This is a genomic window from Kitasatospora cinereorecta (assembly GCF_024172095.1).
In the GTDB taxonomy this organism is placed as follows: Bacteria; Actinomycetota; Actinomycetes; order Streptomycetales; family Streptomycetaceae; genus Kitasatospora; species Kitasatospora cinereorecta.
In genome coordinates, this window is record NZ_JAMZDX010000001.1 from 598058 (window position 1) to 712636 (window position 114579).

A 114579-nucleotide genomic window follows, 5' to 3' on the forward strand; every position below is an offset into this window, starting at 1 on the left:
GCCGCCGCCGAAGGCCTGCACCGAGGCGTCCAGGCAGGCGGTGAACGACAGGGTCAGCAGCAGGATGCCGCCGAAGCCGGTGACCAGCCTGGAGGGCGTCTGCATCAGGTCCAGCATGCGCGGGACCACGCCGAAGAACAGGCCGCGCAGCCGGTTCACCACGAAGCGCCTCAGCGGGGCGACCGCCGCGACCACCAGGGCCAGGACGGCCGCGGTCAGCACGCCGATGATCACGGCGCGGGAGGCACCGAGGTCACCGTTGTTCTGGGTGCCGGTGATCAGGCCGAAGGAGAACAGCAGCAGCAGGTGACCGGCCAGACCGGCCAGCTGCGAGGCGCCGACGCTCGCCACCGCCTGCACCGGCCGGATGCCGGCCTTCTGCAGGTAGCGGGTGTTCAGCGCGATGCCGCCGACCGCTGCGGGGGCGACCAGCTTGACGAAGGAGCCGGCCAGCTGCGCCGCGACGGTCCGGCCGAACGGCAGGCGCTCCGGGACGAAGCCGGTGAGGCTCATCGCGGCGGCCACGTAGCTGAACGCGGCGGCGAGCAGGGCGACGGCCGCCCATGCCCAGTCCATCTCGGAGACCTTGAACTGGTCCGGCCGGATGGTGGTGACCGCCAGGTAGGCGGCGAAGGCCAGTGCCACCACCATGATCAGCGTCTTGGGCTTCAGCCGCTCCAGCTTGGCCGGCGCCATCGGCGCCTCGGGCGCGATCTCCAGGATCTGGCCGCGGATCCGGCTGAGCAGGTCCTCGCCGGCGACGGCGATGTCCTCCTCGGCCTGCTGCTGGGTGCGCACGCCCGCGGCGACCTGCTCCAGCGCCAGGGCCTGGGCGGCGGCCTTCCGCTCCTTGGTCATCCGCTGCAGGTCCGCGCGGGTCTGCCGGCTCAGGCCGACCGGCTGGAGCAGCGGCAGCGAGTCCGCCACCCGGGTCGGCCCGAGCACCCGGTTGGCCACCGCGACCGCGCGCTCCGGGCCGACCCGCAGGGCGAAGGTGGTGAGCAGCTGGGCGACGTCGATCCGCAGGGTCAGGTCGCCAGCCGCGATGTCGCCGCCGGAGAGGTTGACCAGGCAGCCGGTCTTCTCGTCCACCACCAGCAGCGACTCGCCGGTCAACCGCCGGTGGGCGATCCGGCGCTCGTGCAGGGTGCCGACCGACTCCCAGAACGAGGCCATCACCTCGTCGGCGATCTCCTCGTCGGCGAGCTCGTCCAGGGTCCGGCCGGCGACGTTCTCGTAGACCAGGATCGCCGCGTCCGGGCCGAGCTCGGAGGTGGCCACCAGCTGCGGCGCGCGGGCGCCCGAGGCGGCGGCCGCGTACGCGATCAGCGCCTCCTGCTCCAGCGCCTGGCGCAGCGACTGCGGGCTGCGGCGGACGGCCACCGAGCGCAGCCGCAGCCGCCGCCAGGCCCGGTAGAAGAAGCCGGACGCCTGCTGCTCGCGGTCGATGATGTGGACGTCCAGCAGCGGGCCGTGCTGCTGGGTGACCAGGTAGCGGCGGGTGTCGCCGGGCGCGTCCGGGGCCAGGTGGGCGGCGGACGGGGTGAAGCCGACCTTGCGCAGGCCGATCAGCAGGTGCTTGCCGGTGGGCCGGATGTTGGGCGAGCCGATCGCGTAGAGCGTGCCGTACGCCACCGACCAGCCGATCAGCACGGTCAGGATCAGCGAGAGCGGGGTGGTGTAGCCGCTGATCAGCTCGGTGGCGCCGCTGAGGATGACCACTATCCACAGCGCCACCCGCCAGCGGGGTCTGGAGGACATCCCGACGGCCGTCATGTAGGCGATCACCGGGGCCAGGTAGCCGTGCACCGGGTCGGTGAGCGTCTGCCCGCCGCCCGGCGGCAGCTGGGTCAGCGCGTTGCGGATGGCCTCCGGCGCCCCGGCCGCCACCCACCAGTCCACGCCCAGAGAGACGCCGTACGCCAGCACCGAGGCCAGCACGCCGTCGGCGACCCGCAGGCCGTCCCGTTTGATCAGCCGCTCCACCGCGAACGCCAGCGGCACCGCCAGCACCGCGATGCTGGAGACCAGCGCGGCGATGGTGGAGAGCAGGCCGGGGATCCGCTTGGCGTTGACCGAGATGTCGCTCTCGATGCCGGTGGTGGTGGAGACCGCGACCTGCGCCAGCACGAACACCGCGATGATGCCGAGCACGCCGACGACGAAGCGGATCAGGTCGGAGGGCCGGTGGGCGCGGGCGGGCAGCAGCGGTTCGTCGACGGCGAGGTACTCGCCGGCGGGTTCCTCCTCCGGGGCCATCCCGTCCGGTGGCCCGTCGTACGCGACCACGTTCTCGTCCTCCCCCGTGCCGGCAGCGGTCCGCCCGTCGTCGGCCGCCTTGCGCAGCGACAGGGACGGCGGCTCGACCTGCGGGTGCTCCTCAGAACCGTCTGTGGGGGACTCCTCGGAGCCCTTGTCCACGTTCAATTCTGCCGTCCCGGTCATCTGGTCTTGTCCTCGTATCACTGCGCACTGCCCCGAAGATGCTGCCATGCTCCGCGCACCGGTGCGGGGCAGGGGCCGGATCGGGCGCGGCGGATCGCCCGCACGGGTCCGGGAAATCGACCGGATGGGGAAGAATGCCGCGGGTGACCGACAGTGCGCACGAGGACGACGCCCCCGGCGGCGAGCTGCCGGCCTTCGCCGAGGCCGTCCTGGAGCTGACCGAGCGGATCCCGCCGGGCCGGGTGATGACCTACGGCGATGTGGCCGAGTACCTCGGCCGCGGCGGCCCGCGCCAGGTCGGCCGGGTCATGGCGCTGTACGGCGGCGGCGTGCCCTGGTGGCGGGTGATCCGGGCGGACGGCAGGCCGCTGCCCGGCCACGAGCACCGGGCGCTCCCCGCGTACCGGTCCGAGGGGACACCGCTGCGCACCGTCGGCGGGACGCCCCGGGTCGACCTGCGCCTGGCCCGCTGGGACGGGCGGTAGCCGGACCGGCACGCAGAGCGGCGGCGCGCGGCCGGTTCACCGAAACGGGTGCGCGACGCGGGCCTGTCGGTGCAGGATCGTAGGCTCGATGCGGGCGGGGCCCTCGCGGCCCCGCCCCGGACATGCCCTCGCACAACCCGCCTGGACCGTAGTGACCCCGCCTTTCCGCCTGGTGCGCAGCCCCCTCGCACAGCCCGAACCGCCCACGCTGGACACGTACCAGCAGGCGGTGGTCGAGCATGCCGACGGGCCGCTGCTGGTGCTCGCCGGCCCCGGCACCGGCAAGACCACCACCCTGGTCGAGGCGGTCAACCGGCGGATCGAGCGCGGCACCGACCCCGAGCGGATCCTGGTCCTCACCTTCAGCCGCAAGGCCGCGATGGAACTGCGCGACCGGATGACCGCCCGGGTGGCCGCCGGCGTCCCCGCCCCGCAGGCCACCACCTTCCACTCCTTCTGCTACGCCCTGCTCCGCGCCCACCAGTCGCCCGAGGAGTACGCCGAGCCGCTGCGGCTGCTCTCCGGCCCGGAGCAGGACGTCATGGTCCGCGAACTGCTCGCCGGCGACGCCGAGGACGCCCGGCTCGGCATCGGCCGGATCGGCTGGCCGCTCGACCTGCGCGCCTGCCTCACCACCCGCGGCTTCGCCGACGAGGTCCGCGCCGTCCTCGCCCGCAGCCGCGAGCTCGGCCTCGGCGAGGCCGAGCTCTCCCGCTTCGCCGACGGCGTGCAGCGCCCCGACTGGGCCGCCGCCGCCCACTTCCTCGCCGACTACCTCGACGTGCTCGACCTGCGCGGCGTCCTCGACTACGCCGAGCTGGTCCACCGCGCCGTGCTGCTGGCCGAGCGCCCCGAGGTCGCCGACGACCTGCGCGCCCGCTACGACGTGGTCTTCGTCGACGAGTACCAGGACACCGACCCCTCCCAGGTCCGGCTACTGCGCCGGCTGGCCGGCGACGGCCGCGACCTGGTCGCCGTCGGCGACCCCGACCAGTCCATCTACGCCTTCCGCGGCGCCGACATCAACGGCATCCTCGACTTCCCGCACACCTTCCGCCGGGCCGACGGGACGCCGGCCGACGTCCGGGTGCTGCGGGTGTCGCGGCGCTCCGGCGCCGTCCTGCTCGCCGCGAGCCGCGAGCTGGCCCGGCGGATGCCGATGGGACGGCTGCCCGCCGACAAGCTCGCCCAGCACCGCGCCCTGCTGCCCTCCCGCGAGGGCGGCACGGTCGAGGTGTACACCTACCCCACGCCCGGCACCGAGCTGGACTCCGTCGCGGACCTGCTGCGCCGGGCCCACCTGGAGGACGGCGTGCCGTGGGGCGAGATGGCCGTCCTGGTCCGGGCCGGCGGGCGGTCGATCCCGGGCGTACGGCGCGCGCTCGGCGCGGCCGGCGTACCGCTGGAGATCGACGGCGACGACCTGCCGCTGCGCGACGAGCCGGGCGTCGCGCCGCTGCTGCTCGCGCTGCGGGTCTGCGCCGAGCCCGCCGGGGCGATGACCGTGGACGTGGCACACACCCTGCTCACCGGGCCGCTGGGCGGGCTGGACGGGTCGGACCTGCGACGGCTCGGGCGCGCGCTGCGGGAGGAGTTCCGGGCGGCGTTGACCACTGAGGGGCGTGACGAACGGGTCGGGCCGGCCACTGAGGGGCGCGAGGAACTGCGCGCGGCGGAAGGTGACGGGCCCGAGCCTGCCGCTGCGCGCAGTTCCTCGCGCCCCTCAGTGGTCGTTCCCGCTGCGGAGGAGCTGATCCGCGAAGCGCTCGCCGAGCCGGAGCGGCTGGTCGCGATGGAGCCCGCGTACGCACGCCGCGCCCGCGACCTGGGCATGCTGCTGCGCAAGGTGCGCGAGCGCCTCGCGGGCGGCTGCAGCGCCGAGGAGGCGCTGTGGGACCTGTGGGAGGGCAGCGAGCGCTGGCGGGAGCGGCTGGAGCGGGCGGCGCTGCGCGGGGGCGCGGCGGGCCGCAACGCCGACCGCGACCTGGACGCGCTGTGCGCGCTGTTCGAGACGGCGGCGCGGGCGGAGGAGCGGGTCACCGGCCACCGCGGTGCGCTGGACCTGCTGGCGGAGCTGGAGGCGCAGGACATCGCCGCCGACACGCTGACCGTCCGCGCGGTGCGGCCGGACGCCGTCCGGCTGATGACGGCGCACCGGTCCAAGGGCCTGGAGTGGCGGCTGGTGGTGGTCGCGGGCGTGCAGGAGGGGCTGTGGCCGGACCTGCGGCGCCGCGGTTCGCTGCTGGAGGCGGACCGGATCGGCCGCGACGGCCTGGCCGAGCCGCTCTCCCCGGCGGCGCTGCTGGGGGAGGAGCGGCGACTGTTCTACACGGCGGTGACCCGGGCCAAGGAGCGGCTGGTGGTCACGGCGGTGAAGGCCCCGGCGGAGGACGGCGACGAGCCGTCCCGGTTCCTGCGCGAGCTGTACCGGGAGGAGGTCGACCCCCGGACCGGGAAGGTGAGCAGCCGTACCCCGCAGGTGACGGTGGCGGAGGTGAGCAGCCGGCCGCGGCGGCCGCTGTCGGTGCCGGCGCTGGTGGCCGAGCTGCGCGCGGTGACGGTGGACCCGTCCCGGTCGCCGGAGCTGCGGCGGGCGGCGGCGGAGCGGCTGGCGGTGCTGGCACTGGCGGCGGACGAGGACGGTGCGCCGCTGGTGCCGGCCGCCCACCCGGACCGCTGGTGGGGGCTGGTCGACCAGACCGCCGCGCCGGAGCCGCTGCGGGCGGACGGCGTGCCGGTGCGGCTGTCCGGCAGCGGGCTGGAGCAGCTGGAGAACTGCTCGCTGCAGTGGTTCCTGGAGAAGGACGTGAAGGCGGGGTCCACCACGACCGCCGCCCAGGGCTTCGGCAACGTGGTGCACGCGCTGGCGGACGAGGTCGGCTCGGGCCGGACGCCGGCCGACCTCGCGGTGCTGATGGAGCGGCTGGACTCGGTGTGGGACGCGCTGGCGTTCGACGCGCCGTGGAAGTCGCAGCAGGAGAAGACGGAGGCCCGGGCGGCCCTGGAGCGCTTCCTGCACTGGCACGTGCTGGAGCGGGAGCGGACCACGGTCGCCACCGAGCACGGCTTCGACCTGACGCTGGAGGTCGGCGGGGTCGCGGTGCGGATCCGCGGCTCGATGGACCGGGTCGAGCAGGACGAGGTGGGCCGGGCGTACGTGGTCGACTTCAAGACCGGCAAGCAGATCCCGACCGACAAGTCGCTGCCCGAGCACAAGCAGCTGGCGGTCTACCAGTTGGCGGTGCGCGGCGGCGCGCTGGAGGGGCTGCCGGGCTTCGCCGACGGCGCCGTACCGGGCGGGGCGGAGCTGGTGCACCTGCGCGAGCCGGCCAAGGGCGAGCCGGACGCGCCGAAGGTGCAGCGGCAGCTCGCGGCCGAGGGCGAGCCGTGGATCGAGAACCTGCTGGCCGACGCGGCGGGCCGGGTGCTCGCGGAGCGGTTCGTGCCGACCACGGGGGAGGGCTGCGGGCGCTGCTCCTTCCGTGCCAGCTGCTCGGCGCAGCGGGACGGTCGTCAGCTTGTCGAGTGAGCCGGTTACCTTTGGTGGCGTGCTCAGCGATCCCGGGGAACTGAAGGAGCTGCTCGGGATCCCGTTCAACCCCGAGCAGATGCGTGCCATCGGCGCGCCGCTGGAGCCTGCGGTGATCGTGGCCGGCGCGGGTTCGGGCAAGACCACCGTGATGGCGGCCCGGGTGGTGTGGCTGGTCGGCTCGGGGGCGGTGCGCCCGGAGCAGGTGCTCGGCCTGACGTTCACCAACAAGGCGGCCGGCGAGCTGGCCGAGCGGGTCCGCACCGCGCTGGCGCGGGCCCGGGTGGCCGGGCCGGAGGAGGAGGTCCTCGGCGAGCCGCAGATCTCCACGTACCACGCCTTCGCGGGCACCCTGCTGAAGGAGCACGGCCTGCGCCTGGGCATCGAGCCGGACGTCCGGCTGCTGGCCGACGCGACCCGCTTCCAGCTGGCGGCCAAGGTGCTGCGCTCGGCGCGGGGGCCGTTCCCGGCGCTGAGCGGGACCTTCTCCTCGCTGGTCGCGGAGCTGATCGCGCTCGACTCCGAGCTGGCCGAGCACCTGGTGGAGCCGGAGCGGCTGCGCGCGTTCGACGGCGACCTGCTGGACGCGCTGGCCGCGGTGAAGCTGAGCAACGAGGACCTGCGGGCCGTCCCGAAGGCGGCCCGGGCCCGGCAGGAGCTGCTGCACCTGGTGGAGGACTACCGGCGGCGCAAGAAGGCGGCCGGGCTGATGGACTTCGGCGACCAGATCGCCGCCTCCGCCCGGCTGGCGCTGGAGCGCCCGGAGGTGGGCCGGCTGCTGCGCGAGCAGTACCGGGTGGTGCTGCTGGACGAGTACCAGGACACCTCGGTCGCCCAGCGGCTGATGCTGGCCGGGCTGTTCGGCGGCGAGAGCGGCGGGCACCCGGTGACCGCGGTCGGCGACCCCTGCCAGGCGATCTACGGCTGGCGCGGCGCCTCGGTGGCCAATCTGGACGACTTCCCCGAGCACTTCCCGCGCCGCGACGGCACACCCGCCGCGCGGTACGCGCTGAGCGAGAACCGGCGCAGCGGCGGACGGCTGCTGGCCTTCGCCAACCACCTGGCGGCGCCGCTGCGGGCGATGCACGAGGGGGTCGAGGCGCTGCGCCCGGCGCCCGGCGCCGAGGCGGACGGCTTCGTCCGGGCGGCGCTGCTGCCCACGCACGCGGCGGAGATCGACTGGCTGGCCGACTCGATCGCCCACCTGGTGCGGACCGGGACGGCGCCGGGCCGGATCGCGGTGCTGTGCCGGGCCGGTACGGCCTTCCCGGACATCCACGCGGCGCTGGTCGCCCGGGAGGTGCCGGTGGAGGTGGTGGGCCTCGGCGGGCTGCTGCAACTGCCCGAGGTGGCCGACCTGGTGGCGGTCTGCGAGGTGCTGCAGGACCCGACGGCCAACGCCGCGCTGGTACGGCTGCTGATCGGCCCGCGCTGGCGGATCGGCCCGCGCGACCTGGCGCTGCTGGGCCGCCGGGCGGCCGAACTGGTGCGCACCGCGCGGTCCGAGGACGCCGATCCGCTGACCGCGGCGGTCGCCGAGACCGACCCCACCGAGGTGGTCTCGCTGGCCGACGCGCTGGAGGGCTTCCTCGACGCCGAGCAGCCGGACGAGCTGCCGTTCTCCCCGGACGCCCGGGTGCGGTTCGCCCGACTGGCCCGGGAAATCCGCGAGTTGCGCCGGGCCCTGGCCGAGCCGCTGATGGACGTCCTGCACCGGGTGCTGGCGGTGACCGGTCTCGAGGTGGAGCTGTCCGCCTCCCCGCTGGCGCTGGCCGCCCGCCGCCGGGAGACCCTGAACGCCTTCCTGGACGTGGCGGCGGGCTTCGCCGACCTGGACGGGGACCCGGGCCTGGCCGCCTTCCTGGCCTTCCTGCGCGCCGCCCAGGAGTACGAGCGGGGCCTGGACAACAGCCTGCCCGGCGGCGAGGACACCGTGAAGGTGCTCACCGCGCACAAGTCCAAGGGCCTGGAGTGGGACGTGGTCGCCGTCCCCGGCCTGGTCAAGGACGCCTTCCCGAGCGGCAAGGGCCGCGAGCGCTGGACCAGCACCAAGAAGGTGCTGCCGCACGCGCTGCGCGGCGACGCCGCCACCCTGCCCGCCGACCCGGAGTGGAACGCCAAGGGCATGGGCCTGTTCAAGAAGGCGATGGCCGCGCAGGCCGCGACCGAGGAACTGCGCCTCGGCTACGTGGCGTTCACCCGTCCCCGGTCGCTGCTGCTGGCCTCCGGCCACTGGTGGGGGCCGAGCCAGAAGCGCCGCCGCGGGCCGTCGTCCTTTCTGCTGGAGCTGAAGGAGCACTGCGAACGTCCCGGCTGCGGCGAGGTGGAGCGGTGGGCCGAGGAGCCGCTGCCGGACGCCGAGAACCCGGCGTTCTCGGTCTCGCTGGAGACCCCCTGGCCGCTGCCGCTCGACCCGGCCGCGCAGCACGCCCGGCGCCGGGTCGCCGAGGTGGTCCGCACCCGGCTCGCGGGCCGGCCCGCCGCCGAGCCCGAGCCGATGGGCGCCGAGGACCAGCGCCTGGTCGCCTCCTGGGACCGGGACCTCGGAGCCCTGCTCGGCGAGTTGGAGCGGGCCCGGCGCACCGTGCGGGACGTGGAGCTGCCCGCCTCGCTCTCCGCCTCCCAGCTGCTGCGGCTGGCCGCCGACCCGGACGGCTTCGCCGCCGACCTGGCCCGCCCGATGCCCCGCCCGCCGGCTCCGGCCGCCCGCCGCGGCACCCGGTTCCACGCCTGGGTGCAGTCCCGCTACGAGCAGCAGCTGCTGCTCGGGCCCGAGGCGCTGCCCGGCCTGGACGAGGACGGCATCGAGGACGAGAAGGACCTGGAGCGGCTCAAGGAGGCGTTCCTGCGCGGCCCGTACGCCGACCGCCGGCCGTTTCGGGTCGAGGCCCCGTTCCAGCTGGTGCTGGCGGGTCGGGTGGTGCGCGGCCGGATCGATGCCGTGTACCGGGACCGTGACGGTGGCTCAGCGTCACCGGAGTCGTACCGGTACGAAGTTGTCGACTGGAAGACCCAGCGCGAGGAGAGCGCCGACCCGTTGCAGCTGGCCGTCTACCGGGTGGCCTGGGCCGAGCAGGCGGGCGTGCCGCTGGAGCAGGTCACGGCGGCCTTCCTGTACGTCCGCAGCGGACGGGTGGAACGGCCGTCAGGACTTCCCGACCGAAAAGAGTTGAGCGCGCTCCTGATCGGGAATAGCTAAGAAGAAGTCACTCAGAGCATCCAAGTCATCACGTGATCACCCGAAACCTGTGCGCTGTGCACGTTTCGCGCCTATTGTGGGGTCGGTAACCGGTCATCCCCCGAGCTCCGGCCACGGCAGGGGTCAGCCCCCTGACTTTCCGTCATCACCGCAGGTGTCCCGCGGCACCGGCAACCTTCCGCTGGAGAGAGCGACGTTGAGCGCGACCGGATGGATCAGGGATCGATTGACCGGCCCGTCCCCGGGGGACCTCCCCGGAACCGTGACGGGCACCTGGCCGAAGACCTCGCACGCCCTGCCGCTGATCGGCATGGCGCTGGTGGTCTCCCTCGACTACTTCAGCAACAGTACGGTCACCGTCGAGCCGGCGCTGACCGCCGTCCCCGCCCTGGCCGCCGTGGTCAGCCGGCGGACCTGGTACCCGCTGTTCATCGGGGCCGTCGCCGAGTGCGGCGCCTTCGCGATGGCCTGGTACAACGGCGTGCTCGGGCAGTCGGTGCACACCGCGACCGTGCTGGCGATCTTCCTGGTGGCCCTGATCGGCTGGGTCAGCGCGACCCTGCGGCTGCGCCAGGAGCGGGCGCTGGCGGAGGCCCAGCTGGTCGCCGACATCGCCCGCCGGGTGCTGCTGCGCTCCGTCCCGGACCGGGTCGGCAGCGTCCGGGCCGCCGTGCACTACGCGGCGGCGGCGGCGCAGGCCTCGATCGGCGGCGACCTGTACGAGGTGGTCAACACCCGGCACGGGGTGCGGGCGGTGGTCGGCGACGTCCGCGGCAAGGGCCTCACCGCGGTCGAGACCGCGGCCGCCGTCCTGGGCGCCTTTCGGGAGGCGGCGCACCAGGAGCCGGCCCTGGACCGGGTCGCCGGCTGGCTCGCGGTCAGCCTGGACCGCGCCCTGCACGAGAACGACCACCCCGGGGTGGAGGAGGAGTTCGTCACCCTGGTGCTGATCGCGGTCTGCCCGGACGGCACGGTGGACATCGCCAACTGCGGCCACCCGCCGCCGCTGCTGCTGGGCCCCGAGGGCTGCCGCGCCCTGGAGCCGGACCAGCCGGTGCCGCCGCTCGGCGTCCTCGACCCGGCCGACGTCCGCCCGCAGGTCCAGCGGGTCGCGGTGCGGCCGGGCGACCGGGTGCTGCTCTACACCGACGGCGTGATCGAGGCCCGCGACCACCGCGGCGTCTTCTACCCGCTCGCCGAGCGGCTGCCCGACCTGGCCGTCGGCGCCCCGGTGGAGGTGCTGCGCCGGCTGAACGAGGACGTGGTCCGGCACGTCGGGCACAAGCTGGGCGACGACGCGGCGATGCTGCTGCTCCAGTACGAGCCGACCGGCTCCCAGCTGCCCCGCCAGCACGCGGAGCACATGCTGTCCTGACCGGCGTGCGGTCCGGGACGGCTCAGAGCGCGACGTCCACCACCAGCGGGCGGTGGTCCGAGACCTCCGCCCGCGGCGCCGACACCGAGCCGACCGCGGTGCGCGGCACGCCGATGCCCAGGATGTGGTCGAACTGCACCGCCGGGCGGTGCGAGGGGTAGGTCGGCGTCCGCGCCAGGTCGTACCAGCCCTGCAGCCGCGGGCGCGGCTCGCGCACCCGCCGCCGGCGCAGCCCGGTGCGGGCGGTGCGGGCCTGCCGGGCCGCCCGCACCCGCTCGCGCGAGGTGGTCCGCTCGATCGCGCTCGCGCTGCCCAGCACCGTGCGCGGCACCGCGCCGATCAGGTTGAAGTCGCCCAGCACCAGGTACGGCTGCGGCAGGTCGGCGATCCAGCGGCGGATCGCGGCGAGCTGCGCCACGTTCCAGCCCGGGACGAACGAGAGGTGCGCGGCCACCACGGTGAACGGCCCGCCGCTGCCCTCCAGCACCGCCGCCAGCGCGGCCCGGGGCTCGTCCGGCACCTGGGTCAGGCCGCGCCGGCCGGCCACCTTGAGCGGCAGCCCGAACGGCGCGGGCGCGAACCGGCGGGCCCGCCAGTGCCGGACCGGAAGCCGGGTGAGCAGTGCGGTCCCGTACGAGGGCTGACCGGTCGCGGTGTCCACCTCGGCAGGCCCGTAGACCTGCAGTCCGGACACCGAGGGATCGGGCAGCCAGCCGGAGAGCGGGGCCGGGGTGCCGTGCAGCGCGGCGGCGAACCGCCAGTCGGCCGCGCCCATCGCCTTGGCGGCGACGGCGGCCTGGTCGACCAGCCCGGAGCGCTCCTGGTGGCGGTCGACCTCCTGGAGGGCGAGCACGTCCGCGTCCAGGTCGGCCACGGCCTCGGCCAGCGGGGCGCCCGGCTCCGCGGGGAAGAGCGCCGGGCTGCCGTCGGCGGCCAGCGGCTGACCGTGCAGCAGGTTGTAGGTCGCGATGCGCAGATGCCTCACCGCACTCACGGTACCGGCTGCGCAGGTGCCGGCCGTGGAGGGACCGCCGTTGCCAGCACTCGTGCATACCGGGTATACATACCTGGTATGTCCATCCGTCACGGTCTGCTCGCCCTCCTCGACCAGGGCCCCCGCTACGGCTACCAGCTGCGCACCGAGTTCGAGGCGCGCACCGGAGCCACCTGGCCGCTCAACGTCGGCCAGGTCTACACCACCCTGGGCCGCCTGGAGCGGGACGGTCTGATCGCCCCCGCCGGCGAGGACGACGAGGGCCACCTCTTCTACGCCGTCACCGAAGAGGGACGCGCGGAACTGCGCCGGTGGTTCGACACCCCGGTCCCGCGCACCAACCCGCCCCGCGACGAACTGGCGATCAAGCTGGCCATGGCGGTCACCGTGCCCGGCGTGGACGTGGCCCTGGTCCTCCAGGCCCAGCGCCGGCACAGCATGCAGGCCCTGCAGGACTACACCAGGCTCAAGGGCCGGGCCCTGGCCGCCGACACCGGCGCCGGCTCCGACCTCGCCTGGCTGCTCGTGGTGGAACAGCTGATCTTCCAGGCCGAGGCCGAGATCCGCTGGCTGGACCACTGCGAGACCCGGCTCGCCCGGCACGCCGAGCGCGCGCAGACCGCGCCGCCGCAGCCGGCCGACCCCACCGGCGGCCCGACCGAGGCCGCCACCGCTCGGCGCCCGCGCCGCAGCCGCATCCGATGAAACACCCGAGGGGGAAGCGTTGACTACGACCCACACCCAGGACCCGGTGCTGCACCTGGAGCAGGTCAGCCGGGTGCACGGCCAAGGCGCCGCCGAGGTGCACGCCCTGCGCGAGGTCGACCTGCGGGTCCACCCCGGCGAACTGGTCGCCGTGATGGGCCCGTCCGGCTCCGGCAAGTCCACCCTGCTCACCCTGGCCGGCGGCCTGGACGCCCCGAGCTCAGGCCGGGTGCTGGTCGAGGGCACCGTCCTCGGCGAGCTCTCCCGCAAGAAGCTCGCCGCGGTCCGCCGCCGCTCGGTCGGCTACGTCTTCCAGGACTACAACCTGATACCGGCGCTGACCGCCGCCGAGAACATCGCCCTCCCGCGCGAGCTGGACGGCGTCTCCGCCCGGGCCGCCCGCCGCGAAGCGCTCGCCGCCCTGGACGAACTCGGCATCGCCGACCTCGCCGACCGCTTCCCCGACGACATGTCCGGCGGCCAGCAGCAGCGCGTCGCCATCGCCCGCGCGCTGATCGGCGAGCGCCGGCTGGTCCTCGCCGACGAGCCCACCGGCGCCCTCGACTCCACCACCGGAGAGACCGTCCTCGCCGTGCTGCGCGCCCGCTGCGACGCCGGCGCCGCCGCGATGATGGTCACCCACGAACCCCGGCACGCGGCCTGGGCCGACCGCGTGGTCTTCCTGCGCGACGGCCGGCTGGTCGACGAGACCGCCAACACGGACGCGGCCAGCCTGCTGGTCGCTGCCGCCACCAACAGCGCGAAGGGCGGCGAGAAGTGAGGCCCACCGCCTGGCGGGCCGCCCTGCGGATCGCCCGCCGCGACGCCCTGCGCGCCAAGGGCCGCAGCGCCCTGGTGCTGGCCATGATCGCCCTGCCGGTGCTCGGCGTGGCCGGCATCGACGTGGTCGCGCGCAGCGCCCAGCTGGAACCCGGCGAGCGGGCCACCCGGATGATGGGCGCCGCCGATGCCCGGGTCGCCATGACCGGCCGCGGGCTGACGGTGCTCCAGGCCCCGGACTACCGGGAGGACTCCACCGCGCGCGGGCCGGAGAAGGGCCAGCAGCCGACCGCCGAGCAGAAGCGCAGCGCGGCGACCGAGCCCGACCAGCTGATCCGCGAGCTGCTGCCCGCCGGCAGCACCCTGATCCCGGTGCCGGACGGACCGCGGTCCGCCGCCACCACCAAGGAGGGGCGGCTCTCCGTCTCCACCAGCGAGGCCGACCTCACCGACCCGGTCTGGCACGGCCTGGTGAACGTGATCGAGGGCACCGCCCCGCACACGCCCCGCGAGATCGCCGCCACCCGGCCCTTCCTCGACCAGTCCGGGCTGCGGCTGGGCGACTCCACCGCGCTGCGCGGCCTGGACGGCTCCCCGTTCACCATCACCGCGGTGGTCGAGTACCCCGCCGACCTGGGCACCGCCGAACTGGTCGCCCGGCCCGGCGCACTGATCGAGCCGCTGAAGAAGGCCGCCGGCCAGGCCGGCCGGCAGGACACCGGCCTGTACGGCGGCGGCGACTGGCTGGTCAAGCTGCCCGCCGGCGCCGCGCTCGACTGGCCGAAGGTGCTCGAACTCAACAAGTACGGCTTCAACGCCACCAGCCGCAGCGTGCTGCTCGACCCGCCGCCGCGCTCCCAGGTACCGCTGTACGCGTACCAGGCGCAGCAGGGCTTCTCCTCCACCGGCGTCGACGCCGCCGCGCTGGCCGTGGTCGCCACCGTGGTCGGCATGGCCCTGCTGGAGATCGTCCTGCTGGCCGGACCGGCCTTCGCGGTCGGCGCCCGCCGCTCGCGGCGGCAGCTCGGCCTGCTCGCCGCCGGCGGCGGCGACCGCTCGCACATCCGCGCGGTGGTGCTCGGCGGCGGCGTGGTGCTGGGCCTGGCCGGCGCCGTGGTCGGCGTGGCACTGGCGATCGCCGCCGTCGCCGTCGCCCGGCCCTGGATCGAGGTGTACGGCGGCAGCCGCTTCGGCCACTTCGACCTGCAGCCGCTCGACCTGGTCGCGATCGCCGGGATCGGCCTGGTCACCGGCCTGCTGGCGGCCGTGGTGCCGGCCGTCCAGGCCGCCCGGCAGAACGTCGTCGAGGCGCTCACCGGCCGCGGCTCGCTCAAGCCCGCCAACCGCTGGATCGCCCTGCTCGGTCTGGTGATGGTCGGCGGCGGCGCGGTCCTCGCGCTGCTCGGCACCGCCCTCGGCCAGGGCCGCGGCCTGCCGGTGCTCGGCGGCTCGGTGATCGCCGAGCTGGGCATGGTGCTCTGCACCCCGATCCTGGTCGGACTGTTCGGCCGGCTCGGCCGCCTGCTGCCGCTCAGCCCCCGGCTCGCCCTGCGCGACGCCGTCCGCCACCGCGGCCGCACCGCCCCCGCGGTCGCCGCGGTGATGGCCGCTGTGGCCGGCTCGGTCGCCGTCGGCATCTACTCCGCCAGCAGCGACCTGGAACAGCGCCAGGAGTACGTGGCCGCGGCGCCCAGCGGCGCGGTCACCCTGCAGAACGGCTGGGGCCCCACCGCCGACGCGGCGACCCTCGGCCTGATGCGCGACTCCGTCGAGCGGAGCATGCCCGACCTCGGGCAGCGCGCCGATGTCGCCGAGGCGACCTACAAGGGCGCCTGCCGCGGCGGCGACCCCTGCGGCAGCGTCCAGCCGGTGATGCCCAAGGAGCTCCGCTGCCCGGCCCGCGACCGGGACGAGGAGAGCCCGACCAGCTACCAGGCGTTCACCCGGCTGATGCAGGACCCGCGCTGCCGGGACCCCAGGGACAACCGTTCCAACACTGTCTTCGGCATGATGCCGGTCGGCGACGCCGCCCTGCTGCACAACCTCTTCGGCGTCCGCGAGGCGACCGCCGACCAGGCCCTGGCCCAGGGCAAGGCCGTGGTCTTCGACGACCGCTACCTCAAGGACGGCAAGCTCACCATCGAGCTGACCGAGCCGACCGATCGCGCCGCCGAGGCCAAGGCCGACGCCTCCGGGGAGCGCCTCAAGCCGCAGACCCGCACCATCACCGTGGACGCCGTCCTGGTCCCGGCCGGCACCGCCGGCTCTCCCGCGCTGATCAGTCCGCAGGCCGCCAAGGGCCTCGGCCTGCAGCCGCTCGACACCGGTTCGGTCTGGCTGCCCGCCGCCAAGCCGGCCGGCACGGCGGAGCAGCGCGCGGTGGCCGCCGTCGGCAAGCTCGACGACACCGCCCAGATCCGGGTCGAGCGCGGCTTCCAGCCCAAGCACGACGCGATCACCCTCGGTCTGACCGCCTTCGCGGCCGTGGTCGCGCTCGGCGCGGCCGGGATCGCCACCGGCCTGGCCTCCGCCGACTCGCAGAACGACCTGGCCACCCTGGCCGCGGTCGGCGCCCCGGCGGGCATCCGACGCCGGCTCTCCGGCTTCCAGTGCGGAGTGATCGCCGCGATGGGGACCCTGCTGGGCACCGTCTGCGGCATCGTCCCGGCGGTGGCGCTGCGCCGCCTGCAGGCCGAGTCGAGCGGCGAGTTCAGCGTCGGCGGCTCGGCCGGGAAGCACATGGTGCTCGCCTTCCCGTGGACCACGATGGGCCTGACCGTCGTGGTGCTGCCGCTGCTCGCGGTCGGCCTGGCCATGCTGCTGACCCGCTCCCGGCTGGCCATGGTCCGCCGGGCCGGCTGAGCCCCCGCAGCCGTCTCGCCTGTCCCGTCCGTCCCGCTGCCCCACCGCGCCGGGCGGCGGGACGGGCGGTGGGACGGGCGGGACGGGCGGGACGGCGGGTGACGGTGGTCACCCGCGGGAACCCCGGCCGCATCCACCGGCCCGGGCGAACTAAAGTCGTCCGTATGACGAAAACCCCGGACAGCGTCGTCCGCTCCTACATCGACCGCCACGAGGCCGACTTCCTGCGGGACCTGGCCGACTGGCTGCGCATCCCCTCGGTCTCCGCCGACCCCGATCGGGCCGGCGAGGTCCGCCGCTCCGCCGAGTGGCTGGCCGCCAAGCTGCGCGAGACCGGGTTCCCGGTCGCCGAGGTGTGGGAGACCGACGGGCTGCCGGCGGTGTTCGCCGAGTGGCCGTCCGGGGACGCCGGTGCGCCGACCGTGCTGGTCTACGGCCACCACGACGTGCAGCCCGCCGCCAAGGAGGACGGCTGGGACACCGAGCCGTTCGAGCCCACCGTGGTCGGCCGCCGGATGTACGCCCGCGGCGCCGCGGACGACAAGGGCCAGGTCTTCTTCCACACCCTCGGGGTCCGCGCCCACCTGGCCGCCACCGGCCGGACCGCGCCCGCCGTCAACCTCAAGCTGCTGATCGAGGGCGAGGAGGAGTCCGGCTCGCCGAACTTCGCCGAGCTGGTCCGCCGCGAGGCCGGGCGGCTGGCCGCCGACGTCGTGGTCATCTCGGACACCGGCATGTGGGCCGAGAACACCCCGACCGTCTGCACCGGCATGCGCGGCCTGGCGGACTGCCAGATCGACCTGTTCGGGCCGGACAGCGACATCCACTCCGGCTCCTTCGGCGGCGCCGTCCCCAACCCGGCGGACGTCGCGGCCGCGCTGGTGGCCGCCCTGCACGACGCCGACCGCCGGGTGGCGGTCCCGGGCTTCTACGACGGCGTCGTCGAGCTGACCGAGCGGGAGCGCGAGCTCTTCGCCGCGCTGCCGTTCGACGAGGCCCAGTGGCTGCGGGTCGCCAAGTCGTACGGCACCCAGGGCGAGGCCGGCTACTCCACCCTGGAGCGGGTCTGGGCCCGGCCGACCGCCGAGGTCAACGGCATCTGGGGCGGCTACACCGGCCCCGGCGGCAAGACCATCGTGCCGGCCGAGGCGCACGTCAAGCTGTCCTTCCGGCTGGTCGCCGGCCAGGAGGTGGAGAAGGTCCGCGAGGCCGTCACCGCCTGGGTCGCCGAGCAGGTGCCGGACGGCATCCGGTACGAGCTGGTCTTCCCCGGCGCGACCCGGCCGTGCCTGACGCCGCTGGACCACCCGGCGCTGCAGTCCACCGTGCGGGCGATGGGCCGGGCCTTCGAGCAGGAGATCCTGTTCACCCGGGAGGGCGGTTCCGGACCGGCCGCCGACCTGCAGGACGTGCTGGGCGCGCCGGTGCTGTTCCTGGGCATCTCGGTGCCCTCGGACGGCTGGCACTCGATCAACGAGAAGGTGGAGCTGGACCTGCTCCGCAAGGGCGTGGAGACCTCCGCGTACCTGTGGGGCGACCTGGCCGAGACCTTCCGGCCGTGACGGCTGCGACGGCTGTGACGGCTGTGACGGCCGCGACGGCCTCGACTGCAGGGTCGACAGGACCGGCGGGCCGGACAGTGCGGGACGACGCGACACCACGCGAGACGATGCGAACGGGGATGGACCGAGTTGAGCACCGCGCCTGAGACCAAGCGCCTCGCCCTCGCCCGGGCGGGGGTGGACCGGGCCGCGCACCACCGGTTCGACGAGCCCTGGCTGGCGGCGGCCTGGAGCCACCCGTCCACCAAGGTGCTGCCGATCGCCGGTGGCGAGGTCTTCGTGGTCGACACCGAGACCGGCAGCGAACTGGTGCTGCTGCCGTCCTTCGAGGCCCCGCAGACCGGGGACCGCTACTTCCTGGGCACCGACGAGGACGGGGTGTCCTACTTCGCGCTGGCCGGCGAGAGCCTGCCGGGCCGGCTGGACGGCGACGCCCGTCCGGCCGGGCTGCGCGAGGTGGGCGGCACGCTGTCGGACCGCGACGCCGGGCTGCTGGTGCACGCGGTGGCCCTGGAGCACTGGCACCGGCTGCACAGCTTCTGCTCGCGCTGCGGGCACCGTACCGAGAAGGCGGGGGCGGGCCACGTCCGCCGCTGCACCTCCTGCGCGGCCGAACACTACCCGCGCACCGACCCGGCGGTGATCATGCTGATCACCGACGAGGAGGACCGCTGCCTGCTGGGCCGTCAGGCGCTCTGGCCGGAGGGCCGCTGGTCGACCCTGGCGGGCTTCGTGGAGCCCGGCGAGTCGATCGAGCAGGCGGTGGTCCGCGAGGTCCGGGAGGAGGCCGGGGTGCGGGTCGGCGAGGTCGCGTACGTGGCGAGCCAGCCGTGGCCGTTCCCGTCCAGCCTGATGCTGGGCTTCGTGGGCAAGGCCGCCCCGGGCGGCACCGGGATCACCGTGGACGGCGAGGAGCTGTCCGAGGCGCGCTGGTTCTCCCGGTCCGAACTGAAGGCCGGAATGGAGGCCGGCGAGATCCTGCCGCCGTCCGGAATTTCGATTGCCCGCCATCTGGTCGAACTCTGGTACGGAGAACCGCTGCCGGCGGCCGCCCGCTGGTAATGGCGAATAAGGGGGCGTGCGGCGATTGCCGTGCGCCCCCTTATTTCATTTCACTGCGACGTGTCCCCCTGCGACTCGTCCGGTTCGTGCGGCTCGTGGAGCTCGCCCGGCCGGACGTCGAGCCAGCAGTTGACCGTCTTTCCGGAGAGCCGGGTGGTCACCGCCCAGCGCGCGCAGAGCGCCTGGACGATCGCCAGACCGCGCCCGTTGGAGTCCTCCTCGCCCGCCGTGCGCAGCTGCGGCACGCCGTGGCCGTAGTCGGCGACCGAGATGTGCAGGGTCGACTGGTTGATCGCCAGGGTCATCGAGACCGCGCCCCGGCCGTACCTGATGGCGTTGGTGACCAGCTCGGACACCACCAGCTCGGCGCTGTCGGTCAGGTGGGCGACGCCCCAGGAGGCCAGCGCCGTCCCGGTCATCCGCCGGGCGCGGGCGACGTTCGACGTCAGGGGCGGGAAGGAGGCCGTCGCGACCCAGGCGCCGCGTTCGGCGGCCGGGAGGACCCGGCCGGGGCGCGCCTTGGCGCCCGAGGAGTCGGTCGTCTCGGCGAAGTCCGCCGGCGGCCGCTGCGAGGTACTGCTCACGGGCATGGATCCGCCCCCGGGTGTGCGTGGTGAGAAAACATTCGAATGCAATCGAGATGACCGGGGTCGGGCACCGGAATCCCCAATCCCGGCCAATGTTGACGGGTTTCGCTGAAAAGGCGCAAGCAGAATGGCTACATTCACTCGGGTGACGATCCCCCGAGGCGGCGCACCCGCCCCGAAGTACCAGCGCCTGGCGGCCGACCTGCGCCGCCGGATCGAGGCCGGCGAGTGGCAGGGGGGTGCCCAGCTCCCGGTCGAGGGCGACCTGGAGCAGCACTACGGCGTGGCCCGCAACACCGTCCGGCTGGCGGTCGACGTCCTGGTCAACGAGGGCCGGCTGGTCCGGATGCAGGGCAAGGGCACCTACCTCAAGCAGCAGCCGGTGTTCGACCACCGGGCCTACCTGGCCGCCCGGCTGCCCGGCCAGCGCGACGCGCTCGCGGCGCCCAGCGAGGTCTACACGCGCGAGGCCAGGACCGCCGGCCGCCGGCTGACCGTCGACTTCGACATGCTGGTGGTGCGGGCCCGCCCGGACGTGGCGCAGCGGCTCGGACTGCCGCCCGACGACGCGGTGGTGGTCCGCCGTCAGCTACGGCTGCTGGACCGCGAGCCGTACTCCATCGAGGAGTCCCACTACCGGGCCGGGCTGGCCGCCGGGACGCCGCTGATGGACCCGGAGCCGGCGCCCGGCGGGGACGAGCAGGTGCTCGCCGCCATGGGGCGCTCCGAGACATCGGCCGTCGACCACCTGGCGGCCCGGATGCCCGGGCCCGAGGAGGCGGCCTGGTTCGAGATCGGCCCCGGGGTGCCGCTGCTGGTGCAGACCCGGGTCACCCACGACCGGCGCGGGCCGGTGCGGGTGATCGAGACCCGCTACGCGGCCGACCGCTGCCGGCTGGTGTACGAGGTCGGCGAGGGGCGCGAGCCGGGCCCGCGCCCCTGACCGGCGTGCCGACGGTGGTGCGGTGCCGATGGCGGTGCTGTGCCGACGGCTGCGCTGTGCCGACGGTGCGTCAGACCAGGGCGGCCTGGACCTGGCGCAGGCTCGGGTTGGTCATCACGCTCTGCTCGCCGGAGGCGGAGACCACGACCACGGTCGGGACGGTCTGGTTGCCGTTGTTCACCGACTCCACGTAGCTCGCCGCCGACGGGTCCTCCTCGATGTTGATCTCGGTGTAGCCGATGCCCTCGCGGCCGAGCTGGCTCTTCAGACGGTTGCAGTAGCCGCACCAGGTCGTGCTGTACATCGTGACGGTCCCGGACATGTCGGGGGACTCCTTCGTGGAGAGGGGCGAGCGGTCGCCGGATCCAACGCCCGGTCCGTCGGTCGCATTCCGGGCCGGAATCCGGGTGTGATTATCCGATCACATCGGGGTGGCTGTGGATAACGCCGCCGCAGACTGTCAGGTGGGCCTGAGAGGATGGACAGCATGCAGGAAGAGCTTCTCGGCCTCCCCGGTCCGTACGGCGAGCACGGCGCCGGCGCCCACCCCGACGCGCCGCCGGTCGGCGCCGACGCGGTGCTGGCCGGCCTGGATCCCGAGCAGCGGGCCGTCGCCACCGCCCTGCACGGCCCGGTCTGCGTGCTGGCCGGCGCCGGCACCGGCAAGACCCGGGCCATCACCCACCGGATCGCCTACGGCGTGCGCAGCGGCGTCTACCAGCCCCAGCAGGTGCTCGCGGTGACCTTCACCGCCCGCGCCGCCGGCGAGATGCGCGGCCGCCTGCGCCAGCTCGGGGCGGACGGCGTGCAGGCCCGCACCTTCCACTCCGCCGCGCTGCGCCAGCTCCAGTACTTCTGGCCGCGCGCGGTCGGCGGCGAGGTGCCGCGGCTGCTCGAGCGGAAGGTCCAGCTGGTCGCCGAGGCGGCCGGCCGCAGCGGGCTGCGGGTGCAACGCACCGAGCTGCGCGACCTGACCGCCGAGATCGAGTGGGCCAAGGTCACCCAGATCGTCCCCGACGACTACCCGGCCGCCGTCGCCAAGTCCTCCCGCGAGGCCCCGCGCGACCCGGCCGAGATCGCCAAGGTCTACGCGACCTACGAGCAGACCAAGCGCGACCGCGGCGTGATCGACTTCGAGGACGTGCTGCTGCTGACCGCCGCCATCCTGGAGGACCGGCCGGAGATCGCCGACCGGGTCCGCGCCCAGTACCGGCACTTCACCGTCGACGAGTACCAGGACGTCTCCCCGCTCCAGCAGCGGCTGCTCGACCAGTGGACCGGCGGCGGCGCCAGCCTCTGCGTGGTCGGCGACGCCAGCCAGACCATCTACTCCTTCACCGGCGCCACCCCGGACTACCTGCTCGGCTTCCGCACCCGGCACCCCGACGCCACCGTGGTGAAGCTGGTCCGCGACTACCGCTCCACCCCGCAGGTGGTCCACCTGGCCAACGGGCTGCTCTCGCAGGCCCGCGGCCAGGCCGCCCAGCACCGGCTGGAGCTGGTCTCCCAGCGCGAGGCCGGCCCCGAGCCCGCCTACCGCGAGTACCCGGACGAGCCGACCGAGGCCGAGTCCACCGCGCACCTGATCAAGGACCTGCTGGCGACCGGCGTGCGGGCCAGCGAGATCGCCGTGCTGTTCCGCACCAACAGCCAGTCCGAGGTGTACGAGCAGGCGCTCGCCGACCTCGGCATCTCGTACCAGCTCAAGGGCGCCGAGCGCTTCTTCGAGCGGCCCGAGGTGCGCGAGGCGGGCGTGCTGCTCAAGGGCGCCGCCCGCGCCGCCGACGACCCGCTGACCGCCGGCGCGCCCGACCTCGCCGCCCAGGTGCGCGCGGTGCTCGCCACCCGCGGCTTCGCCGCCACCCCGCCGGCCGGCTCCGGCGCGGTCCGCGAGCGGTGGGAGTCGCTGGCCGCCCTGGTCCGGCTCGCCGAGGAGTTCGAGGCCGCCCGGCTCGCCGCCGGCGAGCGGGCCGACCTCGCCGCGTACGTCGCCGAACTGGACGCCCGGGCCGCCGCCCAGCACGCCCCCGCCGTCGAGGGCGTCACGCTGGCCTCGCTGCACGCCGCCAAGGGCCTGGAGTGGGACGCCGTCTTCCTGGTCGGCCTCTCCGAGGGCACCCTGCCGATCATCTACGCCAAGACCGACGAGCAGATAGAGGAGGAGCGTCGGCTCCTCTACGTCGGCGTCACCCGCGCTCGGCGGCTGCTCACCCTCTCCTGGTCGCTCTCCCGCTCCCCGGGCGGCCGGGCGAGCCGCAAGCCCACCCGCTTCCTGGACGGGCTGCGACCCGGCTCCTCGGGCCCGCGCGCCCGCGGCGGCGCCGGGGGCGCGGGCGGTGTGGAGCGCGGCGCCGAGCGCGCGGCCGGCCGCCGGGTGCGCGGCCCGGTCAAGTGCCGGGTCTGCGACCGCTCCCTCACCGACGCGGTGGAGCGCAAGCTCCGCCGCTGCGAGACCTGCCCCTCGACCATGGACGAGGCGCTGTACGAGCGGCTGCGCAGCTGGCGGGCGAGCAAGGCCAGGGAGCAGGGCGCCCCGGCCTACGTGGTCTTCACCGACGCGACCCTGATGGCGATCGCCGAGGAGGTGCCCGGCTCCACCCGGGAGCTGGCGATGATCTCCGGCGTCGGTGCCATGAAGCTGGACAAGTACGGCTCCGACGTGCTCTTGTTGTGTGCGGGGGAGGATCCGGAGCTCGTCGCTGAGTCTGACGCAGAGCCCGATGGAGATCCGGTTCGGAACTCGCCGGAAAAATAGTTTGCGCGCCGCATGGACGGCGCAATAGCCTGCCGGAGCGGTCAAGGGGACGAGACCGCAAATGCTCGCAGAGGGCTTCCTTCTGCCTGCGCCTGACCATAACCAGACATCGGAGCCCGGGGGACTGGGCACCGCGAGACGCCGAGAGGAGGCGAGTGCAGTGGAGAACCTGATCATGATCACCAAAATGACTGGTCAGACCGACGTGTTCGCCATGCCCTCGCGCGCCCTCTCGTTCGGTCTGGGTCTCGGTACCACCGGTCTCTCCGTTGCCACCCCCTGCACTGTCAGTGGTCCCGGCAATGCTGAAGGCACCCGTGTCGAGACGGGTCTGTCCCGTGACTGGGCGACGTTCGCCGGCGGCCTGGAGCTGCGTGACGAGCGACCGACCCAGGCACCGAAGGCAGTGGTAGCAGCGGCTGAGCATGGCCGCTATGCCGTCGCAGTCGGTGCCGGAATCAAGCAGCAGGATCAGCAGATCAAGCAGGTCAAGGTCGCCCGCCCGGGCGCCGTGGCCATCCGGATGTGGGCCTTCCGCGGGCCTGAACCCTGGAGTGAACGAACCTGAGTCAGCCTCAGGTCGGCGCCTCCAGGGCCGCGGAACCCGTCAACCGGGATCCGCGGCCCTTCTGTTTTGTCCGGTACGCAAGACCAACCAAGGCCCCCCGGGGCCTCCGGCCCAGCCCACCAGCCAACTGGGCCGGATCCACATCGAAGACGAGGAAGACGCACACAGTGTCCACGGTCATCACACCGCCCCTCCCGTCCGTACCGACCGACAAGACCGTCAAGGCCGACCAGGCCGACCCCCCGGAGGTATCGCTCATGCAGCTCACCGCGATCGACCAGGCCGACGAGCTCGGCCTTCCCATCCCGTGCCGCGCCTTCGACCCGGAGGTGTTCTTCGCGGAGACCCCGGCGGACGTCGAGTACGCCAAGTCCCTCTGCGGCACCTGCCCGGTGAAGGCCGCCTGCCTGACCGGCGCGCTCGAGCGCCGCGAGCCGTGGGGCGTCTGGGGTGGCGAGCTCTTCGTCCAGGGTGTGGTCGTGGCCCGCAAGCGTCCGCGGGGCCGTCCGCGCAAGACCGAGGTCATGGCGTGAACAGCGCCGAAATGATCTCCGGTCACGGAACCGGCGCCGTCCGAAGGGGAGAGCAGCCCCCGTCGGACACCGCACTGCGCCGCTCCGTACGCATCGCCGCCGCCAAGGCGGACGCAGCCATCGCCCGCACCGTCCCTTCGACGCACCACGAGCAGGACCACCACATGATCCCCGCCTTCGACTCCACCGTCCGCCGCGAGCAGACCTCCGAACTCCAGATCCAGAACAGGACCCTCGAAATGCATCTCCTCCAGGAATCCCTGGCCCGAGCCCATATGCAGGAACGCCTCCAGGAGGCCGAGGAGCAACGCCTCGGCCTGCGCGTCATGCGGGCCGCCAAGCTCAAGCGGAAGGCCGAGCGGGCCTCCCTGCGAGCCCGCAAGGCGCTTGCCGTCGCTGTGATGTGACGGACGCGCATGTGACGCACGCGCAGGCAGCGTGACCTCCCCTGTACGCCGGTGGCCGGCTCCCCCTCGTCCGTGAGGGGGAGCCGGCCACCGGCGCGTTCGGGCCGATCCGGGCGGTTGTCCAGGCGCCCCGGGCGCTTGGGGGCCGATCCGGGCGGACCGGTGGGGCCCGGCGGTCACTCCGCCGGGGCGACCTCCTCGGCGAACCCGGGGAGCCATTCGAGCATCTCGGCGCGGAACGGGGCCTGGGCGCCCAGCTGGCACAGCACGCCGATGGTGGAGAGCGTCACCCGGTGGATCAGCAGGTACGACGGCGGCAGGTTGAGCTGCTTGCCCAGGTCGTAGGCGGGGGAACGCGGGTCGGCGATCCGGGCCGCCTGGGCGCGCATCCAGGACCGGGTGAAGTGGAAGGTCTCCACCGTGGCCGGCTCGATGATGGGCAGCAGGTAGTCGAGCACCGCGTCCGGGTCCAGCTCGATCGAGGGCTTCACGAAGCCCTCCTCACGGAGCATCTCCAGCACGCCCGCGGCGTCGCCGGCCAGCGCCATCCGCAACGAGTCGCCGATCGGGGCGGGCAGGCCGCCGGGCAGCCGGTCGACGGTGCCGAAGTCCATCACACCGAGCCGCCAGCCCTCGGCCGGCCCGTCGTCCTTGAGCAGCCGGAAGTTGCCGGGGTGCGGGTCGGCGTGCAGCAGGCCGGTGCGGGCCGGGCCGGCGAACAGGAAGCGGGCCAGCAACTGCCCGGCGCGGTCGCGCTCCTCGCGGCTGCCGCGGGCGATCACCTCGGCCAGCGGGACGCCGTCCATCCACTCCGTGATCAGGACCTGGTCGGCCTGCGCCACCACGCCGGGGACCCGGATGTCCGGGTCGTCGGCGAACTCCTCGGCGTGCCGGCGCTGGGCCTCGGCCTCCAGCGCGTAGTCCAGCTCCTCGGCGACCCGGGCGCGCAGCTCGGCGATCAGCGGCTTGACGTCCAGGCCGGGGATCAGCGGACCGAGCAGCCAGGCGACCCGGCTGAGCTGGCCCAGGTCCGAGAGGAGCGCGTCCCCGGCGCCCGGGTACTGCACCTTGACCGCGACCCGGCGCCCGTCGTGCCAGACGGCGCGGTGCACCTGGCCGATCGAGGCGGCCGCGGACGGCCGCTCCTCGAACGCGACGAAGCGCTTGCGCCAGTCCGCGCCGAGCCGCTGGGAGAGGACGGCGTGGACGGTGGCGGCGGGCATCGGCGGGGCGGCGTCCTGAAGCTTGGTCAGCGCGGCCCGGTACGGGCCGGCCACCTCCTCGGGCAGCGCCGCCTCGAAGACCGACAGGGCCTGGCCGAACTTCATCGCGCCGCCCTTCAGCTCCCCGAGGACCTTGAAGAGCTGGTCGGCGGTGGCCTGCTGGAGCTCGGCCGTGACCACCTCGGCCGAGCGCCCGCCGATCCGCTTGCCCAGGCCCAGCGTGGCCCGCCCGGCGATCCCGAGCGGCAGGGCGGCCAGCCTCGCCGTACGGGTCACTGCCTTGCGCGGAAGATCGCTCACCCCGGGCCTCCCAATCAGCCGCCCCTACCGGCACACCGCCGGCGTGGTCACTCACGCCATTGTGCCCGCTCGCCCGGCGGTGACGGACTGCCAGAGGCATCCGCAATCGGGGTGGCTGCGCAGCCGCAGCCGGCGGGTCATTCCGTCCGCGGCCGAGACCTCGCACCAGCCGTCCACACTGGGCGGCAGCACGCCGTCGAGGTACAGCTCGACGTGGAGCGCGGCCAGCCCGGCGACCGAGGTGGCCAGCGCGCTGTCGCAGGCCGGGACGCGGGCTCGGCCGGGGCCGCCGTCGATCAGCTGGGCGAGCAGCCGGGGCCAGGCCTCGTCCTCATCGCGCCGGGCCAGGGTGGCGCAGCTGCCGCACGCGGAGGCGCCGGGCACCACCAGCGGGCCGACCACGCCGAGGTGCTCCAGCACCCCGGTGTACAGGTGCGGGATGCCGGCCCGCATCAGCTCCTGGGCCTCGACGGCGGCGCCGGTGAAGGCTCCGGTGCCGTCCCTCGGAGCGAGCACCACCAGGGCGGGCGGTGGCGGTGAGGCGGGGGAGCGGCGGTACCGCTCGCCGGCGGCCGTGCCGGCGGCGCGGTGCACCACCTCCCGGCCGGACGTGGCCCGCAGCCGGCCGATCTCGGTCGGCGGGAAGCCGGCGGGGGAGACATCGCGGGCGGCCACCCGGCCGCGGTCGACCAGGGCGACATCGCCGATGCCGCCGGCCGCCAGGACCGCCCCGACGGCCGCGCCGACCCGGCCGGCGCCGCGCACCTCGACCCTGGCCCTGGCCCGCCCCTGCAACACGGCGGCGGCCTCGCCGGGTGCGGGATGGACCAGGGAGAGCGAGGCGAGGTCGGGGACCAGCATCTCGCGCCGGGGCTGCGGCCGGCCGGCCAGCGCCTGCTGGGCGGCCGCGGCGTCGTCCAGCAGCTCGCTGCGGGCGAGCGAGTCGAGCATCGCCTCGCAGTACTCGGGGTCGAGGCCGAGCCGCTGCCCGGCGGCGATCAGGGCCGGGCCGTCCCGGCTGCCGTCGATCAGCTCCAGGAAGGAGGCGAGGGCGCGGTCCACGTCCTCGACCAGCCGGGCGTGCCGGCGGACGGTACCGAACTGCAGGGTCTGCTTCTCCCGCCACAACCGGGACAGGGCGGGCTTGAGGACAGGGCGCATGGGGACCTCCCGAGCCGTGGGACGAGCCGTGGTGGAGGCAGCTTGCCCGGGGTCGCGGCGAGGGGGAAGCCGGTTATCCACAGGCCCGACCCGATCATCCGACCATCCGTTTGCACACCCTGTGGACAACACCGGCCCCGGCAGCGGACTTCTGTCACCGTGACCCGGTAACGTCGTGTGCCATGGCAGCCGACCGGGACTCCCAGCCGTCGGCGTCGCGTCGGCGCGCCCGGGCAGCCTCGGGACGCGGCTCCGCGACGCCCGTTCGCCATGCATCCCCGGAGCGGTCGGGGGCCGAGCGGTCGGGGGCCGACCGGTCGGGGGCAGAACGGTCGGGGTCAGACCGGTCGGGATCCGGGCGGACGGCGGCCGAGCAGGCGGGAGCCGAACCGGCACCGGCCGGGCGGACGGCGGCCGAACAAGCCGCGGCCAAGCAGCCGCCGGCGCCGATCGACCGCTCCAAGGTCGAGGTGCGCCGCAGCGCCCGCCGCAGCCGTACGGTCTCCGCCTACCGCGAGGGCGACCGCACGGTGGTGCTGATCCCGGCCCGGATGTCGCACGCCGAGGAGCAGCGCTGGGTCGCCCAGATGCTCGACAAGCTGGCCGCACAGGAGAGCCGCCGGGTGCTCGGCGACGAGGCGCTCCAGGCGCGGGCGCAGGAGCTCTCCCGGACGTACCTGGGCGGCCGCGCGGTGCCCGGCAGCGTCCGCTGGGTCACCAACCAGAACTCCCGCTGGGGGTCGTGCACCCCGGCCGAGGGCACCATCCGGCTCTCGCACCGGCTGCAGGGCATGCCGGAGTACGTGATCGACTACGTGCTGCTGCACGAGCTGGCGCACCTGCTGGTGCCGGACCACGGCCCCGGGTTCTGGGCGCTGCTGGAGTCCTACCCGCGCACCGAGCGGGCCCGCGGCTACCTGGAGGGCGTGGCCTCGGCGGCCCGCCTGCCGCACATTCCGGGGCAGACGGGCACCTGCGACTGACTTCCCGGGCCCGCTCAACCTGCCAGGGCTCAGCTCGCCAGGCTCAACCGGCCGGGGCTCAGCCCACCAGGCCGCGGGCCAGGTCGACCAGCTCGCGGACCGAGGTGTCGGTCAGCTCGGGCAGCCGGTCGTAGCCGAACCAGCGGAGGTCCAGCGACTCGTCGCTGATCAGCGCCTCGGCGCCGGCCGGGGCCAGCGCCACGTACTGGACGTCCAGGTGGGTGTTCTCCGGACGGTCCTTGCCGGCGCAGCGGACCTGGTGGCGGTCGAGCTTGACCGGGACCGGCCCGCCGCCCTCGGTCAGCAGCTCCAGGCCGGGGATGCCGGACTCCTCGGTGGCCTCGCGCAGCGCGGCGGCGGCCAGCGTGGCGTCGCCGGGCTCGCAGTGGCCGCCCATCTGCAGCCACAGGCCGACCTTGGGGTGCAGGGTGAGCAGCACCCGCCCGGCCGCCGGGTCGATCACCACCGCGCTGGCGGTGATGTGCGCGGGGAGACACGCGCGCCACAGGCCGTCCGGGTTGGCGGCGAGGTGGTCGAGGTAGTCCAGGCGCAGCTGCTCCTGGCCGGCGTCGGCCACCGTCCAGGAGTCGAGTGCGCGTACGGCGTCGGCGTGCAGGGACGTCGTCACTCGGCGGAACCGTCCTTCTTGTCGTTCGGGCCGGACTCGTTCCCGGCGGCCTCGGAGCCCGGCTTCACCTCGGGCGTCGCGCCACCGGAGGCCGCGCCGCTGCCCTCGGAGCCCTGACCCTTGCCCTGGGCGGCCTCGCCGAGCAGCTTGTCGAAGGCGTCGAAGTCGATGCCGCCCTCCTCGACCTCGGCGGAGCCGCGGTGCACGAAGCCGTCCGGGTCGTCCAGGTCGGCGGCGGTCGGCAGCATGTCGGGGTGGCTCCACAGCGCGTCCCGGCCCTCGACGCCGCGGGCGTCGGCCAGCGAGGCCCACAGCCGGGAGGCGTCGCGCAGGCGGCGCGGCCGCAGCTCCAGGCCGACCAGGGTGGCGAAGGTCTGCTCGGCGGGTCCGCCGGTGGCGCGGCGGCGGCGCAGGGTCTCGCGCAGCGCCGCGGACTGCGGCAGGTGCGGCTCGGCGGCGGCGTGGACCACCGCGTCGACCCAGCCCTCGACGAGCGCCAGGGCGGTCTCCAGGCGGGCCAGGGCGGCCTTCTGCTCGGGGGTGTCCTCGGGCTGGAGCAGGCCGCCGGCGAGCGCCTCCTGGAGCGCCTCCGGGTTGGCCGGATCGAGCTGGCCGACCAGCTCCTCCATCCGCGAGGTGTCGACCTTGATTCCGCGGGCGTACGCCTCGACCGCGCCGAACAGGTGCGCGCGCAGCCACGGCACGTGGGCGAACAGGCGCTGGTGCGCGGCCTCGCGCAGGGCCAGGTAGAGCCGGACCTCCTCGGCGGGCACGCTCAGGCCCTCGCCGAACTCGGCGATGTTCTGCGGCAGCAGCGCGGCCTTGCCGGACGGGGCCAGCGGCAGGCCGACGTCGGTGGAGCCGAGCACCTCGGCGGCGAGCGCGCCGAGCGCCTGGCCGATCTGGGTGCCGAACATGGCGCCGCCCATCGAGCGCATCACGCCCATCAGCGGCCCGGCCATCGCCTGCATCTCGGGCGGCAGGACGCCGCCCATCGCGGTGCCGACCCGCTCGGCGACCGGGTCGACCAGGTCCTTCCAGACCGGCAGGGTGGCCTCGATCCACTCGGCCCGGCTCCACGCCACGGCGGTGCCGGACGCGGAGGGGAACTCGGTGGCGGAGTCCAGCCACAGGTCGGCCAGCCGGACCGCCTCGACCACGGCCGTCCGCTCCGCCTCGCCCACCGAGCGGTCCTTGGACTTCCCCTCGGGCTGCTCGGCGACCACGGTCTGCCGGGCGATGTTCTTGGCCAGCTCCCAGTTGACCGGGCCGCCCTCGAACGAGAGCATCTGGCCGAGCTGCTGGAAGGCGGCGCCGAGGTCGTTGGGGTTGAAGTTGCCCATCATCGCCGCGAACGGATTGTCCCCGCCCGCGCCGCCGGGGCCGCCCATGCCGAACAGCGCGCCGAACGGGTTGCCCGGTCCGAAGCCGAAGGGCTGCTGGGGCGTGGAATCGCCCTGCTCGTCGTCCTTCTTGCCCTTGCTCTTGCCGTCCTCGGGCTCCTCGGGGGGAACGCCGAAACCGAAGGGGAGGTCACTCACGGGGTCCTCGATCTGGTCGGCCGTCACACGCTCAGTGGCGGGTTGGTGGTGCGCTGGGGAGGCCATGGTCTCGCGGCCCCGACGCGCCGGGTGCACCGCTGGGCCCGAGCCTCGGGCAGGATGGACCGTACGTGACACTCGTACGTACGCACATAAGCTAACCGTGGAGGATGGCCGGTGAGTTCCCCGCCAACGGACGTTCGCTCTGGGCTGACCGGGGGCGAGGACGTGCCGGCCGCCGCCGGTTCGCCGTCTCCAGCCTACGGCGGCAAGCCGCTCGCCGTGGCGGTCACCGGCGCCGCCGGCGTGCTCGGCGAGCGGGTCGCCGCCCGCCTGGTGGCCTCGGAGCACATTCGCAAGGTGCTGGCCGTGGACGACCGGCGCGGCGAGGTGCCCGGGGTGCAGTGGCGGGTGCTGGACGTCCGCGACCCGGCCGTGGCCGAACGGCTCGCCGGGGTGGACGTGGTGGTCCACCTCGCGATGGACCTCGGCATGGAGTCCGACGCGCGCGCCCGGAGCGCGTACAACGTGCGCGGGGCGCAGACCGTGCTGACCGCGGCGGCCGCCGCCGGGGTGAGCCGGGTGGTGCTGTGCACCTCGGCGATGGTCTACGGCGCGCTCGCGGACAACGAGGTGCCGCTCGCCGAGGACTCCGAGCTGCGGGCCACCGAGGAGGCCTCGCTGGTCGGCGACCTGATGGAGATCGAGCGCCTCGCCCGCCGCGCCCCGCGCGCCCACCCGGGGCTGCAGGTGACCGTGCTGCGCCCGGCCGTGGTGGTCGGCCCGGGCATCGACACCGTGCTGACCCGGCACTTCGAGGCGCCCCGGCTGCTGGTGGTGGCCGGGTCCCGGCCGTGCTGGCAGTTCTGCCACGTGGACGACCTGGCGGCGGCGCTGGAGTACGCGGCGCTCGGCCTGGTCGAGGGCGAGCTGACGGTCGGCTGCGACGGCTGGCTGGAGCAGGAGGAGGTGGAGTCGCTGTCCGGCATCCGCCGGATGGAGCTGCCCGCCTCGCTGGCGCTCGGCACCGCCGCCCGGCTGCACCGCCTCGGCCTGACCCCGGCCCCGGCGGCCGACCTCGCGTACACCATGTACCCGTGGGTGGTGTCGGGCAGCCGGCTGCACGAGGCCGGCTGGCGGCCGCGGTACACCAACGAGGAGGTGCTGGCCGAGCTGCTCGCGCAGGTCTCCGGCAAGCATGCGGTGGCCGGCCGGCGGCTCGGCGGCAAGGAGGCGGCCACCAGCCTGGGCGCGGCGGGCGCGACCGTGGCCCTGGTCGGTACGGCCGCACTGGTGCGGCGGGCGCGCAAGCGGCGTTCGTTCTGATGATGCTCCAAGGTTCCGCATCGCGGAACACCGGAACCGTGGTGCGGAAGCCCCTGCCCACGGCGGGGCGGGATGGGGAATCATGGTGACCATGTCCGAGAACCACGACCCGATCCGCCTGCTCGCCATCCGCGACACCCCGCTGTCGCTGGACGAGGTGTACGAGGCGGTCGGCGACGACGCGGCCGGCGGGACCACGCTCTTCGTCGGGACGGTCCGCGACCACGACGGCGGGAAGTCGGTGGCGGCGCTGGAGTACAGCGCCCACCCGACCGCCGAGCGGGAGATGCGGCGGATCGCCGAGAAGATCTGCGCCGACTTCCCGGTCCGCGCGCTGGCCGCGGTCCACCGGGTCGGGCGGCTGGAGATCACCGACCGGGCCGTGATCGTCGCGGTCTCCTGCGCCCACCGCGGCGAGGCCTTCGCGGCCGCCCGGCGGCTGATCGACGACCTCAAGCACGAGGTGCCGATCTGGAAGCACCAGGTCTTCACCGACGGCCAGGAGGAGTGGGTCGGCGCCGGCGACTGCTGAGCCCGACCCGCCCCACGATCGGGGGTCTAGCCCATTCGGCCCGTAACCCGGATGGCGCCCACGCCGTTCCTCTACCAGGCGGTTAATCTGCTGATAGACACGACGAGCCTGTGGGGAGACGGATATGGCTGCGCTCGCCTGGTTGATCATCCCGGTTGTCGCCGCGCTGCTGGCGATGGTCTGGGCCGGTTGGGCGGCCCGGCCTCCGCGCGCGACCACCGATCCGAGTTCGCTGGCCGAACACCAGCGCTTCCGCGCCGCGATGGAGCGGAGCACCGCCGGATCCGAGCGGCGCAGTGAGTAGCCCGGACGGCACCGAGTAGCGGTCTTCCCGTACTGTCGAGCCATGCCACGCCGCTCCGCGACGATGCTCGCCGCCACCCTGCTGCTGATAGGCCTGCTCTGCGCCTCGGTCCTGATGAAGGTGCCCTACACCGAGATGAGCCCCGGGCCGACCTACAACACGCTCGGGGAGCAGGACCGGTCGGGTGACCCGGTGATCACCATCACCGGGCACGACACGTACCCGACCAGCGGACACCTCAACATGACCACCGTCCAGGTCACCGGCGCCAAGTACGAGCCGAGCCTGGTGTCGGCGGTGGTCGGCTGGCTGCGCGACGACGTGCTGGTGGTGCCGCACGACAACGTGTACCCGAAGGGCCAGACCGACAAGGAGGCCCAGCAGCAGAACGCGGAGGAGTTCGCCTCCTCCGAGGACAGCGCCAAGACGGCGGCGCTGAACCAGCTGGGCATCCCGGTCGGCACCGAGGTGATCGTGAACTCGGTGGTCTCCGGCGGCCCCTCCGAGGGCAAGCTGCACGCCGGCGACCAGATCGTCGCCGTGGACGGCACCAAGGTCACCACCCGGGAGAGCGTCGCCGAGCAGGTGACCAAGCACAAGCCGGGCGAGACCGCCGTCTTCACCGTCGTGCCGCACGCCAAGGCCAGCGCGACGCCGAACCCGGCGGACGAGGTGCAGGTGCCGATCACCACCGGTACGGCGCCGGACTCCTCGCGGGCGATCGTCGGGATAACCCCCGGGATCGACCACAGCTACCCGTTCAAGATCGACATCGGGCTGCAGGACGTCGGCGGGCCGAGCGCCGGCCTGATGTTCGCGCTCGGGATCATCGACAAGCTCACCCCGGACGACCTCACCGGCGGGAAGTTCGTCGCCGGCACCGGCACGATCGGCGACGACGGCGAGGTCGGCCCGATCGGCGGCATCCAGATGAAGCTGATCGCCGCCCGGGACAAGGGCGCGGAGTACTTCTTCACCCCGGCGGACAACTGCACCGAGGCGGTCAAGAACACTCCCGGCGGGCTGACCCTGGTGAAGGTCAACACCCTCGGCGAGGCGCTCGATGCCCTCGGCAAGATCAAGGCTGGGGACAGGGCGGCGCTGCCGAGCTGCGCCAAGTAGTACTTGCTGACAGGGGCGCGGGAACTGCGCGACCGACCATGCACTCACGTAGAGCGTGGCTGGTCGCGCAGTTCCTCGCGCCCCTGATGGTCCTGTTCAGGAGAAGGTGGCGAGGAGGGCCTCGGTCAGGCCCGGGACCAGGTCGGGGCCGGTGAGGACCTCGCGCGGGGAGTCCTTCTCGCGCAGTCGCAGGGCGATCTCCTTGGCCCCGTCGCGCAGCACGGCGGCGGTGATCCGCACCTCCTGCCGCTGCGGGTGCTCGGCCACCCAGGTGGCGATCTCCTGATCGGTGGCGTTCTTCGGCCGGGAGGCCTCGGCGCCGGGGGGCAGCATGAGCCGCTCGACCACGAGCGCGCAGCCGACCACGCCGTCCGGCCAGGCGATGGTGCCGAGGAACTTGTCCAGCTCCATGCCGGCCGGCAGTTCGTCCTGCTCGACCGGGGTGAGGCCGGTCGGGTTGTCGTGCAGGCCGAGCTGCTTGGCGAGCCTGGGGTTGGCCTTGAGCATCGCGGCGTTGTCCACCAGGGCGAACAGGCGGGTGGGCATGTCCCAGCCGAGGGAGGCGGCGTGCTCGTCGATCTCCAGGGCGGCCCGGGTGAGCGGGCTGGTGGGCGGCAGGCCGGTGGCGGGAAGGTCAGGAACGTCGGACATGACCCCATCCTCACACGTACGGGCCCGCTCTCCCGAACTCCGACGCAATCCGCGGGAACTCCGGTAAAGACCGATTAAGTTGCACTGGAAGCCGGGAGAACACGACCGACGACGACAACACACAGCCGAGGTGGAGCCTTGACCTTCCAGATGCCGGAACGACCCGAACCGGGATTCCGCGCGAGAGTCGGGCCGCCGTCCCGCCGCACCCGGGTGCTGCTGCTGACGGCGGGCGTGCTGGCCGTGCTGTTCCTGCTGTTCGTCATGTTCTCCGGGCTGTGGACCGACTGGCTGTGGTTCAAGTCGGTCGACTACGCGTCGGTCTTCACCGCGCAGTTGTGGACCAAGGCGGCGCTGTTCGCGATCTTCGGCGCGGTGATGGCGGTGGTGGTCGGCGCCAACCTGTGGCTGGCGTACCGGCTGCGGCCGCCGCTGGCGGCGATGTCGATAGAGCAGCAGTCGCTCGACCGCTACCGGATGGGCATCGCGCCGTTCCGCAAGTGGCTGCTGATCGGCGTCTCGCTGCTGATCGGGCTGGTGGCCGGTGCGGCCGCGGCCGGCCAGTGGCGCACCTGGATGCTGTGGACCAACGAGACGCCGTTCGGGGTGAAGGACTCCCAGTTCCACCTCGACGTCTCCTATTACGCGTTCGAGCTGCCCTGGTACCAGTTCGTGCTGGGCTTCGCGTTCTCCGCGGTGATCGTCTCGCTGCTGGCGTCGCTCTTCGTCCACTACCTGTACGGCGGCCTGCGGCTGCAGGGCCCCGGGCGGCGGGCGAGCGCCGGCGCGCAGGGGCACCTGGCGGTGCTGCTCGGCGTGTTCGTGCTGCTCAAGGCGGTCGCGTACTGGCTGGACCGGTATGCGCTGGCGGTGAAGACCGGCTCGTACAAGGGCGTGGACGGCTGGACCGGCCTGCGCTACGTGGACGCCAACGCGTACCTACCGGCCAAGAACATCCTGTTCTTCGTGGCGATCATCTGCGCGCTGCTGTTCTTCCTGACCCCGATCCGCCGCACCTGGGCGCCGGCGCTGATCGGCTTCGGGCTGATGGCGCTGTCGGCGGTGCTGATCGGCGGGGTGTACCCGGCGATCGTGCAGCAGTTCCAGGTCAAGCCGAACGAGCAGGCCAAGGAGACGCCGTACATCCAGAAGAACATCGACGCCACCCGCCAGGCGTACGGCATCGCGGGCAGCGACGCCCGGCAGTACGACCCGACGACCACCACCAGCGCCGACGCCGTCAAGCCGGACGCGCAGACCATCGCCGACATCCGGCTGCTGGACCCGAACGTGGTCTCGCCGACGTTCCAGCAGAACGAGGCGCTGCGGAAGTACTACGCCTTCCCGCGGACCCTGGACGTGGACCGCTACGGCCAGCAGGACACCGTGCTGGGCGTCCGTGAGCTGGACCTGACCGGGGTGCAGCAGCGCAACTTCATCAACGACCACTTCCAGTACACCCACGGCTACGGCGTCGTCTCGGCCAAGGGCAACCAGGTGGACGCCAACGGCAACCCGGTCTACACCGAGCAGGCCCTGCCCACCACCGGCGCCTTCGGCCCGTACCAGCAGCGGGTCTACTACGGCGAGAAGACCGGCACGTACTCGATCGTCGGCGGCGCCGGCATGAACGAGATCGACTACACCTCCGAGTCGGGCGACGTGAAGTCGTTCCACTACGACGGCGGCAGCGGCGTCTCGCTGGACAACCCGTTGACCCGGGCCGCGTACGCGGTGAAGTTCGCCGAGCCGCAGATCCTCTACTCCGGGGCGATCAAGGGCGGCGCCAAGGTGATCTACGACCGCACCCCCAAGGAGCGGGTGGAGAAGGTCGCGCCGTGGCTGTCGATCGACGCCGACCCGTACCCGGTGGTGCAGGACGGCCGGCTGGTGTGGGTGCTGGACGGCTACACCACCTCGGACGGCTACCCGTTCTCCTCGAAGACCACCCTGGGCGAGTCCACCAAGGACTCGCTGACCGACCAGCGCGGCCGCACCCTGACCGCGGTCAACCAGGTCAACTACATCCGCAACTCGGTCAAGGCCACCGTCGACGCCTACACCGGCGAGGTGACCCTGTACCAGTGGGACGACGCCGACCCGGTGCTGAAGACCTGGATGAAGGCGTTCCCCGGCACGGTCAAGGCGCGCGCCGACATCCCGGCCGGCCTGCTGCCGCACCTGCGCTACCCGCAGGACATGTTCAAGGTGCAGCGCGACCTGCTCGGGCAGTACCACATGACGGATGCGACCGGCTTCTTCAACGGCACCGACATCTGGCAGGTGCCGGCCGACCCGACCACCAACACCGGTGACGTGCAGCCGCCGTACTACCTGACGCTGCGGATGCCGGACCAGCAGGCCGCGACCTTCTCGCTGACCACCAGCTTCGTGCCGAGCGGCCGCGACAACCTGGCCGCCTTCGTGTCGGTCAGCGCCGACCCCGGGCCGGACTACGGAAAAATGCGCATTCTCAAGGTGCCGACCGGCGCCGGTGCGCTCGGCCCGAAGCTGACCCAGGCGAAGCTCAACTCGGACACCGCGGTGGCCAACCAGCTGACCCTGCTGAAGACCGGCACCGACTCCGACATCGAGTACGGCAACCTGCTCACCCTGCCGGTGGGCGGCGGCTTCCTCAACGTCGAGCCGGTCTACCTGGTGGGCCGCAGTGCCCGGGTGCCGGTGCTGCAGAAGGTGCTGGCGGTGTACGGCAACACCGTCGCGCTGGAGGACAACCTGGCGAAGGCGCTGGAGAAGGTCCTTCAGGGCGCGGCGACCGGCGCTCCCACCACGCCGACAGCCCCCGGGTCCACGACCACGCCGGGTTCCACCACACCCGGCAGCACCGTCGGCCCCGACCTGGCCAAGGCGCTGCAGGACGCGCAGAAGGCGTACACCGACGGTCTGGCCGCTCAGAAGAGCGGCGACTGGGCCGCCTACGGTGCGGCGCAGAAGGCGCTCGGCGACGCCCTCAAGGCGGCCGACGAGGCCCAGCGGAAGGCCGCCGCGGGCACCTCCGCGCCGTCCCCCTCGCCCAGCCCCTCGCCCAGTGCGAGCCCCTGAGCTGCGGTAACCGATTGTTGGTCCACCCCGTGATCGTGCTATGGTTGTCTCACCGACGCGGGGTGGAGCAGCTCGGTAGCTCGCTGGGCTCATAACCCAGAGGTCGCAGGTTCAAATCCTGTCCCCGCTACTCAGTGGCACGAAGGCCCGGAGGCTTTGCCTCCGGGCCTTCGGCGTTTATGGAGGAGAAGTGGTGATCGTCTCCGGTACGATGCGTGGCCGGGGTTTGTGGGGCACAAGTGTCGGGAAATCGACAAAGCGCTGAAGCAATCTCGCCGGGCTTCGGCTCCGCTCGGCCCAATCGGGCCGGAGCAGGTGTACGCGGGTTGCGGGTGATGCGACGATGGACCACATGGGGGACGGGGACCGGCCGCTGACCGGCCGTCGGTTCCGACGCGCCCCCGGACGATGCCGCGACACTCGGGGGGAGCGGGAGTCGGCATGAAGCTTATCGGCAGGAACGGGACGGGAGAAGAGCTGCCAGGTCACGCGCACGACATCGACACCGAGTCGTGGGCGCAGAGCCCGGAGGAACCGCAGGGCACGCTGCCCGCGCAGCGCACCAGCGCCTTCGCGCCCGGCGGCCGGGCCACCGGCTACGGGCCGGAGAGCCTGGTGCACCTGACCGCCCGCCAGGTGGTCGACGCCGCCGCGCCGCAGCGCACCGCCCTGCTCGACGACGAGCCGGACCCGGCCAGCTTCGAGACCGCGCTCGCCGCCCGCGAGCAGGCCGCGCTGGAGGCCCGCCACCGCGGCTCCGCCGACGCCGGCGACCCGAACGCGGCCAGCCAGCTCGGCGCCCTGCTGCTGCGCCGCGGCGACCTCGCGGACGCCGAGCCCTACCTGCGCAGCGCCGCCGCCGCCGGGCTGCGCGCCGCCGCCAACAACCTGGGCGTCCTGCTGCACCAGCAGGGCCACCGCGCCGAGGCCGCCCAGTGGTGGCGGCAGGCCGCCGTCGCCGGCTCCGCGCCCGCCGCGCACGCACTCGGCCTGCAACTGCGCGACCAGGGCGAGGAGGAGGCCGCCGAGTACTGGCTGCACTTCGCCGCCGAGCACGGCCACCCGCTCGGCGCCTACGCCCTGGGCGACCTGATGGAGCATCGGCGCGACGTGCGCGCCGAACGCTGGTTCAAGGCCGCCGCCGACTCCGGCCACCGCGAGGCCGCGTACCGGCTCGCCCGGATGCGCGAGGCCGCCGGCGACAAGGACACCGCCGAGACCTGGTACCGCACCGCCGCCGCCCGCAGCCACGCCCGCGCGGCGCTGCGGCTCGGCGTGCTGCTCGAGGAGCGCGGCGACCTCGACGACGCGGCCCGCTGGTACCGCCAGTCCGCGCAGAACGGCGAGCCGCGGGCCGCCTGCGCACTCGGCTTCCTGCTGCGCGACGCCGGCGACCCGGCCGCCGCCGCCGAATGGTGGCAGGAGGCGGCCGAGGCCGGCGACGGCACCGCTGCCAACGCGCTCGGCGCCCTGCACGCGAGCCGCGGCGAACCGGTCGAGGCCGAGCGCTGGTACCGCGTCGCGCTGGACGCCGGCGACCACAACGGAGCCTTCAACCTCGGCCTGCTCTGCGCCGGCGCCGGCCGCGAGTCCCAGGCCGAGCAGTGGTACCGCCGGGCCGCCTACGCCGGACACCGCGAGGCCTGCAACGCGCTGGCCGTCGTGCTGCTCCAGCGCGGCGACGAGTCCGGCGCCGAGCCCTGGTTCTCCAAGGCAGCCGAGGCCGGCAGCGTCGACGGCGCCTTCAACCTCGGCGTGCTCCACGCCGGCCGCGGCGAACTCCGCCAGGCCCAGGAGTGGTACGCCCGCGCCGCCGCCGAGGGCCACGGCGAGGCGGCCCTGCAACTGGCCGTCGCCCAGGAGCAGCGCGGCAACCTGCCCGGCGCGCTGGAGCGCTACCGGCAGGCCGCCGGCGGCGGCTCCGCCGAGGGCGCCTTCCGGCTCGCCTCGCTGCTCGACCGGCGCGGCGACGCCGACGCGGAGGCCGAGCACTGGTACGCCGTCGCGGCCGACGCCGGGCACCGGCGCGCCCAGGTGCGGATGGGCGTGCGGGCCGCCGAGCGGGGCGCCCTGCAGATCGCCGAGAGCTGGTACCGGCGGGCCGCCGAGGCCGGCAGCCGCAGCGCCGCGTTCAACCTCGGGCTGCTGCTGGCGCGCCAGGACTCCGAGGCCGAGGCGATGCTCTGGTACACCCGCGCCGCCGACGCGGGGCACGGGCGGGCCGCGCTGCGGCTCGCGCTGCTGGCGCTGCGACGCGGGGAGCCGGTGCAGGCCGAGAACTGGTGCCGGCGGGCCGCCGAGTACGGGCCGGCGGAGGTCGCGGAGCGGGCGGGGCGGCTGCTGGGCGCGCTGAACGCGGAGCTGTCGGCCTAGGTACGAGCGGGGGCGCGGGGAACTGCGCGACCGACCATGGACTCAGGTAGAGCGATGGCTGGTTGCGCAGTTCCCCGCGCCCCTGGTGGTTGGCCCTACCTGCTGCAGTCGGGGCAGAGGCCGCGGTAGGTGATGTCGGCGCCGGAGATGACAAACCCGTAGCGTTCGGCGGCCGGCAGGGCGGCGAGTGGATCACCCTGGGGGTGGACGTCGCGGATGGCGCCGCAGCCCGAGCAGACCAGGTGCTGGTGTGCGTGGTGGGCGTTGGGGTCGTAGCGCTTGGCGCGGCCGTCGGTGGCGACCTCGAGAACCTCGCCGAGGGTGACCAGTTCGCCGAGGGTGTTGTAGACGGTCGCCCGGCTGATCTCCGGGAGGCGTTCCACCGCGCGGGCGTGCACCTCGTCCGCGGTGAGGTGGACGTGGTCGCCGTCGAGGACCTCGGCCACGACCCGGCGCTGCGAGGTCAGCCGCCATCCACGTGCGCGAAGTCGTACCAGCAGGTCGCTCATGCGCACAGAGTAAGGGACGTTCCGAACTTGGTTCCACTATTGACTTAGACAAAGTCCAAGTTAGGATCCTGTCGTCACGACCGGACAACGCGGAGGCACAGCTACATGACCACCCAGGACGACCTGCGGCCCATCCTCACCACGGAGTCCGGTGCTCCCGTGGCGGACAACCAGAACACCGAGACGGCGGGCGTCGGCGGCCCGGCGCTGATCCAGGACCAGCTGCTGTTCGAGAAGCTGGCGCACTTCAACCGGGAGCGGATCCCGGAGCGCGTGGTGCACGCCCGCGGCGCCGGTGCGTACGGCACGTTCACGGTGACGGCGGACGTCACGGCGTACACCCGGGCGGCGTTCCTGTCCGAGGTCGGCAAGCAGACTGAGACGTTCCTGCGCTTCTCGACGGTGGCCGGCAACCTCGGCGCGGCGGACGCGGTCCGCGACCCGCGCGGCTTCGCGCTGAAGTTCTACACCGAGGAGGGCAACTACGACCTCGTCGGCAACAACACCCCGGTGTTCTTCATCAAGGACGCCATCAAGTTCCCGGACTTCATCCACACCCAGAAGCGCGACCCGTACACCGGCTCGCAGGAGGCGGACAACGTCTGGGACTTCTGGGGCCTGTCGCCCGAGTCGACCCACCAGGTGACGTGGCTGTTCGGCGACCGCGGCATCCCGGCGACGTACCGGCACATGAACGGCTACGGCAGCCACACCTACCAGTGGCAGAACGAGGCCGGCGAGTACTTCTGGGTGAAGTACCACTTCAAGACGGACCAAGGCATCCGCAATCTGACCCAGTCCGAGGCCAACCGGCTGGCCGGCGAGGACCCGGACAGCCACCAGCGCGACCTGCGCGAGGCGATCGAGCGCGGCGAGTTCCCGCGTTGGACCGTGCAGGTGCAGATCATGCCGGCCGCCGACGCGGCGGAGTACCGGTTCAACCCGTTCGACCTGACCAAGGTGTGGCCGCACGCGGACTACCCGCCGATCGAGATCGGCACCCTGGAGCTCAACCGCAACCCCGACAACATCTTCGCCGAGGTCGAGCAGTCGGTCTTCTCCCCGGCGCACTTCGTGCCCGGCATCGGCCCGTCCCCGGACAAGATGCTGCAGGGCCGGCTGTTCGCCTACGCGGACGCCCACCGCTACCGGGTCGGCATCAACGCCGACCACCTGCCGGTGAACCGCCCGCACGCCACCGAGGCGCGCACCAACAGCCGCGACGGCCACCTGTACGACGGCCGCCACGGCCGGCAGAAGAACTACGAGCCGAACACCTTCGGCGGGCCGGCCCAGACCGGCCGTCCGCTCTGGTCGGCGGTGCCGGTGGCGGGTGCGACCGGCAACCACGTCGCGCCCTCGCACGCGGAGGACGACGACTTCGGGCAGGCCGGCGCCCTGTACCGGCTGATGTCCGCGGACGAGCAGCAGCGCCTGATCGCGGGCCTGGCCGGCTTCATCGCCAAGGTCTCCGCCGACCGCGACGACATCGTCGAGCGCGCGGTCGAGAACTTCCGCACGGCGGACGCCGACTACGGCCGCCGCCTGGACGAGGCCGTCCGCGAGCTGCGCAAGCAGCGCTGACCGCCCTCATGACTGCGGGCCCCGGGTTGCGTGGTGCTCCCCGGGGCCCGCGACCATTGCTGTCGCCGGCTCAGACCGACAGGCGGCGCAGTGTCTCCTCGTGCAGCAGGCCGTTGGTGGCCACCGCGTCGGCGCCCATCGGCCCGTCGTAGCCGTCCAGTCCGGTGAAGCGGCCGCCCGCCTCCTGCACCACGATGCACGGCGCGGCCATGTCCCACAGGCTCAGCTCGGGCTCGGCGGCGATCTCCACCGCGCCCTCGGCGACCATCATGTACGACCAGAAGTCGCCGTACGCGCGGGTGCGCCAGCAGGCCCGGGTCAGGTCGAGGAAGGGGTCGAGGCGGCCGCGCTCCTCCCAGCCGGTGAGCGAGGAGTAGGAGAAGGACGCGTCCTCGATCCGGGAGACCTGGGAGACGCTGATCCGGGAGGCCTTGGCGAGGCTGCGGCCGGCGTACGCGCCGAGGCCGCGCGCCGCCCACCAGCGGCGGCCGAGCGCCGGGGCGGAGACGATGCCGACCACGGGCTGCAGCTCGCCGTCCGGCTGCTCCTCCAGCAGCGCGATCAGGGTGGCCCAGACCGGCACGCCGCGGACGTAGTTCTTGGTGCCGTCGATCGGGTCGATCACCCAGCGGCGCGGGCCGGTGCCCTGCAGGCCGTACTCCTCACCCATCACCGCGTCGCGCGGGCGGGCCCGCTGCAGCACGCTGCGGACGAGCTCCTCGGCCGCCTTGTCGGCGTCGCTCACCGGGGTCAGGTCGGGCTTGGTCTCGACCTTGAGGTCGAGGGCCTTGAAGCGCTCCATGGTGATCGAGTCGGCCGAGTCGGCGAGGACGTGGGCGAGGCGGAGATCGTCGTGGTAGTCGGCCATGCTCGAACATTAGCGGAATCAGTGACCTGAACCACTGAGCTGGAGCCCCACGACTCCGGCGATCACCAGGCTGATCGAGACCAGCTTGAGCGTGGACGCCGGCTCGTTCAGGTAGACCATGCCGTAGACCGCGGTGCCCGCCGCGCCGATGCCCGTCCAGACCGCGTAGGCGCTGCCGACCGGGAGGGACTTCAGCGAGAGGGTGAGCAGGCCGAAGCTGCCCAGCGCGAAGACGCAGAAGCTGACGGTGGGCCAGAGCTTGGTGAAACCGTGGCTCAGCTTGAGGTTGACCGCGAAGCCGGTCTCCAGCAGACCGGCGAGGATCACCAAGGCCCATGCCATCGGCTCGGCTCCCTGTCTCCGCGAATGGGCTGACCTTCCTATGATCGCCAGCCCCGAGGGATCCGACACCTGCGACACGAGCCGCTCGGCGGGCCCAGGACGCCCCCGCCGTCGGCCCGGGGCGCCCGCCGGGCCGACGGCGGGGTCGGTCTCAGTCGCCCTCGCCGCCCTCGCGGGTGGAGAGCAGACGGCGCAGCGAGTAGAGCCGGGCCTGGTCGGCGTGGCCGTCGGCGACCCAGGCGTCCAGGGCGCAGTCCGGCTCGTCGTGGCTGCACGCGCGCGGGCACTCGGCGGTGCCGGGCTCCAGGTCGGGGAAGGCGAGGATGACCCGGGACGGGTCGATGTGCGACAGCCCGAAGGAGCGGAAGCCCGGGGTGTCGATCACCCAGCCCGGGTCCAGCGCCTTCTTCGAACCGGGCTTGGCCCCCGGCGGCGGGGGCAGCCGCAGCGCCAGCGCCGAGACGGTGGTGTGCCGGCCGCGCCCGGTGACCGCGTTGACCCGGCCGGTGCTCCGCTGCCGCTCCGGCACCAGCGCGTTGACCAGGGTGGTCTTGCCGACGCCGGAGTGCCCGATGAAGACGGTGGAACGGCCGCGCAGGTGCTCGCGGACGGCCTCCGCGCCGCTGCTCTCCAGTTCGTCCGACCGGGTCACCACGTAGCGGATGCCGAGCGGGGCGTACGACTCCAGCAGCGTCTCCGGCGAGGCCAGGTCCGACTTGGTGAGCACCAGCAGCGGCTCCATGCCGGCGTCGTACGCCGCCACCAGGCAGCGGTCGATCAGCCGGGGCCGCGGCTCGGGGTTGGCCAGGGCGGTGACGATGGCCATCTGCTCGGCGTTGGCGACCACGATCCGCTCGAACGGGTCGTCGTCGTCCGCGGTCCGCCGCAGCACGGAGGAGCGCTCACCGACCCGGACGATCCGGGCCAGGGTGTCCGGCTCGCCCGAGAGGTCGCCGACCACGCTGACGGTGTCGCCGACCACCACGCCCTTGCGGCCGAGCTCGCGGGACTTCATCGCGACGATCTCGCGCTCCTGCTTGGTGCCCCCGTCGACCAGGCAGGTCAGCCGGCCCCGGTCCACGGTGAGGATCATCGCCTCGGCAGCGTCCTCGTGCTTGGGCCTGATCCGGGTCCGCGGCCGGGAACCCCGGCGTTGCGGGCGGTTGCGGATGTCGTCCTCGTCGGCGTCCTTGCCGTAGCGGCGCATGCTCCTCCTCTCCCCGTCAGCGCTGACCGAGGAGGTCTGCCCACATCTGCGGGAAGTCCGGCAGGGTCTTGGCCGTGGTGGCCACGTTCTCCACCAGGACGCCGTCGACCGCCAGACCGATCACCGCCGCGGCGGTGGCCAGCCGGTGGTCCTCGTAGGTGTGGAAGACGCCGCCGTGCAGCGGGCGCGGGCGGATCCGCAGGCCGTCCTCGGTCTCGGTGACGTCGCCGCCCAGGTCGTTGATCTCCTTGGCGAGCGCGGCGAGCCGGTCGGTCTCGTGCAGGCGCAGGTGGGCGATGCCGTACAGGTGCGACTCGGAGTCGGCCAGCGCGGCCACCGCGGCGATCACCGGGGTGAGCTCGCCGACGTCGTGCAGGTCGACCTCGATGCCGTGAATCTTGCCGGTGCCGGTGAACTCCAGGCCCTCGTCGCCGAAGCGGCAGGTGCCGCCCATCTGCGTGTAGATCTCGCGCAGCTGGTCGCCCGGCTGGTAGGTGTGCTTCGGCCAGTCCCGGACGGTCACCCGGCCGCCGGTGACCAGCGCGGCGGCGAAGAACGGCGCGGCGTTGGAGAGGTCCGGCTCGACCACCAGGTCGCGGCCGATCAGCGCCCCGGGGGTGACCCGCCAGACGTCCTTCTCACCGCCGTCCTCGGGGGCGTCGACCTGGCCGCCCGCCTTGCGGATCATGTCCACGGTCATCCGGATGTGCGGCAGCGAGGGCACGGTCTCGCCGACGTTGCGGATCTCCACGCCGTTGTTGAACCGGGCGCCGGAGAGCAGCAGGGCGGAGATGAACTGGGAGGAGGACGAGGCGTCCACCTCGACCGGGCCGCCGTCCAGCGCGCCGGTGCCGTGCACGGTGAGCGGGAAGCCGCCGCGGCCGCCGTCGTCGATCCGCGCGCCGAGGGCGCGCAGCGCGTCGATCACGCCGTGCTGGGGGCGCTCGTAGCTGCGGGGGTCGCCGTCGAAGTGGATCGCGCCGTCGGCGAGCGCGGCGACCGGCGGCAGGAAGCGCATCACGGTGCCGGCGTTGCCCACGTCCACCTGGGCCGGGCCGTGCAGCTGGGCGGCCGGGATGACCCGCCACGCCTCGCCGCCGCCGGTGCCGCCGCTGGCCTCGTTGACCGTCTCCTCGATGCTCACGCCGAGCGCCCGCAGGCCGTCCGCCATCAGCTGGGAGTCGCGGCTGCGCAGCGGTCGGCGGACCCAGCCCGGGCCGTCGGCCAGCGCCGCCAGCACCAGCGCTCGGTTGGTCGCCGACTTGGAGCCGGGGATGGTCACGGTCGCGTCCACGGCGGCGGTGGCGACGGGAGCGGGCCACAGGGTCTCGGTCATGCACCCAGTCTATGGGCGCGAGGGGGCCGGGCCGGGAGCGGCGGGCAGGCCCTGTCACATGGCCCTGTCGCAGGGAGCGCGCACCCGGCGCGAGCCGTCGGCGAGCGCCGCCGCCGGATTGGTGGGCCGGGGCCGACGCTACTGGTGGTGCATCAGCCAGCTGCCGCCGGCCAGCAGGCAGGCCAGCGAGACCACCAGGAACAGCGCCACCCAGAGCAGTCCGCCGACCCCGGTGAGCCGGGCCAGCTGGTCGGCGTCCGAGTCGCGTGCCCCGCCCCGCCGCCGCTTGGCCTGCAGTTCCATCACCGGCCGGACCCCGGCCACCAGCAGGAACCACACCCCCAGGTAGGCGAAGGCGGCCTGCAGCTCGGTCGAGCCGTACCAGGAGATCGCCAGGAACGCGCCGCCGGTGACCAGCACCGACACCACGCCGAAGGCGTTGCGGATCATCAGCAGCATCCCGGCCAGCAGCACGATGCAGATCCACAGCAGCGCGGTGATCCGCCCCGACGCCAGCAGCGCCGCCCCGCCCAGGCCCAGCAGCGACGGCGCGGTGTAGCCCGCCGCGGCCGTCAGCACCATGCCGGGACCGGTCGGCGGCCCGGAGGACAGGGTCAGTCCGGAGGTGTCCGAGTGCAGCCGGATCCCGGAGAGCCGGCGGCGGGTGAGCACCGCGACCAGGCCGTGGCCGCCCTCGTGCGCGATCGTCACCACGTTCCGGCTGAGCCGCCACACCGGCCGGATCGCCACCGCCAGCAGCGCCACCGCCGCCGCGCCCAGCACCAGCCACTGCGGTGGCGCCGGCTGGGCGTCGACCAGCCTGTGCCACACCTCAGCGATGTCCATCCTGCTTCTCGCCTCGCCCTCGGGGTCGCTGCCGAACGGGCAGCCTCCCATGAGGGGACGGCCGGGCGGTAGCGGGAGGTTCTCCTGATGAGATGAGGAACTTCTGAACGGGACGCCGTGGCAAGCTGATCGGCATGTGCGGTCGCTTCGTCTCCACCACCCGGCCCGAGGACCTGGTCGACCACTTCGGCATCCAGCAGTGGGACCCGACCGAGACGCTCGCCCCCAGCTGGAACGTCGCCCCGACCGAGTCGGCGTTCGCGGTGCTGGACCGGGCGCCGAAGGGGGAGCGGGAGCCGGTCCGTCAGCTGCGGGTGCTGCGCTGGGGGCTGGTGCCCGCCTGGTCGAGGTCGGCCGACACCGCGGTCAAGATGATCAACGCCCGGGCGGACACCGTCCACGAGAAGCCCGCCTACCGCCAGGCCTTCGCCTCCCGGCGCTGCCTGCTCCCGGTCGACGGCTACTACGAGTGGCAGACCCTCCCGGCCGAGGGCAGGGGCAGACCCCGCAAGCAGCCGTACTTCGTCAGCCGGGTCGACGGCGCGCCGCTCGCCCTCGCCGGGCTGTACGAGTTCTGGCGCGACCGCGCGCTGCCCCCCGACCACCCCGACGCCTGGCTGGTCACCTGCACCGTCGTCACCACCGACGCCGAGCCGATGCTCGCCCCGATCCACGAGCGGATGCCCCTCTTCCTCGACCCCTCCCGCTTCGACGCCTGGCTCGACCCGGCGCTCGACGAGCCCGAGGAGGTACGCCGCCTGCTGGTCCCGCCCGCCCCCGGCGAACTCCGCGCCCACCCGGTCGGCGCCGCCGTGGGCAACATCCGCAACAACGGCCCGGAACTCGTCCGCGAGCTCAACGACGAGGACCGGACGACCCTTTTCTAGTCGCGGCAGGCGTTTTGAGGGGGGTTAACCTCATCAGATGGAGAAGATCGTCCCGACCCCCGTCGGGGACTCCCGGCTCACGCACTTCCCCGCGAAGCGCCCCAAGGCCCTGCTGGTGCTGGGCCACGGCGCCGGCGGCGGGGTGGAGGCACCGGACCTGCAGGCGCTGGCGGCCGGGCTGCCGGCCCGCGGTGTGACGGTGGTGCTGGCCGAGCAGCCGTGGCGGGTGGCGGGCAAGCGGCTGGCGCCGGCCCCGAAGACGCTGGACGTCGGCTGGCTCCCGGTGATGGCAGAGGTGGCCGCGGCCGGGCTGCCGGTGTTCGCGGGCGGCCGCAGTGCCGGCGCCCGGGTGGCGTGCCGGACCGGCCGGGCGACCGGGGCGGCGGGCGTGGTGGCGCTGGCGTTCCCGCTGCACCCGCCGGGCAAGCCGGAGAAGAGCCGGGCCGAGGAGCTGCTGGAGTCCGGGGTGCCGACGCTGGTGGTCCAGGGCGGGGCGGACACGTTCGGAACGCCGGAGGAGTTCCCGGCGCTGCCGGAGGGCCACCGGCTGGTGCCGGTCCCGTACGGCTCGCACGGTTTCAAGATCCCCAAGCGGGCCCCGGTGGACGAGGCGGAGAGCCTGCAACTGATCGTTTCGGCCGTCGGGGACTGGATCCTCGGTGTGACCTGACAGATACCGGCGGACCGGGAATGTACCGGGCGCTCACGCGGTTGACTCCAACCGTCAGCACAGAGTCCCAGAGTCCCGGTGAAAGGCAGCGCACATGGGTTCGATCGCTTGCCCCGAGCGGCCGGAGGAGCGCGCGGCGGCGACGTCGCTCGTGCCCGACTGGTCGGACTGGGTTGCCGCAGGCGAGAAGCCGGTGGCCCCGATATCCTCGCTTTCGGGCGGGCCCACGGTGGGCCGTGCCCGCGATGCCGAGGAGGTGGGTCCGGTCGTCGGGACCGAGGACGAGGCCGTGTCGGACGCCGGAGGCTCCGACGAGGGCCTGCCGGCGGGCGAGGCGCTCACCGGTGACGAGCTGGCCGAGGCGATCGGTGAGGACACCTTCCGGGTGTCCGCGGACGAGAGCGAGGAGACCCGGCGGGAGCGCTTCGAGCGCGACGCGCTGGTCTACCTGGATCCGATGTACTCCGCGGCGCTGCGCATGACGCGCAACCCGGCCGACGCGGAGGACCTGCTCCAGGAGGCGTTCGCCAAGGCGTACGCGTCCTTCCACCAGTTCCGTGAGGGCACCAACCTCAAGGCCTGGCTGTACCGCATCCTCACCAACACCTTCATCAACTCGTACCGCAAGAAGCAGCGGGAGCCCCAGCGCACGGCGGCCGAGGAGATCGAGGACTGGCAGCTGGCCCGCGCCGAGTCGCACATGTCGACCGGTCTGCGCTCGGCCGAGGCCCAGGCGCTCGACCACCTGCCGGACAGTGACGTGAAGGACGCCCTGCAGGCGATCCCGGAGGAATTCCGGATCGCGGTCTATCTCGCGGATGTCGAGGGCTTTGCGTACAAGGAGATCGCGGACATCATGGGTACACCCATCGGTACGGTGATGTCCCGACTGCACCGGGGTCGCCGCCAGTTGCGCGGCATGCTGGAGGATTACGCCCGTGAGCGCGGGCTCGTTCCGGCGGGCAGCGGTGCAGGGCAGGAAGCGAAGGGCGCGCGCTCATGAGCTGCGGCGATCCGCACGAGACCGAGTGTGGCGAGGTGCTCGACCACCTCTATGAATTCCTCGACAACGAGATGGCCGAGGGCGACTGCGCCAAGCTGCGCGTGCACTTCGAGGAGTGCTCGCCCTGCCTGGAGAAGTACGGCCTGGAGCAGGCGATCAAGGCGTTGATCAAGCGCTCCTGCGGCTGCGACGACACCCCCGTGGACCTGCGGACCAAGGTGCTGGCCCGGATCGACTCGATCCGCACGAAGCAGCGGTCCGGCGAGGTGGTCGAGGCCACCGAGGTCACCGTCTCGGTGGAGGAGTCGGCTGGTCACGGCGCCGCGGTGGCGACCGCCGAGTAGTCCGGCGCACAGGGCTGTGGGGAGCCCCGGGGCGCGCGCCCCGGGGCTCCCGTGCGTCGACGACCGTCCGTGAACGCCCCGTCGTCACTCGATCGGGTGAGGTGTCGCTGCGCCGAGTGCGGCAATCCGCGATCGTGCGGCCGTGCCGCCGGGCCGGGCCCTATCCTCCTGACGGGCCCTCACCTCCGACGGCCCGGACGCGGGGCGGGGAGGTCGACATCGCCAGCGAACGCGAGGGCTCGGCCCTGTCGGCCATGGCGCTCGGCTACGTCGCCGTGGTGCTGTTCGCCGCGCTCGGCTGCCTGGCGCCGCTCGCCTACGGCGGGCACACCGGTGGCGACGGCGAACCGCTCGACTGGCCCCGGATCGCCCTGCTCGCCGTCCTCCACCTCTGCCTGGAATCGCTCGCCCAGGGCCGGCCCACCCCCTGCGCCCGGCTCTGGCGCCGCCTTCGCGGCCGACCCGTCGCCGACGCCCCCGAGCCACCCGCTCCACGCGGCAGCAGCTTCTTCCCGGTGCTGTTCGCCGGCGTGCTGATGCTGCCGCCCACCGGGGCGGCGCTGGTTGCGGTGCCCGGCGCGCTGGTCGGCCACAGCGCGGCTCCGCGCACCCTGCGCCGCGTGTGGAACGCGGCCCAGCTCGCCCTGGCGGCCTACACCGCCTCCGGGGTGTTCCGGCTGGCCGGCGGCGAGCGGCTGCTGCTCGGCGCGCGCTTCCCCGGCGCGGCGCTCGCCGTCCTGGCCGCCGTCCTGGCGTTCTGCCTGGTCAACGGCGTGCTGGTGGCGGCGATGCGGCGGCTGGTGGGCTGCCCGCGGACGGCCGAGCGGCTGCTCCCGCCGGTGCTGCCCGCGCTGCTGCACGGCGTCGGCGGGCTGATGATCGCCGTGCTCTGGCACGGACCGTACGGCGCCTTCGCCGCGGTGATCGGCCTGCTGCCGCTCACCATCTCGGCCTGGACCTCCGCCCAGGGCCACCGCGAGCAGTCCGCCCACCGGGCGACCGTCCAGGCCCTGGTCCAGGCGGTGGAGATCAAGGACGCGTACACCCGCGGGCACAGCGAACGGGTCGGCCGGGCCTCGGTGCTGATCGCCCGCCAGCTGGGCATGGGCGAGCAGCGGATCCGCACCCTGCACTTCGCCGGCACCCTGCACGACGTGGGCAAACTCGCCGTCGCCACCGAACTGCTGCGACGCAACGGGCCGCTCACCGACGCCGAGCGGCGGGCCGTCGAGGTGCACCCGGTGTTCGGCCACGAGCTGGTCCGCGACCTGGCCTTCCTCGGCGAGGCGCGGGATGGCATCCTGCACCACCACGAGCGGCTGGACGGCCGCGGCTACCCGCACGGCCTCGCCGGGGAACGGATCCCCGAATTCGCCCGGATCATCTCCGTCGCCGACGCCTTCGACTCGATGACCTCCACCCGCTCCTACCGCCGCGGCCGGCCGGTCGAGGAGGCCGTCGCCGAGCTGGAACGGTGCGCGGGCAGCCAGTTCGACCCGGTCATGGTGGACGCGCTGGTCGCCGCCGTCGCCGAACACGGCTGGCAGCCCGAGCCCGCCCCGCCCGGCGGCTGGGACGGCGAGGTGCCCGACATCCCGCTCGGCGTCCCGGAGCCCGCCCGGCCGCTGCCCGCGCCGGGCCGGGCCCTGTCCCGCGGAGGACCGACGTGACCAGGCGGCCGGGCCCTGAGCGGGGTGCGGTCGGTGCGGCGCGGGGTGCCGGGGGTGCCGGGGGTGCGGCCGGGGCCGCCACGGCGGTGCGCGGGGCGGCGGCCGCACTGCTCGGCGTGGCGGTCGGGCACCTGGCGACCGACGGGCCGGCCCAACCCGCGGTGGCGCTCGCCTTCGGCGGACTGGTCGCGCTCGGCGAGTGCGTCCGGGTCACCCTGCCGGGCGACCGCGAACACGCACCGATCGGCACCGCGGCGGCGCTGGCGTACGCGCTGCTCGGGCCGCTGCGCGGGCTGCCCACCGCGCACGGCGTGCTGCAGGTGGTGGCCGTGGCCGGGGCGGGGACGCTGATCGGCGCGGCCGGTGCGGCGGCGTTCCGCGGCGTGCGGGGCCGGGTGACGACGAAAGGGAAGGCGTCCGACTGCGGCCGTCGGCCGCGGGGGGTTCCCCGCGCCATCGGCCCGCTGGCCGCCGGTTCCGGCTACGACCGGGGCGCGCAGCGGGTGCTGACCGTGGGCTTCGCCGCCGTGCTGTTCCAGCCGCTGTACAACAGCGGGGCGCTCGACCGGCTGCCGCTGGCCGGTCCGGCGTACGGGCTGTTCCTGGCCGCGGTGGCCGCACTGGCCGGGCTCTGGGACGCCGTCCTGGCGGCGGTGCTGGAGCGGTCCAGGAGCGGCCTGCGGTTCGCCGCGGCGCTGGAGGACCAGCTGCGCTCGCTGCTGTCCATCGGCACGGCGATCGTCGCCACCGGCCTGCTGCTCAGCCTGCTCGCCGGGGAGGTCGGGCTGTGGGCGCTGCCGCTGTTCTGCGTGCCGCTGCTGCTCGCCCAGACCTCCTTCCGGCGGGCGGCGGCGGTCCGGGCCACCACCGGGCAGACCATCGAGACCCTGGCCCGGGCCACCGAAGTGGCCGGCTACACCACCCCGGGCCACGCCCGCCGGGTCGCCGACACCGCCTGCGCGCTCGGCCGCGAGCTGGGCCTGGGCAGCCGGGACCTCGCCCTGCTGGAGTACGCCGCGCTGATGCACGACATCGGGCAGCTCTCGCTGGTCGAGCCGGTGCCAGGCGGCGCCACCGCCCTGCTGCCCGACGCCGAACAGCAGCGGATCGCCCGCCTGGGCAGCGAGGTGATCCGGCGCACCGGCGTCCCCCGGCAGGTCTGGCAGCAGGTCGCACGGCTGGCCGACCCCTGCCGGCTCGCCGACGGCCGGCCGGACGCCAGCCTGCCGCTGGCCGCCCGGATCATCCGGGTCGCCAACGCCCACGACGACCTGCTCACCGCCGCCCGCCGGCACGGCCTGCCCGACCCCAGCGGACGCCTGGACGTCCTGCAGCGGCTCCGGCTGGACCGCGGCGGCTCCTACGATCCGGTCGTCCTGGACGCCCTGGCCCGAATGGGCCGCCGCGGCCGCGGGGCGGACTGAACGGCTGTGCGGGGAGCGCGGCCGGTGGGTGGCGTGGTTGGATGCGGTCGAGGGGGGAACACCACCCGGTGACCACGACGGCAGGGACGGAACGTGAGGATCTTCCATCGCGCGCGGCACCGGCCGTCTGCCACCTGGCGGCAGACGACCGACCGAGCCTTCACACTGATCGGCGACGGGCGGTACGAGGACGCCGGGGCGCTGCTGGTGATGGCCGCGGACCTGGAGCCCTGGCTGTCCGACTCCTGGTTCAACCTGGCCCTGCTGCACAAGTTCCGCCGCGACTGGGAGCAGGCCCGCAGCGCCGGCCTGCGCGCCGTCGCCCTGCTCGACCGCCAGCACGGCGCCCCGGACTGGTGGAACCTCGGCATCACCGCCACCGCCCTGCAGGACTGGCCGCTGGCCCGCCGCGCCTGGCAGGCGTACGGCCTGCGGCTGCCCGGCCTCCAGGGTGCGACCGGCGACGGCCCGATCGAGCTGGACCTGGGCACCACCCCGGTCCGGCTCTCCCCGGACGGCGAGTCCGAGGTGGTGTGGGGCAGACGGCTGGACCCGGCCCGGATCGAGGTGCTCTCCATCCCGCTCCCCTCCTCCGGCCGCCGCTGGGGCGAGGTGGTGCTGCACGACGGCGCCCCGCACGGTGAACGGGTCGCCGACGGGGTGGCGTACCCCGTCTTCGACGAGATCGAACTCTGGGCGCCCTCGCCGGTCCCCACCTGGGTGGTGCTGCTCCAGGCCGCCACCGCGGGCGACCGCGACGCGCTGGAGCGGCTGGTCTCCGACGCCGGCTACGCCGCCGAGGACTGGACCTCCTCGGTCCGGCTGCTGTGCCGGGCCTGCTCCGAGAGCCGGATGGCGATCGACGACGGCCACACCGCCCACCACGACCCGCATGACGACGGCGACCCGCTGCACCCCGGGCACCTCAGCCACCTCAGCCAGGGCAGCGCCGGGATGTCCTGGCTGGTCGAACGCGAGTGCGGGATCGCCGCCCCGGCCTCCCTGGTGCGCACCCTGCTGGACCGCTGGGTCACCGCTTCGCCCGCCACCCGCGCCTATCGCGATCTCGAAGAGGTCTGCTGAACCGCCCCGTACCCTGGACCGGTACATCCCGGTAGATCCAGACGGAGCGGAACGCAGCGATGGCCGACCAGCACGAGCACGACCACCACGATCACGATCACGACCACGAGCACGGCGAGACCGAGGTCCAGAAGGTGGTCGGCGAGGAGCCGGACCTCACCCGGGGCACCGCGCGCCCGATCACCGTGGTCGGCAACCCGGTGCTGCACCGCGAGACGCAGACCGTGACCGCCTTCGACGACGAACTCGCGTCCCTGATCGACGACATGTTCCAGTCGATGTACGCGGCCGAGGGTGTGGGCCTGGCGGCCAACCAGATCGGCGTCGACCGCAAGGTGTTCGTCTACGACTGCCCGGACGACGAGGGCGTGCGCCACGTCGGCCACGTCGTCAACCCGGTGCTGGAGGAGCTCCCGGCCGGCCGCCGCGTCCTGGACGACTCCCAGGAGGGCTGCCTCTCCGTCCCCACCGCCTACAAGGAGCTGGCCCGCCCCGACTTCGCCGCGGTCACCGGCCAGGACAAGCACGGCAACCCGATCCGGGTCGAGGGCACCGGCTTCTTCGCCCGCTGCCTCCAGCACGAGACCGACCACCTGTACGGCTTCCTCTACATCGACAAGCTGTCCAAGCGCGACCGCAAGGACGCCCTCCGACAGATGGCCGACGGCACCCCCAAGTACGCCACCGTGCCCAACGACTGACGGTCAGCCAGGTAGTCGGGTGACTCTCGGCGGGGTGGGCCCGGGGCTCCCCTGCCGGGAGCGGCACCGGCTGGGCCGACCGGCCGGACGATGAACCGGTCACGGGCGGGAGGGGGCGAGGTCCTGACCGACCGCCGGGCCGGTGACGAGGGCCCCGGTCATCGCGTCGACCGTGACGGCCAGCAGCCCGCCGTGCTGCTCGCCCGCCGCGCCCGGGCCGCCGGTGGGCTGCGGGGTCGGCCGGGTCATCCCCACCAGCCAGCGGACGTGCCACTCCCCGCGCTCGTCGCTCTGGGCGAGGAGCTCCGCTGTGGTGACGTCGAAACCGGGGTGCGAGGTGCGGGCCACCGCGCGGGCCGCCTCCTCGGGCACCGTGGCCCTGGGCAGGGCCGGCGGCTCGACGTGCCGGGCGGAGAACGAACTCACCCGACCGCTCCCGGTCACGAAGACGTCCAGGCGCATCGGCATCAGAACCCCGTCGACGCGCGACCGCCACTGGACGATCTTGGCGCCACCGGCGTTCGGCTGGGCGTCCACGCGGGTGTAGCTGCCCACCAGGGCCCAGGGGAAGTGGGACTTCGCGAACTCGCCTGCCACCGCCACCGCCGCCGAGTCCGACAGATCTCCCGGTGCCTGTTCGGGCAGCGGACCGACCAGGCCGGAGGACGCCTCGCCGCTCGGCCACGACAGGGTGAGGCTTCCCGCGCCACCCGTGACGTTCACGGTTCCGGGCCGGCTGTGGGACCCGCCGAGGAACTGGACCGAGGTGGCCCGCACCGACGGACCGAAGAACTCGCCGTAGGCCCGGTTCGCCGCAGCGCGCTGGTCCGGTCCTGCTGCCGTGCTCTCCGCGACATCGGCGGGGACGACCGTGGTGGCCGACGCCACGACCGCCGAGACCAGCGCCAGCCCGGCGGCGAGGGTGATCCCCCCGAGCATCAGCTCGCGCCGGCTGGGCAGCCCGCCGTTCGCCGTCTTCCGGCGGGTCCAGAGGTATGCGGCGCCGCAACCGGCCACTGCACCCAGGCTGTTGGTGAGGAGGTCCGAGGAATCGCAGCTCCGGCCGATTCCGGGCGTGACGGCCTGGATCGTCTCGGTCGCCGCGGAGAGCAGGACCAGGCAGACCGCCACCGAGAACGGTCGGCGGATCAGCAGCGACGCGAACAGGGCCACCGGAACATACAGCGCGACATTCATGAGCCCCTGGGTGGAGAGCGCTGCCGCGAGCAGATTCCGCTGGACCGAGCAGATCAGCGGGGCCGGACTGCCCGGATGGATCGGGTAGAGGGTCGCGGTGAGTACCACGGCCAGGGCGCTGCCGCCGAGACCGGCCGGCAGCCGCGGCGCCGAACGCCGCCACGCCACACCCGCCGGGACGGCGGCGCCGACCACCACCGCGATCGCGAGCGCCCACAGGAGCCCGCCGTTTCGATGGAATATTGCTTCCAGCATCGCCAGTCGACACCCGGGGTCTCGAAGTGTTTCACGGGACGAATTTACGTTCCTGACAGGTAGTCACCAATGCATCGTAGAAGGCGCTCCGGCCCTGTGTGCGTCGATCGGCTTCCGCATGGGCACAGCGAAGCCCCCGCTGCGGCCGGGGCCGCAGCGGGGGCTTCGGGGTGGTGTCGGGCGGGATCAGAAGTCGTCGTCGAAGGAGACCGAGCCCTCGACGGCGACCTGGTAGGCGGAGACCCGGCGCTCGAAGAAGTTGGTCAGCTCCTGGACGTTCTGCAGCTCCATGAAACCGAAGGGGTTGGTGGAGCCGTAGCGGATCGGCAGGCCGAGGCGGGCCAGGCGCTGGTCGGCGACGGCCTCCAGGTACTGGCGCATGGACGCGGTGTTCATGCCGGGCAGGCCGTCGCCGCAGAGGTCCTGGGCGAACTGGAGCTCGGCCTCGACGGCCTCCTCCAGCATCTCGGTGACCTGCTTGGCCATCTCGTCGTCGAAGAGGTCGGGCTCCTCCTCGCGGACGGTGTCGACCACGGACATGGCGAAGTCCATGTGCATGGACTCGTCGCGGAACACCCAGTTGGTGCCGGTCGCCAGGCCGTGCAGCAGGCCGCGGCTGCGGAACCAGTACACGTAGGCGAAGGCGCCGTAGAAGAACAGGCCCTCGACGCAGGCCGCGAAGCAGATCAGGTTGAGGAGGAACGCGCGGCGGTCCTCCTTGGTCTGCAGCGAGTCGATGTGGTCGACCGCGTTCATGTACTTGAAGCAGAACTGCGCCTTCTGGTGGATGGAGGGGATGTTCTCCACCGCCGCGAAGGCCGCGTTGCGGTCGTCCGGGTCGGGCAGGTAGGTGTCCAGCAGCGTCAGGTAGAACTGGACGTGCACGGCCTCCTCGAACAGCTGGCGCGACAGGTACAGCCGCGCCTCCGGGGAGTTGATGTGCTTGTAGAGGCTCAGCACCACGTTGTTGGCGACGATCGAGTCACCGGTGGCGAAGAAGGCGACCAGCCGGCCGATCATGTGCCGCTCGCCCTCGCTCAGCTTGGCGAGGTCGGCGACGTCGGAGTGCAGGTCCACCTCCTCGACGGTCCAGGTGTTCTTGATGGCGTCCCGGTACCGGTCGTAGAACGACGGGTAGCGCATCGGGCGCAGGGTCAGCTCGAAGCCGGGGTCGAGCAGCATCTTGCGGTCGTCGGACATTACTGGCAGGCCTCGCAGGACTCGGGGTTCTCCAGGGAGCAGGCGATGGCGTCCTGCTCCTCCTGGCTCATGGTCGGGGCGGGCACCGGGACGGCGGCGCGGGCGGTGCCGGAGGCGGCCTGGGCGATCCGGGTGGCCGGGCGCGAACGCAGGTAGTAGGTGGTCTTCAGACCGACCTTCCAGGCGTAGGCGTACATCGAGCTGAGCTTGCCGATGGTGGGCGCCGCCATGAACAGGTTCAGCGACTGGCTCTGGTCGATGTAGGGCATCCGGGCGGCGGCCAGGTCGATCAGCGCGCGCTGCGGCAGCTCCCAGGCCGTGCGGTACAGCGAACGGACCTCCTGCGGCAGCCAGTTCAGCTCCTGGACGGAGCCGTTGGCGTCGCGCAGGGCGTCCCGGGTCTGCTGGTCCCAGACGCCGAGCTCCTTGAGCTCGCGGACCAGGTACGGGTTGACCTGGAGGAACTCGCCGGAGAGGGTCTCGCGCTTGAAGAGGTTGGAGACCTGCGGCTCGATGCACTCGTAGACGCCGGCGATGGACGCGATGGTCGCGGTCGGCGCGATGGCCAGCAGCAGCGAGTTGCGCAGGCCGGTGGTGGCGATCCGGGCGCGCAGCGCGTCCCAGCGGCCGGTCCACTGCGGGGTGGCCGAACCGAAGTGGTCGATGTGCAGCTCGCCGCGGGCGGCGCGGGTCTCGCCGTACGCCTCGTGGCGGCCGAACTCCTCGGCCAGGTCGGCGGAGCGCTCGTACGCGGTGAGCATGATGCGCTCGGCGATCAGGGTGGAGAGGGTCTTCGCCTCGGCGGAGTCGAAGTCGATCCGCAGCTGGAAGAAGACGTCCTGCAGGCCCATCACGCCCAGGCCGACCGGGCGCCAGCGGGAGTTGGAGTTCCCGGCCTCGGTGGTCGGGTAGAAGTTGATGTCGATGACCCGGTCCAGGAAGGTCACGGCGGTGCGCACGGTGGCGTCGAGCCGGTCCCAGTCCATGGCGCTCATGAGGTCGGCGGCGGACGCGCCCGCGGCGACGTGGGCGCCGAGGTTGACCGAGCCGAGGTTGCAGACCGCGGTCTCGGAGTCGTCGGTGACCTCGAGGATCTCGGTGCACAGGTTGGAGGAGTGCACGGTGCGGCCGGGCAGGGCGGTCTGGTTGGCGGCCCGGTTGGAGGCGTCCTTGAAGGTCATCCAGCCGTTGCCGGTCTGCGCCAGGGTGCGCATCATCCGGGCGTACAGGGTCTGCGCCGGGATGGTGCGGACGGCCTTGCCGGCCTGCTCGGCCTTGAGGTACGCCTCGTCGAAGTCGGCGCCCCACAGGTCGACCAGCTCGGGGACGTCGGCCGGGGAGAACAGCGACCAGTCCTGGTTGGCGTTGACCCGACGCATGAACTCGTCCGGGATCCAGTGCGCCAGGTTGAGGTTGTGGGTCCGGCGGGCCTCCTCGCCGGTGTTGTCGCGGAGCTCCAGGAACTCCTCGATGTCGGCGTGCCAGGTCTCCAGGTAGACGCAGGCCGCGCCCTTGCGGCGGCCGCCCTGGTTGACGGCGGCGACCGAGGAGTCGAGGGTGCGCAGGAACGGCACGATGCCGTTGGACTTGCCGTTGGTGCCGCGGATCAGCGAGCCGCGCGAGCGGATCCGGGAGTAGGACAGGCCGATGCCGCCGGCGTGCTTGGACAGCCGGGCGATCTGCGCGTAGCGGTTGTAGATCGAGTCCAGGTTGTCCAGTGGGGAGTCCAGCAGGTAGCAGCTGGACATCTGCGGGTGCTTGGTGCCGGAGTTGAACAGCGTCGGGGAGCTGGTCAGGTACTCCAGGCGGCTCATCAGGGTGTAGAGCTCGGCCACCTCGGCGACCGACTGCGCGCTGTCGCCGACCGCCAGGCCCGCCGCCACGCGGAGCAGGAAGTGCTGCGGGGTCTCGACCACCTTGCGGGTGATCGGGTGGCGCAGCAGGTAGCGGGACTGCACGGTGCGCAGGCCGAAGTACTCGAAGCGGTCGTCGCCCTGCTGGTCGATCAGCGCGTCGAAGGCGTCCGCGTGCTTGGCCACGAAGGCGGCGGTGGTGTCGCCGATCAGGCCCTCGGTGTGGCCGACGGCGATCGAGGCGGAGAAGGAGACCGCGCCCTGGGAGACCGCCTCGTCCCGGATCTCCAGGGCGAGCAGGCGGGCCGCGAGCTTCGAGTACTGGGGGTCCTCGGCGATCATCGACGCGGCGGCCTCCACGGCCAGCCCGCGCAGCTCGGCGAAGTCCGAGCCGGCGTGGCGGCCGCGCAGCGCGGCGGCGGCGACGTGGCCGGGGTCCACCTGGGGGAGGTCGGTGCTGCGGTCGGTGAGCAGCCGAAGCAGCGCCGCACCGGGGTCGGTGAAGGCGTCGGCAGATCCCTGGGCGGGCAGGGTGACTGAGGCAGCGACGGTCAAGGCGCACTCTCTCCTGTGGCGGCGGCGGACGCGGTCTGTCCGGACGCGCACGAGGCAGGGGAGGAGGGCACGCCGAAACGAATTCAGGCGCGCGATGACCCACCCCCGGCCCGCCCGCGAGGCCCGGACGGCAAAGCGGTGCCCTGGCATCTGCGGGGAAGCCGCGGGGCACACCGTCGGCAGGTCCTCGGACTGTGCGGGCGTGTGGCGGCCCGCTCACCGTTGCGGGGCAGTCCCGGACTCGCACCGGGTTCCCCTGCGTTCGACAGCGAGAGTGAGCATACATGTAGTGGCGGCTCTCGCTGGAAGCCCCACATGTAGTGCCGCGTGTCGTGTCCGACCGAACGCGGGGAGCCACCGGGCCAGGCGCCGCAGCGGGGCTCAGAAGGTGATCGTGTACACCAGGAGGTCGATTCCGGGGCGCGGCTCCCAGTCCCGGGCGGGGTCGCGGACGAAGCCCAGGCGCTCGTAGACGCGGTGCGCGGCGGTCATCCGCGGGCGGGTGGAGAAGGCCATCCCGGTCAGGCCGAGCTCGCGGCTGCGGTCCATCGTCGCCCGCACCAGGGCCTCGCCGACCCCGCGGCCGCGGGCCGCCGCCCCGACCGCGAGCATCCGGATCTCGCCCTCGTGCGGGGCGGCGATGTCGGCCCACTCGGTGCCGCCGGCGGCGAAGGTGACGCAGCCGAGCACGGCCCCGTCGGCCGGGTCGACGGCGACGAGGAGTTCGGCCTCCTCGTTGCGGCGGCGGGTGTCCCGCAGGAGCGTCACGTAGTCGCCGTCCGCCGGGGTGTGGCCGTCGCCGACGAACGCCTCGACGGTGACGGCGCCGGCTGCGGCGAGGTCTTCTTCACGGGCTCGGCGGATGACGGTGTCCATGCGGACAGTCTGCCCGAGCCGTCGGACCTGCGGTCCGGGAGGGCGGGGTCGGTGGGGTAGCCGCCGGGGCGGTGCCAGTTGTCGCGGCCGTGCCGGCCGGTGCGCTCCAGGTCGCGGCCGACCAGGAACCCGATCGCGCCGAGACCGCCGATGATGCCGAGGAGAACCAGTGCGTCCGTCATGGCTCCACTCTCGCCGGGGCGGACCGGGGCGACGAGTGGCAGGAATGCCCACTTGCCGCGAAATCCTGCCACCGGCATGCTGTCCCCATGCTGAGCAACGTGGTCGCGATCGTGCTGGAGGACATCCACCCCTTCGAACTCGGGGTCGCCTGCGAGGTCTTCGGCCTCAACCGGAGCGAGGAGGGGCTGCCGGTGTACGAGTTCGCGCTGGCCGGCGACCGCCCCGGGCCGATGCGCAGCCACGCCGGGTTCACCGTGGACGTGCCGTACGGGCCGGAGCGGATCGCCGAGGCTGACCTGGTGATCGCCACCGCCACCGGCCTGCGCGACCGCTACCCCGAGGAGCTGTGCGAGGCACTGCGGGCGGCGTGCCGGCGCGGCGCGCACGTGCTGTCGATCTGTAGCGGCAGCTTCCTGCTGGGGGCCGCCGGGCTGCTGGACGGGCGGCGCTCCACCACCCACTGGAAGTACGTGGACGAGATGGCCCGGCGCTTCCCGCTGACCACCGTGGAGCCGGACGTGCTCTACGTGGACGACGACCCGGTGATCACCTCCGCCGGCACCGCGGCCGGCATCGACGCCTGCCTGCACCTGGTCCGCAAGGTGCAGGGCGCCGAGGTGGCCCGGGGCATCGCCCGCCGGATGGTGGTCGCCCCGCACCGGGAGGGCGGGCAGGCCCAGTTCATCAACCGGCCGCTGCCGGAGGCGGACGGCGAGTCGCTGGGCGGCGTGCTGGAGTGGATGCGGCGCAACCTCGCCGAGGAGACCACCGTCGAGCGGCTCGCCGCGCTGGCGCACATGTCGCCGCGCACCTTCGCCCGCCGCTTCCAGCAGGAGACCGGCACCACCCCGCACCGCTGGCTCACCGGGCAGCGCCTGCTGCACGCCCAGCGGCTGCTGGAGAGCACCGACGAGCCCATCGACGCGGTGGCCGCCCGCTGCGGCTTCGGCAACGCGGCCACGCTGCGCCACCACTTCGGGCAGCGCCTGGGCACCACGCCGCAGGCCTACCGCCGGGCCTTCGCCGGCGTCTGAGCGCCGCACCGCGGCGACGTGCCGGGGCGTCGTGTCCAGACGGCCCCGGGCGGCCCCCGGCAGCGGTCAGGCGAGGTGGCCGGTGGCGTTCCAGCCGTCGGCGCGCAGCCGGCCGTCCCGGGCCCGCCAGAGGCTGGTCGAGCAGTTGGCGACCGGGTCCAGGGCGAGCAGCTCGCTCTCGCTGAGCCGGTCGAGGATGTGCCGCAGCATCAGCACGGTGCAGTCGTGGGCGACCAGCAGCACCGGCCGGCCGGCCTCCTCCTCGGCGAGGTCCCGCAGCAGGCTGCGCACCCGCAGCGCCACGTCCAGCGGGGACTCCCCGCCGGGCGGGCGGTAGTAGAGCTCGCCCATCTTGCGCCGACGGGCCGCCTCGGCGGGGTGCTCCTTCTCGATGGCGGCCTTGGTGAGCATCTCCAGCACGCCGAGTTCCCGGTCCCGCAGCCGCTCGTCGTAGCGGACCTGGAGGCCGACCGGGACGGCGCCGAGCCCGGAGGCCTGGGCGATGGCGATCCGGGCGGTCTCGGCGGTGCGCACGTACGGGGAGCACCAGAGGGAGCGCGGCCGGTCGGCCAGCGGCAGCTCGGCCCACCAGCGGCCGAGCGCCTGGGCCTGGGCCTGGCCGTGCATGGAGAGCGGGATGTCGGCGTCGCGGGTGGTGATCGGGACGGTCAGGGCGCCGCCGGCGTCGGCGTGCCGGAACTCGACGTTGGCCACCGACTCCCCGTGCCGGGTGGCGATCAGGACGGACGGCAGTCTGCTGCCGCCGAGGTGTGTGCGGTGCCCGTTCCGTGCGGTGGTGATGTCTGCCATGGCCGCGGCTCCCCGTTGTCGCTGGTGTTGGACGGTGACGGTGGACGGCCCGCCATCAGCACATCATGTCTCCGTACAAATGATCGCGCCGTCACACCAGTGTTGACCGGAGTGACGGCGCGATCACAGGGCGCACGGGGCCGTTCTGTACGCCCCTCGCGACCCGGTGCGCTTCCGCGCGATTGCTCAGTGCGCCGCCGCGGGCTGCGGGGCGTCCTCCACCGCCCGGTCGCCGGCGTCGGCGGTGTAGTCGGCCCGGTCGGTCTCGTCCACGCCCTCGGGGGCCTTGGCGGCCTTCAGGACCAGCGTCAGCACCACGGCCACCGCCAGGTTGAGCACGAAGGCGGTCAGACCGATGTAGCCGATCTGCCCGATCACCGGGATCTCCGCCGAGTTGCCGCCGAAGTGCTTGGTGGCCGCCGAGGAGATCCCGTACGCCTTCCAGGTGCCGTACGCCATGCCGACCGCCCAGCCGGCCAGCAGCGCCCAGCGGTGGAACCAGCGGGTGAACAGGCCCGCCACGATGGAGACCGCCGTCTGCAGGATCCACAGGCCGCCCAGCAGCTGCAGGTTGATCGCGAACTGCTTGTCCATCAGCAGCACGAAGACCAGCGCGCCGACCTTCACCAGCAGCGAGGCGACCTTGGCCACCTTGGTCTCGTCCGCCGGGGTGGCGGCCGGGTTCACGAACTCCTTGTAGACGTTGCGGGTGAACAGGTTGGCCGCCGCGATCGACATGATCGCGGCCGGCACCAGGGCGCCGATGCCGATCGCCGCGAAGGCCACGCCGGTGAACCAGTCCGGGAACATGTCCTCGAACAGCTGCGGCACCGCCAGCTGGTTGTTGTAGCCCTTGATGCCCTTGCCCACGCCCGCCGCGATGGCCATGAAGCCCAGCAGTGCCAGCAGGCCCAGCATCAGCGAGTACGCCGGCATGATCGCCATGTTGCGGCGCACCGTGTTGCGCGACTTCGAGGCCAGCACGCCGGTCACCGAGTGCGGGTACATGAACAGCGCCAGCGCCGAGCCCAGGGCCAGCGTGGCGTACGTCCACTGCGCCTTCGGGCCGACGATCAGCGAGCCCTTGGACCCGGGGGCGCTGAACTTCTGCGCCGCCGAGTCGAAGACGTGCGCGTACCCGCCGAGCCGCATCGGGATGTAGATCACCGCGACGATGATCACGATGTAGACCAGGGTGTCCTTGACGAACGCGATCAGCGCCGGCGCCCGCAGGCCCGAGGAGTAGGTGTAGGCCGCCAGCACGCCGAAGGCCAGGAACAGCGGCAGGTCCTTCATGAACCAGTTGCCGCTGCCGCCCACGCCCAGCACGTCCAGCACCGCCTGGATGCCCACCAGCTGCAGCGCGATGTACGGCATGGTCGCCAGGATGCCGGTCAGCGCCACCGCCAGCGACAGCCCGCGCGAGCCGTACCGGCCGCGCACGAAGTCCGCCGGGGTGACGTACCCGTGCACCCGGGAGACCGACCACAGCCGCGGCAGGAACAGGAACACCAGCGGGTAGGCGATGATCGTGTACGGCACCGCGAAGAAGCCGCCGGCGCCGGTGGCGTAGATCGCGGCCGGCACCGCGATGAAGGTGTACGCGGTGTAGAGGTCGCCGCCCAGCAGGAACCAGGTGATCCAGGTGCCGAAGCTGCGGCCGCCCAGGCCCCACTCGTCCAGGTGCAGGGCGTTGTCCGCCCGGCGCCAGCGCGAGGCCAGGAAGCCCATCACCGACACCACGGCGAAGAACAGCAGGAAGACGGTCAGGGCGACCCAGTTGACGTCCTTCACTCCTGCTCACCGCCCTTCGGGGCGGCCGGACGGGCGGCCCGGCGGGCCTTCTCGTCCCGGTTGATCAGCAGGTACGCGCCGACGGTGAACACGGCCGAGACCGGCACCCAGGCCAGCTGGTACCAGTAGAAGAACGGCATTCCGCCGAGCCCCGGGTCCGCCTTGGCGTACGACGAGACCCAGAGCATCGCGACGATCGGCACGGCCAGGCACAGCCCGGCCAGCACCCGTTCGGGGGTCACCACGGGAAGTGGCGTTTGTGACGACATGTATGCGGCTCCGGCTGAAGAGGCTTCACCTCGTCGGCGCCGCAGCGCACATGACTGTGCGCCCGCCGAGCAGCACCCGTGGTGATCGACAAGTCAGCCGGAATTTAGAGCACGAAGTGACCTCTGTCACTACATTCGACGGAACTTCCCGGATATCGGACGCTTCCGTGTCTACTCGGGCCGCTTGAGCCGGGTGATGAACTTGTACCGGTCGCCGCGGTAGATCGAGCGCACCCACTCCACCGGGGCGCCCTCGGGGTCGAAGGAGTGCCGGGAGAGCTGCAGCATCGGCAGGCCCAGGTCCGAGCCGAGCAGCCCGGCCTCGCGCGGGTTGGCCAGGGTGGTCTCGATGGTCTCCTCGGCCTCGGCCACGGTCACCCCGTACACCTCGCGCAGCGCGGTGTAGAGCGAGTTGTGCTTGGCGAGGTTGCGCCGCAGCGCCGGGAAGCGCTTGGCGGACAGGTGGGCCACCTCGATCGCCATCGGGTCGCCGTTGGCCAGCCGCAGGCGCTCGATCCGCAGCACCCGGCCGCCGGGCTTGATGTCCAGCAGCGGGGCGAGCCGGTCGTCGGCGCTGATGTAGCCGATCTCGATCAGCCGGGAGGTCGGCTCCAGGCCCTGGGCCCGCATGTCCTCGGTGTACGAGGTGAGCTGCAGGGCCTGGGCGACCTTGGGCTTGGCGACGAAGGTGCCCTTGCCCTGGATGCGCTCCAGCCGGCCCTCGACCACCAGCTCCTGCAGCGCCTGCCGGACGGTGGTGCGCGAGGTGTCGAACTGGGCGGCCAGTGCGCGCTCCGGCGGCACCGGGGTGCCGGCCGGCTGGGTCTCGGTCAGCTGCAGCAGATGGCGCTTGAGCCCGTAGTACTTGGGCACACGGGCGGCCGCACCGGTGGCAGGGCCCGACTGGGTCGGCACCGTGGTGTTCTCGGCGAGGGCCGCCGAATCCCGTTCGCCACTCATGGCAGCTCTCACTCCTCGCTGGCAGTAGCCGTCATCGGCCCCTGGTCCCTATGTAACAGCACATGGTTGCATGCGCGGGCGCCCGGCGTGAGGCTCCCGCAGGCAAATCCGGTCTCAGCCGGCCTTGGCGGCCGCGACCGCGAGCCCGGCCAGCGCCTCGGCCGCCGCGATGCCGCAGACCCGCGACCCGCCGCGGGTGGCCAGCACGGTCACGCCCCGGTCGCCGAACACCTCGGCCACCCCGTGCGCGGTGCCCAGCTCGACCACCACCGCGTCCGGGCGGGCCCCGGTCAGGGCCAGGGCCGCGCGGCGCATCCACGGGTGCCGGTGGACGTCGCGGACCACCACCACCAGCGGGCGGCCGACCGCCGCGCCGAGCAGCGGCGCGGTGTCCACCTCGGCGCCGTCGGCGGCCACCGGGACGTGCAGCAGGCCGGAGCCCTCCATCCGGGTGGCGGGGGCGCCGACCCGGGTCAGCGTGGTCCCCGGGACCAGCTCGGCCAGCGGGGCGGCCACGCCCCACGGGGTCTCCTCGCCGACCGCGATGTTGGCGCCGGGGGAGAACTCCACCACGTGCGGGACGCCCTGCAGCGGGCGCAGCTCGCCGTGGATCCGCAGCGCCCGGCGGGCGGCGGTCAGGCCGATGCCGACCTCGCCGTGCCCGCCGATCCGGGCCTGCCGCACCGCGGCCGACCAGCGGGCGACGGCCCGGTTGCGCGCGGCCGCCTCGTGCAGCCGCTCGGCGGACAGCCGGCCCTCGCGGACCGCCCAGACCAGCGCGTCGCGCAGGTACAGGAAGGCGGCCTCGTCCTGCAGCCCGCCGCCGACGCAGATGGTGTCGGCGCCGGCGGCCACCGCCCGCACCGAGCCGGCCGCGACGCCGTGGGTGCCGGAGATGGCGCCCATCTCGATGCCGTCGGTGACGATCAGGCCCTGGAAGCCGAGCTCCTCGCGCAGCAGCCCGGTCAGGATCCGCCGGGACATGGTGGCGGGCAGCTCGGGGTCGTACGCCGGGAACAGGATGTGCGCCGTCATGATCGACTTGGCGCCGGCCGCGATGGCGGCCTTGAACGGCAGCAGGTGCTCGGCGAACTGCTCGACGGACAGGTCGATCCGGGGCAGGCCCAGGTGGGAGTCGCCGGCGGTGTCGCCGTGGCCGGGGAAGTGCTTGGCGCAGGCGGCCACGCCGGCCGACTGCAGGCCGCGGACGTAGGCGGCGGTGTGCCGGGCGGCGAGCTCGCCGTCACCGCCGAAGGAGCGGACGCCGATCACCGGGTTGTCCGGGTTGGAGTTGACGTCCGCGTCCGGCGCGTAGTTCAGGTTGACCCCGACGGTGGCCAGGTCGTAGCCGATGGAGCGGGCGACCCGCTCGGTGAGGTCGGTGTCGTCGACCTCGCCGAGCGCCAGGTTGCCCGGGTACGAGGAGCCGCTGGTCACCTCCAGCCGGGTGACGTCCCCGCCCTCCTCGTCGGTGGCGATCAGCAGCTCGGGGTTGAGCGCGTACAGCTCGGAGGTGAGCCGGGCGACCTGCTGGGGGGAGTGGATGTTGCGGCCGAAGAGGGCGACCCCGCCGAGCTCGCCCGAACCCAGTCTGCGGCGCAGCCAGTCGGGCGCGCTCAGGCCGGCGAAGCCGGGCTGCAGGACGGCGCCGGCGTCGTGGAGGAGGTCGACGCTTTCCGAACCGGGAATCGCCATGGGGGTTCCTTCCCTGGAGGGGGTGCTGGAGGTGTGCGGTGCAGGGGCGGGGAGAGGGATCAGCCCTTGACCGCACCGGCGGTGAGACCCGCCGACACCTTCTTCTGGAAGAGCACGAACATCAGGATGACCGGCAGCGACACCATCAGGGCGCCGGCCATCTGCGCGCCGTAGTCGGCGCCGCGGGTGGGGGTGGTGGCGTAGAAGGTGAGCCAGCCCATCGCGGTGCGCTGGCCGCCGGTGGACAGCAGCGTGTTGGCGACGATGAACTCGTTCCACGCCTGGATCCAGCAGTAGACGCCGGTGGTGATCAGGCCGGGCAGGGTGAGCGGCAGGATGACCCGGAAGAAGGCGCCCCACTGGGTGCAGCCGTCCACCATGGCCGCCTCGTCCAGCTCGGACGGGATGTTGACGATGAACGAGCGCAGCGTCCAGATCACGTACGGGACGGTGAAGACCAGGTAGGCCAGCATTACGCCGAACAGGGTGCCGGTCATGCCGGCGCCGTTCATCACCACGAACAGCGGGACGATGATCGCCAGCAGCGGCACCATCTGGACCACCAGCATGGTGACGATGAAGAAGCTGCGGCCGCGGAAGCTGAAGCGGGCGACCGCGACGGCGCCGAGGAAGCCGACGACCAGGCCGAGCACCACCGAGCCGAGCGTGATCAGCAGGGTGTTCTGCAGCGACGGCAGGAAGTCCTTGTCGTCGAAGATCGTCTGGAAGCTCTGGAACGAGAAGGAGCTGGGCCAGAACGTCGGGTCCTTGGAGATCAGGTCCTTGTTCGTCTTGAACGTTGTGATGATCATCCAGTAGATCGGGAAGGCCATCACCGCGGCGAAGCCGAGGCCGATGACGTTCCAGATCCAGGTCATCGTCCGGTTCTCACCGGTGGGGCGGACCGTGGCCCGGACCTTGGGGGCGGGGGCGGCGGTGGTCATCGGTCCTGGGCTCCGATCTTGAGCATCTGGCGGATGTAGAACACCAGCACCGCCAGCATGAGGACGATCATGGCGATCGAGATCACCGAGCTGTCGCTGTACTTGGAGGCGACGATGCCCTTCTCGTACAGGTAGGTGCCGATCGTCCAGTAGCCCGGCTCGGGCGAGGTGTTGCGCAGCGAGAAGACCTGCGCGAAGACCTGGAAGTCCCAGATGAAGCTGAGCGCGGCGCTGATCATCAGGAACGGCCGGATGACCGGGATCACCACGTGCCGGAAGGCCTGGAACGGGCTCGCGCCGTCCAGCCTGGCGGCCTCCATCAGCTCCTTGGGCACCTGGGTGAGCGCCGCGTTCAGGCCCAGCACCAGGAAGGGCAGGGCGCCCCAGATGATCACCGCGGCGGCGACCACGTAGAGGCCGATGGTCGGATTCGCGAACCAGTCGTAGTGCTTGACCGACTCGTTGCCGCTGACCAGGTAGGCGACGTAGTCGACCACGCCGCCGTTGGAGGCGAACAGCCAGCGGAAGATGGTGCCGGTGACCAGCGCGGGGATGGCCCAGACGAACATCATCACGGTGATCGCGGTGACCTTCACCCAGCCGGACACCCGGTTGAGCAGCAGCGCGAACAGCATGCCCAGGACCATGGAGAGGACGACCAGCTCCACCGTGAAGTACACGGAACGGAGCACGACCTCCCAGAACTGGCCGTCGCCGAACACCTTGGCGAACCCGTCGAAGCCGACGTACTTCGCCAGCGACGGGTTGACCAGGTACGCGTACCGGTTGACGTTCCGGAACGACAGGTCGAACAGGCTGTACAGCGGGTACGCCAGCACCGCCACCAGGGACAGGGCGGCGGGCAGCAGCAGCGCGTACGGGATGTAGTGGCCCGCGGCGAGGAACCCGCGCCGCTGCGGCTTCTCGACCGGGACGGGCCCGGATATCTCGGACCGGAGCACGGTCTCGTCGGTGGTCACACTCATCAGGGTCCTTCCCGGGCCCGCGGAACTGGTCGGTCCTGGCGCACGGGTGGGCAGTCCGCGTCGAGTCGCGAACTGCCCACCCCTCACATCAGATCGGCCGGATCAGCCGTTGAGGTCCTTCACCACGGTGTCCTGGACCTTCTTGAGCTCGGCGGCCGGGTCGCCACCGCCGGCGATCGCACCGAAGGCGTTCTTCAGCGCGGTCTCGTCGGCACCGGACCACATCGGCGAGTTCGGGATGAACCAGGTCGAGCCCTCGGCGGCGTCACCGGTCGCCTTGTTGGCCGGTGAGGCGGCCTTGTAGGCGGCGACCAGGTTCTTGGCGTTCGGGATCGCGAACTTGGCCAGCTCGGTCTGCTGCTTGGTGTTGGTGTAGATCTGCAGGAAGGTCGCGCCCAGGCCCGGGTTGGCGGCCTTGGCCGGCACGGCCAGGTCGGAACCGCCGAGGAAGGCCGGGGTGGTGGAGCCCGCGTCGGCGCCCGGGAGGGCGATGGTGGCGAGCTTGTCCTTCAGGCTCGGGTCGCCGGCCTTCGGGTCGATGACCGAGCCGAGCTCCCAGCCGGCGCCGACGATCGCGGCGATGTTGCCCTTGGCCATCAGGGCGTCCTGGGTGGCCTCGTCGGTGGTGGTGCCGCCGACCGAGAACTCCTTCTGCAGGTCGTTCCAGGTCTTGACGCCGTCGACGAACTTCGGGTCGGTCAGGGTGCCGGTCCACTTGTCGCCGTCCTTCTTGGCGACGATGCCCTTGACACCGAACGAGCCGGCGCCGAACGAGGCGGCGGTGTACCAGTTCTGGCCCGGCAGGTACAGGGCGGAGAAGCCCGGGACGGCCGCGTTGGCGGCCTTGACCTTGGCCAGGGCGTCCTTCAGCTCGGCCAGGGTCTTCGGGGCGTCCTTGACACCGGCGGCCTCGAAGAGGTCCTTGCGGTAGATCAGGACGCGGGCACCCGCGTAGTACGGCACGGCGTAGGTCTTGGAGCCGTCGGCCGACTGGCCGGAGGCGGCCAGCGAGTCCAGCCACTTGTCCGAGTTCTCGAACTGGCCCTTGACGCCGGTCAGGTCGACGAAGGAGCCGGCCTCGATGTACTTGGCGGTCTGGGTGTTGCCGAGCTCGATCGCGTCGGGGGCGTTGCCGGAGAGCAGCGCGGTGTCGAGCTTGGTGGTGTAGTTGGTCCAGGTCTGCCACTGGATGTCGACGTCGGCGCCGGTCTGCGCCTTGAACTCCGCCTTCGCGGCGTCGACCACGCCCGGCCAGCCCTTCTGGGCGTCGTCCATCAGCCAGACGGTGATCTTCTTGCCCTTGCCGTCCTTGCTCAGGGTCGCCTGCTTGGCGTCGCCGGAGGAGCCGGACGAGGAGCACGCCGAGGCGACGAGCACGGTGGCGACAGCGGCCACGGCTGCGATCTTGCGGTTCAAACCATCCTCCAGAGGGATGAGCAAGGTAGGGCACCGGGCTGCCGGGGCCGAGGCCGCGACGCTGCGTTGTGCCTGGGGAGAGTGTCACCGGATGGGGTGGAGTAGACCATTGGTTTAGACCAACGCCTGGAGATTGGCATGGACCAATGAGAGGCGTCAAGAGTCCGAAGAGCGTCTGCACAAGCCGTTATCAACGCTTGACTCGGCTGTAGTTGGACTGGACCAAGTGGGGTGGCGGATCCGCATTTGTCCGGGCGAACCGGACGAATCGACGGCTGCCTCAAGGCAGCCTTAAGCCAGCCTCAAGCGAGCGTCCTGACATGCCCCGGTCGGGGCCGACAACAGGTTGGCAACAAGAGCGCCGTGCGCCCCGGACGTGCGTTGACGGCACAAATGGTCTAGGCCAGGATCCGGGGACCTGGTCTGTACCACAGCGCAGACCCCGTACCCCCGGAGGAATGCGTGAAGCGTCAGGTCCTGGCCGCGCTCAGCACCGCTGTCCTGCTGGCCACCGCCGGCTGCGGTTCCGGCGGCTCCGCGGCCCAGGGGGCGCCCACCTCGGCGGACCCCAAGTCGATGACCGGCACCGTGACCGTGTGGCTGATGAACGAGGCACAGACCAGCTGGCCCGAGCTGGTCCAGCAGGTCAACGACGAGTTCGCCGCGAAGTACCCGAAGGTCCGGCTCAGACTCAGCTACCAGACGTGGGCCGACAAGACCACCGCTCTGGACGCCGCGCTCAAGGACGGCACCGCCCCGGACGTGGTCGAACTCGGCAACACCGAGACGATGAAGTACATCCTCAACGGCTCGCTCGCCCCGGTGGACCGGACCACCTTCGACAACTCCGACGCCTGGATCAAGGGCCTGGTCAACACCTGCAGCTACCAGGACAAGCTCTTCTGCGTCCCCTACTACGCGGGCGCCCGGGTCGGCATCTACAACGCGCAGCTCTTCCAGGACGCCACCGGCTCCGCCGACTTCCCCAAGTCCGAGGACGAGCTGTTCGGCGCCCTCGACAAGGTGCAGGCCAGGAACAAGGGGACGGCCGGCTTCTCCCCCCTCTACCTGCCCGGCCCCTACTGGTACGCCGCGATGTCCTACGTCGCCGCGTACGACGGCGCCATCGCCCGCTTCGACTCCACCGGCCGCTGGCACGGCACCCTGCACGACCCCAAGTCCCAGCAGGGCATCCAGCACTTCGTCGACCTGGTGAAGAAGTACAACAAGGGCGACTGGAAGGTGAACGAGGCCAACCAGGCCGCCGTACTCGGCAAGCAGAAGACCGCGATGCTCTACGGCAACGGCTGGGAGATCGGCACCGCCACCGCCCCGGTCAGCGGCGACCCCAGGTTGAAGGACGTGCTCAAGGTGGTCGGCATGCCCGGCCCGAACGGCAAGCCGCTGCCCTCCTTCATCGGCGGCTCCGACCTCGCCGTCACCGCCAAGTCGCAGAGCGCCGCCCTGGCCGCCGACTGGATCCGGATGTTCACCAGCACCAAGTCCGAGCAGGTCCTGGCCGACAAGGACACCCTGCCCAACAACCTCACCCAGCTGGCACCGCTGCGGAACAAGCCGGCCACCGCCGCCGCCGCCAACGCCGTCCCGGACGCCTGGTTCACCCCGCTGGCCCCCGGCTGGAGCGCGGTCGAGAAGCAGAACGTCCTGGTGAACATGCTGGGCGACATCCTCAAGGGCAAGTCCGTGGACGAGGCGACCAAGGACGCCGACGCCGCGATCGACCAGCTGATCAACAACCCGTCCTGAGCCCGTCCCGCGTTCCGGCGGCCCGGCCGCGGTGCACCAGGGAGTGTGCTCCACGGCCCGGCCGCACGTAGGATCGGTCCAGACAACCCAGCAGCGAGTGTGCGGACTCGCCGCCGTAGGAGACCCCGTCGGGCAGCCGCCCGCCGGGGGAGAACCATTCCAACGGAGGCACATCCCGATGTCCGACCCGCAGACTGTTTCCGTCCCCGGAAGGATCATGGCGGCGGAGATGGCCGAGCAGCCGGCCGTCCTGCAGCGCATCCTCGACGAGGGCGCCCCCAGGATCCGCGAGATCGCGGCCGAGATCGCCGCCCGCAACCCGCGCTTCGTACTGCTCACCGCGCGTGGCACCTCCGACAACGCGGCGCTGTACGCCAAGTACCTGATCGAGGTCCTGCTCGGGAAGCCGGCCGGCCTCACCTCGATGTCGACCACCACCGCGTACGGCGCCAAGCCCGACCTCCGCGACTGCCTGGTCATCACCGTCAGCCAGTCCGGCGGCTCGCCCGACCTGGTCGCCTCCACCAAGGCCGCCCGCGACGCCGGCGCGATCACCCTGGCCGTCACCAACAACGCCGGCTCCCCGCTGGCCGACGTCTCCGAGTACCACATCGACGTGCTCGCCGGCCCGGAGAAGGCGCTGCCCGCCACCAAGACCTACACCGCCGAGCTGCTCGCGCTGTACCTCCTCGTCGAGGGCCTGCGCGGCGGCGACGGTGCGGCCGCCAAGGACCTGCCGGAGCTCGCTGCCGGCGTGCTCGCCCGCCAGGGGGAGGTCAAGGCGCTCGCCGAGCGGTACCGCTTCGCCCAGCGCCTGGTCATCACCTCGCGCGGCTACGGCTACCCGACCGCCCGCGAGGCCGCGCTGAAGCTGATGGAGACCACCTACATCCCGGCCTCCCCGTTCTCCGGCGCCGACCTGCTGCACGGCCCGCTCGCCATGGTCGACAACGTCTCGCCGGTCATCGCGATCGTCCCGGACGGCAAGGGCGGCGAGGCGCTGCAGCCGGTGCTCGACCGCCTGCGCGGGCGGGGCGCCGACCTGGTCGTGGTCGGCCAGCAGGAGCAGGTGGACGCCGCGTCCGCCGGGTTCGCGCTGCCGGCCGGGGTGCCCGAGGAGGTGCAGCCGATCCTGGAGATCCTGCCGCTGCAGCTGCTCGCGTACGAGGTCACCATCGCCCGCGGGCAGGACCCGGACGCGCCGCGGGCGCTCGCCAAGGTCACCGAGACCCGGTAGGTACGGCACGACAAGGGGCGCGAGGAACTGCGCGACCGACCATCGCTCTACCTGAGTGCATGGCCGGGCGCGCAGTTCTCCCCCAGCCTTCGGCCGGGAGGTGCCCCCACGCGCCCCTCTGTGGTTGCCCTGCGCCCGAAAGGTTCCGGAAAACACTACGGGCCACGGCGCCGACACAGGACCCTCAACCTGTGCGGCACCGCAGCCCGGAGCTGTCGTCGGAGACCGTGGGCGGCCGAGAGTTGTGCGGGACTCTCGGCCGGCGGCCGCCGACCGGGGAGGCGCGCCGCGCGGTCAGGGCAGTTGGCGCGGGGGCGTCTCCTTGGTGCTTCTTCATTGTGGACTAGACCAATCCGGCTTGTCCAGGGGTCGCCGCCAATTGGTCTGGACAACATGTCCGCAGGTGATCGGCGTTACGCTCACGATGTGCCCTCGCTGAACGAACTCGTCCGCCGCCACACCACCCTCACCGGTGCCGATGTGGAGTGGCTGCATCTGCTGGTGTCGGAGTGGCAGCTCCTCTCCGACCTCTCCTTCGCCGACCTGGTGCTCTGGATCCCCACCTGGGACGGCATCCGCTACGTCTCGGTGGCCCAGATGCGGCCCAACACCGGACCCACCTCGTACCAGGACGACATGGTCGGCCACCTGGTGCCGCGCGGCCGCCGGCCGCTGCTGGACGCCGCGTACGACGAGGGGCGGATCGTCCGGGAGGGCGACCCGGAGTGGCGGGAGGAGGTGCCGGTCCGGGTCGAGTCGATCCCGGTCCGCCGCGAGGGCAAGGTGCTCGGCGTGATCGCCCGCAACACCAACCTGCTCACCGTGCGCACCCCCAGCCGGCTGGAGCTCACCTACCTGCAGAGCGCCTCCGACCTGGCCCAGATGATCGCCGCCGGCAGCTTCCCCTTCCCCGGGGCGGAGCAGGCCGACATGGACGCCGCCCCCCGGGTCGGCGACGGCCTGATCCGGCTGGACATCGAGGGCGTGGTCACCTACGCCAGCCCCAACGCGCTCTCCGCGTACCACCGGCTCGGCCTCACCACCGATCTGGTGGGCAGTCACCTCGGCCAGACCACGGCCGAGTTGGTGCCGCCGAGCCGCGCGGCGGTGCACGAGGCGCTGGTGAAGATGGCCAGCGGCTGGGCGCCGCGGCAGACCGAGGTGGAGGCCCAGGGCGGCGTGGTCACCCTGCGGACCATCCCGCTCAAGCCCAAGGGCACCCCGACCGGTTCACTCGTGCTCTGCCGCGACGTCACCGAGCTGCGCCGCCGCGACCGCGAGCTGATGACCAAGGACGCCACCATCCGGGAGATCCACCACCGGGTGAAGAACAACCTGCAGACGGTGGCCGCGCTGCTGCGCCTGCAGTCCCGCCGGATGGACTCCGACGCCGGGCGGGCGGCGCTGGACGAGGCGGTCCGCCGGGTCGGCTCGATCGCCATCGTGCACGAGACGCTCTCCCAGGGGCTGGACGAGGCGGTGGCGTTCGACGAGATCGCCGACCGGGTGCTCGCCATGGTGATGGAGCTCTCCCAGGACGGCCGGGTGGCCACCCGGCGCAGCGGCTCGTTCGGCATCCTCTCCGCCGAGGTGGCGACCCCGCTGGCGATGATCCTCACCGAAATTTTGCAGAACGCCCTGGAGCACGCGTTCGGTCCGACCGCGGCGGGCAACCTGGAGGTCAGTGCGCTGCGCGGGCGTGCCCCGGCCGGCGGCAAGGGCTGGTCGGACAGCTGGAGCGGCGGCGCCAGGCCGGAGGAGTACCTGCTGATCACCGTGCAGGACGACGGCCGCGGCATGCCGGAGGGCTTCGACCCGCAGCAGGCGGGCAACCTCGGGCTGCAGATCGTGCGCACCCTCGCCACCGGGGAACTGGGCGGCACCTTCGACATGGTGAACGCCCCGGGTGGCGGCACCAAGGTGGTGCTGGAGATCCCGGTGAAGTGAGCCGGGCGGCCGCCCGTGGCGGCCGGAGAGCAAAACGAGGCCCTGTCGACCGGGGGGGGTGGGTCGACAGGGCCTCTCAACCCGGTCCGGCCGTCGGGGGGAGTCGGCCGGAACGGGGGCTCTGGGTGGCGCGACGCCCGCCACGTGTGTGTTGCACACGGTGAGCGCCTCAGGTCCACAGTATTGCTCTAAGTGAGCAGTATCAAGTGTCTGGGGCCGCTCGCGTCGTGGAACCTCGCCGGAGCGGGGGCCCATTCGTCGGAAGGCTCGGCCGGCCATCGCGGCCAAGCCTTTGATCGTGGCTTGATCAGAAGGGCCTGACGGAGCGTCAGGCGGTGCGGGCGCGGTTGCGGGCGGCGCGGCGCTTCATCGCACGACGCTCGTCCTCGCTCATGCCGCCCCAGACGCCGGCGTCCTGGCCGGTCTCGAGCGCCCACTGCAGGCACTGCTCCATGACGGGGCAGCGGCGGCACACGGCCTTGGCTTCCTCGATCTGCAGCAGAGCAGGGCCGGTGTTCCCGATCGGGAAGAACAGCTCCGGGTCCTCTTCGCGGCAGACAGCGCGGTGGCGCCAGTCCATGGTCGTCCAACTCCTCCGGTCGACGGGCGGTGACCCGGCGACACACTCGATGGCTTGTGAATGTGAACGCTTTCACGAATCCCGCAACAGCAAAAGGGACCAAAGGCCCATCGGGCCCGGGAGGTCTGTGCTGAGGGGGGTTCCGGCTATCAAGGGATCCTGCCGCTGCCACGCCCCTGGGGGCTGTGTGTTGCTCTCGCTGCGGCCTGTCCCGATCGCCATGTAGAGGTTCGCAAACCTCGGACGCGGATACAACCCCCTTCGGCAAGAAATTTTTGATTCTTCGGTGTCGCCTACCTCACAGGCGGTACTTCTATGGGGTGAAGGGGCTAGCGCGTTCGAGAAGAAGGGCGGGACCCCCTTCTGGTCACACAATCACACGCAGTGCCCGCCGAACGCCTGTGAAACTGACCCGACTCCTGTCTCCAAGGTGGTCCCCGTCCACCTGAAACGGGGCCGGTTCCTGTGAAACCAAGGTGAAGTGCCGGACGTCGTGATAGGAGACGACGTGTTTACCGGTCGGTCCGGGGGTGCTCGAACCGTCCTCCACCGGAGGGTTCGGACGCAGAATCTGACGGACCGTTCGAGCCGTGCCGAACGCCGTCATTCGAGTGATGCCGAAGAGATCGAGATCGGTGTCGAAGGAAGCGGAGGGCGAAGGGAACACCGGGCGGTTGCCCAGAAAAGTCCACGGCGAGGTGTTGGAGACTATGGCCATCACCATCCCCGGCACCGAGTCCTCGCCGTTCATCTCCAGGGTGATCGGGCCGGACCGGCGGTGCTCACGCTCCGTGACGTAGTGCCGGAGCGCCTCGCGCACGTACAGCGCGTGCGTCGACCTGCGCCCCGACCGGCGCTGCTCCTCCACCCGGCCCACCACGCCGGCGTCGAACCCCAGACCCGCGGTGAACGTGAACCAGCGGTCCGGCAGCCCCTCCGTCATCGCCTTGCCCAGGCCGATCGCGCGCTCCCGGTGCTGCTCCAGCGCGTCCAGCAGCACCCCGGTGGCCTCCACCGGATGATTGGGCAGGCCCAGCGCCCGGGCGAACACATTGGTCGACCCGCCCGGCACCACCGCGAGCCGCGGCACCCGCTCGTTCGGGCCGTGCGCGAGCAGCCCGTTGACGACCTCGTTGACGGTCCCGTCGCCGCCCAGCGCCACCACCAGGTCCACCTGCCCGTCCTCGGACGCCTGACGGGCCAGGTCCCCGGCGTGCCCGCGGTACTCCGTGTGGACCACGTCCAGCTTCAGATCGCTGCGCAGGGCATGGGTGAGCACGTCCCGGGTCCGGCCGCTGGTGGTGGTGGCCTTCGGGTTCACGACCAGGAGTGCGCGCATGCCGATCAGCCTACGGGTCGGTACCTCAGGGGCGACCGTTACCCTGCTGGAGTGACCGCAGAATCCACCACCCCCGCTGCCACCCGGCCCACCCCGCTGCTCGCCGGCGCGGCGATCACCGCACTGGAGGGCGCCGCCCTCGCGGGCTGGGGCCTCTACGACCTGGTGGCGGGCCTGTTCGGCGACTCCGCCGCGCTCGGCCGCTCCGAGATGGGCGGCGGCGTGCTGCTCCTGATGGGTCTCCTCCCCCTGTTGGCGGGGCGCGCCCTGCTCAAGGCGCGCCGCTGGGGGCGCACGCCGGCGCTGCTGACCAACTCGATCTGCCTCCCCGTCGCCTACTACATGTGGCAGGCCGGGGGCGTGGCCGCCGGCGCGGGCGTCGTGGTCGCGCTCCTCGGTGTCGCCGGGATCGTCACGCTGCTCAACCCGAAGGTCACCACCCTGCTGTACGGGTAACAACAGGGGCGCGTGGGGGTACCTCCCGGCCGAAGGCTGGGGGAGAACTGCGCGACCGGCCACCGCTCTACGTGAGTGCAAGGCTGGTCGCGCAGTTCCTCGCGCCCCTGAAGGTTCGCTTTACTCCTCGACGAGGAGCTTTTCGCGGAGCTGGGCCAGCGTCCTGGCCAGCAGCCGCGAGACGTGCATCTGCGAGATCCCGACCTCCGCCGCGATCTGCGACTGGGTCATGTTGCGGAAGAACCTCAGCACCAGGATCTTCTGCTCCCGCGGCGGCAGCTGCGCCAGCAGCGGCTTGAGCGACTCCCGGTACTCGACGCCCTCCAGCGCCTCGTCGGTCGCGCCCAGGGTGTCGGCCACGGCCGGCGACTCGTCGTCGCTGTCCGGGACGTCCAGCGAGAGCGTGGAGTACGCGTTGGCGGACTCCAGGCCCTCCAGCACGTCCTCCTCCGAGATGCCGAGGTGCTCGGCCAGCTCGTGGACAGTGGGGGAGCGGCCGTGCCGCTGGGAGAGCTCGCTGGTCGCCGTGGTGAGCGACAGCCGCAGCTCCTGCAGGCGGCGCGGGACGCGGACCGCCCAGCCCTTGTCCCGGAAGTGCCGCTTGATCTCCCCGACGATGGTCGGCGTCGCGTACGTGGAGAACTCGACGCCGCGCTCGTGGTCGAAGCGGTCCACCGACTTGATCAGGCCGATGGTGGCGACCTGGGTCAGGTCGTCCAGCGGCTCGCCGCGGTTGCGGAACCGGCGGGCCAGGTGCTCGACCAGCGGGATGTGCATCCGCACCAGCTGGTTGCGGATCTCCACCCGCTCCGGGGAGCCCTCGGGCAGTTCGGACAGCCGGACGAACAGCGCACGGGCGGCCTCCCGGTCCGGAGCGCCCGACCGGTGTCCCTGGGCCGGCACGGCGGCGCGGACGGACTCCTCGGCGGCCTGCGGCACGTCGTCCGCGGGCTCGGCCGAGGGCGCCGCGTCGGGCCGCTCCTGCTTCGGGTCGGTCGGCTGGCTCATCCGGTGGGAGTCCTTCGGGTGCGCTTCGTCTGGGGTGGCGGTGCGGGCAGCGCTCGCCTGGGGCGGTACGACAGCAAAGGTGCGGTCCAGTTCACTCACGGCGATCACCCGTTCCGTTCCGGGAGCACTTCACTACGGCTGGGACGGTGACCCGCCGCGCTTCTTGTGCAGGCTGATGGAGACCGTGTTGTCCTCGCCGACCGAGGACTCGACCTCGCCGGCCAGGGCGGAGAGCACCGTCCAGGCGAAGGTGTCGCGCTCGGGGGCGCGGCCGTCGGTGGTCGGTGCGGAGACGGTGACCCGCAGCGCGTCTCCGACCAGGCGGAACTCGCAGCTGAGGATCGAGCCAGGCACTGCCTGCTGGAGCAGGATGGCGCAGGCCTCGTCCACCGCGATCCGGAGATCCTCGATCTCGTCCAGGGTGAAGTCCAACCGGGCCGCGAGACCGGCCGTGGCCGTTCGCAGCACCGAGAGGTAGGCACCCGCAGCGGGCAGCCGGACCTCAACGAAGTCCTTCACTTCGGGCTCGCCGTCGATCTGGGACACCCTCACCTCCTGGGTGACGCGCGGTGCTTGCGGCCGGACGGCCGCGGCACTTCCTGTAGCTCGGTTCAACTGCTTGCCCCAACTGTCCAGAGGGGTGGTGCGGTACGTACCGGTCCATACCCACCCGGGACAGTCGGAACGCCGTGCATCCGCCCGAGACGTTACCGCGATCGGTGGGCATCTGTCGTGATCTCGGACGACGATCACGGGAACGAGCGAACCGGGGGCGCTCAGCGCGGCTGCGAGCCGAGCTCGGCGAGGGCCCGGTCGGTGAGCCGGTGCACCGTCCACTCGTCCATCGGGACCGCGCCGAGGGACTTGTAGAAGTTGATCGAGGGCTCGTTCCAGTCGAGCACCGACCACTCGACCCGGGAGTATCCGCGCTCCACCGCGATCCGGGCCAGCTCGGTCAGCAGGGCCTTGCCGTGGCCGCCGCCGCGCCGGTCCGGGCGGACGTAGAGGTCCTCCAGGTAGATCCCGTGGGTGCCGCGCCAGGTGGAGAAGTTCCGGAACCACAGGGCGAAGCCGACGCTCTCCCCGGTGGCGTCGTCCTCGGCGATCAGACCGAAGACGGCCGGGTTCTCGCCGAAGAGGGCGTCGTGCAGCTGCTCCTCGGTGGCCTTCGCCTCGTGCAGGGCCTTCTCGTACTCGGCGAGCTCGCGGATCATCGCGTGGATCGCGGGAACGTCGGTGGCGGTCGCGGTGCGGATCATATGGCGAGCGTACTCGCGGGCCGGGCCGACCCGGAAAGGCTTTCTCCTGGGAAAACACGAAGGCACCCGGTCCGCACGGGCGGGCCGGGTGCCTTCGGGTGCCTGGATCAGGCGGCCTTCTTGGTCTCCCAGAAGATCCGGTCGATCTCGGCGATCAGGTCCAGCAGGGCCTGGCCGGTGGCCGGGTCCGTGGACGCCTTGGCGGCCGAGGCGGCCTTGCCGGCGTTGTTGAACAGCTCGTGCAGCTGCGGGTAGGCCTCGAAGTGCGGGGCCTTGAAGTAGTCGGTGTGCAGCACCGAGAGGTGGTGCTTGACGAGCTCGGCCCGCTCCTCCTTGATGACGATGGCGCGCGCACGGAAGTGCGGGTCCTCGTTGGCCTGGTACTTCTCCTGAGTGGCCTTCACCGACTCGGCCTCGATGCGGGCCTGGGCGGGGTCGTAGACACCGCAGGGCAGGTCGCAGTGGGCGTGGGCGGTGACCCGCGGAGCAAACAGACGAGAGAACATGGGAGTCCTTCCTTAGATCGTCTTCCCGCGCCCGACATTACCCTCACGCCCCACCGGTTTCGCTGTTGCCCCGGTGGCCTAGGGCAAAAGAAGGAGTCTGAATCGTGCGATACCGGACACTCTTCGGGACGGTCGACGTGCGCGGTCCCTCGATGCGCCGATTCCTCCTCGACGGGGACCGGGTGCTGGTGCGGTACGGCGCGCCGATCCGGCCCGGTGCGGTGGTGCTGTTCCGGCACCCGCTGCAGCAGGACCTCCTGGTGATCAAGCGCGCGGTGGGCCGGCGGCCGGGCGGCTGGTGGATGCTCTCCGACAACCCGCTGGTGACCACCGACAGCCGGGAGTACGGCCCGGTGCCGGCCGAGCTGGTGCTGGGCCGGGTGCTGCTGCGGCTGCGGCCGCGGCCGGCCTGGCTGGCGCCGGCCCGGGCGGTCGAGCGGGCGGTGTCGCGCCGGCCGCTGGCGGCGGTGCCGGGGCTGGCGGCCCGGCTCGGGGTGCACCGGCCGCCCGGCCCCCTCGACCCGCTCGACCCCACCGACCCGCTCGGCCCCGGGGCTCCGCTCAGCCCTGAGCGCTGACCGCCCGCTGCGCCTCCTCGCGCTTGCGGGCGCGGTACGCGGCCACGTTGGCGCGGGTCGCGCACCGGTCGGAGCAGTACCGGCGGGAGCGGTTGGTGGAGGTGTCCAGGTAGGCGTTGCGGCAGGGCGCGGCCTGGCAGATGCCGAGCCGGTCGACGCCGAGCTCGGTGAGGTGGATGGCCAGGCCCATGCAGGCGACCGCGGTGTAGTTGGCGGCGGCGGTGGGGGCGTTGTCGGCGAGGTGCAGGTGCCAGTCCGGGCGGCCGTCGGCGTCCAGGTAGTCGTGGCCGGAGACCACCGGGCTGACCGGGTACTCCACCATCAGGCTGTTCAGCAGGTCGACCGCCCGGACCTCCTCGCCGCCGGCGGCCGCCTCGAACACCCCGCGCAGCCGGGTGCGGACCCCGCGCAGCCGCGGCAGGTCGGACTCGTCGGCGAGCTGGGCGGCGCGCGACGGGCTGCCGAACAGCGCGCGCACCGCTTCCACCGAGGTCAGCGCGTCGGTGCCGCGCTCCGGCTCCTCGCTGTTGACCAGCCGGACGGCGAAGTCGGCGTACGAGGCGAGCTCCACGATGGTCCCTCCCGGGACAAGTAACGGGCGAAGTGCCTCCAGGGTATTACAACCCCGGGGTGCGCGTCGGCGCCCGCCGCGGGGGACCGCAACGGGCGCCGACGGGCGGTGCCTAGAGGACCTTGGAGAGGAAGGCGCGGGTGCGCTCGTGCTGCGGGTTGGTGAGCACCTCGCGCGGGTGGCCGGACTCGACCACCACGCCGCCGTCCATGAACACCAGCGCGTCGCCGACCTCGCGGGCGAAGCCCATCTCGTGGGTGACCACGATCATCGTCATGCCCTCCTCGGCGAGGCCGCGCATGACGTCCAGCACCTCGCCGACCAGCTCGGGGTCGAGCGCGGAGGTGGGCTCGTCGAAGAGCATCAGCTTGGGCTTCATGGCCAGCGCACGGGCGATCGCCACGCGCTGCTGCTGTCCGCCGGAGAGCTGGGCCGGGTAGCTCTTGGCCTTCTCGGCCAGGCCGACCCGCTCCAGCAGCTGCATGCCGCGCTCCCGGGCGTCGGACTTGCTCTCCTTCTTCACCTGGACCGGGGCCTCGACGACGTTCTCGAGGGCGGTCATGTGGGGGAAGAGGTTGAAGCGCTGGAAGACCATGCCGATGTCCCGGCGCTTGAGGGCGACCTCGCGGTCCTTCAGCTCGTAGAGCCGGTCGCCCTTCTCCCGGTAGCCGACCAGCTCGCCGTCGACGTACAGCCGTCCGCCGTTGACCTTCTCCAGGTGGTTGATGCAGCGCAGGAAGGTCGACTTGCCGGAGCCGGACGGGCCGACCAGGCAGAACACCTCGCCCTGCTTGACCTCCAGGTCGATGCCCTTGAGCACCTCGACCAGACCGTACGACTTGTGCACGGCCTCGGACCGGACCATCGGGTGCGCAGTGTCCTGGGGCTTGATCAGGTCGCTCATACGTGGCCACCTCCCTCGGCGCCCGTCACCACGTCCGACTTGGCCGGCGGGACCGGCTTGCCGCGGAAGAGCCGGGCCAGCCGCTCGATCGGCGTGGGCGGGAGCGTGCGGTTCGCACCTCGAGCGTAGTGCCGCTCGATGTAGTACTGGCCGACGGTGAGGATCGAGGTCATCAGCAGGTAGTACATCGAGACCGCGATCAGGACCGGGATGGTCTGGAAGGTGCGGGCGTAGATGTCGTGGCCCGCGGTGAACAGCTCGACCAGGGCGATCACCTGGACCAGCGAGGTGGTCTTCAGCATCGAGATGGTCTCGTTGCCGGTCGGCGGGATGATCACCCGCATCGCCTGCGGCAGCACGATCCGGCGCATGGTGGCGGCCCGGCTCATGCCGAGCGCGTGCGCGGCCTCGGTCTGCCCCTCGTCCACCGACTGGATGCCGGCCCGGACGATCTCGGCCATGTAGGCGGCCTCGTTCAGACCGAGGCCCAGCAGCGCGGCGGTGAAGACGGGGATCAGGGTGTTGGAGTTCTCGGACCAGAACTCCGGGCCGAACGGGATGCCGATCGACAGCTTCGGCCAGAGCGCGCCGATGCTGTTCCAGAACACCAGCTGCACCAGCACCGGGGTGCCACGGAAGATCCAGATGTACACCCAGGCGGTGGCGGAGAGCACCGGGTTGGCGGAGAGCCGCATGATGGCCAGCAGCACGCCACCGACCACGCCCATGAGCATGGACAGCGCGGTCAGCTCCAGCGTCACCCAGATGCCGTGGATGATCGTCGGGTTGGTCAGCGTGTCGCCGATGACGGTCCAGTTGATGGCCGGGTTGGTGGCGATGGCGTGGCCCAGCATCGCCGCCAGCACGGCGATGACGGCCACTCCGGCCCAGCGTCCGGGGTGGCGCACCGGGACGGCCTTGATTGCCTCAGGCCGTCCCGGTTTCACCGACCCCTGGTCGGTCTCGTTCACTTATTCGCCTTCTCAGCGGATCGGGCCGTGGGGTCAGCTCTTGGCGGCGTTGACTTCGGAGGTGGCGATGGCGCCCGCGTCGACGCCCCACTTGTCGAGGATCGACTTGTAGGTGCCGTCGGCGATCAGCGACTGCACGGCGCCCTGGACGGCCTTGGTGAGGTCCGTGCCCTTGGCCACGACGATGCCGTAGGGGGCGCTGTCGTAGGTGTCGCCGATCTTCTCCAGCTGACCGTTGGTCTGCTTGATCGCGTAGTCGACGACCGGCGAGTCGGCCAGCATGACCTGGTCGCGGCCGGCCACCAGGGCGCCGGTGACGTCGGTCTGCAGGGTGAACTTGTCACCGTCGTTCGGAATAGTCGGCTTGCCGGCCTTGACGCACTCGGGGTTGCGGACGTCCTTGATCTCGTCGGCCTGGGTGGTGCCGGTCTGGACGGCCACCTTCTTGCCGCAGAGGTCCTTCAGGTCGATCTTGTCCGGGTTGCCCTTCTTCACCGCACCGGCCGAGCCGGCGGTGAAGTAGGTGACCATGTCGACGGTCTGCTCGCGCTCCTTGGTGTCCGTGAAGGAGCTCATGCCGAGCTGGTACTTGTTGGACGAGATGCCCGGGATGATCGAGGTGAAGTCGGCGTTCTGCACGTCGGCCGTCAGGCCCAGCTTCTGCGCGATGGCATTGGCCAGGTCGACGTCCATGCCGACGATGTTGCCCTTCTCGTCCTTGAACTCGTTGGGCGCGTAGGAAGCGTCGGCGGCGACCACCAGCTTGCCGCTCGACTTCACGCCGGCCGGCACCAGTGCGGCCAGCGACGGGTCGGCCGAGGCGGCCTTCACCGAGGAGCTGCCGGGCGCCGCGCTGCCGGACGCGCCGGAGCCGGACGAGCTGCTGCTACAGGCGGTGACGAGCAGGGTGCTTGCCGCGAGGGCGGCGCCTGCCGCCATGAGGCGGGTCCGCCGGGTACGAGCGGTCATGGGGGAATCTCCTCCTGAGGGAGAGTCGGGCGGAGCACGCCGCCGGGGGGAAGCGAGCACCACCCTCCGCCGAGGTGGGCTTTTGTGATCCGAGTTGGGGGAATCCTGCCACTCGGTACCGGTGAACGGACCCTTATTCAGATCAAAATCGGATAACGGGGTGGCTGGATGTCCGCTAATCGGACGAATTTCCGCGCACTGTCACCCTGCGTATAAGTATGCAAGCCCCGGACCCGCCGAGCCGGGAAGCCCGGCCGGTGGTCGGCCACGACTCAGAAGCCGCCGTTGATCACCGCGTTCTGCGCGGCACCCGCCCCGACGCCCCACTTGCCGAGGATCTTCTCGTACTCGCCGTTGCGGATGATCCGGTCCAGCGCCTTGGCCGTCACGTCCCGCAGCTCGCTGTTCTCCTTGGTGAACGCGATGCCGTAGGGCGACGCCTGGAGCTGGGAGCCGGCCACCGCGAACTGGGCGCCGTTCTGCCCCTGCTGCGCGACGTACGCGGCCACCGGGAAGTCGTTGAGGTCGGCCACCGCCTTGCCGCCGGCAACAAGGCTGAGCGCCTCGTTGTCACTCTCGGTCAGCTTGATGGTGAGCGTCTTCTTGACCTTCTCGCACGCCGAGGTCTGGCGCTGGATGATCGCCGCCTGGGTGGTGCCCCGCTGCAGCGCGATGGTCCGGCCGCACAGGTCGTCGATCGACTGGATGTTCTGCGGGTTGTTCTTGGCCACCACGATCGAGGTGCCGGCGATGAAGTAGTCGACGAAGTCGACGCCCGGGTCGATCTGCTTGCCGCTGTCGTCGGTGCCGTCGCGGCGTTGGCGGTTGTCGGTCATCGCCGACATCACCATGTCGTAGTTCTTGGCGTGCAGGTTCGGAATCAGCTTGTCGAACGGGGTGTCGACGAATTCCACCCGCACCCCGAGCACCTCGCCGAGCGCCTTCGCCAGGTCGGGGTCCAGGCCGTCGGGCTTGTCGCCCGAGCTCTTGAACTCCACCGGCGCGTAGTTCAGGTCGACGCCGACCTTCAGCACCGCCGCCGACCGGACCGCGGCCGGCAGCTTGTCGTGCAGGTTCTCCTGCGAAGGGTCCTTGGCGGCGCCGGAGGCGCAGGCGGTGAGCAGGACGGACCCGGCGGCGACGGCGACACCGGCCCGGCCGACGCGGCCGGATGTGCGAGGGGCCATGGACATGGCGGTTGCTCCTGTGGGAGAGGTGGTGCAGGTGCCACCGGTGGCGCAGGTCGGCGCGTGGGGGATCGCGGGACGGCCGCGCGGGTACGCGGAAGCCCGGATTCCGGTGGTCGAGAGGGGATCCTGCCATCCCACCCTGCTGGCCGGGGCATCGGGTGTGTCAGAATCTGGTATCGGGTGATCCCCGACGCCCGAACACAGACCGCCGGCTCTCGACAGAGCCGGGGGTGCGCAGGACCGGAAGCCGAGTACGTCGGCTCTGGATCCGAGGCACCGACTCCCCTACGGGTCTGCGTTCACTCCCACGGGTAAGCGCGCTGGACGGCGATTGCCGCCACCGGCGCCCGGTTCCTTCCGAGATCCGGGCGTCGTCAAGTGGCCACATCGCCGTGAACAGTTCGCTGAGAGGACACATCGGCACAAGGTGCGGTGCCGTGGTCCGGCCTAGGCTCGGACGGAGTCCGTCACTTTGGCGATCCGGTCTCCGCCGCCTGGGTACGACCGGCAGAACAACGCGGAACAGCAGAACAACCCTCAATCGAGGGCGCCGCCCGACGGCTGCGCCCCGACCCGGCTTCCCGGGTGCGTCGCGCGCACCCGGTACCCCGTAGAAGCCAGGGTCGACCGACCGTCGGCTTCGCGCTCTCGCTGATCATTGACGAAGAGGTCATAGTGGCAGCGGAGATCATCCACACCAACACTCAGGACACCGAAGACCCGGTCGACGCCGTCTTCGCCCTCCACCGCGGGGGCAAGATGGAGGTCCGGGCGACCGTCCCGGTGCGCGATGCGGACGACCTGTCCCTCGCCTACACCCCCGGCGTCGCCCGTGTGTGCACCGCCATCGCGGAGCAGCCCGAGCTGGTGAACGACTACACCTGGAAGGCCAACACCGTCGCCGTCGTCACCGACGGCACCGCGGTGCTCGGCCTCGGTGACATCGGCCCCGAGGCCTCCCTGCCGGTCATGGAGGGCAAGGCGATCCTCTTCAAGCAGTTCGGCGGCGTGGACGCCGTCCCGATCGCGCTCGCCTGCACCGACGTGGACGAGATCGTCGAGACGGTGGTCCGGCTCGCTCCGTCCTTCGGCGGCGTCAACCTGGAGGACATCTCCGCCCCGCGCTGCTTCGAGATCGAGCGGCGCCTGCAGGACGCCCTGGACATCCCGATCTTCCACGACGACCAGCACGGCACCGCGATCGTCACCACTGCCGCCCTGTGGAACGCCGCCAAGGTCACCGGCCGCGAGATCGGCTCGCTGCGCGCCGTCATCTCCGGCGCCGGCGCCGCCGGCATCGCCATCGCCAAGATGCTGGTCGCGGCCGGCATCGGCGACGTCTCCGTCTGCGACCGCAAGGGCGTGGTGTACGAGGGTCGCGGTGACCTGACCGACGTCAAGGCCGAGATCGCCGCGCTCACCAACAAGTCCGGCATCAAGGGCTCGCTCGCCGACGCGCTGGCCGGCGCCGACGTCTTCATCGGCGTCTCCGGCGGCACCGTCCCCGAGGACGTCGTGGCGACCATGGCCGAGGGCTGCTTCGTCTTCGCGATGGCCAACCCCAACCCGGAGATCCACCCCGAGGTGGCCCACAAGTACGCCGCAGTGGTCGCCACCGGCCGCTCGGACTTCCCGAACCAGATCAACAACGTGCTCGCCTTCCCGGGCATCTTCGCCGGTGCGCTCTCCGTGCGCGCCAGCCGGATCACCGAGGGTATGAAGCTGGCCGCCGCCAAGGCGCTGGCCGGCGTCGTCGCCGACGAGCTGACCCCGCAGAAGGTCATCCCGTCCCCGTTCGACGAGCGGGTCGCGCCGGCCGTCACCAAGGCCGTCGCCGACGCCGCCCGCGCCGAGGGCGTGGCGCGCGTCTGACGGCCGGTCCGTCCGAGACGCTCTAGCACGACCGAGGGGCCCGGCGACACGCGGTGATGCTCACACCACCGCGTGGTACCGGGCCCCGGCCCTTCCCCGCTATCGTCCGGACCATGTTCGCTGCCTACGCCGCACGTATCGACGCAGACGACCCGCTGAGCGGGCTGGAGTTGGGCGAGCTCCCCGAGCCGGAGGCCCGGCCCGGCTGGAGCGTGGTAACGGTCAAGGCCGCCACCCTCAACCACCACGACCTCTGGTCGCTGCGCGGCGTCGGCCTGCCGGCCGAGCGACTGCCGATGATCCTCGGCTGCGACGCCGCCGGCATCGACGAGCACGGCAACGAGGTGGTCATCCACTCCGTCATCGGCCAGTCCGGCCACGGCGTCGGCCCGAACGAGCCCCGCTCCATCCTCACCGAGCGCTACCAGGGCACCTTCGCCGAGCGGGTCGCCGTCCCCACCTGGAACCTGCTGCCCAAGCCGGCCGAACTCAGCTTCGAGGAGGCCGCCTGCCTCCCCACCGCGTGGCTCACCGCCTACCGGATGCTGTTCACCAACGCCGGGGTGAAGCCCGGTGACACCGTCCTGGTCCAGGGCGCCGGCGGTGGCGTCGCCACCGCGCTGGTGGTGCTGGGCAAGGCCGCCGGCCTGCGGATGTGGGTCACCGGCCGGGACGAGGCGAAGCGGGCCCGCGCCGTCGAACTCGGCGCCGATGCCGCCTTCGAGAGCGGCGCCCGGCTGCCCGAGCGGGTCGACGCCGTGATGGAGACCGTCGGCGCCGCCACCTGGTCGCACTCGGTCAAGTCCCTGCGACCCGGCGGCACGATCGTCATCTCCGGCGCCACCAGCGGCTACAGCCCGAAGGCCGCCGAGCTGAACCGGATCTTCTTCCTGGAGCTCAAGGTGGTCGGCTCGACCATGGGCACCAAGGAAGAGCTGGCCGGGCTGCTCTCGCTCTGCGCCAACACCGGCATCCGTCCGGTGATCGACTCCGTCCGGCCGCTCACCGACGCCCGGGGGGCGTTCGAGCGGATGGCGAAGGGCGACGTCTTCGGCAAGCTGGTCCTCCAGCCGTAGTTGCACTACCCAGGGGCGCGAGGAACTGCGCGACCAGCCACGCTCTACCTGAGTGCATGGTCGGTCGCGCAGTTCTCCCCCAGCCTTCGGCCGGGAGGTACCCCCAATGCCGTCAAGTTATGGCGGGTTGGGGGTATGGGCTGGTGTTTCGCCGGTTTTGGGGACAACGAGGGCAGGGCCCCGCTACGGATTTGGGTGTCGAGTCCGTTTCCGTGGAGGAGCCCTGCCGGTGTCCAAGTCTGTCATCACGCGCACGCTGTCCGCAGCTGTTGGGTGTTTCGCGCCGGGGCATCTGGGCCCGCTGACCTGGTTGCTGCCGTTCTCGGCGGTGGATGACGCGCTCGCGCGGACCGGCACGGTGCAGCGTCGGGTGCGTGACCTGCCGGCCCGGGTGGTGGTCTACCTGCTGGTCGTCCAGGGGTTGTGCGGGTCGGCACCCTTGAGTGCGGCCTACCGGATGCTGTGTGCCGCGTTGGTCGGGCCGGGGCTGCCCGACCCGACTCGGCAGGGCCTGCACGCCGCACGGGCCCGGCTGGGAACAAGACCGCTGCGACTGCTGCTCGGCGAGTTGTGCCGCCACCCCGACACGGTGCCGGGCCTGTGGCGCGGCCTTGAGGTCTGCGCGATCGACGGCACGGTCCTCGACGTCCCCGACTCCGGGGCGAACCGGGCCTGGCTGGGTAAGCACGCGCACCGCCACGGCACGGCCGGCTATCCGCAGGTACAGGTGATCGTCCTGGTCTACTGCACCACCCGAGCCCTGATCGACGCCGTGTTCGGTCCGGTGGCCGGCCGCGAGTTCGTCCCGGCCAGGCGTCTGCTGCGCAGCCTGCACACGGGGATGCTGGTCCTGCTGGACGCGGGCTTCGACGCGGCCGGGTTCCTGTCGGACGTGGCCGCCACCGGCGCCGACTTCGTCGTCCGGCTGCCTCGCACCGCCCGTCTGGTCGCCCTGGAGCGCTACCCGGACGGCTCATGGCTCACCGTCCGGGCCGGACGCAAGGTCCGCGCGATCGCCGTCACCGTGCAGATCACCACCGGCGAAGGCACCCGCACCAGCACCTGGCTGTTCGCCACCACTCTTCTCAACTGGCGCACCCACCCCGCCGACCAGGTCGTGGCCTGCTACCACGACCGCTGGGAAGTCGAGGAAGCGTTCTGCTCGATCAAGTCCACGATGCTCGACGGGAAGGTCCTGCACTGCACCGGCCCCGCCGGCCTGGCTCAGGAACTGCACGCCCTGCTCATCGCCTACCAACTGCTGCGACTGGTCATGGCCCGCGCCGGGGCCGCAGCCGGACTGCGCTGCACCGCCATGGGCTTCACCCTCGCCCTGCGCGAAGCTGTCAACGGCATCACCGCCGCGGTACAGATCGAGGGCCCCACCGATGCCCACCTGCTGGGGGCGGTCGGCACCTATCTGCGCGACCACCCCCTACCCGAACGCCGCCTACGGATCTACAACCGCCTGGTCAAACGACCCCTGTCCAAATACGCGGCCGGAAAGATCGGGAACGGCAGGAAGCGACAGATCATCCCCGCCGGCAGAGCCACCCTGACCGCCACCATCGACCACAACAGCCCGAACTCCCACCCCTACCAGCCCCAACACCAAACTTGACGGCATTGGAGGTACCCCCACGCGCCCCTTCGGTGCGCTCGCCTGACCTAAGAGAGCTTCCGGGCTGCAGCCGCCAGGACGGCCTGGGCCCGGGCGAGCTGTTCCGCGGTGACACCGCTGTCGCGGGCGGCGTCGCGGACGTGGTCGCGGAAGCGGTCGAGCAGGCGCTCGAGCTCGCGGGCGGGGTCCGCGGTGGTGTCCACACGGGCCCAGTCCGGGAGGTCGGCGGGCTCGTCCTGGTCGACGTCGATGCGGGTGACCTTGACCTGCTCCTCCGCGGTGGGGTGACCCCACTTCGCGGCGTCGGCGAGCGACCCGAGCCCCCGGGTGAGCTCGGCCAGGCCCTCGGCGAGGCCGGTGGACCAGTCGCCGCGTCCGGCGTGCTCGCGGATCTGCTCCTCGACCCGCTTCTTCAGCCGCAGCGCCTCCTGCTGGGCGGCACTGCGCGCCGCCTTGGACTGCTCGCGCAGCCGCCTGGCCTCGGCCTCGGCGGCCTTGGCCTTGTCCTTGGCGACCTTCTCCTGCTCCTTGGCGCGCTTGGCCTGTTCCTTGGCCTGCGCCTTGAACTGGGCGAACTCCTCCTTGGCCCGCTGCCAGGACTCCTTGTCCCCCCAGGGCCCGGCCCACGGGTCGCCGCCACCTGCGCCGCCGACACCGCCCCCGCCGGCGGCGGGTCGGGGGGCGCTCTTGGCGTCGCCCCAGAGCTGGGCGCGCAGGTCCTTGGCGCTGTCCCGGACGTCCTCGCGGATCGCCCCGGCGAGCTGGGCGACCGAGTCGCGGATCTCCTGCTCCAGCTCGGCGACCTCGCTCTGGCGGGCGGCCAGTTCGGTGCGGCCGGCGTCGGTGAGGCGGTAGACCTTGCGGCCGCCCTCGGTGGAGTGGGTGACCAGACCCTCCGCCTCCAGCTTGGCCAGCCGGGGGTAGACGGTACCGGCGGACGGCGCGTACAGGCCCTGGAAGCGCTCCTCCAGCAGGCGGATCACCTCGTAGCCGTGCCGGGGGCTCTCGTCGAGCAGCTTCAGCAGGTACAGGCGGAGCCGGCCGTGGCCGAAGACGGGGGTCATGTCAGAGCTCCTTGCTCAGGCTGGTGGTCGGCAGCTCCCGGACCGGGCGGTCGTCCTCGGTGTCGGGGCGGCGCTGGATGGTCACCGGGCCGGTCACCGTGGTGACCTGGAGGCGGCCGGTGCCGCTGCCGAGCTGGCCGGACAGCCGCTTGGCGCCCCAGCTGGAGGCGAGGGTCAGCTCCTCGAAGGTGCTGGTGAGGTCGCCGGTGGTGGTGCCGGCCTCGACCTTGGCGTCGGCCAGCGAGGGGAGGCGGACGCCGACGCCGCCGGAGACGGTGGTGGCGGTGATCTCGGTGGGCGTGGTGACGTCCAGGTCGAGGGTGATGGCGCCGCTGACCGACTTGGCCTGGATCTTCGGCGCGGAGCCGGCCATCAGGGTGACGGCGCCGGAGACGGTGTTGACCCGCAGCTCGCCGGCCAGTTCCTGGGCCTCGACCTCGCCGGAGACGGTGTGGACCTGGGTCTGGCCGGAGAGGCCGACCAGCGTGGTGCCGCCGCTGGCGCCGTGCACCGAGACCTCGCCGGCGATGCCGGAGACGGTGGTGTCGGCGGAGACGGTGCCGATCTTCACCAGGGCGTCGGCGGGGACGGCGAGCGAGACCACGGCGCGGCGCTTGCGCCGCAGCGAGCCGAAGAAGGCCTTGGCGGAGTGCACGGTCTTCACCGCGTCGCCGAACTCGCTCCAGCTGAGGTCCTTGTACGAGACGGTCAGTACGCCGTCCTCCAGGGTGACCAGTAGCGGCTCGCCCTTGATCTCGGCCACCTCCAGTCGGGCTGGGCCGTCGGTGGGCACGACGTTGACGGCGCCCTCGACGATCCGCACGTGCAGGGTGGTGACCGTCTCGTCGAAGCTGATCCTGTCGGCCTCGCCGACCGTCCACTGGGTCATGACTGTGTCCTCCCGTTCGCGATGTATCGCGTTCCTCTGTCATTCACGATATATCGCGTGACGGCGATGTCAAGCACCTTCCGGAGGACTGCCCGGGAACGGCGAACGGCCCGGGAGGCGGATGCCTCCCGGGCCGTTCTCAGCTGTGCGGCGAGCTACTCGTCGTCCTCGTCGTCGAGGCGGGCCAGCCAGGTGGCCAGCCGCTCGACCGGGACCTCGAAGTCCGGGTTGAGGTCGACGAACTCACGCAGGCGCTCGGCCAGCCACTCGAAGGTGACCTCCTCGTCGCCGCGCCGGCTCTCCAGCTCCTCGATGCCGCGGTCGGTGAAGTACAACGTCGCTCCCCGGCGTCAGATCGAGAAGACCTCGTCGACGATCGCCGCCTGCTCGGCCGCGTGGCGCTTGGCCGAGCCGACCGCCGGGGCCGAGGAGGCCTGGCGGGCGACGCGGAGCAGGCGCGCACCGCCGTTGGCGCTGCGACCGATGACGACCTGCAGGTGGTCGACCAGGTTCATCGCGATGAACGGCCAGGCACCCTGGTTGGCCGGCTCCTCCTGCGCCCAGATGAACTGGACATTGTCGCCGTAGCGGCTCAGCTCCTCCTGGAGCTCGGCCACCGGCAGCGGGTAGAGCCGCTCCATCCGGACGATCGCGGTGTCGGTGATACCGCGCTCGGTCCGGGCCGCCTCCAGGTCGTAGTAGAACTTGCCGGAGGTGATGACGACCTTGCGCACCTGCGCCGGGTCCACCGTGGAGTCCCCGATGACCGGACGGAACGAGCCGGACAGGAACTCGCTGGTGGAGGCCGCCGCAGCCTTCAGGCGCAGCATCGACTTCGGGGTGAAGACGATGAGCGGCTTGTGGTGCGGGTTGTGCGCCTGCCAGCGCAGCAGGTGGAAGTAGTTCGACGGCGAGGTGGGCATCGCGACCGTCATGTTGTCCTGCGCGCACAGCTGCAGGAAGCGCTCCGGGCGGGCGGACGAGTGGTCCGGGCCCTGGCCCTCCATGCCGTGCGGCAGCAGCAGGGTGACGCCGGAGTGCTGGCCCCACTTCTGCTCGGCGGAGGCGATGTACTCGTCCACCATGGTCTGCGCGCCGTTGACGAAGTCGCCGAACTGCGCCTCCCACATGACCAGCGCGTTCGGGCGGGTCAGCGAGTAGCCGTACTCGAAGCCCATCGCCGCGTACTCCGACAGCAGGCTGTCGTAGACGGTGAAGCGGGCCTGGTCCTCGGTCAGGTAGAGCAGCGGGGTGTAGTCCTCGCCGGTCTTGCGGTCGATCAGGACCGCGTGGCGCTGGCCGAAGGTGCCGCGACGGGAGTCCTGGCCGGCCAGGCGGACCGGGTGACCCTCCATCAGCAGCGAGCCGATGGCGAGGGTCTCGCCCATCGCCCAGTCGATGGTGTTGTCCTCGACCGAGGCGGCGCGGCGCTGCAGCTGCGGCAGCAGGCGCGGGTGGACGGTCAGCCACTCCGGCAGGTTGACCTGCGCGGCGGCGATGCGCTTGACCATCTCCTCGGAGATGCCGGTCTGGATGTTGACCGGGAAGTCGGCGACCGGCTTGCCGTTGGTCGCGGAGATCGGCGTGGTGGTCGCCTCGCGGACCTCGGCGAAGACCTTCTCCAGCTGGCCCTGGAAGTCCTGGAGCGCCTGCTCCGCCTCTTCCATGGTGATGTCGCCGCGACCGATCAGGCCCTCGGTGTAGAGCTTGCGCACCGAGCGCTTCTTGTCGATCAGGTCGTACATCAGCGGCTGGGTGAACGACGGGTTGTCGGCCTCGTTGTGACCGCGGCGGCGGTAGCAGATGAGGTCGATCACGACGTCCTTGTGGAACGCCTGGCGGAACTCGAAGGCGAGCCGCGCGACGCGGACCACGGCCTCCGGGTCGTCGCCGTTCACGTGGAAGATCGGCGCCTCGATCATGCGGGCCACGTCGGTGCAGTACATCGACGAGCGCGAGGAGGCCGGGGCGGCGGTGAAGCCGACCTGGTTGTTGACCACCAGGTGGATCGTGCCGCCGGTGCGGTAGCCCCGCAGCTGCGACATGTTCAGGGTCTCCGCGACGACACCCTGGCCGGCGAAGGCCGCGTCGCCGTGGATCTGGATCGGCAGCACCGGGAAGGTGGTGCCGCCCTGGTCCAGCACGTCCTGCTTGGCGCGGACGATGCCCTCGACGACCGGGTCGACCGTCTCCAGGTGGGACGGGTTCGCCGCCAGGGAGACCTTGATGGTCTCGCCGTCCAGGCCGGTGAAGGTGCCCTCGGCGCCCAGGTGGTACTTGACGTCGCCGGAGCCGTGCATGGACTTCGGGTCGAGGTTGCCCTCGAACTCGCCGAAGATCCGGGAGTACGGCTTGCCGACGATGTTGGCCAGCACGTTCAGGCGGCCGCGGTGGGCCATGCCGATGACGGCCTCGTCGAGGCGGTGCTCGGCGGCCGAGTCGATGGTGGCGTCGAGCAGCGGGATGAGCGACTCGCCGCCCTCCAGCGAGAAGCGCTTCTGGCCGACGTACTTGGTCTGCAGGAAGGTCTCGAAGGCCTCGGCCGAGTTCAGCCGGCGCAGGATGCGCAGCTGCTCCTCGCGCTCGGGCTTGGTGTACGGCTTCTCCAGGCGCTCCTGCAGCCACTTGCGCTGCTTCGGGTCCTGGATGTGCATGTACTCGATGCCGACGGTGCGGCAGTAGGTGTTGCGCAGCAGGCCGAGGATGTCGCGGAGCTTCATCATCTTCTGGCCGCCGAAGCCGCCGACCGCGAACTCGCGCTCCAGGTCCCACAGGGTGAGGCCGTGCTGGACGACGTCCAGGTCGGGGTGCTTGCGCTGCTTGTACTCCAGCGGGTCGGTGTCGGCCATCAGGTGGCCGCGCACGCGGTACGCGTGGATCAGCTCCATGACGCGGGCGGTCTTGTTGACCTCGTCGTCGTGGGTGGTGGCCACGTCGGTGGCCCAGCGGACCGGCTCGTACGGGATCCGCAGCGACTCGAAGATCTCGTCGTAGAAGCCGTTCTCGCCCAGCAGCAGCTGGTGGATCGAGCGCAGGAACTCGCCGGACGCCGCACCCTGGATGACGCGGTGGTCGTAGGTCGAGGTCAGCGTCATGATCTTGGAGATGCCCAGGCGCGCCAGGGTGTCCGGGGAGGAGCCCTGGAACTCGGCCGGGTACTCCATGGCGCCGACGCCGACGATGGTGCCCTGGTTCTGCATCAGGCGCGGCACGGAGTGCACGGTGCCGATGCCGCCGGGGTTGGTCAGCGAGACGGTGACCCCGGTGAAGTCCTCCATGGTCAGCTTGTTGGCGCGGGCCCGGCGGACGATGTCCTCGTAGGCCTGCCAGAAGCCGAAGAAGTCGAGGGTCTCGGCCTTCTTGATGGCCGCGACGACGAGCTGGCGGTCACCGTTCGGCTTCACCAGGTCGATGGCCAGGCCGAGGTTGATGTGCTCCGGCTTGACCAGGAAGGACTTGCCGTCCTCCACCTTGTAGCTGTGGTTCATGCCCGGGTTGGCCTTGACGGCCTGGACCAGGGCGTAGCCGATCAGGTGGGTGAAGGAGACCTTCCCACCGCGGGCACGCTGAAGGTGGTTGTTGATGACGATGCGGTTGTCGATCAGCAGCTTGGCCGGGACAGCGCGCACCGAGGTGGCGGTCGGAACCTCCAGCGAGGCGTCCATGTTGGTGGCCACGGCCTTGGCCGGGCCGCGCAGCTGGACGAGCTCGGGGCCGTCGGCGAGCGCCGCGGGCGCGGCCGGGGCGGCGGCCTTCGGCGCAGGCGGGGCGGCCGGAGCGGCGGCCAGCGGCGCGGGCGCCGGCTGGACCGGGGCGGCGGGCGCGGCCGGTGCAGCGGGGGCGGGCGCCGCCGGAGCGGCCGCGGCAGGAGCGGCAACGGTGGTCGGCGTGGGGCCGACCGGGGTTGCGGCCTGGGTCACTGGAGTCACCTCGGTACCGGGCTTGTAGTCGGCGAAAAAGTCCCACCAGGCTCGGTCGACCGAGTTGGGATCCTGGAGGTACTGCTGGTAGATCTCGTCGACGAGCCACTCATTGGGGCCGAAGCCAGTGGAGCTTGCCGAGCTGCTGGGGGTTTCAGGGTGTGGCGACATCGGGGCAACCGCCCTCTTCCGCTTCCTTTTGGATGGTTGGACAGCGGGGATTAAGGCTACGCCCCTGACCAGTGATCGCGCAGTCCCCGATGGTCAGGCGTCGCCCAGATCACATCGCCGGACAGGAATTTGGCCGGATCTGCACGTTAGAGATCCGCAAAAGGTGGGAACCCGCATGGTCCGCCGCCCGGCCGATACCGCCATTAAATCGGACAAACCGACGGCTGGGTACCGTCCGGGGTCGATCTTTCGAGCAGTTCGACCCCGGTTTGTACCGGTTCTGTGACAACTAGGCCGAGACCGGTGCCTCACCCGGCAGGGTGACCTCGATCCGGCAGCCCCGGGCGGATTCGGCGACCCGGATCTCGCCGCCGTGCAGGTCGACGGCCCAGCGGGCGATGGCCAGGCCGAGGCCCGTACCGCCGTCGCTGCCCGGGCCGAGCGCGGTCGCGCTGCCGCTGCGGCCGAAGCGCTCGAACACCCGCTCGCGGTCGGCCGCCGGGATGCCCGGCCCCTCGTCCTCGACCTCCAGCCGCAGCGCCCCCGGCTGCTCGCCGGGCAGCGCCCGCACGGTCACCGTGCCGCCGATCGGGGAGTGCTTGCAGGCGTTGTCGACCAGGTTGGCCACCACCTGGTGCAGCCGCTCCGGGTCGGCCACCGCGCCCAGCCCGTCCGGCTCGACCTCCAGCGCCAGCCGGACGTCGCCGCGCCGGGCGTACGCGCCGCCGGCCGTCGCGCCGTCCACCGTGACGCCGCGCAGCACGCCGTCCAGGAACGGCCGGACCTCGAAGGGGCGGGCGTCCAGCGGCACCACGCCGTCGTCCAGCTTGGACAGGTCGAGCAGGTGGGTGACCAGCCGGCCGAGCCGCTCGGTCTGCTCCAGGGCGGCGCCCAGCGTCTGCGGGTCGGGCCGCACCACGCCGTCCACCACGTTCTCCAGGACGCCGCGCAGGGCGGCGATGGGGGTGCGCAGTTCGTGCGAGACGTTGGCGATCAGCTCGCGCCGGTGCCGGTCGGCGGCCTCCAGGTCGGCGGCCATCAGGTTGAAGGTGGTGGCCAGCTCGCCGATCTCGTCGCGCGAGGAGGCGTCCACCCGCGCGCTGTAGTCGCCGCGCGCCATCGCCCGGGCCGCGGCGGTCATGTCGCGCAGTGGCGCGGTCAGGCCGTGCGCGAGGAACTGCATGAAGAGCAGGGAGGCGATCATCGAGAAGATCATGATGATCCGGATCTGGGTCTCCGACCGGATCGCGACCACGACCATGCCGGTGGCGAGCACCACCGAGACGATCACCAACAGGGTCAGCTTGCCCTTGATGGAGCGGACCGGGTCGAGCGGCCGCATGTCGGCCCACACCCGTCGGGCGGCGCGCACGGCCAGGCCCGGACGAGGGGAGTCGGCGTCCCTGTTGCGTTGCTGTGGAAAGGTCATGGTGGCCTTTGTGATTCCGATCCCGGTGAGCGGGAGCCGGTGCCAACGTCATGGGCCCCCCGGTGGCCCATGTCGTCGCGTCCGGCTAGGAGAGCGGTGCCTCCAGGGCGTACCCGACGCCGTGCACCGTGCGGATCCAGCTGGCACCGATCTTGCGGCGCAGCGCCTTCACATGGCTGTCCACGGTGCGGGTGCCGGAGGCGTCGGTCCAGTCCCAGACCTCGGCCAGCAGCTGCTCGCGGGTGAGCACGGCGCGCGGCTGCGCGGCCAGGCACGCCAGCAGGTCGAACTCGGTCGGGGTCAGGTGGACGTCACCCGAGCCGATCCGGACCCGCCGCTGGACGTGGTCGATCTCCAGCTCGCCGAAGCGCAGGCTGCCGAGCGCGGGGGTCCGCGCCGCCTGCTGGGCGCGCTCCACGCGGCGCAGCAGCACGTTGACCCGGGCCGCCAGCTCGCGCATCGAGAACGGCTTGGTCATGTAGTCGTCCGCACCGACGCCGAGGCCGACCAGCAGGTCCGTCTCGTCGTCGCGGGCGGTCAGCATCAGTACCGGCACCGGGCGCTGGGCCTGGATGCGACGGCAGACCTCCAGGCCGTCGAAGCCGGGCAGCATGATGTCGAGCACGACGAGGTCCGGCTGCCAGGTGTGGAAGCCGTCCACCGCGCCGGGGCCGTCGTGGGCCACGGCGACCTTGAAGCCCTCCGCGCCCAGGCGGGCGGCGATGGACTCGGCGATGGTGGGTTCGTCCTCGACGACGAGGACCCGTCGCTGGGTACCAACCGGGCTGCTGCTGATGGTCTCTTGCTGAATTTCTGTCACGGTCACGCCACCGCCCCCAGGGCTGCGGGCCGGCCGTCTGTGGGGACAGCGGGCTCCGCGTCGTAGTCGTCTTGTTCCGTCGTGGGCACTGTGCCCGGCCCGCCGGTGTTCCTCCGGGCGCCGTTCCGCCGACGACCCCGGAGCAGGTGTGTGCGCCGTGGGCGCGCACCTTTTCCGTACCCACGCAGAGTACGGACACCACCCGGTGTTCCGGGAGGTGGACCCGGACACATCAGGCAGGCACGGGCCGCTACCTTACCCGCCCAAAATCTCCCCCGTAACGGTGCGTATGCCGTCCTACCCGGCGCTTGCCCAATGCCCGCCCGGTTACTCGTGCGTAAGCGGAGGGCTGGTACGGACCAAGGCGGAGCGGGATCCGGTGGACATCGTTCCGCTCTTCACAGGACTTCCTCAGCGGACTCTCAGATCTGCGACGTATCGTGGCCACGACAAGCCCGATCGGGAGGCGTCATGACCCTTGCCGAACCGACGCGGCGGCTGCTGCGCACGGTGCTGCGCGGCGTCCCCACGCCGCGCCGCAACCCGTTCGCGCTTCTGTATCTCGCCCTGCTGCTCGGCACCACGCTCTTCGCCCGCTTCGGCGACGCGGACCTGGTGCACCGGCTGCAGTCGCTCTCCAGCACCGACGCCCACAATCTGCTGGCGCACCCGGTGCTTGCCCTGCTCGGCAGCGGCCTGTGGGTCGCCGGGCCGATCTGGACCCCCTACTTCTGGGCCTTCCTGCTCACCGTCGCCCCGCTGGAGCGCCGGGTCGGCGGAGTCCGCGCGGCCGGCGTCTTCGCCGCCGGACACGTCATCGCCACCCTGCTGTCGCAGGCCGTGGTGGTGGTGGCGGTGGCGGCCGGGGCGATGGCCCCGGACGCGCTCGACGCCCTGGACATCGGCGTCAGCTACGGCGTGCTCGCCAGCCTCGGCGCACTGGCCCTGCTCCTCCCGCCGGCCGGGCGGCTGCTCGTCCTGGCCGGTGCGCTGGCCATGGTCGGCCACCAGGTGGCCACCGACAACGACCTCGTCACCGCCGTGGGCCACCCGGCCGCGCTGCTGATCGGCATCCTCGCCGCCCGCTTCGTCGGACGCGGACCCCGCCGCCCGCGCCGGGTCGTCGAGTGGGTGCTCAGGCCGGCGTAGCCGCTCCGGCTGCCTCGTCGCCACGCGTCGGTGGCCTGTTTTCGACGTTCTCTCAGAGTGAACATTTCAGCGGGAACATCTTTGTCCTCCGAAACCTTAGTCAGTGCGACTCAAGTTCACTGACTGGGGAGAGATCATGGCATCGACGTCCGCTCCGCTCACCCTTCCCGTGCTGCCGCTCGACGACGAGGTCGTGCTCCCCGGCATGGTCATCCCGCTGGACCTCAAGGACACCGAGGTCCGCGCCGCCGTCGAGGCCGCCCGCTCGGCGGCCGGCGGCGCCAAGCCGCAGGTCCTGCTGGTGCCCCGGCTCGACGGCTCGTACGCCCCGGTCGGCACCCTCGCTACCGTCGAGCAGGTCGGCCGGCTCGCCGACGGCGACCCGGCGGCCCTGGTCCGCGCCGTCCGCCGGGTGCGGATCGGCGCCGGCACCACCGGCCCCGGGGCCGCCCTCTGGGTCGAGACCAGCGCGTTCCGTGAGTCCGACCCCGGCCTGCCGGTGGCCGGCCGCGCCGCCGAACTGGTCAAGGAGTACAAGGCGCTCGCCACCCAGTGGCTGCGCAAGCGCGGCGCCTGGCAGATCGTCGACCGGGTCGCCGCCATCGACGGCGTCGGCGAACTCGCCGACAACATCGGCTACGCCCCCTTCGCCACCGCCGAGCAGAAGCTCAAGGTGCTGCTGGAGGCCGACCAGCTGGCCCGCCTCGAGTACGCGCTCACCCTGATGCGCGACCACCTCGCCGAGGAGGAGGTCAACGAGACCATCCGCAAGGACGTCGAGGAGGGCGTGGCCAAGCAGCAGAAGGAGTTCCTGCTGCGCCGCCAGCTGGAGGCCGTCCGCAAGGAGCTCGCCGAGCTGAACGGCGAGTCCGGCTCCGAGGAGGACGACTACCGGGCCCGGGTGGAGGCCGCCGACCTGCCCGAGAAGGTCCGCGAGGCCGCCCTCAAGGAGGTCGACAAGCTGGAGCGGGCGTCCGACCAGTCGCCCGAGGGCTCGTGGATCCGCACCTGGCTCGACACCGTGCTGGAGCTGCCCTGGAGCGAGCGCTCCGAGGACGCGTACGACATCGCCGGCGCCCGCGCCGTGCTGGACGCCGACCACGCCGGGCTCTCCGACGTGAAGGACCGCATCGTCGAGTACCTGGCCGTCCGCAAGCGCCGCGCCGACCAGGGGCTCGGGCTGATCGGCGGCCGCCGCGGCGGCGCGGTGCTCGCCCTGGTCGGTCCGCCCGGCGTCGGCAAGACCTCGCTCGGCGAGTCGGTCGCGCGGGCGATGGGCCGCTCCTTCGTCCGCGTCGCGCTCGGCGGCGTCCGCGACGAGGCCGAGATCCGCGGCCACCGCCGCACCTACGTCGGCGCCCTGCCCGGCCGGATCGTCCGCGCCATCAAGGAAGCCGGCTCGATGAACCCGGTCGTCCTGCTCGACGAGATCGACAAGGTCGGCTCCGACTACCGCGGCGACCCGGCCGCCGCCCTGCTGGAGGTCCTCGACCCGGCGCAGAACCACACCTTCCGCGACCACTACCTGGAGGTCGAGCTCGACCTCTCCGACGTGGTCTTCCTCGCCACCGCCAACGTCCTGGAGGCCATCCCCGAGCCGCTGCTCGACCGGATGGAACTGGTCCGACTCGACGGCTACACCGAGGACGAGAAGGTCGTCATCGCCCGCGACCACCTGCTCCCGCGCCAGCTGGAGAAGGCCGGACTGACGCCCGAGGACGTCGCCGTCGACGAGTCGGCGCTGCGCACGCTGGCCGCCGAGTACACCCGCGAGGCAGGCGTGCGGAACCTGGAGCGCTCGATCGCCCGGATCCTGCGCAAGCTCGCCGCGCAGAGCGAGCTCGGCGACCGCGAACTGCCCGCCGCCATCGGCGCGGACGACCTGCGGGCGCTGATCGGCCGACCGCACCACACCCCCGAGTCGGCCCAGGAGCCGGCCGAGCGGCGCACCGCCGTCCCCGGTGTGGCCACCGGCCTCGCGGTCACCGGCGCGGGCGGCGACGTCCTCTACATCGAGGCCTCGCTCGCCGACGCCGAGACCGGCTCCACCGGCCTCACCCTCACCGGACAGCTGGGCGACGTGATGAAGGAGTCCGCCCACATCGCGCTCTCCTACCTGCGCTCGCGCGGCGCCGAGCTCGAACTGCCCGTCACCGGGCTGCGCGACCGCGGCATCCACCTCCACGTCCCGGCCGGCGCCGTCCCCAAGGACGGCCCGAGCGCCGGCATCACCATGACCACCGCGCTCGCCTCGCTGCTGTCGGGGCGGAAGGTGCGGACGGACGTGGCGATGACCGGTGAGGTCTCGCTGACCGGGCGGGTGCTGCCGATCGGCGGCGTCAAGCAGAAGCTGCTCGCCGCCGACCGGGCCGGGGTCACCACGGTGATCATCCCCAAGCGGAACGAGCCGGACCTGGACGACGTCCCGGCGGAGGTGCTGGAGCGGCTGGCGGTCCACCCGGTCTCGGACGTCCGGGAGGTCCTGAAGCTCGCCCTGGAGCCGGCGGAGGTCCTGGCGGCGGTGGGGTAGTACCGCCAGGGGCGCGGGAACCTGCGCGACCGACCACGCACGCACGTAGAGCGATGGTCGGTCGCGCAGGTTCCCGCGCCCCCTTCTTTACGTGCGCGCCCCCGCTGGGATGCGCCCCTCTCATCGTGGCGTGCGACACTGCGGGAATGCCGTCGCCTACGCAACGGGCCCTGGCCCTCGTGCCGGATCGCTACCGCCCGTTCCTCGTGAAGCACCGGAAACTGGTCAAGTTCCTGGTGGTCGGTGGCACATGCTTCATGCTCACGATGCTGATCAACTACAGCCTGAAGCTCACTGTGCTGCAGACCAAGCCGGTGATCGCCCTGACCATCGCCACCGTGATCACGACGATCATCTCGTACGTGCTGAACCGCCAGTGGTCGTTCCGGGCGGCGGGCAAGCAGCGCGAGGCGGTGCTGTTCTTCGTGGTGAGCGCCCTGGCGGTGGTGGTCAACGACCTGCCGCTGGCGGCCTCCCGCTACGTGTTCGACCTGCGGCAGCCGGACGTCAGCCACTTCACCCAGGAGGTCGCGGACTTCCTCAGCGGCATGATCATCGGAACCCTGGTCGCGATGGTCTTCCGCTACTGGGCGATGAACCGCTTCGTCTTCACCCGCCTGTCCGCGCGGACGGCCGACGGCCGGCAGCGCCAGCCCGAGCGGGTCTGACCCGCTCCGACGGAGGGAGCAGCGGCGCATGCGGGTGGGCGGCGGCGGGCCGGCGAGCCAGCAGGGCGTTCGGCGGGCCAACCTGGCACTGGTGCTGGACGCCATCGCGTCCGCACCCCGCTCGCGCGCCGAACTGGTCGCCGCCACCGGACTCACCAGGGCCGCGGTGTCCTCGCTGGTGGACGAGCTGACCACGGCCGGGCTGGTGGCCGAATGCGGACCGGCCGCCCCCAGCGGAAAGGTCGGCCGGCCGGGGACGGCACTCACCCTGGCTCCGGACGGCCCCGGCGGACTCGGCGGCGAGATCGGGGTGGCGCACCTGGCCGCCTGCGTGGTGGACCTGCGCGGCGACGTCCGGCAGTGGCGCCGGCTGGCGGTGGACAACCGCGGACGGCCGGTCGAGGCGGTCCTCGCCGACCTGGCCGGCCTGCTCCACGACGTCGTCGACCGGGCCGGGACGGTACCGGCCGGACTGGCCCTGGCCGTACCGGGGCCGGTCGGCGCGGCGGAGGGAACGGTGGTCCGGGCACCCAACCTCGGCTGGTCCGACGTTCCGGTCGCGGCCGGCCTGCGGACCGCCCTGCGTACGGTCGGCGCCATCGACCTGGCCGGGCTGCCGATCGACGTCGAGAACGAGGCCAACCTCGGCGGCCTGGCCGAACTCTGGCTCGCCGGCCGACCCGACGACTTCTGCCACCTGTCCGCCGAGGCGGGCATCGGCGCCGCGCTGGTGGTCGGCGGCCGGCTGCTGCGCGGCGCCGGCGGCTTCGCCGGGGAGCTCGGCCACGTTCCCGTCCACCCCGACGGGCCCGACTGCCCGTGCGGGGCACGCGGCTGCCTGGAGCGGTACGCGGGGGAACGGGCGGTCCTGGAGGCAGCCGGGCTCGCCGGGGTCGACGGGGACTGGGTGGTGCTGCTCGCCGAGCGGGCCCGGGCGGGCGACGTGAAGGTCCGCGACGCGCTCGCCGGGGCCGGGACGGCGCTAGGGATCGCGGCGGCGGGGGCGGTGAGCCTGCTGGACCCGGCCGAAGTGGTGCTCGGCGGCGGCTACGCGGAGCTGGCGCAGTGGCTGCTGCCCGCGATGCGGCGGGAACTCGCCGGGCGGGTGACGGTGCGGCCATGGACGGACGAGCGGCTGACCGTCTCCCCGCTGGGGCGGCGGGGGCCGCTGTTGGGGGCGGCGGTCGGGGTCGTCCGGTCGGTGATCGCGGACCCGGGGCGCTTCGCGGAGGACTGAGAGCCGGCTACCACCAGGGGCGCGGGGAACTGCGCGACCGGCCACCGCCCTATGTGAGTGCATGGTCGGTCGCGCAGTTCCTCGCGCCCCTAACGGTTCACGTGACCTGTGGGACGGCCCGCGGAGGTGCCCAAGGTGATCATGACTCCGACCATGGCCCAGGCGGCGAGGACCAGGATCGGGACGGTGAGGTTGGTGGAGCCGAGGTAGGCGATCGAGCGGGCGGCGTCGGTGCCGGCGCCGTTGGGGATCCAGGCGCCGATCGCGCGCCAGAAGGTGGGCAGCAGCGGCGGCGGGAAGACGCCGCCCGCGCTGGGGTTGCCGAGGACCACGAAGACGAGCACCGCCAGCCCGATGCCGACGATGCCGAACACGCACTGCAGCGCCATGCTGACCGCCCCGACGGCGAACACCACCAGGGTGCCGAGCCCCCACAGGGCGGTGGTGGAGCCGGGCAGGGCGTCCAGCACCGGGCCGACGACGATCGCGCCGCCGAGCCCGGCGGCAACGGAGTACAGGACCAGGGTGCCGAGCCGGAGCACGGCGCGGCGGCTGTTGGCGGGCCGGGCGCCGGAGCTGATGGCGAGGATCGAGGCGACCAGGTAGCCGCCGACGCACCAGCCGACGACGACGTAGAAGCCGGAGAGGCCGTCGGCGTCGCCCTCGGCGAGCGGGATGGTGTCGACCACGGCGAGGGTCCGGCCCTGGGCCTTGTCGAGTCCGGTGACGATCTGTTCGGCGGCGTTGGCGGCGGCCGGGCCGCGCGCGTCGGCGACCAGCAGGGTGTCCTGGGTGCCGGTGGGGTCGACGAGCCAGGCGGCGTAGATCTTCTGGTCCTTGATCCGCTGTTCGGCGGTGTCGCGGTCGGGTGCGGTGGAGGCGCGGACGGCGTCGTTCGGGACGGACTCCAGGCCGGCCACCAGTTGGGGGGTGAGCTGCTGCGGGGCGACCACGGCGATCGACAGCTGGTGCGGGTGGGGGTTGTGCAGGGCGCCGACGTAGGAGGCGATGAAGCCGAGTTGCAGCAGCAGGACGGCCGTGACCAGCAGGGCGGCGCGCGGGGTGACGGCGTCCTTCAGCTCGGCGGCGAATCCGCGGGCCGGCTCGGCCATGGTGGTCCTCTCCTCGGCGGCGGCAGGAAGCAGGGCAAACCGGATACTTCATAGCATGAAACACTTGGCGGACGGGGGAGGCGCGAGCTGCGCGATACTGGGCGCCATGAGTGACGAGGCGGCGGCCGAGGAGGCCTTCCTGGCGGTGGAGCGGGAGGTCGGGATCCTCTTCCGGCGGGGGCGGGCCCGGGCGGGGGAGATGTCCCGGCAGGTGCACCCGAGCCTGGAGGGCGTCGCGTACAGCATGCTCGGCTTCATCTGGCAGTGCGGCCGGGTGCGGGTCACCGACATCGGGCTGCACTTCGGGGTGGGCAAGGCGACCATCAGCCGGCAGATCAAGGTGATCGAGGAGCTGGGCCTGGTGGTCCGGGAGGTCGATCCGCTGGACCGGCGCTCCTCGCTGGTGTCGCTCACGCCGGACGGCGAGGCCCGGTTCCTGCGGGCGCGGGGCAACCGGCTGGACCGGTTCCGCCGGCTGCTCGGCACCTGGGAGACCTCGGACGTGGCCCAGTTCGCCGAGCTGCTGGAGCGGTTCAACGCGCTGACCGCCGAGGTGTGACGCATCCGGCCCCGGTGCGGGCCCCGCTTCGAGCCGAAAAGGTTGCCCTAGTCAACTATCCGTGTATAGTTGCTTGAGGCAACGAAATTTCGGCCGAAGGACCCGCATGACCCACCGCCAGGTACTCAAAGCCCTCTCGGGCCTGCTGATCGGCCTCTTCGTGGCCGTCCTCTCCTCCACGGTCGTCTCCAACGCGCTGCCCACGATCCTCACCGAGCTGCACGGCGGCGAGTCCGCGTACACCTGGGTGATCACCGCGGCGCTGCTGTCGATGACGGCCTCCACCCCGCTCTGGGGCAAGCTCTCCGACCTGGTGAGCAAGAAGCTGCTGGTCCAGGCCGCGATGGGGATCTACGTGGTCTCCTCGGCGCTGGCCGGCCTCTCGCAGAACACCGGCGAGCTGATCGCCTGCCGGGTGCTGCAGGGCGTCGGCGCCGGCGGTGTGATCGCACTCGGCCAGATCTGCCTGGCCGCGATGGTCCCGCCGCGCGAGCGGGGACGCTACAGCGGCTACTTCGGCGCGGTCTTCGCCCTCGCCACCATCGGCGGCCCGCTGATCGGCGGCGTCATCGTCGACACCGACTGGCTCGGCTGGCGCTGGTGCTTCTACGTCGGCATCCCGTTCGCGGTGATCGCCGTGCTGGTGCTGCAGCGCACCCTCAAGCTGCCCGAGCAGACCGTCCGCAAGCCGCGGATCGACTACCTCGGCGCGCTGCTGATCACCGCCTCGGTCAGCCTGCTGATGATCTGGATCAGCCTGGCCGGCAAGAACTACGCCTGGCTGTCCTGGCCGAGCGCGCTGATGGTCGGCGGCGGCCTGGCCCTGGCCGTGCTGTTCGTGGCGGCCGAGCGGCGGGCGGCCGAGCCGATCGTCCCGCTCGACCTGTTCCGCCACCGCACCGTGGCGCTCGCCTCGGTCGCCAGCGCCCTGGTCGGTATCGGGATGTACGGCGCCACCACCTTCCTCGGCCAGTACTTCCAGCTGGCCAGGGGCAAGACCCCGACCCAGGCCGGCCTGCTCACCCTGCCGATGATCCTCGGCCTGGCGCTCGCCTCCACCGTCGCCGGGCGGCTGATCACCCGGTACGGCAAGTGGAAGGCGTACCTGGTGGCCGGCACCGTGCTGCTCACCGTCGGTCTGGCCCTGCTGGGCACGGCCCGTGACCACACCTCGTACGGCGCGCTCGCCCTGTTCATGGCCGTCACCGGCGTCGGGCTCGGCCTGACCAGCCAGAACCTGGTGCTGGCGGTGCAGAACACGGTGCCCCGCCACGAGCTCGGCGCGGCCAGCTCGGTGGTCACCTTCTTCCGCACCATGGGCGGCGCGATGGGCGTCTCCGCGCTCGGTGCCCTGCTCGGCAACCGGGTGGCGCACTACCTGGCCGAGAACCTGGCCGCCGCGCACGTCCGCCCGGCCGGCGGTGCGGCGCTCGGCGGCGGCGAGATCCCCGACCTGCACCGGCTGCCCGCGCCGATCGTGCCGCTGGTGACCGACGCCTTCGGCCACGGGGTCGGGACGGTCTTCCTGGTGGCCGCGCCGTTCGCGCTGGTGGCCGCCGCGGTGGTGGTGTTCATCCGCGAGGTGCCGCTGCGCACCGTCCAGGACGCCCCGGCGGAGCGGACGGCGGAGCCGGTCGCCGGCTGACCGGACGCGACCGGCGGACTGGACGCGACCGGCGGACCGTACGCGAAAGCCCCCCTCGGCCGAGGCCGAGGGGGGCTCTTCAGTGCGACGTGCCGGTCAGGCTGCGGTCACTTGCCGGCGATCAGCGAGATGCCGTACAGCACCACGCCCGCGCAGGCGGCGAAGCAGACACCGGCGGCGACCAGCGCCGCGGTGCCCTTGGCCGAGTTGGCGTTGCCGGCCTCGGCGGCCGCCTCGCGGCGGGACAGGGCGAGGTTGCCGAGGGCGAACACCACGACCACCGCGAGGGTGATGGCGAGGCTGACGCCGGCGGTCTGGCCGAGAGCGGCCCACTTGATCTGCATGGTGGTCGTCCTCTCAGGCGGCGACGGTGGCGGTGGCGGTGGTCGGGGCGCCGGGCGCGGTCTGCGCGGCCGGGACCTCGACGGGGGTCACGTCGTTGACGTTGTCGGCGTGCACCGGCTGGCGGCGGGAGAGCATCCACATCGCGCCGGAGCCGATCACCAGCGCCGCGCCGACCACCACGACACCCCAGTCGCCCTTGTCGGCGACGAAGGCGGCGATGCCCGCGACGGTGGCCGCGGCCGGCAGGGTCAGGCCCCAGGTGTAGACCATGCGGCGGACCAGGCTCCAGCGCAGCTTGCCCGCCGGGCCGCCGAGGCCGGCGCCCATGATGCCGCCGGAGCAGACCTGGGTGGTGGACAGGCCGTAGCCCATGTGCGAGGAGGTCAGGATGACCGTCGCGGCGGCGGTCTCGGAGGCGAAGCCCTGCGGCGGCTTGATGTCCGCCAGGCCGGAGCCCATCGAGCGGATGATCCGCCAGCCGCCCATGTAGGTGCCGAGCGCGATCGCCGCACCCGCGCTGACGATCACCCAGGTCGGCGGCTGCGCGCCCTTGTGCAGGGCACCGGCGGACACCAGGGCCAGGGTGATGATGCCCATCGTCTTCTGGGCGTCGTTGGTGCCGTGCGCCAGCGAGATCAGCGAGGAGGAGAACATCTGGCCCCGCTTGAAGCCCTTGGTGGTGGTCTTCTGGTTGCCGTTGCGGGTGATCAGGTACGCCAGCTTGGTGGCGCCCCAGGAGGCCACGCCGGCCACGATCGGGGAGGCCACGGCCGGGATCAGGATCTTGGAGACCACGGTGGTGAAGTTGACGCCGTGGATGCCGACACCGACGACGGTGGCGCCGATCAGGCCGCCGTACAGCGCGTGCGACGAGCTGGAGGGCAGGCCCTTGAGCCAGGTCAGGAGGTTCCAGAGGATCGCGCCGACCAGGGCGGCGAAGATGATCGACGGCTGGAGGCCGGTCTTCTCGTTGACGATGCCGCCGGAGATGGTGGTGGCGACCTTCACGGACAGGAAGGCTCCGGCGAAGTTCAGGACCGCGGCGATGGCGACCGCGACCTTCGGCTTGAGGGCCCCCGTGGCGATGGAGGTGGCCATCGCGTTGGCGGTGTCGTGGAAACCGTTGGTGAAGTCGAAGGCGAGCGCCGTGATGATCACAACGGCCACCAGGAACGTGATGTGTTCCATACCCAAACAATCGTCGTAGTTGTCGGACTGACGTTGGTGTCACGGGCGACCGTAGGGACGCATGGTGAACGGAAGGTGAACTGGCTCGGGATTCGTGGTTCCGATGGTGGCGCGGAGGTTGCGGAGAAGATGTGAAAGCATGGAGATCGCGGCGCTGAGCAGCCGTTATGGGGGCGGATGTCCGGTCTGGTGGCGGTTTGGTGAGAGGTGTCTCACACGGCCCGACCGGCCAATCTGAGAATTCGCCGGTTCGTACCGGTGCCACCTGCCGCCGGACCGGCCCGGCATGGCAGGATCGTCGGGATCGACGAAGGACCAAGGGGGAGGGCCGGCCGATGCGGGCAGGGCAGCGAACGGAGACGACGGGCCTGCGCCCCTGGGTGCGGGCCGCGATGCGGTGCGGAGCCGCACTGGCGGCGGTGGTCCTCGCCCTTCCGCTCGGCGCGGCGGCGTACGCGGCGCCGCAGCCCGACGCCAAGCCGACTATCTCGGCCGGGGCCGACCCGCTGGCGGACGCCAAGGCGACGCTCGGGCCGATGCTGGGCCGGCTGCACGAGCTCTACCAGCAGGCCGAGGCCGCCACCGAGCAGTACAACGGCACGGTCGCCCAGCTCCAGCAGCAGCAGGCCGCGCTGGTCGACCTCAAGGACAAGGTGGCCCGGCAGCAGATCGCCGTCGACGCGGGCAACGACCTGGCCTCCCAGCTGGCGGCGGCCCAGTACATCAACGGCCACGCCTCCGAGTACGCCGATCTGCTGCTCGCCAAGGACCCGTACGAGGCCGTGGTCATCGCCGAACTGCTGGACTCGGCCGGCCGGTCGCAGAAGGCGTTCCTGGATCGGCTGAAGGCCGACCGGGCCGCGCTGACGGACCTGCAGCACCAGTCCGAGCAGGCGCTGGCGCAGTCCCAGACGCTGGTCGCCCAGCAGGAGACCGCCAAGAACGACGTGGCCAAGAAGCTGGCCGAGGTCGAGCAGATGGTCGGCTCGCTGACCGGCGCCCAGCGCGGCGAGCTGGAGCAGTTGGAGAAGGCGGAGGCCGACGAGGCCCAGCTGGCGTTCCTGGCCTCCGGTGCGCTGGGCAAGGGCGAGCGCACCCCGTCCGAGGCCGGCCGCAAGGCGGTCGCCTGGGCGCTGGCTCAGCTCGGCAAGGACTATGTGTGGGGCGGCGAGGGCCCGGACGTCTTCGACTGCTCCGGCCTCACCTCGCAGGCCTGGCTGCACTCCGGCAAGCCGATCCCGCGGACCAGCCAGGAGCAGTGGGCGCAGCTCACCCACGTCCCGCTGAACCAGATCCGCCCCGGCGACCTGATCGTCTACTTCTCCGGCGCCACCCACATCGCGATGTACATCGGCGGCGGCCTGATCGTGCAGGCCCCGCACACCGGTGACGTGGTCAAGGTCTCGCAGATCGGCGCGATGCCGATTCTTGGCGCGGTCCGGCCCGACCCGGACGCCGGGGCGGACGACAAGGGCGGCGCCTGGAAGGTGCCGGACGTCCCCGTCGGCGCGGTCCGGATCGCGCCCGCCAAGCCGTCCACCCTGCCGACCCCGCCGCCCGCCGCCCCCAGCACGCCGGCCCAGCAGCCCTCGACGCCGCCGGCCACCGGTGGCTCGCCCTCGACCGGCGGGTCGCCCTCGACCGGCGGCTCGTCGAGCCCGTCGGGCAGCCCCACCGGCAGCGCCTCGCCGGGCACCACCGGCAGCCCCTCGGGCTCCGGTACGCCGAGCCCGACCGGTTCGCCGAGCGGGTCCGGCACCTCGGCGCTGTCGCCCAGCGGCAGCGGCGGGGCGAGCCAGGGCTGAACGGCCCCGGGCCCCTGAACGCCGAACACCCCCGCCGGTCCGACCGGCGGGGGTGTTCCGCATTCAGGGGACAGCTCAGGCGCCGCTGTCGGCCTCGAAGCGCACCACGACCGCCTTGGAGGTGGGCGTGTTGCTGATCTCGGCGGTGGAGTCCAGCGGCACCAGCACGTTGGTCTCCGGGTAGTACGCCGCCGCACCGCCGCGGGCGACCGGGTAGTGCACCACCTTGAAGTGCGGGGCGCGGCGTTCCACGCCGTCCTTCCACTCGCTGACCAGGTCGACGTACGCGCCCTCGGTGAGCCCGAGCTCGGCCGCGTCCGCGGGGTTGACCAGCACCACGCGGCGGCCGCCGGTGATGCCGCGGTAGCGGTCGTCCAGGCCGTAGATCGTCGTGTTGTACTGGTCGTGCGAGCGCAGCGTCTGCAGCAGCAGCCGGCCCTCGGGCACCTCGGGGGCGGTCAGCGGGTTGACCGTGAAGTTGGCCATCCCGGTCGCGGTGGGGAAGGTGCGGCTGTCGCGCGGGCCGTGCGGCAGGGCGAAGCCGCCGGGGCGGCGGACCTTGGCGTTGAAGTCCTCGAAGCCCGGCACCACCCGGGAGATCCGGTCCCGGATGCTGTCGTACGAGCTGGCGAACTCCTCCCAGGGGAGGGTGTCCTGCGCGCCGAGGGTGGCCCGGGCGAGCCGGGCGACGATCTGCACCTCGGAGAGCAGGTCCGGCGCCGGAGGCTGCAGGCCGCCGCGCGAGGAGTGGACCATGCCCATCGAGTCCTCGACGCTGACGAACTGGGCGCCGGCCGGGGTCCAGTCCCGGTCGGTGCGGCCGAGGGTCGGCAGGATCAGGGCGCGGGCGCCGGTGACCACGTGCGAGCGGTTGAGCTTGGTGGAGACGTGCACGGTCAGCCGGCAGCGGCGGATCGCCGCCTCGGTGGCCAGGGTGTCCGGGGTGGCGGCGACGAAGTTGCCGCCCATCGCGAAGAAGACGCCGACCCGGCCGTCGCGCATCGCGCGGATGGTGTCCACCGAGTCGAGGCCGTGCTCGCGCGGCGGCTCGAAGGCGAACTCCTTGCCGAGCGCGTCCAGGAAGGCCTGGGACGGGCGCTCGAAGATGCCCATGGTGCGGTCGCCCTGCACGTTGCTGTGGCCGCGGACCGGGCAGACGCCCGCGCCCGGACGGCCGACGTTGCCGCGCAGCAGCAGGAAGTTGACCACCTCGCGGATGGTCGGCACGGCGTGCCGGTGCTGGGTCAGGCCCATCGCCCAGCAGACGATGATCTTCTCGGAGGAGGTGACCAGCTCGGCCAGCTCCTCGATCTGCTCCCAGGGCAGGCCGGTCGCGGCGAGCACCTCGGTTCGGTCGTCCGCCTTCGCCTGGGCGGCGAACTCCTCGAAGCCGTGGCAGTGTTCGGCGATGAAGGCGTGGTCGACCGCGTCCTGTTCCAGCAGCAGCCGGTTGAGCGTCCGGAACAGTGCCAGGTCGCCGCCGAGCCGGATCTGCAGGAACAGGTCGGTGAGCTTGGTGCCGGAGCCGACCAGGCCGCGCGCGTTCTGCGGGTTCTTGAACCGCTCCAGGCCCGCCTCGGGCAGCGGGTTGACGCTGACGATCTTCGCGCCGGAGCGCTTGGCCCGCTCCAGCGCGGAGAGCATCCGCGGGTGGTTGGTGCCCGGGTTCTGGCCCGCGACGATGATCAGGTCGGCCTGGTACAGGTCCTTGAGGCTGACGCTGCCCTTGCCGACGCCCAGCGTCTCGGTGAGCGCCGAACCCGAGGACTCGTGGCACATGTTGGAGCAGTCCGGCAGGTTGTTGGTGCCGAGCCGGCGGGCGAACAGCTGGTAGAGGAAGGCGGCCTCGTTGCTGGTCCGGCCCGAGGTGTAGAAGGCGGCGCCGTCCGGGGTGTCGAGGGCGTTCAGCTCCTCGGCGATCAACGCGAAGGCGTCGTCCCAGGAGACCGGGGTGTAGTGGGTCGCGCCCTCGTCCAGCAGCATCGGGGTGGTGAGCCGGCCCTGCTGGCCCAGCCAGTAGCCCGAGCGCTCGGCCAGCTCGGCGACCGGGTGCGCGGCGAAGAACGCCGGCGTGATCCGCCGCTCGGTGGCCTCCTCGGCGACCGCCTTGGCGCCGTTCTCGCAGAACTCGGCGGTGTGCGTCTTCCCCGGCTCCGGCCAGGCACAGCCCGGGCAGTCGAAGCCGTCCGGCTGGTTGACCTTGCGCAGGGTGGCCAGCACCCGGCGCGGCGACATCTGCTCGGACGCCATCCGCAGGCTGTGCCCGACGGCCGGGAGCCCGGCCGCGGCGTGCTGGGGAGCGCCGACCTGCGGTGCGTCCTGCACCGGGTCGCTCTGCGGGGCCTGCTTGGCCATGACCGGACACCTCCTGCTCAAACCGGGTCCGAGCGCCGTTGCCGGTCCCGCTTCCATCCTTGCACTGCGGGTCCGGGGACTCGACGCCGCCCGAGGCGTCCCGGCGGATAGGGTGCTGGGCGCAGTCGAGACGTCCCGAGAATGAGGTCGGCCGTGACCATCCCCCCGATTCCCGCGCAGTCCCCGGGCAGTTCCGGGGAGGCGCCCGCCGAGCCGGCCGAGGCGGCGCCGGAGCTGCGCGCGCTGCTGGTCCGCCTGCGGGACGGCGCGGGCGACGCGCCGGGCCCGGACGGCGCCGCCCACCTGCTGGAACTGGTGGCCCGGGAGATGACCGCGCTGCTCGGCCGCTACGACCGGGAGACCCTGGTCGCCTGGCGCGAACTCGGCTTCGCCCGCCGCGAGGCCGGCGACCCGGCCGCCGCCGTCCACCTGCTCGGCCAGGTGGTGGCCGACATGGCCCAGGCGCTCGGCCCCGCCGACCGGGACACCCTCTACGCCCACCTGGAGTTCGCCGCCGCGATGGGCGACGCCGGCGACCCCGGCGGGGCCGCCCAGCGGCTGCGCGACCTGGTGCCCTCACTGACCGCCGAGGTCGGGCCGCAGGGCGACCTGGCCCTCACCGCGCAGGTGCAGCTGGCGGTGAACCTCGGCCGGATCGGCGACCTGATGGGGGCCGTCGGCCAGCTGCTGCAGCTCCTCCCGGCCATCGAACAGGGCCTCGGCGAACAGAGCCGGGCGCTGGCCGACGCCCGCACCGGCCTCGGCCGCCTGGTGGTGCCCTGGCGCCGGGTCGCCGGCGGCGGCGGCCTCCCGCCGGTGATGGCGGTGGCCATGGTGCACCGGCTGATCGTCTGGGACTTCGGCTCCGACGCGGAGGCCGACGCCTACCTGACCGAGCTGGAGCGGGCCACCGGCCGCAAGGGGCTGGCTGGCCGGCTCGCCGCCGTCCCGGACGGGATGACGGCGGCCCAGGCCACCGCGATGGTGCTCGGCTGACCGGCCGGCGCCGTCACCAGCCGTGCGGGATCCGCTCCAGCACCCCGCCCGCGAACACGTCGTAGAGCGGCAGCGTCTCCAGGTGGACGTAGCCGATGTGGCAGTCGCACACCGCCAGCGGGCACGGCCGCGGCCGCAACTGGGCCCGGTACGAGCCGTCGTACAGGTTGCCCAGCGGCGGCCGGACGAAGTGGCAGCGCCGGACGGTGCCGTCGCCGTCCACCGACACCACCGAGTCGCCGGTCCGGCACGGCCGGCCGGCGCTCGGGTGCGGGTCGCGGCTGTAGCCGAACAGCGGGTCCAGCGCCGCCCACTCGGCGGCCTCGGCATCGGTGTAGCTCCGGCCG

At 72.5% G+C, this 114579-nt stretch carries 96 protein-coding genes, 1 tRNA gene and 1 riboswitch (2 of these 98 only partly in view); of the genes, 48 read left to right on the top strand and 49 right to left on the bottom strand.

Annotated elements, in window-relative coordinates:
* Window positions 1-2445, bottom strand: the 5' portion of a protein-coding gene (locus FHR36_RS02810) for a lysylphosphatidylglycerol synthase domain-containing protein (protein ID WP_380231593.1). Its footprint begins 246 nt before the window's first position; only the first 2445 of its 2691 coding nucleotides appear in the window; the start codon lies at window positions 2443-2445; its stop codon lies beyond the left edge, outside the window.
* A 134-nt stretch (window positions 2446-2579) separates the two neighbouring features.
* Between FHR36_RS02810 and FHR36_RS02815 the strand changes: the two genes are divergently transcribed.
* From FHR36_RS02815 to FHR36_RS02830, 4 genes are all read left to right on the top strand, one after another.
* Window positions 2580-2930 carry an MGMT family protein gene (locus FHR36_RS02815; RefSeq protein WP_253793436.1) on the top strand — a complete coding sequence of 117 codons (351 nt, stop codon included), beginning with the start codon at window positions 2580-2582 and terminating at the stop codon, window positions 2928-2930.
* A gap of 88 nt (window positions 2931-3018) precedes the next feature.
* Window positions 3019-6459, top strand: a complete 3441-nt coding sequence (locus tag FHR36_RS02820) for an ATP-dependent helicase (RefSeq protein ID WP_407660778.1) — start codon at window positions 3019-3021, stop codon at window positions 6457-6459.
* A 79-nt stretch (window positions 6460-6538) separates the two neighbouring features.
* Window positions 6539-9658: an ATP-dependent helicase gene (locus FHR36_RS02825; protein WP_253794681.1), complete on the top strand. Its 3120-nt coding sequence runs from the start codon at window positions 6539-6541 to the stop codon at window positions 9656-9658.
* Between the two features lie 262 nt (window positions 9659-9920).
* Window positions 9921-11033 (top strand): PP2C family protein-serine/threonine phosphatase, encoded by a 1113-nt coding sequence (locus tag FHR36_RS02830; protein ID WP_253793440.1) that lies wholly within the window; start codon window positions 9921-9923, stop codon window positions 11031-11033.
* A 22-nt stretch (window positions 11034-11055) separates the two neighbouring features.
* Here the strand turns inward: FHR36_RS02830 and FHR36_RS02835 are convergent, their stop codons facing one another.
* Window positions 11056-12018: an endonuclease/exonuclease/phosphatase family protein gene (locus FHR36_RS02835; protein WP_253793442.1), complete on the bottom strand. Its 963-nt coding sequence runs from the start codon at window positions 12016-12018 to the stop codon at window positions 11056-11058.
* 87 nt (window positions 12019-12105) lie between these two features.
* Between FHR36_RS02835 and FHR36_RS02840 the strand changes: the two genes are divergently transcribed.
* The 5 genes from FHR36_RS02840 to nudC all read left to right on the top strand — a co-directional run bounded on the left by FHR36_RS02840 (window position 12106) and on the right by nudC (window position 18998).
* Window positions 12106-12732, top strand: a complete 627-nt coding sequence (locus FHR36_RS02840; protein WP_253793444.1) for a PadR family transcriptional regulator — start codon at window positions 12106-12108, stop codon at window positions 12730-12732.
* Between the two features lie 19 nt (window positions 12733-12751).
* Complete coding sequence (locus FHR36_RS02845) at window positions 12752-13513, top strand: ABC transporter ATP-binding protein (RefSeq protein WP_253793446.1); 762 nt, start codon at window positions 12752-12754, stop codon at window positions 13511-13513.
* Complete coding sequence (locus tag FHR36_RS02850) at window positions 13510-16374, top strand: FtsX-like permease family protein (RefSeq protein WP_253793464.1); 2865 nt, start codon at window positions 13510-13512, stop codon at window positions 16372-16374. Before FHR36_RS02845 ends, FHR36_RS02850 begins: the two co-directional genes overlap by 4 nt.
* Window positions 16375-16538: 164 nt before the next feature.
* The gene (locus tag FHR36_RS02855) at window positions 16539-17936 is read left to right on the top strand and encodes a dipeptidase (protein WP_253793466.1); all 1398 of its coding nucleotides are present in this window, start codon (window positions 16539-16541) and stop codon (window positions 17934-17936) included.
* Between the two features lie 129 nt (window positions 17937-18065).
* On the top strand, window positions 18066-18998 hold the full coding sequence (gene nudC, locus FHR36_RS02860) for an NAD(+) diphosphatase (RefSeq protein WP_253793468.1): 933 nt from the start codon (window positions 18066-18068) through the stop codon (window positions 18996-18998).
* 50 nt (window positions 18999-19048) lie between these two features.
* On the opposite strand, the gene FHR36_RS02865 is transcribed toward nudC, so the two are convergent.
* Window positions 19049-19582 carry an ATP-binding protein gene (locus FHR36_RS02865; protein WP_253793470.1) on the bottom strand — a complete coding sequence of 178 codons (534 nt, stop codon included), beginning with the start codon at window positions 19580-19582 and terminating at the stop codon, window positions 19049-19051.
* A gap of 148 nt (window positions 19583-19730) precedes the next feature.
* Between FHR36_RS02865 and FHR36_RS02870 the strand changes: the two genes are divergently transcribed.
* The gene (locus FHR36_RS02870) at window positions 19731-20528 is read left to right on the top strand and encodes a GntR family transcriptional regulator (protein WP_253793472.1); all 798 of its coding nucleotides are present in this window, start codon (window positions 19731-19733) and stop codon (window positions 20526-20528) included.
* 70 nt (window positions 20529-20598) lie between these two features.
* Here FHR36_RS02870 and FHR36_RS02875 read toward each other — a convergent pair whose 3' ends face one another.
* Window positions 20599-20850 carry a mycoredoxin gene (locus FHR36_RS02875; protein ID WP_253793473.1) on the bottom strand — a complete coding sequence of 84 codons (252 nt, stop codon included), beginning with the start codon at window positions 20848-20850 and terminating at the stop codon, window positions 20599-20601.
* A 165-nt stretch (window positions 20851-21015) separates the two neighbouring features.
* Between FHR36_RS02875 and FHR36_RS02880 the strand changes: the two genes are divergently transcribed.
* From FHR36_RS02880 to FHR36_RS40240, 4 genes are all read left to right on the top strand, one after another.
* On the top strand, window positions 21016-23283 hold the full coding sequence (locus FHR36_RS02880; RefSeq protein WP_407660779.1) for an ATP-dependent DNA helicase UvrD2: 2268 nt from the start codon (window positions 21016-21018) through the stop codon (window positions 23281-23283).
* Window positions 23284-23443: 160 nt separating this feature from the next.
* On the top strand, window positions 23444-23851 hold the full coding sequence (locus tag FHR36_RS02885; protein WP_253793475.1) for a hypothetical protein: 408 nt from the start codon (window positions 23444-23446) through the stop codon (window positions 23849-23851).
* A gap of 167 nt (window positions 23852-24018) precedes the next feature.
* Window positions 24019-24384: a WhiB family transcriptional regulator gene (locus FHR36_RS02890; protein WP_308199141.1), complete on the top strand. Its 366-nt coding sequence runs from the start codon at window positions 24019-24021 to the stop codon at window positions 24382-24384.
* Window positions 24381-24791 carry a putative WhiB-interacting protein gene (locus FHR36_RS40240; protein ID WP_380232455.1) on the top strand — a complete coding sequence of 137 codons (411 nt, stop codon included), beginning with the start codon at window positions 24381-24383 and terminating at the stop codon, window positions 24789-24791. Before FHR36_RS02890 ends, FHR36_RS40240 begins: the two co-directional genes overlap by 4 nt.
* Window positions 24792-24967: 176 nt before the next feature.
* Here the strand turns inward: FHR36_RS40240 and FHR36_RS02900 are convergent, their stop codons facing one another.
* Both FHR36_RS02900 and FHR36_RS02905 read right to left on the bottom strand, forming a co-directional pair.
* Window positions 24968-26314 (bottom strand): ABC1 kinase family protein, encoded by a 1347-nt coding sequence (locus FHR36_RS02900; protein ID WP_253793476.1) that lies wholly within the window; start codon window positions 26312-26314, stop codon window positions 24968-24970.
* Between the two features lie 51 nt (window positions 26315-26365).
* Entirely contained in the window at window positions 26366-27475 is a 1110-nt protein-coding gene (locus tag FHR36_RS02905; RefSeq protein ID WP_253793477.1) for a ThiF family adenylyltransferase, read from the bottom strand.
* 470 nt (window positions 27476-27945) lie between these two features.
* On the opposite strand from FHR36_RS02905, the gene FHR36_RS02910 reads away from it, so the two are divergent.
* The gene (locus tag FHR36_RS02910) at window positions 27946-28458 is read left to right on the top strand and encodes a M48 metallopeptidase family protein (RefSeq protein WP_380232452.1); all 513 of its coding nucleotides are present in this window, start codon (window positions 27946-27948) and stop codon (window positions 28456-28458) included.
* A 58-nt stretch (window positions 28459-28516) separates the two neighbouring features.
* On the opposite strand, the gene FHR36_RS02915 is transcribed toward FHR36_RS02910, so the two are convergent.
* Together FHR36_RS02915 and FHR36_RS02920 are read right to left on the bottom strand one after the other, a co-directional pair.
* Window positions 28517-29086, bottom strand: a complete 570-nt coding sequence (locus tag FHR36_RS02915; protein WP_253793478.1) for an NUDIX hydrolase — start codon at window positions 29084-29086, stop codon at window positions 28517-28519.
* Entirely contained in the window at window positions 29083-30627 is a 1545-nt protein-coding gene (locus FHR36_RS02920; RefSeq protein ID WP_253793479.1) for a zinc-dependent metalloprotease, read from the bottom strand. Before FHR36_RS02920 ends, FHR36_RS02915 begins: the two co-directional genes overlap by 4 nt.
* 177 nt (window positions 30628-30804) lie before the next feature.
* Between FHR36_RS02920 and FHR36_RS02925 the strand changes: the two genes are divergently transcribed.
* From FHR36_RS02925 to FHR36_RS02940, 4 genes are all read left to right on the top strand, one after another.
* Complete coding sequence (locus tag FHR36_RS02925) at window positions 30805-31953, top strand: NAD-dependent epimerase/dehydratase family protein (RefSeq protein WP_380232449.1); 1149 nt, start codon at window positions 30805-30807, stop codon at window positions 31951-31953.
* A 91-nt stretch (window positions 31954-32044) separates the two neighbouring features.
* A complete protein-coding gene (locus FHR36_RS02930) occupies window positions 32045-32485 on the top strand; it encodes a molybdenum cofactor biosynthesis protein MoaE (protein ID WP_380232447.1) in 441 nt (146 codons plus the stop codon).
* A gap of 124 nt (window positions 32486-32609) precedes the next feature.
* Entirely contained in the window at window positions 32610-32789 is a 180-nt protein-coding gene (locus FHR36_RS02935; RefSeq protein WP_253793483.1) for a hypothetical protein, read from the top strand.
* A gap of 42 nt (window positions 32790-32831) precedes the next feature.
* Window positions 32832-33911 carry a YlbL family protein gene (locus FHR36_RS02940; protein WP_253793485.1) on the top strand — a complete coding sequence of 360 codons (1080 nt, stop codon included), beginning with the start codon at window positions 32832-32834 and terminating at the stop codon, window positions 33909-33911.
* A gap of 96 nt (window positions 33912-34007) precedes the next feature.
* Here FHR36_RS02940 and FHR36_RS02945 read toward each other — a convergent pair whose 3' ends face one another.
* Complete coding sequence (locus FHR36_RS02945; RefSeq protein WP_253793488.1) at window positions 34008-34562, bottom strand: PPA1309 family protein; 555 nt, start codon at window positions 34560-34562, stop codon at window positions 34008-34010.
* Between the two features lie 150 nt (window positions 34563-34712).
* Here FHR36_RS02945 and FHR36_RS02950 point away from each other — a divergent pair, with 150 nt between their 5' ends.
* The 3 genes from FHR36_RS02950 (at window position 34713) to FHR36_RS02960 (ending at window position 39998) form a co-directional block, all read left to right on the top strand.
* A complete protein-coding gene (locus FHR36_RS02950) occupies window positions 34713-37625 on the top strand; it encodes a UPF0182 family membrane protein (protein WP_253794690.1) in 2913 nt (970 codons plus the stop codon).
* Window positions 37626-37681: 56 nt separating this feature from the next.
* Window positions 37682-37755, top strand: a tRNA-Met gene (locus FHR36_RS02955).
* A gap of 311 nt (window positions 37756-38066) precedes the next feature.
* The gene (locus FHR36_RS02960) at window positions 38067-39998 is read left to right on the top strand and encodes a tetratricopeptide repeat protein (protein ID WP_253793489.1); all 1932 of its coding nucleotides are present in this window, start codon (window positions 38067-38069) and stop codon (window positions 39996-39998) included.
* 95 nt (window positions 39999-40093) lie between these two features.
* Here FHR36_RS02960 and FHR36_RS02965 read toward each other — a convergent pair whose 3' ends face one another.
* Window positions 40094-40507 carry a Fur family transcriptional regulator gene (locus FHR36_RS02965; RefSeq protein WP_253793491.1) on the bottom strand — a complete coding sequence of 138 codons (414 nt, stop codon included), beginning with the start codon at window positions 40505-40507 and terminating at the stop codon, window positions 40094-40096.
* Window positions 40508-40612: 105 nt separating this feature from the next.
* On the opposite strand from FHR36_RS02965, the gene FHR36_RS02970 reads away from it, so the two are divergent.
* Window positions 40613-42091, top strand: coding sequence for a catalase (locus tag FHR36_RS02970; RefSeq protein ID WP_253793493.1), 1479 nt, complete (start codon window positions 40613-40615; stop codon window positions 42089-42091).
* Window positions 42092-42161: 70 nt separating this feature from the next.
* On the opposite strand, the gene hisN is transcribed toward FHR36_RS02970, so the two are convergent.
* From hisN to FHR36_RS02995, 5 genes are all read right to left on the bottom strand, one after another.
* A complete protein-coding gene (hisN, locus tag FHR36_RS02975) occupies window positions 42162-42959 on the bottom strand; it encodes a histidinol-phosphatase (RefSeq protein ID WP_253793495.1) in 798 nt (265 codons plus the stop codon).
* Window positions 42960-42977: 18 nt separating this feature from the next.
* Window positions 42978-43301: a DMT family transporter gene (locus FHR36_RS02980; RefSeq protein WP_253793497.1), complete on the bottom strand. Its 324-nt coding sequence runs from the start codon at window positions 43299-43301 to the stop codon at window positions 42978-42980.
* 151 nt (window positions 43302-43452) lie between these two features.
* A complete protein-coding gene (gene rsgA / locus FHR36_RS02985; protein ID WP_253793499.1) occupies window positions 43453-44508 on the bottom strand; it encodes a ribosome small subunit-dependent GTPase A in 1056 nt (351 codons plus the stop codon).
* Between the two features lie 16 nt (window positions 44509-44524).
* On the bottom strand, window positions 44525-45844 hold the full coding sequence (gene aroA / locus FHR36_RS02990) for a 3-phosphoshikimate 1-carboxyvinyltransferase (protein ID WP_253793501.1): 1320 nt from the start codon (window positions 45842-45844) through the stop codon (window positions 44525-44527).
* Window positions 45845-45982: 138 nt separating this feature from the next.
* Window positions 45983-46690: a M50 family metallopeptidase gene (locus tag FHR36_RS02995; RefSeq protein WP_253793503.1), complete on the bottom strand. Its 708-nt coding sequence runs from the start codon at window positions 46688-46690 to the stop codon at window positions 45983-45985.
* Between the two features lie 134 nt (window positions 46691-46824).
* Between FHR36_RS02995 and FHR36_RS03000 the strand changes: the two genes are divergently transcribed.
* From FHR36_RS03000 to def, 8 genes are all read left to right on the top strand, one after another.
* Window positions 46825-47577, top strand: a complete 753-nt coding sequence (locus tag FHR36_RS03000) for an SOS response-associated peptidase (protein ID WP_253793505.1) — start codon at window positions 46825-46827, stop codon at window positions 47575-47577.
* A 37-nt stretch (window positions 47578-47614) separates the two neighbouring features.
* On the top strand, window positions 47615-48247 hold the full coding sequence (locus FHR36_RS03005; protein WP_253793507.1) for an alpha/beta hydrolase family protein: 633 nt from the start codon (window positions 47615-47617) through the stop codon (window positions 48245-48247).
* 256 nt (window positions 48248-48503) lie between these two features.
* A complete protein-coding gene (locus FHR36_RS03010; protein ID WP_407660780.1) occupies window positions 48504-49250 on the top strand; it encodes a sigma-70 family RNA polymerase sigma factor in 747 nt (248 codons plus the stop codon).
* A complete protein-coding gene (rsrA, locus tag FHR36_RS03015; protein WP_253793509.1) occupies window positions 49247-49594 on the top strand; it encodes a mycothiol system anti-sigma-R factor in 348 nt (115 codons plus the stop codon). The genes FHR36_RS03010 and rsrA overlap by 4 nt, the downstream gene beginning before the upstream one ends.
* A 254-nt stretch (window positions 49595-49848) precedes the next feature.
* On the top strand, window positions 49849-51264 hold the full coding sequence (locus FHR36_RS03020) for an HD-GYP domain-containing protein (protein ID WP_253793511.1): 1416 nt from the start codon (window positions 49849-49851) through the stop codon (window positions 51262-51264).
* Entirely contained in the window at window positions 51261-52688 is a 1428-nt protein-coding gene (locus FHR36_RS03025) for an HD-GYP domain-containing protein (protein ID WP_253793513.1), read from the top strand. Before FHR36_RS03020 ends, FHR36_RS03025 begins: the two co-directional genes overlap by 4 nt.
* 93 nt (window positions 52689-52781) lie before the next feature.
* Entirely contained in the window at window positions 52782-53771 is a 990-nt protein-coding gene (locus FHR36_RS03030) for a tetratricopeptide repeat protein (RefSeq protein WP_253793514.1), read from the top strand.
* A gap of 59 nt (window positions 53772-53830) precedes the next feature.
* The gene (gene def / locus FHR36_RS03035; RefSeq protein WP_253793515.1) at window positions 53831-54472 is read left to right on the top strand and encodes a peptide deformylase; all 642 of its coding nucleotides are present in this window, start codon (window positions 53831-53833) and stop codon (window positions 54470-54472) included.
* 99 nt (window positions 54473-54571) lie between these two features.
* On the opposite strand, the gene FHR36_RS03040 is transcribed toward def, so the two are convergent.
* The 4 genes from FHR36_RS03040 to FHR36_RS03055 all read right to left on the bottom strand — a co-directional run bounded on the left by FHR36_RS03040 (window position 54572) and on the right by FHR36_RS03055 (window position 60408).
* Window positions 54572-55924: a VanZ family protein gene (locus FHR36_RS03040; protein ID WP_253793516.1), complete on the bottom strand. Its 1353-nt coding sequence runs from the start codon at window positions 55922-55924 to the stop codon at window positions 54572-54574.
* A 186-nt stretch (window positions 55925-56110) separates the two neighbouring features.
* Window positions 56111-57124, bottom strand: a complete 1014-nt coding sequence (locus FHR36_RS03045) for a ribonucleotide-diphosphate reductase subunit beta (RefSeq protein WP_253793517.1) — start codon at window positions 57122-57124, stop codon at window positions 56111-56113.
* Window positions 57124-59532: a ribonucleoside-diphosphate reductase subunit alpha gene (locus tag FHR36_RS03050; RefSeq protein ID WP_253793518.1), complete on the bottom strand. Its 2409-nt coding sequence runs from the start codon at window positions 59530-59532 to the stop codon at window positions 57124-57126. The genes FHR36_RS03045 and FHR36_RS03050 overlap by 1 nt, the downstream gene beginning before the upstream one ends.
* A 161-nt stretch (window positions 59533-59693) precedes the next feature.
* Window positions 59694-59820, bottom strand: a riboswitch (cobalamin riboswitch).
* 93 nt (window positions 59821-59913) lie between these two features.
* Window positions 59914-60408, bottom strand: a complete 495-nt coding sequence (locus FHR36_RS03055; protein ID WP_253793519.1) for a GNAT family N-acetyltransferase — start codon at window positions 60406-60408, stop codon at window positions 59914-59916.
* 269 nt (window positions 60409-60677) lie between these two features.
* Here FHR36_RS03055 and FHR36_RS03060 point away from each other — a divergent pair, with 269 nt between their 5' ends.
* Window positions 60678-61625: a helix-turn-helix domain-containing protein gene (locus FHR36_RS03060; protein ID WP_253793521.1), complete on the top strand. Its 948-nt coding sequence runs from the start codon at window positions 60678-60680 to the stop codon at window positions 61623-61625.
* Between the two features lie 66 nt (window positions 61626-61691).
* Here FHR36_RS03060 and FHR36_RS03065 read toward each other — a convergent pair whose 3' ends face one another.
* The 8 genes from FHR36_RS03065 to FHR36_RS03100 form a co-directional block, all read right to left on the bottom strand.
* A complete protein-coding gene (locus FHR36_RS03065) occupies window positions 61692-62435 on the bottom strand; it encodes a histidine phosphatase family protein (protein ID WP_253793523.1) in 744 nt (247 codons plus the stop codon).
* Window positions 62436-62621: 186 nt separating this feature from the next.
* Complete coding sequence (gene mctP / locus FHR36_RS03070) at window positions 62622-64229, bottom strand: monocarboxylate uptake permease MctP (protein WP_253793524.1); 1608 nt, start codon at window positions 64227-64229, stop codon at window positions 62622-62624.
* Window positions 64226-64498: a DUF3311 domain-containing protein gene (locus FHR36_RS03075; RefSeq protein WP_253793525.1), complete on the bottom strand. Its 273-nt coding sequence runs from the start codon at window positions 64496-64498 to the stop codon at window positions 64226-64228. Before FHR36_RS03075 ends, mctP begins: the two co-directional genes overlap by 4 nt.
* 171 nt (window positions 64499-64669) lie before the next feature.
* Window positions 64670-65458 (bottom strand): GntR family transcriptional regulator, encoded by a 789-nt coding sequence (locus tag FHR36_RS03080; protein WP_253793526.1) that lies wholly within the window; start codon window positions 65456-65458, stop codon window positions 64670-64672.
* A 114-nt stretch (window positions 65459-65572) separates the two neighbouring features.
* Window positions 65573-67153, bottom strand: a complete 1581-nt coding sequence (locus FHR36_RS03085) for a glycoside hydrolase family 3 protein (protein ID WP_253793527.1) — start codon at window positions 67151-67153, stop codon at window positions 65573-65575.
* Window positions 67154-67212: 59 nt separating this feature from the next.
* Complete coding sequence (locus FHR36_RS03090) at window positions 67213-68097, bottom strand: carbohydrate ABC transporter permease (RefSeq protein ID WP_253793528.1); 885 nt, start codon at window positions 68095-68097, stop codon at window positions 67213-67215.
* Complete coding sequence (locus FHR36_RS03095; RefSeq protein ID WP_253793529.1) at window positions 68094-69083, bottom strand: carbohydrate ABC transporter permease; 990 nt, start codon at window positions 69081-69083, stop codon at window positions 68094-68096. Before FHR36_RS03095 ends, FHR36_RS03090 begins: the two co-directional genes overlap by 4 nt.
* A gap of 102 nt (window positions 69084-69185) precedes the next feature.
* On the bottom strand, window positions 69186-70499 hold the full coding sequence (locus FHR36_RS03100) for an extracellular solute-binding protein (protein WP_253793530.1): 1314 nt from the start codon (window positions 70497-70499) through the stop codon (window positions 69186-69188).
* 462 nt (window positions 70500-70961) lie between these two features.
* On the opposite strand from FHR36_RS03100, the gene FHR36_RS03105 reads away from it, so the two are divergent.
* The 3 genes from FHR36_RS03105 (at window position 70962) to FHR36_RS03115 (ending at window position 75450) form a co-directional block, all read left to right on the top strand.
* Window positions 70962-72266, top strand: coding sequence for a type 2 periplasmic-binding domain-containing protein (locus tag FHR36_RS03105; RefSeq protein WP_253793531.1), 1305 nt, complete (start codon window positions 70962-70964; stop codon window positions 72264-72266).
* A gap of 178 nt (window positions 72267-72444) precedes the next feature.
* Window positions 72445-73503, top strand: coding sequence for an SIS domain-containing protein (locus FHR36_RS03110; RefSeq protein WP_253793533.1), 1059 nt, complete (start codon window positions 72445-72447; stop codon window positions 73501-73503).
* A gap of 426 nt (window positions 73504-73929) precedes the next feature.
* Window positions 73930-75450, top strand: a complete 1521-nt coding sequence (locus tag FHR36_RS03115; protein WP_253793535.1) for a sensor histidine kinase — start codon at window positions 73930-73932, stop codon at window positions 75448-75450.
* Between the two features lie 328 nt (window positions 75451-75778).
* Here FHR36_RS03115 and FHR36_RS03120 read toward each other — a convergent pair whose 3' ends face one another.
* Entirely contained in the window at window positions 75779-76030 is a 252-nt protein-coding gene (locus FHR36_RS03120) for a WhiB family transcriptional regulator (RefSeq protein ID WP_014138019.1), read from the bottom strand.
* A gap of 367 nt (window positions 76031-76397) precedes the next feature.
* A complete protein-coding gene (locus tag FHR36_RS03125) occupies window positions 76398-77369 on the bottom strand; it encodes a diacylglycerol/lipid kinase family protein (protein ID WP_253793537.1) in 972 nt (323 codons plus the stop codon).
* A gap of 51 nt (window positions 77370-77420) precedes the next feature.
* Between FHR36_RS03125 and FHR36_RS03130 the strand changes: the two genes are divergently transcribed.
* Window positions 77421-77825, top strand: a complete 405-nt coding sequence (locus tag FHR36_RS03130; protein WP_253793539.1) for a hypothetical protein — start codon at window positions 77421-77423, stop codon at window positions 77823-77825.
* Window positions 77826-77945: 120 nt separating this feature from the next.
* On the opposite strand, the gene FHR36_RS03135 is transcribed toward FHR36_RS03130, so the two are convergent.
* The 4 genes from FHR36_RS03135 to sodN all read right to left on the bottom strand — a co-directional run bounded on the left by FHR36_RS03135 (window position 77946) and on the right by sodN (window position 80598).
* Complete coding sequence (locus FHR36_RS03135) at window positions 77946-78833, bottom strand: RNA polymerase sigma factor SigF (RefSeq protein ID WP_253793541.1); 888 nt, start codon at window positions 78831-78833, stop codon at window positions 77946-77948.
* 132 nt (window positions 78834-78965) lie between these two features.
* The gene (locus FHR36_RS03140; RefSeq protein WP_253793543.1) at window positions 78966-79379 is read right to left on the bottom strand and encodes an ATP-binding protein; all 414 of its coding nucleotides are present in this window, start codon (window positions 79377-79379) and stop codon (window positions 78966-78968) included.
* A 230-nt stretch (window positions 79380-79609) separates the two neighbouring features.
* A complete protein-coding gene (locus FHR36_RS03145; protein WP_253793545.1) occupies window positions 79610-80092 on the bottom strand; it encodes a GNAT family N-acetyltransferase in 483 nt (160 codons plus the stop codon).
* 107 nt (window positions 80093-80199) lie between these two features.
* Window positions 80200-80598: a superoxide dismutase, Ni gene (sodN, locus tag FHR36_RS03150; RefSeq protein WP_253793547.1), complete on the bottom strand. Its 399-nt coding sequence runs from the start codon at window positions 80596-80598 to the stop codon at window positions 80200-80202.
* A gap of 104 nt (window positions 80599-80702) precedes the next feature.
* Here sodN and sodX point away from each other — a divergent pair, with 104 nt between their 5' ends.
* Window positions 80703-81176, top strand: a complete 474-nt coding sequence (gene sodX / locus FHR36_RS03155) for a nickel-type superoxide dismutase maturation protease (RefSeq protein WP_407660781.1) — start codon at window positions 80703-80705, stop codon at window positions 81174-81176.
* Here the strand turns inward: sodX and FHR36_RS03160 are convergent.
* From FHR36_RS03160 to FHR36_RS03180, 5 genes are all read right to left on the bottom strand, one after another.
* On the bottom strand, window positions 81160-81747 hold the full coding sequence (locus tag FHR36_RS03160; RefSeq protein ID WP_253793549.1) for a CGNR zinc finger domain-containing protein: 588 nt from the start codon (window positions 81745-81747) through the stop codon (window positions 81160-81162). The genes sodX and FHR36_RS03160 overlap by 17 nt on opposite strands.
* Window positions 81748-81859: 112 nt before the next feature.
* Entirely contained in the window at window positions 81860-82651 is a 792-nt protein-coding gene (locus tag FHR36_RS03165) for an amino acid ABC transporter ATP-binding protein (RefSeq protein ID WP_301329691.1), read from the bottom strand.
* Window positions 82648-83622, bottom strand: a complete 975-nt coding sequence (locus FHR36_RS03170; RefSeq protein WP_253793551.1) for an amino acid ABC transporter permease — start codon at window positions 83620-83622, stop codon at window positions 82648-82650. Before FHR36_RS03170 ends, FHR36_RS03165 begins: the two co-directional genes overlap by 4 nt.
* A gap of 33 nt (window positions 83623-83655) precedes the next feature.
* A complete protein-coding gene (locus FHR36_RS03175; RefSeq protein WP_253793553.1) occupies window positions 83656-84591 on the bottom strand; it encodes an ABC transporter substrate-binding protein in 936 nt (311 codons plus the stop codon).
* Window positions 84592-84863: 272 nt separating this feature from the next.
* Window positions 84864-85778 carry an ABC transporter substrate-binding protein gene (locus tag FHR36_RS03180; RefSeq protein WP_253793556.1) on the bottom strand — a complete coding sequence of 305 codons (915 nt, stop codon included), beginning with the start codon at window positions 85776-85778 and terminating at the stop codon, window positions 84864-84866.
* Between the two features lie 678 nt (window positions 85779-86456).
* Between FHR36_RS03180 and FHR36_RS03185 the strand changes: the two genes are divergently transcribed.
* The 3 genes from FHR36_RS03185 to FHR36_RS03195 all read left to right on the top strand — a co-directional run bounded on the left by FHR36_RS03185 (window position 86457) and on the right by FHR36_RS03195 (window position 90350).
* A complete protein-coding gene (locus FHR36_RS03185) occupies window positions 86457-87653 on the top strand; it encodes an NAD(P)-dependent malic enzyme (protein WP_308199145.1) in 1197 nt (398 codons plus the stop codon).
* A gap of 113 nt (window positions 87654-87766) precedes the next feature.
* Window positions 87767-88729, top strand: coding sequence for a zinc-binding dehydrogenase (locus FHR36_RS03190; RefSeq protein ID WP_253793558.1), 963 nt, complete (start codon window positions 87767-87769; stop codon window positions 88727-88729).
* Window positions 88730-88958: 229 nt separating this feature from the next.
* On the top strand, window positions 88959-90350 hold the full coding sequence (locus FHR36_RS03195) for an IS4 family transposase (RefSeq protein WP_253793560.1): 1392 nt from the start codon (window positions 88959-88961) through the stop codon (window positions 90348-90350).
* 47 nt (window positions 90351-90397) lie between these two features.
* Here the strand turns inward: FHR36_RS03195 and FHR36_RS03200 are convergent, their stop codons facing one another.
* The 6 genes from FHR36_RS03200 to FHR36_RS03225 all read right to left on the bottom strand — a co-directional run bounded on the left by FHR36_RS03200 (window position 90398) and on the right by FHR36_RS03225 (window position 98643).
* Window positions 90398-91414, bottom strand: coding sequence for a PadR family transcriptional regulator (locus tag FHR36_RS03200; protein ID WP_253793562.1), 1017 nt, complete (start codon window positions 91412-91414; stop codon window positions 90398-90400).
* Between the two features lies 1 nt (window position 91415).
* Window positions 91416-92303 (bottom strand): DUF4097 family beta strand repeat-containing protein, encoded by an 888-nt coding sequence (locus FHR36_RS03205; RefSeq protein ID WP_253793564.1) that lies wholly within the window; start codon window positions 92301-92303, stop codon window positions 91416-91418.
* A 155-nt stretch (window positions 92304-92458) separates the two neighbouring features.
* Window positions 92459-92638 (bottom strand): DUF6104 family protein, encoded by a 180-nt coding sequence (locus FHR36_RS03210; protein ID WP_030309148.1) that lies wholly within the window; start codon window positions 92636-92638, stop codon window positions 92459-92461.
* A gap of 15 nt (window positions 92639-92653) precedes the next feature.
* Window positions 92654-96394, bottom strand: a complete 3741-nt coding sequence (locus FHR36_RS03215) for a multifunctional oxoglutarate decarboxylase/oxoglutarate dehydrogenase thiamine pyrophosphate-binding subunit/dihydrolipoyllysine-residue succinyltransferase subunit (RefSeq protein ID WP_253793566.1) — start codon at window positions 96392-96394, stop codon at window positions 92654-92656.
* 289 nt (window positions 96395-96683) lie between these two features.
* A complete protein-coding gene (locus tag FHR36_RS03220; RefSeq protein ID WP_380231965.1) occupies window positions 96684-97823 on the bottom strand; it encodes a HAMP domain-containing sensor histidine kinase in 1140 nt (379 codons plus the stop codon).
* Window positions 97824-97908: 85 nt separating this feature from the next.
* Complete coding sequence (locus FHR36_RS03225) at window positions 97909-98643, bottom strand: response regulator transcription factor (RefSeq protein ID WP_253793568.1); 735 nt, start codon at window positions 98641-98643, stop codon at window positions 97909-97911.
* 471 nt (window positions 98644-99114) lie between these two features.
* Between FHR36_RS03225 and FHR36_RS03230 the strand changes: the two genes are divergently transcribed.
* The 4 genes from FHR36_RS03230 (at window position 99115) to FHR36_RS03245 (ending at window position 104227) form a co-directional block, all read left to right on the top strand.
* On the top strand, window positions 99115-99792 hold the full coding sequence (locus FHR36_RS03230) for a rhomboid-like protein (protein WP_253793570.1): 678 nt from the start codon (window positions 99115-99117) through the stop codon (window positions 99790-99792).
* Window positions 99793-99928: 136 nt separating this feature from the next.
* The gene (lon, locus tag FHR36_RS03235) at window positions 99929-102322 is read left to right on the top strand and encodes an endopeptidase La (protein ID WP_253793572.1); all 2394 of its coding nucleotides are present in this window, start codon (window positions 99929-99931) and stop codon (window positions 102320-102322) included.
* Between the two features lie 206 nt (window positions 102323-102528).
* A complete protein-coding gene (locus tag FHR36_RS03240) occupies window positions 102529-102990 on the top strand; it encodes a GtrA family protein (RefSeq protein ID WP_253793574.1) in 462 nt (153 codons plus the stop codon).
* Window positions 102991-103018: 28 nt separating this feature from the next.
* Window positions 103019-104227 (top strand): ROK family transcriptional regulator, encoded by a 1209-nt coding sequence (locus FHR36_RS03245; RefSeq protein ID WP_253793576.1) that lies wholly within the window; start codon window positions 103019-103021, stop codon window positions 104225-104227.
* 89 nt (window positions 104228-104316) lie between these two features.
* Here the strand turns inward: FHR36_RS03245 and FHR36_RS03250 are convergent, their stop codons facing one another.
* Complete coding sequence (locus FHR36_RS03250) at window positions 104317-105339, bottom strand: ABC transporter permease (protein ID WP_253793578.1); 1023 nt, start codon at window positions 105337-105339, stop codon at window positions 104317-104319.
* Window positions 105340-105445: 106 nt separating this feature from the next.
* Between FHR36_RS03250 and FHR36_RS03255 the strand changes: the two genes are divergently transcribed.
* Both FHR36_RS03255 and FHR36_RS03260 read left to right on the top strand, forming a co-directional pair.
* Window positions 105446-105898 carry a MarR family winged helix-turn-helix transcriptional regulator gene (locus FHR36_RS03255; protein ID WP_253793580.1) on the top strand — a complete coding sequence of 151 codons (453 nt, stop codon included), beginning with the start codon at window positions 105446-105448 and terminating at the stop codon, window positions 105896-105898.
* 106 nt (window positions 105899-106004) lie between these two features.
* Complete coding sequence (locus FHR36_RS03260; protein ID WP_253793582.1) at window positions 106005-107543, top strand: MDR family MFS transporter; 1539 nt, start codon at window positions 106005-106007, stop codon at window positions 107541-107543.
* Between the two features lie 107 nt (window positions 107544-107650).
* Here FHR36_RS03260 and FHR36_RS03265 read toward each other — a convergent pair whose 3' ends face one another.
* Together FHR36_RS03265 and FHR36_RS03270 are read right to left on the bottom strand one after the other, a co-directional pair.
* The gene (locus FHR36_RS03265; RefSeq protein ID WP_253793584.1) at window positions 107651-107887 is read right to left on the bottom strand and encodes a hypothetical protein; all 237 of its coding nucleotides are present in this window, start codon (window positions 107885-107887) and stop codon (window positions 107651-107653) included.
* 13 nt (window positions 107888-107900) lie between these two features.
* Entirely contained in the window at window positions 107901-109076 is a 1176-nt protein-coding gene (locus tag FHR36_RS03270) for an inorganic phosphate transporter (protein WP_253793586.1), read from the bottom strand.
* Between the two features lie 335 nt (window positions 109077-109411).
* Here FHR36_RS03270 and FHR36_RS03275 point away from each other — a divergent pair, with 335 nt between their 5' ends.
* Window positions 109412-110881, top strand: coding sequence for a C40 family peptidase (locus FHR36_RS03275; protein WP_253793588.1), 1470 nt, complete (start codon window positions 109412-109414; stop codon window positions 110879-110881).
* Window positions 110882-110956: 75 nt separating this feature from the next.
* On the opposite strand, the gene FHR36_RS03280 is transcribed toward FHR36_RS03275, so the two are convergent.
* Window positions 110957-113236: an FdhF/YdeP family oxidoreductase gene (locus FHR36_RS03280; RefSeq protein ID WP_253793590.1), complete on the bottom strand. Its 2280-nt coding sequence runs from the start codon at window positions 113234-113236 to the stop codon at window positions 110957-110959.
* Between the two features lie 153 nt (window positions 113237-113389).
* Between FHR36_RS03280 and FHR36_RS03285 the strand changes: the two genes are divergently transcribed.
* Window positions 113390-114232, top strand: a complete 843-nt coding sequence (locus FHR36_RS03285) for a hypothetical protein (protein WP_253793592.1) — start codon at window positions 113390-113392, stop codon at window positions 114230-114232.
* A 13-nt stretch (window positions 114233-114245) separates the two neighbouring features.
* Here the strand turns inward: FHR36_RS03285 and FHR36_RS03290 are convergent, their stop codons facing one another.
* Window positions 114246-114579, bottom strand: the end of a protein-coding gene (locus tag FHR36_RS03290) for an STM4011 family radical SAM protein (RefSeq protein WP_253793593.1). Its footprint extends 518 nt past the window's final position; only the last 334 of its 852 coding nucleotides appear in the window; its start codon lies beyond the right edge, outside the window — the gene reads right to left on this strand; the stop codon is at window positions 114246-114248.

Coding starts and splice junctions, on each gene's coding strand:
- FHR36_RS03095 (WP_253793529.1), bottom strand. CDS start 69,083: ATGAGTGTGACCACCGACGAGACCGTGCTCCGGTCCGAGATATCCGGG.
- FHR36_RS02825 (WP_253794681.1), top strand. CDS start 6,539: ATGCGTGCCATCGGCGCGCCGCTGGAGCCTGCGGTGATCGTGGCCGGC.
- FHR36_RS03125 (WP_253793537.1), bottom strand. CDS start 77,369: ATGCGCGCACTCCTGGTCGTGAACCCGAAGGCCACCACCACCAGCGGC.
- FHR36_RS03275 (WP_253793588.1), top strand. CDS start 109,412: ATGCGGGCAGGGCAGCGAACGGAGACGACGGGCCTGCGCCCCTGGGTG.
- FHR36_RS03085 (WP_253793527.1), bottom strand. CDS start 67,153: ATGGCGATTCCCGGTTCGGAAAGCGTCGACCTCCTCCACGACGCCGGC.
- FHR36_RS02815 (WP_253793436.1), top strand. CDS start 2,580: ATGCCGCGGGTGACCGACAGTGCGCACGAGGACGACGCCCCCGGCGGC.
- def (WP_253793515.1), top strand. CDS start 53,831: ATGGCCGACCAGCACGAGCACGACCACCACGATCACGATCACGACCAC.
- FHR36_RS02995 (WP_253793503.1), bottom strand. CDS start 46,690: ATGGACATCGCTGAGGTGTGGCACAGGCTGGTCGACGCCCAGCCGGCG.
- FHR36_RS02855 (WP_253793466.1), top strand. CDS start 16,539: ATGACGAAAACCCCGGACAGCGTCGTCCGCTCCTACATCGACCGCCAC.
- FHR36_RS02820 (WP_407660778.1), top strand. CDS start 3,019: ATGCGGGCGGGGCCCTCGCGGCCCCGCCCCGGACATGCCCTCGCACAA.
- FHR36_RS03110 (WP_253793533.1), top strand. CDS start 72,445: ATGTCCGACCCGCAGACTGTTTCCGTCCCCGGAAGGATCATGGCGGCG.
- FHR36_RS03175 (WP_253793553.1), bottom strand. CDS start 84,591: ATGACCGCTCGTACCCGGCGGACCCGCCTCATGGCGGCAGGCGCCGCC.
- FHR36_RS02980 (WP_253793497.1), bottom strand. CDS start 43,301: ATGGCATGGGCCTTGGTGATCCTCGCCGGTCTGCTGGAGACCGGCTTC.
- FHR36_RS03205 (WP_253793564.1), bottom strand. CDS start 92,303: ATGACCCAGTGGACGGTCGGCGAGGCCGACAGGATCAGCTTCGACGAG.
- FHR36_RS03245 (WP_253793576.1), top strand. CDS start 103,019: ATGCGGGTGGGCGGCGGCGGGCCGGCGAGCCAGCAGGGCGTTCGGCGG.
- FHR36_RS03060 (WP_253793521.1), top strand. CDS start 60,678: ATGCTGAGCAACGTGGTCGCGATCGTGCTGGAGGACATCCACCCCTTC.
- FHR36_RS03220 (WP_380231965.1), bottom strand. CDS start 97,823: ATGACCTTTCCACAGCAACGCAACAGGGACGCCGACTCCCCTCGTCCG.
- FHR36_RS03270 (WP_253793586.1), bottom strand. CDS start 109,076: ATGGAACACATCACGTTCCTGGTGGCCGTTGTGATCATCACGGCGCTC.
- FHR36_RS03260 (WP_253793582.1), top strand. CDS start 106,005: ATGACCCACCGCCAGGTACTCAAAGCCCTCTCGGGCCTGCTGATCGGC.
- FHR36_RS02945 (WP_253793488.1), bottom strand. CDS start 34,562: ATGTCCGACGTTCCTGACCTTCCCGCCACCGGCCTGCCGCCCACCAGC.
- FHR36_RS03135 (WP_253793541.1), bottom strand. CDS start 78,833: ATGAGCCAGCCGACCGACCCGAAGCAGGAGCGGCCCGACGCGGCGCCC.
- FHR36_RS03230 (WP_253793570.1), top strand. CDS start 99,115: ATGACCCTTGCCGAACCGACGCGGCGGCTGCTGCGCACGGTGCTGCGC.
- FHR36_RS03190 (WP_253793558.1), top strand. CDS start 87,767: ATGTTCGCTGCCTACGCCGCACGTATCGACGCAGACGACCCGCTGAGC.
- FHR36_RS03075 (WP_253793525.1), bottom strand. CDS start 64,498: ATGTCGTCACAAACGCCACTTCCCGTGGTGACCCCCGAACGGGTGCTG.
- rsgA (WP_253793499.1), bottom strand. CDS start 44,508: ATGCGCCGCTACGGCAAGGACGCCGACGAGGACGACATCCGCAACCGC.
- FHR36_RS02950 (WP_253794690.1), top strand. CDS start 34,713: ATGCCGGAACGACCCGAACCGGGATTCCGCGCGAGAGTCGGGCCGCCG.
- FHR36_RS03020 (WP_253793511.1), top strand. CDS start 49,849: ATGGCGCTCGGCTACGTCGCCGTGGTGCTGTTCGCCGCGCTCGGCTGC.
- FHR36_RS02965 (WP_253793491.1), bottom strand. CDS start 40,507: ATGAGCGACCTGCTGGTACGACTTCGCGCACGTGGATGGCGGCTGACC.
- FHR36_RS02875 (WP_253793473.1), bottom strand. CDS start 20,850: ATGTCCGGGACCGTCACGATGTACAGCACGACCTGGTGCGGCTACTGC.
- FHR36_RS02935 (WP_253793483.1), top strand. CDS start 32,610: ATGGCTGCGCTCGCCTGGTTGATCATCCCGGTTGTCGCCGCGCTGCTG.
- FHR36_RS03250 (WP_253793578.1), bottom strand. CDS start 105,339: ATGGCCGAGCCGGCCCGCGGATTCGCCGCCGAGCTGAAGGACGCCGTC.
- FHR36_RS02840 (WP_253793444.1), top strand. CDS start 12,106: ATGTCCATCCGTCACGGTCTGCTCGCCCTCCTCGACCAGGGCCCCCGC.
- FHR36_RS02880 (WP_407660779.1), top strand. CDS start 21,016: ATGCAGGAAGAGCTTCTCGGCCTCCCCGGTCCGTACGGCGAGCACGGC.
- FHR36_RS03215 (WP_253793566.1), bottom strand. CDS start 96,394: ATGTCGCCACACCCTGAAACCCCCAGCAGCTCGGCAAGCTCCACTGGC.
- FHR36_RS02930 (WP_380232447.1), top strand. CDS start 32,045: ATGTCCGAGAACCACGACCCGATCCGCCTGCTCGCCATCCGCGACACC.
- FHR36_RS02940 (WP_253793485.1), top strand. CDS start 32,832: ATGCCACGCCGCTCCGCGACGATGCTCGCCGCCACCCTGCTGCTGATA.
- FHR36_RS03180 (WP_253793556.1), bottom strand. CDS start 85,778: ATGGCCCCTCGCACATCCGGCCGCGTCGGCCGGGCCGGTGTCGCCGTC.
- hisN (WP_253793495.1), bottom strand. CDS start 42,959: ATGGCCGACTACCACGACGATCTCCGCCTCGCCCACGTCCTCGCCGAC.
- FHR36_RS03165 (WP_301329691.1), bottom strand. CDS start 82,651: ATGAGCGACCTGATCAAGCCCCAGGACACTGCGCACCCGATGGTCCGG.
- FHR36_RS03065 (WP_253793523.1), bottom strand. CDS start 62,435: ATGGCAGACATCACCACCGCACGGAACGGGCACCGCACACACCTCGGC.
- FHR36_RS03280 (WP_253793590.1), bottom strand. CDS start 113,236: ATGGCCAAGCAGGCCCCGCAGAGCGACCCGGTGCAGGACGCACCGCAG.
- FHR36_RS02905 (WP_253793477.1), bottom strand. CDS start 27,475: ATGCGCCCTGTCCTCAAGCCCGCCCTGTCCCGGTTGTGGCGGGAGAAG.
- FHR36_RS03120 (WP_014138019.1), bottom strand. CDS start 76,030: ATGGACTGGCGCCACCGCGCTGTCTGCCGCGAAGAGGACCCGGAGCTG.
- FHR36_RS03000 (WP_253793505.1), top strand. CDS start 46,825: ATGTGCGGTCGCTTCGTCTCCACCACCCGGCCCGAGGACCTGGTCGAC.
- FHR36_RS03265 (WP_253793584.1), bottom strand. CDS start 107,887: ATGCAGATCAAGTGGGCCGCTCTCGGCCAGACCGCCGGCGTCAGCCTC.
- FHR36_RS02970 (WP_253793493.1), top strand. CDS start 40,613: ATGACCACCCAGGACGACCTGCGGCCCATCCTCACCACGGAGTCCGGT.
- FHR36_RS03080 (WP_253793526.1), bottom strand. CDS start 65,458: ATGAGTGGCGAACGGGATTCGGCGGCCCTCGCCGAGAACACCACGGTG.
- lon (WP_253793572.1), top strand. CDS start 99,929: ATGGCATCGACGTCCGCTCCGCTCACCCTTCCCGTGCTGCCGCTCGAC.
- FHR36_RS03005 (WP_253793507.1), top strand. CDS start 47,615: ATGGAGAAGATCGTCCCGACCCCCGTCGGGGACTCCCGGCTCACGCAC.
- FHR36_RS03040 (WP_253793516.1), bottom strand. CDS start 55,924: ATGCTGGAAGCAATATTCCATCGAAACGGCGGGCTCCTGTGGGCGCTC.
- aroA (WP_253793501.1), bottom strand. CDS start 45,844: ATGACCGAGACCCTGTGGCCCGCTCCCGTCGCCACCGCCGCCGTGGAC.
- FHR36_RS03200 (WP_253793562.1), bottom strand. CDS start 91,414: ATGACCCCCGTCTTCGGCCACGGCCGGCTCCGCCTGTACCTGCTGAAG.
- sodN (WP_253793547.1), bottom strand. CDS start 80,598: ATGTTCTCTCGTCTGTTTGCTCCGCGGGTCACCGCCCACGCCCACTGC.
- FHR36_RS02960 (WP_253793489.1), top strand. CDS start 38,067: ATGAAGCTTATCGGCAGGAACGGGACGGGAGAAGAGCTGCCAGGTCAC.
- FHR36_RS03255 (WP_253793580.1), top strand. CDS start 105,446: ATGAGTGACGAGGCGGCGGCCGAGGAGGCCTTCCTGGCGGTGGAGCGG.
- FHR36_RS03055 (WP_253793519.1), bottom strand. CDS start 60,408: ATGGACACCGTCATCCGCCGAGCCCGTGAAGAAGACCTCGCCGCAGCC.
- FHR36_RS03045 (WP_253793517.1), bottom strand. CDS start 57,124: ATGTCCGACGACCGCAAGATGCTGCTCGACCCCGGCTTCGAGCTGACC.
- FHR36_RS03145 (WP_253793545.1), bottom strand. CDS start 80,092: ATGATCCGCACCGCGACCGCCACCGACGTTCCCGCGATCCACGCGATG.
- rsrA (WP_253793509.1), top strand. CDS start 49,247: ATGAGCTGCGGCGATCCGCACGAGACCGAGTGTGGCGAGGTGCTCGAC.
- FHR36_RS03090 (WP_253793528.1), bottom strand. CDS start 68,097: ATGACCACCGCCGCCCCCGCCCCCAAGGTCCGGGCCACGGTCCGCCCC.